The following is a 115,343-nucleotide window of genomic DNA, read 5'->3' on the forward strand; positions in this document are numbered from 1 at the left end:
AGATCAACATCATCGATGATGTTCCGGTCGAGACCTTCAGCAACGATGACAACAATGTTGTTGGTACCGTTGAAGAAGAGGCGCTGACGGGTGGCAATGACGATGCCGTTGATGCGGATGGCAATGACGAAGATTCAGCGGGTGGTGGCCCACGACCTGGTCCTGGTGATTTCACGCGGACCAGTGAAGTTGCGACCGGCGATCTTCAGTCGCTTGTGTCTGTTGGTGCGGATGCGGACCCTGATGCGGGTGCGGGTCTTGCCGAGTTCAGCATGGTTGGCGATGCGGTGGCTCTTGCCACCACGCACAATCTGACCTCTGCCGGTGTTGCGGTCGAGTATGAACTGACCGGGGATGCAACAAGCGGCTACACGCTTGCGGCAACAGCAGGCACGGAATCCGTCTTCACGCTGGTGGTCCTGGCAGACGGCACTTACACCTTCACGCTTGAAGGCCAGATTGACCACGGCACAGCGTCTGATCCTGCAACGCCTGCTGATGAAGAAACTTTGACGCTGGACTTCTCCTCGCTTCTGCGTGCCGAAGATGCGGACGGCGACACAATTGCAATCTCCGCAAGCCGCTTCCAGATCGAAATCATCGATGACGTACCGATAGCCGATGGAACGGCCGTCGAAGTTGCGGTTGATGAAGACGACATCTTTACCGCTTTCTCAGAAGGTACATCTCCCGATCTATTTGGCAATTCGTTGCCGGCGGAAGTTCTTCCAGGTGAAGCGGGGGCGGAATTCGTTGGCTTTGCCGCAACCACGACAGGGTCGGTTGCTTCCGTCGTGTCTTTCGGAGCGGACGGTGCAGCCGCTGTCGGTGGTTTTGCACTCACAAGCGATACAATCACGACCTTGGAGAGCCTGGGCCTGACATCAGGTGGTGACACAGTCCGGTATGAAGTTTCCGGAAGTACAATTCTTGCCTATGTCGATGTATTCGATGGCCCCAATGGCACAGGCTATGACGATTTCGAAGACATTCCTGTTTTCACTTTCCAGCTCGATCCGGTTACCGGCGACTTCATATTCCAGCTCATTGAACAACTCGACCATGTCGATGCAAATGGTCAAAATACCAACCTACAAGGCGGAAGCGGTCCTGTTAGCGCAATTGACTTCGGCAGTGTCATTGAAGCGACTGATGGAGACGGTGACAGCATTGTTCTGACAGGCAAACTGAACATCACAGTCACCGATGATGTTCCGGAACCTGAAGCGCGCCTTGATAACACTGTGCGTGTTGATGAAACGCACGGCGATCATAGCGACAATGTCTTTAACGAAAACAGCGGCCAGTACAATCCAAATGTCGTGGCGCTCTTTACCGGCACAAATGCTGTCGCCAATCCTGGCTCAGACAATGACCTGCCGAACGGACCGATCTATGCGCGCGATGATGTCGTCGACTATGATCGCAATACCGGCGCCGATGATTTTGGTTCATCAAGAACGGTAACGCTGCAGATAGATGATGCTGCATCCGGACTCGAGACAACCGAAGGCGATGCGATCACCCTTTCGCTTGAAGCCGGGTTGATCGTCGGTCGCATTGACAACGGTAGCGGTGTGCTTGGAGATGCTGTCTTCGCCATTCATATCGACGTCCGTGGGCGTGTCAGCATCGTTCAGTACCAGTCGCTCAAACATCCGAACCCGGATAGCAGCGACGAACATATTGATCTCGCTGGCAAGATTTCAGCTGTCGTGACGATTGAAGACGCGGACGGCGATATCGTTTCCGATACCATTTCGATCGGCGAAAACGTCACCTTCGACGACGATGGTCCGACTGCGTTCCGCAACGGTTCCAGCATCGGTCTGGATGAAGCGACTGAGCTTGGCGACACAATCTCGGGCCAGTTGCAGTTTGATGGTGGCGCAGATGGTGCAACTGTCACGGATGTCAGCTTCTTTGCGCGCAACAATGGCAATCTGCGAGCGCTTGATGTTGAAGAATCGGGTTCAGACCGCCGCATCGATCTGACAAGCGCCGGTGAGCCAATCACGACAACAACAGACATTGATGCCAACGGTGTCATTACCGTGACGGGAACAATCGCGAGCACTGGCGCGACAGCGTTTACGCTCATTGTCCAGCCGAACGGCAACTACGACTATGTTCAGTACATCGCGTTCGATCATCCTGATCAGGGCGAGACCGGTTCTGAAGATCCGATCGCGCTTCGTTTGAACTTCACTGTTACAGACGGCGATGGTGATACAGATGAGTCAAGCGCTCTCATTACCGTCCTTGATGACGAACCAACAATCGGCACACCCGATGACGGCGCTGTCACGGAAGACACCGCCGGGAATCCGTCCAACGCTTTTGTGCCGGCAAGTGTTTCGGGCAGCCTCGACGTCGATTTCGGCGCGGACGATATCGATAGTGACGAGCCGATTGTTCTTGCATCGACCAGCTTCGAAAATGAAGCCGCGGTTGGCGGTGACTATACGAATGCGGCGACAGATGGACGGTCACTTGCACGCGACGCGGAAATTCAGATCGACAACATTTCTGGCATGCCAATTGTGGAATCGACTGCAGCCGGTTCTGGCGCAGCAGGTGATCTTGGCTTCACGGCAAGTTGGATTAATTCGCGTGGCGATTTTGGGTTGGAGAGGGACGACGTTGGTGTATCCGACTCCACATTCTCTGACGGCAGCCAAAGCTATCAGATTGAAGATCCTGATGGGATAATGCGTCTCACATTTGATGAAGTGGACGTTGCCGGTCAAACGGGTGTGGATGTATCGCTTTCATATAACTTGTCAGATACGAATTGGGAAACTACTGACAGCTTGAAAATCTACGTTCTCGTCGACAAGGGGTTGGCAAGCGAACAGATCGTGACGCTGATCGACACGACGGGATCAGATATCGATGCTCTGAATATCGAAGGCAGCTGGAACCAGCTTTCTGCCGGTATTCCCGACGGGTCGACAACAGCTCAGCTGTTCGTGGAGTTCGAATCAAATGCAAACGCAGAGAATGTCTTCCTTGATGATGTGTCCTTCACGGCTTCAAACCCGGCAACAATCGGCAGGTCAGTCGCCTTCGAGGGCATTGCCGACAATGACGCCGTTCAAACCGATGCCGCACTTGATCTGACGTCGAACGGCGCAATCGTCCGGTATCTTCAAGTGTCGGATACGGAGATTGTCGGCCTGGCCGACGATGATGGCGATGGAACCGTTGCGGTCGGCGACCGTGAGGTTTTCCGCGTCACGCTCTCTGAAAATGATGGTGCAACTGCCGGCTCAGACGGGTCTTATGTCTTCGATTTGCTCGACAATGTCGATCATGTTGGCGCGGGCCAGGGCGACGCTCTGGCAATCACCTTCGCGTTCAATGCAACAGATAGCGACGGCGACACAACCGGCACCAGCGACTTCACCATAACCATCAATGACGACCCGGATACGCCGCTCGTCGGTACAGTTGAACCTGCGACAGTGACTGAAGACACAACAGTTTCAGCGGGTGTTGAAACGTTTGCTCAAGACACTGCGACTGGGTCGCTGGACATTGAATGGGGTTCCGACGACTCGGACTCCGACTCCGGCTCGAACCCAGGCGACCGGTCTGTCGCATTCGATGCTTCGCTGGACAACACGCTTGTTGCCATTAGCTCAGACGGTGATCAACTCACCTATACTTTATCCTCGGACGGCACCGTTCTAACGGCTACGGCCGGGGTCGGTCCAACAGCACGTACAGTGTTCACGATTACACTGTCAGACAACAATAACGGTGAATACACAGTCACGCTTGACGACAATCTGGATCATTGGGCGGCGCGTGGGAATGATGCTTCGTTCGATCTTTCCTTTGATTTCACGGCAACGGATGGCGACGGGGATACCAGTACTGGGATCTTGACCATTACGTTTGAAGACGATGCTGATGGTCCTTCGATTGGTGCAACAGAAGCTGGCGTTGTTGATGAGGACGGCCTTGTAGACGGCAACAACGACAGCCAGACAGGCGATGCAGTCGATGCCGATGGTGACGGCGACGGCGATGAGACCACTTTCACAGGCGATCTTGCGATTTCCTGGGGCGCTGACGATGGCGACAATGCCGCGGATGTCGGTGGTGTTCAGGATACGCCTTCGCCTGCGGTTCCGAGCGCGCCGTCTGAGTTCGGCAACCGGTCTGTTGTGTTTGATCCTGCGATCAGCGCGCCAGTCGGGCTGACGTCTGACAATGAGCAAGTCAGCTATACGGTAACGCAAAACGGCACGCTTCTGACGGCAACGGCCGGTGGCCGCGACGTGTTCACGGTGTCGCTGTCTGATGACGGCTCAGGGTCCTATTCGTTCACGCTTCTTGACAATCTGGACCATACGACTGGTGCCGATGAGAACAACATCGACCTGACCTTCGGCTTTGTGGCCACCGATGGCGATGGCGACACGGCAACGTCCAGCTTCATAGTGACCTTAGACGACGACACGCCGATCATTCCGAGCCACGATCCGAACAACTTCCGGATAATAAGTGATGATGACACTGTCAAAGACGCGAATGGCGATCCAATCGGGAATGATGGCGGTGTTGAAGACAGCGGTGAGTTCCACCAGACCGGCAAGACTCTTCCGCACACGTTTGGTGCTGATGGCGGCGAAATTGTTTGGAACGCATCAACCAGCATTGTTCGCAGTGATGTGCCGAACAATGGCGTCGATGCGACCAGTGGGATCACGTTTGAGGTTGTCGACAGCGTGGGTACAAGTCTGCTTCTGATCAAACAAGATCAGGGAGACCCCGCCAACCCTGTCACGGTTGCGGAAGTGACACTGGACAAGGCATCAGGCGACTACAGCTACGTACAGGTCGCAAATCTTCTTCACAATGTTGTAGGCGACAACGTAGAGGAAGATGCGCGCTTTCTGCTTGGCTATACGGTGATTGATGGCGACGGTGACAAGGCCGAAGGCACCATCCGTTTGATTATCGATGATGATACACCGACCATCCGTCCGTTTGACGTCAACCCTGATCGCACAATCATTGCCGAAGGCACTGTAGAGAACGGCTCGAGCAACGATGCGCGCACCGAGTATAATAGGGTCAAGACGATTGACTTCTCTGTTGGTGCTGATGGAGCTGCAGATGGTGGTGCTGTTGCCTGGGATGCTGACCTCAGTGCAGCCGCCAACAGTGGATTGACAGGCTTCAGCTTCGAGACCGATGCCAATGGCACGCTGATCATCTCCCAAGAGCAGGATGGCAACAACGTTGTTGTGGCCGAGGTTTCGATGAACAGCGACACTGGCCGCTACGAGGTGACCGAGAAGGCCAACGTGCTGCATACCGGTTCCATCGAGAACCTTGTAGATCTCAACTTGCGGTTCACGGTGACTGATGGCGATGGTGATACAGCTGTCGGCGAACGTATCTTGAGGCTCAGAGACGATAGTCCAACCATCCGTCCGTTTGACGTCAACCCAGATCGCACAATCATTGCCGAAGGCACTGTAGAGAACGGCTCGAGCAACGATACGCGCACCGAGTATAATAGGGTCAAGACGATTGACTTCTCTGTTGGTGCTGATGGAGCTGCAGATGGTGGTGCTGTTGCCTGGGATGCTGACCTCAGTTCAGCCGCCAGCAGTGGATTGACAGGCTTCAGCTTCGAGACCGATGCCAATGGCACGCTGATCATCTCCCAAGAGCAGGATGGCAACAACGTTGTTGTGGCCGAGGTTTCGATGAACAGCGACACTGGCCGCTACGAGGTGACCGAGAAGGCCAACGTGCTGCATACCGGTTCCATCGAGAACCTTGTAGATCTCAACTTGCGGTTCACGGTGACTGATGGCGATGGTGATACAGCTGTCGGCGAACGCATCTTGAGGCTCAGAGACGACACGCCGGAAGCGTCGGACGCGACGGAGACGATGGGTGAGAACGCGGATACCGTGATCTCGCTTGTCGAAGGTGTGGATTACGCACCTGGTGCCGACGGTGGCGCGACGACAGAGATCGTGCTCGGCACGGCCACCTTCACTGGCGTGCCGCTTGGTGTCACGCTTGGCACGCCAACGATCACGCTGGCGGCCACAGCTGCGGGTCATGACGTTTCGATCACACCGGGAACCGCGTTTGACGAATTGGCGGTTGGCGACAGCATCTTGATGACCATTCCGTACACCCTCACCGATGGTGATGGTGACAGCGTGACGATGGACATTGATGTCACGGTGACGGGTGCCAACGACGCGCCGGTCATTGAGGCAAGCTCCGAGATCACCGGAGAAGTGGTTGAGACTGGCGATATCACCGGCATCGAGGAGGCAGATGTCTCTGGCAATCTCGAACCGTCTATTCCGCTCAATCCAGCTGTTACGAATGCCCTTGATGGCCTGCTGACGACGCCTTCACAGGTGGAGTCCGTCCTGACGACAGTGCAGAACGAACTGGGTGTCACCGAGGCCCAGGCGTTTGCAATTGTCTGGGACTTCCTGGATGACAACTACACCGCTGCACCCGGCGGCACGGTCGTTGTGAACGAGGCGTTTGTCCGTCTCGGTGTCGAGTATGCAGAATACTTGAAGGCCGGCGGTGCGCCGCTGACACAGACGATTGCCAAATTCACCGCGGATGACGGCGATGTCAACGACACGCCCGAGCGCGAACAGAGCCTGCACGACAATCTGCTTGGCAACCTGAACGCTTCGCCATTGTCGTACCGTTTCACTGACCCGTTGCTGTTGACCGAACTTCAAACGCTGATTTCAGACGTTGATGCCAATCTCATGGCACGTCCGATCTTCAGTGGCAATGAAGGGGTCAGCGATGCGGCCACACGCCAGTGGGACATCGACAACGGCTTCGATGCACCGCGCGTCACCGGACAGGCGACCGCCACAGATGTGGACCACAACGCGACCCTGACTTGGTCAGGCGATGCAGCGGGCACGTATGGCAACTTTGTCATAGATCCGGCGACCGGCGAGTGGACATACACCCTGGACGACACGCTTGCTGACGGCTTGAATGATGGTGATGCGCCGATGGAGACCTTCACGGTCACCGTGACCGACGATCAGGGAGCAACCGACACGGTCGACGTCGTCGTTACAGTCAATGGCACCAACGACGCGCCGCGGGATATTGATCTGAGCAGCACGACAATCGCCGCAGGTGCGCCTGACGGAACTGTTGTTGGCGCACTCACCGTGACTGATGTTGACGACACTGCCTTCACTTTTGACATCACAGATCCGTCTGGCGCTGCGGTGTCGGGTCTTTCCGTGGAAAGCGACGGCGCAGGCGGATATCAGCTAGAGGTGGATGGCTCCGTTACCCGCTTGCCGTCTGAAGTCACCATCACGGCAACCGACCCGCAAGGCGCAAGTTACAGCGAAGCCTTCGTTGTGACTTTGCCTGTGCAGGTGCTGGACGGGACAGGTGCGCTTGTCGCTTCCTATTCAACCATATCGGCGGCGGTTGCAGATGCCACCACGCTGGACGGCTTTACCGTTCAGGTCGGGGAAGGCATCTATGCGGAGAACGTTGTACTCGACAAGGCGCTGAGTTTTGTGGGCGTTGGCATTGTATCGATCGAACCGACTTCGGGCGATGCGGTCTCCATCGGAGCCGGCGTTAATGGTGATGTTTCCTTCGACAATATCGACCTGGTTGGTGGTGGTACCGCGGATACCGGTATCGACATTGCGGCCGGAGCCAACGTCGGCACGTTGACCTTCACAAATGGCGATATCTCAGGCTTTGTGAACAGAGGCATTTTCGCGACCGATGCTGCGGACGCTGCCGGCACTCCGGCAATGGGGGCTTTGGTTGTCAGCAATGCCGGTTTCTCCGACAACGGTTCCGGTGGTGGCAACACCGCCCATATCAAACTGTTCGGCTATGACGGCGATGCCAGCTTCACGACCGTAACGTTCGAAGGTGCCACTGCCGGTGCAGCGGAAGGCGACCGTCCCGATAGTGCTGTCGAGATTGTTGGCGGGCTGAATGCGCCTGGCAGCGCCAACCCAGCGCCGGACAACGCTCCGAGCATTGGCATCGTCGTCTTTGACGATGTCACGGTAACGGGCGCGTATCACAAGAACCCGGTTGCTCTCTTTAACTTCGGCGACGTCGCTGACCTGTCAGTTCTGGATCTGGACCTGTCTGGTGCAACCAGTTCCTGGGGGCCACTGTTCAACATCGATGGTGTTGAAGGCGACGTCGATGCCTCCGGCTTCAACATCATGCTGCCGGTGTCCAACGATATTCTGATCGAATTGCAGGGCGACAAGACCGGACAGGATCCGCTCGGAGCCGATCAGGAGATCATCGGTACAGACAACAACGATTTCATTCGCGGTCGCGGCGGCGACGATACGCTGCAAGGCAATGCCGGCAACGATCTGCTGGTCGGTGACGACTTCATCCCGGCGGCAACTGACGGCACTGACACGGCAGCCTATGACGGCATCCTGACTGCAGCTGACATCATGGCGGTTGATCTGGATCCGGGTGCGGGCGTTCTGCTCGGTTGGCAAATCGATGCAACTGGCATTGGCGAAGGCACGGATAGTCTGGTTGGTGTTGAGATCGTTCAGGCTGATGATCCGGTTGGCGATGCCACTGGCCGTTTCCTGCTCGTTGGCAATGGTGGTTTCGCCAGCATTCAAGAAGCGGTGGACGCCGCTGTTGCCGGTGACACCATCATGATTGCGCCTGGCACCTGGTCCGGCGCAGGCAATGAGAATGTGACGATCGACAAGCCGCTGACGATCGTCGGGTCGGGCACAGTTACGGTTGACGCGACCGGTTCAGCCTACGGCTTCGACATCGATCTCGACGCGGATTATCCAGATGGAACGGTGAGATTCGAGAACCTGACGATTGTCAATGCAAGCAGTGCTGGCATCAGGGCATCGGATACAAATATTCTAGGCACGCTCGAGTTGGACGGAGTCGATCTGAACGACAACGGTAATTTTGGTCTTTATGTTTCCGGTAGAACGGACACTTCGACCAATGTGGGCGGTGGTTTCGACCAGGCAGGTGTTCAAGCACTTGTTGTCACAGGCTCCGATTTCGACGGCAACGGAACCAGTGGTGCCGACGGCAGCGGTGATATCGTTCTTTTCGAATTCGACGGTAATGCTGCCTTCAGCGATGTGACCATCACAGGTTCGACATCTGGTAGCGCAAACACTGCGATACAGATCGCAGGTTTCGATGCGTCCACTTATCAGTCTAATCTGGAAGGCGCTCCAACATACAGCTATGACGTGTTGACACCCATGGGAACTGTGATCTTCGAAGATGTCACAATCTCCGGCGACTACAGCAAGTTGGGCCTCTATATCCACGGCTTTACAGATATTACCGGACTTGTGTTCATGCAGAGCACGACCACACCAGGTGATCCCGGGACTGTCATTGACGTCACTGCTGGCTGGGGAGTGGGCCTTGGGATCGATCCGATGGCCGATCAGCTGCCAACTGGCACAGCAGGTACTCCCGGCAATGCGGGATCGTTCTTCAACGATGCCAACGCAGATGGCTCGGTCGACCTGACCTACGTCTCGGTAGCTGATGCCGGTGGTATAGTAACTACATTCGTGGATGGCACGACAAAAGATGATGTCATCACCGGTACTTCAGGTGCTGACTCTATCACCGGTTTTGAGGGTTCGGACACTATCAATGCCGGTGGCGGTGATGACATAATCAATTGGCGCGTCGGCGACGGCGCAGATCTGATCGATGGCGGTAACCACGATACGACAGGCGATACGCTCAACGTCTTCGCGACGGGTGCTGGGCAGACTATTAATCTCACAGCAACCAATCCAGACTTCGCTGTTTCTGACGGATCCAACACCAGCGCAGTGCAGAATGTTGAAGAAGTCGTAGTTGATTTCTCGGCTGGTGCCGGGACGCTAAATGTCGTTGGCGATTTTGCCGGTTCCGGTATCAACGTGAACACCATCACGGTCGAGGGAAGCGCCGACAACGATCTGGTCGATGCTTCGGGTATGACCACAAGTGGAGCTACCTCCGAGGTTGGGATCGACTTTTCCGGCAACGCTGGCGATGACACCTTCATCTCCGGCGTAGGCGATGATCACTTTGATGGTGGCGACGATACCGACACCTACGTGGCCAATGGTCCTCGGGAAAACTATCTGATCACCATTGCCACCGACGGAACAGTAACCATTGCGGACACTGTTGGCAGCGACGGAACCGACATCGCTGAGGTCAATGTCGAATTCTTGCAGTTCACCAACATTACGTTCGATCTGACACAGCCGGTCCACCTGTTCGATCAGAACGATAATCTCGTCAACACCTATGCCACTCTCCAGGCGGCCCATGCCGATGCTCTTGACTCGTATCGCATCAACCTGGCGGGTACTGTGACAGGTGAAAGCCTTACGATCACCAAGGATAATCTTCGAATCGAAGGTCAGAGCGACGACACCGGTAACGTTTTCACATTGGGCGGCGGTGTCACTACGATTACGCTGCTCGGCGATGCACCATTCGACGTGATCGGCAACAATTCTGCCAATGTCATCAACGGCAATGCGGGTGCGAACGTTCTTCGCGGCAATGGTGGCAATGACACCCTGGACGGGGCCGAAGGGTCGGACACCTATCAGGTTTCTGGCACGGGGCATGGTTTCAACACCTATCAGGACAGCGGAACCAGCGGTACGGATCGCATTGAGGCGATCTCGAACAGCTCACGCATCGGGTTGCTCGGCGATTTCGATGCAGCGACCAGTGGCATTGAGGAAATCTCCGGCAACGGCAACACGGGCGTGTCGATCCGGGGCGACAACACCGCCAACACACTGGACTTCACCGGCGTGACGCTGACGGACATTGCCTATATCGACGGCCAGAACGGCGACGACACGATCATCGGTTCGGCTGCAGGCGACACCATCCGCGGCGGCCAGGGCAATGACACCCTGGACGGGGCCGAAGGGTCGGACACCTATCAGGTTTCTGGCACGGGGCATGGTTTCGATACTTACCAGGACAGCGGAACCAGCGGTACGGATCGCATTGAGGCGATCTCGAACAGCTCACGCATCGGGTTGCTCGGCGATTTCGATGCAGCGACCAGCGGCATTGAGGAAATCTCCGGCAACGGCAACACGGGCGTGTCGATCCGGGGCGACAACACCGCCAACACACTGGACTTCACCGGCGTGACGCTGACGGACATTGCCTATATCGACGGCCAGAACGGCGACGACACGATCATCGGTTCGGCTGCAGGCGACACCATCCGCGGCGGCCAGGGCAATGACACCCTGGACGGGGCCGAAGGGTCGGACACCTATCAGGTTTCTGGCACGGGGCATGGTTTCAACACCTATCAGGACAGCGGAACCAGCGGTACGGATCGCATTGAGGCGATCTCGAACAGCTCACGCATCGGGTTGCTCGGCGATTTCGATGCAGCGACCAGTGGCATTGAGGAAATCTCCGGCAACGGCAACACGGGCGTGTCGATCCGGGGCGACAACACCGCCAACACACTGGACTTCACCGGCGTGACGCTGACGGACATTGCCTATATCGACGGCCAGAACGGCGACGACACGATCATCGGTTCGGCTGCAGGCGACACCATCCGCGGCGGCCAGGGCAATGACACCCTGGACGGGGCCGAAGGGTCGGACACCTATCAGGTTTCTGGCACGGGGCATGGTTTCGATACTTACCAGGACAGCGGAACCAGCGGTACGGATCGCATTGAGGCGATCTCGAACAGCTCACGCATCGGGTTGCTCGGCGATTTCGATGCAGCGACCAGCGGCATTGAGGAAATCTCCGGCAACGGCAACACGGGCGTGTCGATCCGGGGCGACAACACCGCCAACACACTGGACTTCACCGGCGTGACGCTGACGGACATTGCCTATATCGACGGCCAGAACGGCGACGACACGATCATCGGTTCGGCTGCAGGCGACACCATCCGCGGCGGCCAGGGCAATGACACCCTGGACGGGGCCGAAGGGTCGGACACCTATCAGGTTTCTGGCACGGGGCATGGTTTCGATACTTACCAGGACAGCGGGTCTTCGAGCGATACGGACCGTGTCGAGGCGATTTCTAACAACACGCGCATTGGTCTCAACGGTGACTTTGATGCAGCGAATAGCGGCATCGAAGTGTTTGATGCAAATGGACACACGGGCATCTCGATCCGGGGAACGAACTCCGCGAACGATCTTGATTTCCGGGATATCCAGATCATCAATGGCATCACCATTGACGCGCAAAATGGCGATGACACGGTCACGACATCTCAGACAACAAGCGACCATGTTGTCTATCGCGGAGGCAGTGGTACCGACACTCTTCGGATCGCCCTGACACTTGATCAAGCTGCAGATGCTGCCTTGATTGCACAGATTGATGCTCTCACACCTGGTGCCGGATTTAACGGAACTGTGAGTGCGGGTGGACTTTCGTTCGATGTTTATGATTTCGAGACGATCGTAAAAGGCGTCACGGTTGGTGACACCTTCCTGCCGTTTGACAATGTTCTGATAGGCACAAACTCCAGTGAAACACTGAATGTTCCGACGTCAGAATCATGGTTGGTTTTGGCCCGCGGCGGCAACGACACGGTCAATGGAAACGATGGCGATGACATCATTGTAGGTGAGGGAGGCAATGACACCCTCAACGGTGGTGATGGCAATGACACCTATCTTGTTGGCAATGGCGACGGCCTCGACACCTTCAACGGAGAGGCTGGTACAGACCGCATCCTGGCAACCGAAGACAACACTGCAATTGGTGTCAACGGATTTGCCAAAGGTGCGGTGGAAGAGATTTCCGCGAACGGCTTCAGCGGCGTCACGGTTCGTGACAGTGACAGCTCCAGGACGCTCGATTTCTCCGATACGGCGCTGACCGACATTAATGAGATCGATGCTCGCGGCGGCAACGATACAATCACCACATCCGATCTGAGCAGCGGTAACTATCGTGGAGGCAGCGGCAACGACACGATCCACACCGGTGCAGCGGATGCGACTCTGCTTTACGACGGCACCAGCAACGGTTTGGATACCTTCGCAACCAACGGGACAGGTACGTCCGTCGCAAAGGCGGAATCCGATGGCACGGTGATCGGCGTCAATGGGTTTGACAACGGTGTTGACCACATCAGCGGTGACGGAAACAGCGATGTTACGGTTCGTGACAGCGACAGCTCCCGGACCCTGAACTTCTCCAACACGCTTCTGACCGATATCGAGGAGATCGACGCCCGTGGCGGTAACGACACCATCACCACGTCCGATTTGAGCTCCGGTATCTATCGTGGGGGTAGCGGTAATGACACCATTCATACCGGTGATGCCGATTCGACTCTGCTCTATGACGGCACGAGCAACGGCTTCGACATGTTTGCGACCAACGGGACAGGTGCGTCCATCGCCAAGGCGGAATCCGATGGCACTGTGATCGGCGTCAACGGTTTCGACAATGGCGTTGACCAGATCAGTGGCGACGGAAACAGCGATGTCACGGTTCGTGACAGCGACAGCTCGCGGACACTGAATTTCTCGAACACGGTATTGACCGATATCGAAGAAATCGACGCCCGTGGCGGCAACGATACCATCACCACGTCCGACCTGAGCACCGGCACTTATCGTGGTGGTAGCGGCAACGACACGATCCGTACCGGTGTGGCGGATGCAACTCTGCTCTACGACGGTACCAGCAACGGTTTGGATACGTTCGCGACCAACGGGACAGGTACGTCCGTCGCAAAGGCGGAATCCGATGGCACCGTGATCGGGGTGAACGGTTATAACAATGGCGTTGATGAAATCAGCGGTGACGGCAACAATGATGTAACTATTGTTGACAGTGACAGTTCGCGGACGCTCGATTTTTCGGCGACGACGCTGAACGATATCGAGTCGATCAACGCGCGTGGCGGCAATGACACCGTCATTGGCTCCAGCGGTGACGACACCATCATCGGCGGGACCGGCAACGACACGTTGCGTGGCGGCGCCGGCAACGACACCTTCAAATGGTCATCGGGCGATGGCAATGATCGTGTCGACGGCGGCACCGAAACAGGTGCTGATACACTCGAGATCACCAATGCTGGCGGGGCAACAGCCTTCACGCTTGATGTCGCAGCTGGTGGTTCCAACATCGTCCCGTCGACGGGTACTGATGCGGATGACATCGAAATCGGGGCCGGCTCGTCGACGATCCGCGCCGACGAGATTGAGGACGTTGTCTTCAACCTTGGAACGTCCGGTGACACGGTAACGGTTTCCGGCGACTTTTCGACAACATCACTAGCTACATCCACCATCACGGTAGAAGGCGGGGCTGGCAATGATACTGTCGATGCTTCCGGTGTTACAAGCGGTCATCGTGTCGTCTTCAACGGTAGCGATGGTGATGACATTTTCATCTCAGGCGCGGGCGACGACTTCTTCGAGGGTGGAGAAGGCAATGATAGAATTGAACTGAGCGGAGATTCCTCACAGTATTTAGTTACATACAACGCCGATGGAACTATCTCGATTGTCGGTCCGGATGGCACAGACACAGTCTCTAGTACGATAGAGACAATTGCATTCGATACTGGAAGTCCGATTACTGTCAAACCCGTATGGGTAATTGACGGGACGACCGGCGCCGTCACGCAGTACGACACAATCGTTGCGGGTGTTGCTGGAGCAAATGCTGGCGATACGGTGCGCGTTGCAGCGGGTACCTACAATGAGGATGTGACAATCAGCAAGGGCATTACGCTCGAGGGAGCAAATGCTGGTACCGAAGGCAATAGTGCCGGACGTAGTGCTGAAACCGTCATTAACGGAACTGTCACAGTCAACGCAGGCGCAAAAGTCGTTCTTGATGGTCTTGAATTCCTTGACAGTCAGGCAGTTGGCGGCGGAGGCTTTACTTCGGTTCTTGTCACAAGTTCTGCGCAGCATCAAATTGTGAACTCAGTGTTCAATCGTGACACGGGGAACGCACCAGAAACTGGTTGGGTAGGCGCAGGTTCTGCCGAAGGGCACCGAGGGATCGAATTGGCATCGGTGAGCGCCGGTGGCGTCATCACAATTTCCGGTAATCTCTTCACCGGATCCAACGATGTCTACTACTATGGAAATGACAACTATAAGTCTGCCATCTATTCAAACGGCGGCGCCGGGACAACGGTAATTTCAAACAACACTTTCGAGCATGTTCGCACAGCGATAAATGCTGACGATTTCACAAACAATGTTCAGATTGAAGGCAATAACTTCCAAAACCTGGGCAGCGGATTGAGTGTTGGCGAAACTGCAAGCGGCAATGTTGCGGGGCCAATAACGAGCGTTGCAAGCAACACTTTTGACGGTGTTGATACGGATTTCAATTTCCGTAATTTGAATGGAGATATAGAGTTCAATTTTGAAGGTTCTGGAAACTCGGTTGCCGCAGGCGACATCTTGGTTGCCTATGGATCGCAGGGCTCAGATGAATATGTTGGATCTTCGGAAGATGATATCGTCATTGCAGAAGGTGGAGCAGACATCATCAATACCGGTGCAGGCGATGATATTGTCTTTGGCGGTGGCGCAAGCTTGACGGATAATAGCGACGCCGATACGGCTATTTATACCGGTGATTTCGCTGATTTCGCCTTTGGTTCCAATGGTAGCGGTTTCCTAACAGTAACCGATGGTGAGATTGCCGATGGTCTCGACGAGGGCACAGATGCACTCGTCAACGTTGAAGTCTTGGAGTTTGGAGACGGGACGACTGTCCGAGTTGTTGGTCATGGTGGTTACGTGTCCATCTCTGATGCTATCGCTGCAGCAGATCCCGGGGACACCATTCTGCTGGCCCCTGGCATTTACAACGAGAACATAACAATCGACAAGCAAGTCACCATTTTGGGTGCCAACAACGGCATTGACGTTGCGGCTGCATCCAGAGATTTGGTCGGTGGAGCTGGTGAAAGTACGATCAACGGAGGGATCGTTGTCCTAGCCGACAACGTCAAGATCGACGGTGTCCGATTGCTCGAAGGAGCCAAGGTTTCCTCAGCCTTCGAACTTGCTGGGATCCATATCCAAGGTGATGCAGCGTCCATATCCAACTCACTGTTTTATCGCTCGGCGGGTGGAATAGGCGATGCCTCTAGAGGGATTGTAAATTCCCTCGGATACGGCAATGGAATGCAGATCATCGGAAACATGATGCTTGGCTGGCACACCGGAATGTATCTGAATGGTTCGACCCAGAACGCTCTGGTCGATGGCAACCATTTTGAAAGCAACTTGGTAGGTATGTCGCTCGATGGATATGCCGGCAACGCCAATAACACTGTGCAAAACAACACCTTTGTTGCCAATAACCTCGAAGGTCTTGGAATTGGCAACGTTTCTGCTTCCATAGATGGATTGGTGACCGGAAACACTTTTGAAGGAAACGGCACCGGCGGCAATCCTGCCAATACGAACATTGCCAACTACGATACAAGTCTTCCCATAGACACGGTCCTGGGCAACACAATTGTTGGAACTTCAGGCAATGACACGCTGACCGACGATAGCACTGGCTCTGGACGTATTGGCGGCAACACGTTTGTCGGCGGTGAAGGCAACGATGTCATAATCGGTGGTGATGGCGACGATGTCCTGATCGGTGGCCTTGGCAGCGATACGCTGACCGGTGGTGCTGGTGCTGACACGTTCGTTCTGACTTCGCTCGCCGAAGCAGACATCATCACAGATTACAGCTTCGATGAAGGTGACAAGATCGATCTGGGTACATTGCTGGACGATGCCTTCGGGCAGGGGGCCAGCGAGGCTGAACTGGTCAGGGCGACAGATGACGGTAGTGGAGCTGTTACACTCGAAGTCGATGTCGATGGAACTGAAGTTGCTCATGATTGGCAGGAGGTCGCTACGCTTCAGAACCACAGCTCCATGGGCGACACGGTTCGTGTCGTGATGGATCAGGCTGGTACGGAAGTGGACGTCTCAGTCAACATCGCCTGATCGATCTAAACTACGACCTTTGAAAAAGGCGGGCCATCTGGTCCGCCTTTTTTGTTTCTTGAAAATAGCCAATGATCTGCGTTCGCGCGCACGAAAACGCGTCGTGTGTTTCAATGAGATTTCGTTGTGTGGAGCTGTTTAAGCTGACGTGCTGGTCTGGTTTTTTCGAAGAAGCGCTGCGCCGAAAAGACCAAGTAAGGCTGTGGCGAGGCCTGCAACGATTGCCAGGATGCGTGTTGCGTTTGGCGCGCCCAGCTGGTTCGCCAGGCCTTCGGTTTCAGACTGCGTGCTGGCTGTAACGTCGGTGCCGCTTGTACTGTCCGGAAGCAGAATGGTCAGGGTGCTTTCCGGCAGGTAGCCAGCGATGCGGCCGATGGTCGTGTCCGGGTTGTCAAATCCGGGAACGGCGGCTTCCAGCTTTGGTGTTTCGGCAATCTCCGAACCTGCAGCGAAGCTTTCAGAGATAAGCAGTTCGTCGCCGTCCGAGGTTTCAAGTGCAATGCGGCCAAAGCCCGTTTCCTCACCAGCGGCATCCAGAACGGTTTGAAGGTAGTCCTTCAATTCCCGCGCATCGAGGCTGTCAGGCTGCGCTTTCGCAATCTCGAGATATTCTGAGAGCAGGGGCAAAGATGCCAGTTCTTCAAGCCGCAGGCGAGGGGCTGTGAGCCTTGCTTCGCTCAGCGCCTCCAAGAGTTGGCTGCGTTCGGCGTTAAGTGCGGCTATTTGGCGGGAAATCTGTGTTTCCTGATGAGCGGCCAGGTAGACACCACTGCCTGCAATCAGAGCGCCGAGAAGGCAACCGCCAATGCCTAAGCAAAGGGCGGATGAAAGCTTGGACGGCTTTCGAATCGCGGCACTTTTGATTTGGTCGACCATAAACTGGCTATATCACGCTCTCCCCGGGTTTGGGGAGAGCAAATCGCTTGAGCCAGCAGGGTTTTCCATGGATCCAGCAGCTCTGCGCTGACCGAAAAAGGATCCTATTTGTTTGCCGATTTCAGTCTTGCCGCAAGGCGGACAGGCTTGCCGGCCTTTGCATCGTGTGACCATTCACCGGCAGCATTGACCGAGTAGAGCGCTTGATAATGCGGGAGATCACGTTCAAAGCGCACTCTGGAAAACCGGTTGTCTAGAATGAGCCATTTGCCCTCATGCTTGACTGACAGAACAGCATGATATTGCCGTGCAGCCGTATCGCGCAGAACGACGACGCGCATGTCTTTGTCCTTGACGCCGAGGTCCCGCAGCAGAGCGTATTTCAGGATTGCGTAGTCCTCGCAATCGCCCGCCCGTTTGTTCAGGCTTTCAACGGGGCTGGCCCAGTATTCGCCTGCCTTCCACAGCCTGTGGTCCTCGCGATAGGCAAGGAGCCGATTGACCATGTAGTTTACCTTCGGGATCTGCAGGCCGCGGCGCTTGGATTTCACCTGATCCAGGATGGCGGTATAGGTGCGAAAACTGTGACGGCTGCCGGCAGTCCCTTTTTGATCGGCGTTCAGCTCACCCAGGGCACGCTGCCAACGTTTGCTGACAGGACTGAGCGCAACTGACTTTCCAAGAGACCCGAACAGGCGCGTCGGTTTCAAGACCGTGCGTTTAACGGGTTTTTGGACTGCCACAGCCGAAGTCTTTACAGCCGGTGCTGAAACCTGCGGCTTGGCGAGAGGGCCAATTCGCACTTTCTGCAGCTCAACCGGTTTTGCCGTCGGTGCCGTTGAAATCGGTGAGAAATGCAATACGGCGGGTTTAGCCGATGCACGTGCCGTATCAAGCAGGGATGCTTGAAGAATGACCTGAACATCGTCAACGCCCGGCAGTGTCTCTTCCGCTGTCGCGGTGGAGCCAGCCGTTTGCAGAGCAATTGCGCAAATAAGCGCTTGCCAGGTTTTGGGCACAACTTTCCTGTTCGCTGCCGGCACTGCCGACGCGGTTGCACTCTGTTCCATCTGCCGATCGCCTCATTATATGTCGAGACGTCAGCGCTCCCTGAGTGCTTCGTCCCGTACCTTTTTGATCGGCTTTAAGATGTAATCCAGAACCGTTTTCTCACCGGTTAATATATCTATGGATGCCACCATTCCTGGTATTATTGGTAAAGGATCAGTATCTGAACCAAGATAATTTTTATCTGTTCTAATCATGACCCGGAAGAAACGATTACCTTCTTCATCTTCCGTGGTATCTGCACTGATACGTTCCAGGAATCCTTCAAGTCCGCCATAAACCGAGAAATCGTAAGCGGTTATCTTGACCTGCGCCTTCTGGCCAGGATGTAAAAATGCAACGTCTTTCGGGCGGATCTGTGCTTCGATCAAAAGCGTGTCTTCAAGGGGAACAATTTCCACCAGATCCGCGCCTGGTTGCACGACAGCGCCGATTGTCGTGATGTTCAGCTTGTTCACAATGCCTTTTACGGGGGACACCAGCTCCGTCCGGCGAACACGATCGGCAGCGCCTTTCATGCTTTCATTGATCACGGCGAGCTCACCACGCGCCTCTGCAAGCTGCTGGCGGGCCTCGGAAACAAAGGTCGAGGTTGCGTTGCGTGACCGCTCCTTGGCTTCTTCCTTGGCGGCGAGGGCGCGCTTAACGGACGCCTTGGTGACTGCGAGTTCACCTTCGCTCTCCTTCAATTGACGTTGAAGGCGGAGGAACTCAATCTCGGGAAGGACTTTGCGCTCAAAAAGCCGTTGGTTGATTTCAACTTCCCGCTTGAGGATCTCGATGATGGATTCCAGCTTGGTTTCCGTCGCCAACAGCTCCTGATACTCCTGCTCCTTTTGGGAAGCTTGATTGCGCAGAACGCTCAGTTCGTTGTCCAGGCTTATTTTCTTGTCGCGGTAGACGTTCTCTTCTTCTTCAATCAGTTCCGGAACCGCTTTTGTCAGAAGTTCAGGGAATTCCAGCGGAAGCTGGTCCGCTTCTGAATCCAGTCTGGCAATACGCGCCATCAGAGCCCATCGGCGCTGCCTGATTTCACCAAGCTGGGAGGAGAAGGTCGTGTCGTCGATTTCAATCAACGCCTGGCCCTCTTCAACGATGTCGCCTTCCCGGACGAATATCTTCTCAACGATGCCTGTGTCCGGTGCCTGCACGACCTGGATCTGTCTGGAGGGAATGACACGGCCATCGCCTCTTGTGACCTCTTCTATCGAGGCGAAATAGGCCCAGAGAAGCGCGACCACGAAAAGCACCAGTCCGATGCGAATGACGTTGGTCGTATATCTCGGTGGGCGTGTCTGGATGATGTCCCGAATGTCGTTTGCGTAGTTCCAATCGCCGGAGGCCATCATACAGTCCCCCGTGTGTTCTGATTGTTCACGGCCCCCAGCTCCTGAAGTTTTTTCAGGACATCCTGGCGTGGGCCGTCCAGTGCAAGCTTGCCGTAGTCAAGCGTAATCAGACGATCCGTCAATTCGACCAGGCTCATGCGATGTGTGCTGATGATAACAGTCGTGTCGGCTCTTTTGTTCTCGTTAAGACGCGCGATCAACCGTCGTTCCGACGCAAGATCCAGATGACTGGAGGGCTCATCCAGGAACAGTACGCGTGGTTTACGCAAGAGAATTCTCGCCAATGCGACGGCCTGTTTTTGCCCTCCCGACAAGAACCTTCCGCCTTCACCAACCTGGAGGTCATAGCCGAGCGGGTTCTGTGCAACAAATTCGTCAACGCCGGCGGTTCTTGCAGCCTGGATCAGCGCGTCGTCATCGGCAAACGGGTCTCCAGCACTGATATTCTCACGGACGGTGCCGCTGAAAAGCACATTGTCCTGCGACAGGAAGCCGACATTGGACCTCAGATCCGCGGGATCGAACTGCCGGGTATCGGTGCCGTCTATCAGCACCGCACCATTGGAGGGGTAATAAAGTCCTGAGGTGAGGCGGCCGATCGTGCTCTTCCCTGAGCCAACCCGACCGATCAAGCCGACGGTTTCACCCGGCGCAATCTTGAAGGAGATGTTTTTCAGACTGTCGTCTTCCGCCTCCGGATAGCGGAAGCTGACACCTTTGAATTCAACTGAACCTGAGGCGATGCGTTTGTTGATATAGGTTCTGCCGGGCTTGCGTTCCGTCTCGGTCTGCATGATTTCGTTCAGGATCTTGAACGAATGCATGGTCTGTCTCAGGCGGGTCAAGGTGTTGGCGACATTGGCGAGCGGCGCCAGAACACGGCCGGAAAGCATCATGGCCGCGATCAGAGCACCCATTGTGATATCGCCGCTGGATATGAGATAGACGCCCCAGACTATGATGCCGATTGACACCGAGGCCTGAACAAGTCCGGTTCCGGATTGAGCGATCAGCGCCCAGAAACGACCTGTCATGATGGCGGCACTGCTGGCGGCGACCGACCGCTCCCACTTGGTCTGCATGCGGCCTTCTGCATTGAGGGCCCGAACCGTATCAAGGTTCGCGATGCTTTCCACAAGGATCGAATGTCTTATGGCGCTCTCATTGTGGGATTTCTCGATAGCACCGGACAGGGGGGCCTGCACCAGAAGGCTGATACCCAGAACAATGGGAATTGCAATCAGGGGAACTATCGCGATTGGACCGACAAGCAAGAACAGCACGGCAACAAAAATGCCGATGAAAAACACATCGATGATGGATACCAGCGAGGAAGATGTGATGAATTCCCTGACGGTCTCGAATTCACGAATGTGGTTGGCAAACTGTCCGGAACTGACTGGCCTCTTTTCAAAATCAATGGCCAGCGCATGGGCAAAGACTTTGCTGGCCAATTCATTGTCGGCCTGTTTGCCGGCAACATTGATGATCTGGCCCCGTGCGACCTTCAAAATGAAGTCGAATATGAGGGTGAGAATAACGCCGATGGCCAACGCCCAAAGCGTCGGGATTGCAAAATTCGGAACGACGCGGTCATAGACGTTCATTGTGAAGAGCGGCGAGGCGAGGGCCAGGAGGTTGATGAGCAGCGCTGCAAGAGCGACATGAGCATAGTCACGCCAGTAAGACGAAATCGTGCTCCAGAACCAATGGCCTTGTCCACCAAGCGTGCGTTCGCTTACGCCGGTTTTATCGACAGAGGGCTGAACGAAAATTGCGTACCCGCTGTAGTCGTTCAAAAAATCATCCAGAGAACGGCGCAGGGTTCCCGTTGCGTATTCTGCAGATGCAAGCTCAACCGTGCCACCTTCGAAATTGATGGCGGTCAGGACCAGCATTTCAGAGTGTTTGGTTGCCACAATGCAGGGCAGGGCGGCCAGCGGAATGGCGTCCAGATCTTTTTTGTCGGGCAAGATCTTGAGGCCGCAATTCGCAGCGGCCCGACTTAAAATGCCTATCGTAAGAGTGTCTTGTGTTTTTGGCAGCCCATTCCAGATCACAGAATCTGTGACATGATAACCATGGACGCGCGCAATATACTTTAGGGCCTCAGCAAGCTGGTCTGGCTTTTTGGAAGACTGCGAGACCGCATCCTCGGTTTTCTGGTCGGTGTCGTGCTGCAGCATATCGGGCACTGGCTCGTTGGCTTTGTCACCGCATATGTCGTTAGTATCGCCTGACATTCAAGCAGGCGACAGCTCGCTTACAGCGAGTTGAAGCAAACGCGGTGCACTAAGATGCATTGTTGCTTGCCGGGACCCGGCAAACAAAATCTGCCCGACAAGTGTTAGAATTTACGTAATGGCTCGATGCCGAAGTTGGCATTCTGCGGGAAAACCGACCTGTTGTCGCGCTGACCGTCGGTTGCTTCCGGAGGAGGCGACACGCTCAAATACGCCAGTAGATCACCCGTCGTGGCACGCAACTGATACGTTGAGAAAGCGTAGATCGCGCGCGCGGAAATCAACTCGATTTCACTGTTGAAGAGTGCATTCTCGGCGTTCAGAACATCAAGCAGGGTTCTTTGGCCGATATCGTATTCCTGGCGATAGCCTTCGACCACCTGACGGTTGGCTGCAAGCTGTTCACGCAGGGCCTTAATACGTTCTGTCGTTGTGCTTACAGAGGCGTAAGAGCGTTCGATGCCTTCTTTGAGTTCCCGGCGGACACGATCCACCCGGATCTGGGTTTCAGCAAGGCGCTCACCGTATTCATTGGTCAGAGCGGCATCACGGCCGCCATTGAAGATGTTCCAGGAGAAGACAACCTTACCGGAATATTCGTTGTTGCGTCCCTCAATCCCGCCAATGTCATCGCCTACGGTCGCCTGACCGCGAAGAGAGATTTCGGGAAGGAAATTGCCCTTGGTGGACTCATATTCGTACTTGGCCGCGTCCGCGTCGGCAATCGCTGCGCGAACTGTCGGGTGCGTCTGAACGGCACTGTCAACCAGTCGTGTTACAGAGCCAGGTGGCAGGCTCGCCGGCTTGACCGGTGCGAGAGAAGCTGGTTTCTTGCCAACAACGCGCTCATATTTGGCAACAGTATCGAGCAGAGACTTGCGAACTTCACTGACGATCACTTCAGCTGCTGCAACACGTTCTCTTGCCTGTGAGAGATCGGCAGCGCCTGTTTCCCCGCCCTCAAAGCGTTGCTGAACGTCGGAGTAGATCCGGCGATGTTTTGCAACATTCATGCGAGCCTTGGACAAGATCGCGGTGTGGCGCAGAACGTCTACATAAGATTCGACAGCATCAAGGGCGGTTGCTTCGGAGCGCTCCATAACGCGCAGGGCTGCTCCATCGACGCGCGCGCTTTGGCGGTAGACTTCATTTACCGAGGTCAGTCCGTCAAAAATCAGCTGCTCGACTGTTACCGTGAACTCTTTTGAAAATCGCCACTCGTCGTTTTCATTCGCTGTGAATGAATTCGGGCGGTCCAGTCTTTCCGGTCCGAGTTCGGCAGAAACACCGACCGTCGGCAAGAACGCGCCCTGCGATCTGCGGTATTCGAAATTTCGAGCACGCCTGTTCGCCGCGCTCTCAAGCACGTCGGGACTGGTCGAAACCGCCTCCTGAACGACTTGCCGGAGGTCGGCAGCGAACGAAAAATCTACCAAGCACACACTCATCAAGAGTGCCGGAATAATACGCATTGCCCACGACGCCACTAAGTTAAAGATGTCAGCACATTATTATACGTTGCATACATTCCAAAGGACTGTTGCAACCCTGCTAATACTAATAGTTGCCAGTGTTGCCAATGTGCAACGAAATTGTGCTTAACTGCCATTTTAACGCCAAAATTAACGCTGGGTTAACTATAATTTCGGCGCTTCTGCCCGCGAAGCAGTCACTATGCACCCAAATGCGAACCGGAATTTTTCGCAAAAAGAGGTTCCAGATCCTCGAATCGGGAGATCGGAAAGAGCTCATCGGACACCGTACTTTAGGGAACGTGTCAGATTGTTTTCTTCTGGTCTTGCACGGATCGTCAGAGAATGTTGCTTGCTCGAACTTCGATCGCGGCGTCCAGGAAGCTTTGAATAAGGCGCAGTTCGCGTTTATCTGCCGGAATGGCAAGGCAATCGCGGTATTCTTCCGGCATTTCTTCAACCGGAACGGCGACAATGTTTTCGGAAGGATAAAGACTTTTCTCCAAGAGAAGCCCGATGCCGAGCCCATGCAGGATCGCTTCCTTCACCATTGGAAAGGTCGTCGTCCGCAATATCCTGGGGAACTCCAGTCCATGGTCGATCAGTTTTGAGCGGGCAATCTTTTGTGTAAGGGATCCGTCTTCGGGCAGAACCAAAGTTTCATGTTGAAGATCTGCCAGAGAGATTTTTTGCGTGCAGCCAAAGGATGGCCTTTCTGCATGTGGGCCTTGTACCTGGAACGTCGCAATTCATGGGTCACAATGGACTGACTTTCCTCAGGCTCGGTGACGATAGCGATATCGACTTGACGTTCACCCAGCAAGGTCATGGCGGTCGTCCAGTTGTAGAGCGTGAAATCGATCTGAACTTTGGGAAAGAGCCTGCCATATTGAGCAATAATGGGCATTGCAGGGCGCGGCGCATTGGCGATTAGACGTATGTGTCCGTCGGTGAGGGCGCTGTAGTCGCTTATTTTCTCGGTGACGAGTTGTTCCATGGTCGCAAGTCGGTCCGACACGGCAAAAAGCTCTCTTCCGGCCCTTGTAAGTTCAAGTCCGCTTCTGCGGCGTATGAAAAGCTGCGTTCCCATATGAACTTCCAACTTGGAAATATGCTGGGTGACAGATGATTGCGTGACACCGAGAGCTGCTGCCGCATTGGAAATACTCCCCACGCGGGCAGCAAAGGTGAAGGCCTTGATTTGATAAGGGCTTGGCGAGGCTGTCATGACAGTTCCGTAATGATGACTTTGCCAAACCGTAGCCTGCATTAGCGACGCTAATATTACGTCACAGACAGTTCAATCGGCCTCACTAGTGTCTCCTTGGAAACAGGAGCACTTAGATGACGGCGATCTCCTTATCGGCGATTGAGAAAAACTTCGGCGACACGAAAGTCCTTGAGGGAATCAATCTTGACATTGCAGACGGAGAGTTCCTGACGCTTGTCGGCCCTTCCGGCTGCGGCAAGTCCACGCTTCTTCGCATAATCGCGGGGCTCGAATCCGCAACGACAGGCGTGGTGGAAATTGGCGGAAAGCCGGTCAATGGCGTTCGACCGGCCCACCGGAACCTGGCGATGGTCTTTCAGTCCTACGCACTCTACCCGCATCTGACCGTGGCGCAGAACATGATGACGCCGCTGAAGCTGCGGGATCTCTCGGTTGTGGAACGCATGCCTATTGTCGGACCCCTGATCGCCGGCAGTTCTTATAGGGCAATCCTGGAACAAGTTCAGGAAACGGCAAAAGTTCTGAAAATCGATCATTTGCTCGACAGAAAGCCGGGTCAACTTTCGGGAGGTCAGCGTCAGCGGGCGGCGCTCGGCCGGGCAATGGTCCGCAAGCCGGTGGCGTTCCTGATGGACGAGCCTCTTTCAAACCTTGACGCCGCGCTGCGCATTCACATGCGCTCTGAGCTTGCCGAACTGCATCGATCGCTCAAGACCACCTTCATCTATGTCACACACGATCAGGCGGAAGCATTGACCATGTCCGACCGGATGGCGGTGATGATGGACGGCAAGATTCTGCAGCTCGGAGCACCGGACGAGATCTACAACAATCCGCAGGACATCCGCGTTGCCGAATTTGTCGGAGCGCCGAAAATCAACCTGTTGCCGGGCACGCTGGATGATGCCGGTCACGCACGTTGCGGAGATATGGTTCTTGCAAGGGTTGCCGAAAACGGTGTGGTCGGTTCGGTGACAATAGGTCTGAGGCCAGAACATCTGACAGTTTGCGAAAAGGGTGATGCGGAATCCTTGAGCGGCAGAGTGGTTCACCGGGAAAATCTTGGTGCGGACATCTACCTCCATATGACCGTACTTGATGGGGCTTCCCGATTGGTGGCTCGGGTTCAGCCCAATGAAGGCAACAGCATTTCCATTGGCGACGAATTGCACGTCAGACGTTTGGACGGCTGTGCAATGGTTTTTGGCAAAAACGGAAAACGCCTCGACCTGGCGTCAACCGCCACACACGTGGCGGAGGTTGCATGATGCAATCCAGCAGGGCGCATTTCTGGTTTGTCGGTCCGGCCTTGTTCTTGATGGTCGTCATTCTTCTGTTACCCATTCTGGTTGCCGGTGCCTTGAGTTTCACCAGCTACAGTTTGGGCAATTCCGGTGCGGACTTCGTTGGGCTGGAAAATTACGAGAAGATCTTCACTCGCTCCACCTATGAAAAAATGTTTGGAGCCACCTTTCGCTACGTCTTTGTCGTGGTGCCTTTGTCAGTCGGTCTGGGGTTGGGAGCTGCATTGCTCATCAGCTCTACCAAGCGTTTCAGCGACGTTTACAAAACCGTCTATTTCCTACCGGTTATGGCAGCGCTCATCGCAATGGCGATTGTCTGGGAATTCGCGTTCCATCCGACCATTGGCATCGTCAATGCAACGCTTGAACGCGGATGCGGATCGTTTCTTGAGGTCTGGAGCTGGTTTTCGCGCGGTTGCGAGCGCGGTTTTCCGCTTTGGCTCACGGATAGGGACTATGCCATCTGGACAGTTGCCTTTATCGGCGTCTGGCAGGGCTTCGGCTTCAATATGGTGCTCTATCTCGCCGGCCTGACTTCGGTTCCGCGCGAACTTTACCATGCTGCAGAAATGGATGGTGCGCGAACGGCCTGGGACAGATTTCGCCTGGTGACCTGGCCAATGCTAGGGCCGACAACGGTTTTTGTCGTCACGATTTCCTTCATCCGCTCGTTCCAGGTGTTTGACACGGTCGAAGCGTTTTATCCGCAGGGTGGGGGGCCATCGAAGTCAGTCTACGTGATGATGTTCGCAATCTATGAAAAGGCCATCCAGCAAAACCTGATGGGTATCGGGGCGGCGATCACTGTCGTGTTCCTGGCATTCGTCATGTTTTTGACGGTTGTCCAGCGTTGGCTGGTGGAAAGAAGGGTGCACTACACATGAGCGAGACAATGCACGCGGCACATTCGGCTTTCAGTGCGCCCACGTTCCGTTTTTCTGCCGGTGAGGCATTGAAACACGCGGTCTTGATCCTGGGCAGTCTGATCGTTTTGCTGCCGTTCTACGTGATGGTGAGTTACAGCCTCAAAAGCCCTGCCGAGATCATGCAGAATACCGGCGGATTTTTCGGAGCGCAGGAACTCTTCCGCGATGATTATTGCATCAAGCTTGGCAACGCCGTTGCTGACTGCATGGTGACGCCGGTTATCTACAACTACACAACAGCTTTCGAGAAAGCCCCGCTTATTCGGTATCTTTTCAACGGGATTGTGGTCACGACATCAATCTTCTTCATTCAGGTTCTGGTCGCGCTGCCCTGTGCCTATGCACTTGCGAAACTTCGTTTCTGGGGACGGGAAGCTGTTTTCGGACTCGTGCTCTTCTGCCTTCTTATCCCGGTTCATGCCATCGCCTTGCCGCTATACATCATGTTGGCGAAACTGGGACTTACCAATTCCTATGCAGCGCTGATCATACCCTGGACTATTTCAGTCTTTGGCATCTTCCTGATGCGCCAGTTCTTCATGACCGTTCCCGATGACTTGATCGATGCAGCGCGCATGGACGGAATGAGCGAATTTTCCATCATCTGGAATGTGATGCTGCCAACAGCAATCCCGGCGCTGTTGGCCTTCGCGATCTTTTCGGTGGTGGCTCACTGGAACGACTATTTCTGGCCGCGCATCGTGATTACAGGCGACCGCAGCCTGTTCACACCACCGCTCGGTCTGCGTGAGTTCAAAGGCGACGCCGATGGCGATAACTTCGGGCCGATGATGGCGACCGCCACGATCATCGTAGCACCGCTGATCGTGGCATTCCTGATCGCTCAGCGCCGTTTCATCGAAGGCATCACCTTGAGCGGGATGAAGTAGGAACCGGTCATTTGAATAAAAGGCGGGGCCACCGCAGAGCAGCGGCCCCGTTACCAGATCCCTTGAGGGATAAACCGGGTGCGGACAGTTTGGCGACCAAGCCGTACCCGTGGCAACACCACGGAGAATTTCATGAAAAAGTGTCTCACTGCAATTGCTTTTGTGCTGGCCGCAGGTTCGGCGCAAGCTCAGGACGAGAAAATCACGATCGAATTTGCTTATCCTTATTCGCATCTGTTCGACGTGACATACGAGAAGATCCTTCCACTCTTCAATGAGAAGTACCCCAACATTGAAGTGAAAATTCGCGCTTCCTACGAGTCTTATGAAGACGGCACCAACACGATCTTGCGTGAAGCCGTTGCAGACACGCTGCCGGACGTCACGATGCAGGGTCTGAACCGTCAGGCAATCCTGGTTGAAAAAGGAATTGCCAAGTCACTAGAGCCTTTCATCGAGGCCGAGGAAGACTTCGCCAAGGACGGTTATCACGATGCGATGCTCAAGCTCGGCACGTTTGACGGCAACGTGCATGGTCTGCCGTTTTCGGTCTCGCTTCCGGTCGGCTACTACAACATGGATGTGATGGCCAAGGCAGGCATTACATCAGTGGATCAGCTGCCCAAGACCTGGGAAGAAGTTGTCGCAACGTGCGGCAAGCTGCGCGAAGCCGGTGTCAAGAATCCAATGTTCTGGGGCTGGAACATCACCGGCAACTGGTTCCTGCAGGCGTTGATGTGGTCGCAGGACAAACCAACCATGGAAGATGGTGATTTCCAGATCGCATCGGATGAGGGGCTGCAATCACTCGAAACCATGAAATCCCTGTTTCGTGGCTGCGACATGCAGAACATCGAATGGAAAGCGGCGCTTGCCTCTTTTTCAGCCGGTGAAATCGGCATGATGTACTGGTCCACTTCAGCACTGGGTGCCGTAGAGCGAGCCAAAGGCGACTTTGTGCTCCAGACCAATGAGTTCCCGGGATTTGAAGCAACCGGCCCGAAAGGCCTGCCTGCTGGCGGCAATGCAGCCATGCTTGTGTCTACAAGCACCGACCCAAACGAGCTGCAGGCAGCCTGGAAGTGGCTGAAATTCATCACATCCGGTCAGGGTGCCGCCGAAGTGGCGCGCACCACCGGCTATATGCCGCCGAACAAGGCCGCAAACGAAGTGATCCTTGCCGATTTCTACAAAGAGAACCCGAACAAGGAAACCGCGGTTCGCCAGTTGCCGCTGCTGCGCGATTGGCAGGCCTATCCAGGTGACAACGGTTTGGCGGTTACTCAGGTGATTTATGACGGCCTTGAGGGTGTCGTAACGGGCGAGTTCGACGACATGGGTGAGCTGCAAAAAGAAATGGCCGAAGAGGTCAGGGAACTGCTGCCTGAAGGCAACTAGGTATCAGTTTCACTGAAACGCCGCCCGGAAACCGGGCGGCGTTTTTGCCATTTAATCAACGGAGAACGCGGTGAAACTCATTCAACTCACTGACATTCATTTGACCACACCTGGAAGTACGATCGGTGGTCGGGACCCCAATGAAAATTTCAATAAGGCGCTTGATCACGCGCTCACTCAGCACCCGGATGCAGATGCACTCATCATAACAGGAGACCTTTCCGACTGGGGAGACCGCACGGATTATGTCCGGCTTAAGGAGACGCTTTCAGGTGTTTCGGTCCCGGTTGAGCTTTGCATCGGAAACCACGATGAGAGAGATGTGTTTCTCTCTGTCTTTCCCGAACTGGTCGACGAGAACGGGTTTGTCCAGTCTGTCTTCGATATGCCGCTTGGAACCGGAATTGTACTCGATACCTGGGGCCCGGACTCGCATGCGGGCCATTATTGTGAAGCGCGGCGCAACTGGCTCGAAGGGCAACTGAGGGCGGCGTCAGGACCGGTTTTTCTGTTCATGCATCACAATCCGGTTCCGATCGGTATTGCGCCAATGGACAAGATAATGTTGCAGGATCACGAGGCCTTTGCAGCGCTGATCAAAGAGTATCGCGACAAGGTCAGGCACATTTTTCACGGCCATTGCCATCTGCCGCTGTCTGGATCGTTGCATGGTGTCCCGTTCAGCGCTCCGCGAGGGACCAATCATGCAGGTTGGCCTGATTTCGCTAACCAGGGAAACCTGAGTGCGTCTGACTTGCCTGAGAGTTACGCCGTTGTGCTGGTCAACGAGACCAGCGTTATGGTCCACATGGTCGAATATGGCTACCATGGCGACATCCGGCGAGAAGGTTCGCCTGATTATGCCGATTGGAATCGGCTGACGATGGTGCGCTGACGAGCTTTATGCACTTTTAGACGTCGTTGCAGCCTTCTGGCTCACTTCCCGAATTGTCATGCTCGCGTTTGAGAGCTGTCACAATTCTAACGGGGAACGGGGGTAGAAGGCTGTTTCGTTTTTTGAAAGATATTGGATTCCCGCCTGTTCACTGATGAACCAACCTGATTTAACGGGACGTGCCCAGAGGAGACCTCATGACATTCGCCGATAAGCGCATTCCATCTGGGAGCGAGTTCGTTGTCTTGAAAAACGCCAGGCTTGTGCTGGGTGATGAAGTTGTCTCCGGTCACGTTTCTGTATCGGATGGTGTCATCGTGTCCGTTGATACCGGTGCGATCCCTCAAGCTGGCGAAGACCTCGGTGGCGACTATCTTGTGCCGGGCCTCGTGGACATCCACACGGACCACTTTGAGAAGCATGTCTTTCCACGCGCCCATGTGCGCTGGGATCCTTTCAGGGCGGCTATGGCGCATGATGCTCAAATCATCGGCAGCGGTATCACGACCGTTTTCGACAGTCTGTGTGTTGGCGCAACCATCAAGAACCCGGAACGGCGCGAAATCCTGGCACCGATGATTGATGCTCTGGAAAAGGCACAGAGTGCAGGTATGCTGCGCGCCGAACATCTGGTCCATCTTCGTTGCGAGATTACCGACGCCGAGACGACCCGCCTAACCGAGGAAAATATTGGCAAGAACATTGTGCGCATGGTTTCGGTGATGGAACACCTTCCCGGGCGCCGTCAGAGTAAGAATATCGAGGGGTATATAGGGCGCAGAATGGCTGATACCGGCGAGTCGCGGCAGGAAGCTGAACGCGTTACCCGGGAACTTTTGAACTTTTCAGACGCAATCAGCGCGAAAGTCCGCCCGGAAGTCGTTGCTTTGGCACACGCGCACAAACTGCCATTGCTCAGCCACGACGACACCGAACTTGAACACATTGACGAAGCGATCGGCGAAGGGATCTTGATTTCCGAGTTTCCCTGCACGCTGGACGCCGCGCGCAAGGCGAAAACACACGGCATGCATGTGGTTGGAGGTGCTCCGAATGTCATTCGAGGCGGATCTCAATCAGGGAATGTCGCTGTAAGCGATCTCATGGCAGAAAACCTCGTCGATATTCTGGCGTCGGACTATGTGCCTCGCTCGCTTCTGGACTGTGCATTCATGGCAGCACAGAACGAGGCGTTTGGAGTTGATCTGCCATCCGCCATACGCTTGGTCTCCAAGACACCTGCTCACGTTGCGGGCCTGTCCGATCGGGGTGAAATCATTCAAGGAAAGCGGGCAGATCTTCTTCATGTCGGGTTGCATGATGGACACCCCTTCGTGAAGCAAGCCTGGCTTTGCGGGCGGCGTGTGTATTAAGACCAACCACGCGGTGGATATGCTTGGAGAATTGCGCTCAGCTGGCAAGCGCCGGTGCGCGGCTTCGTCATTGACAAAATAGTCAATGAAACACATAAATATCCAACATTCTTTAAATTAGGGCATAAAATGCTTTTCAGCGATCGGGGAGGCACTGATGCGACAATTGTCGCCATGTTATCTTCGGCGATCCGGAGAGATATTTCTTTCGGTGTCCTGCGGCCTGACGAAAGGCTGAAAATCGAGGCTCTTCGACAGCGCTATGGCGGCTCGAACCACTCCATGCGCGAGACCTTGAGGATCCTGGCCGCAGAAGGCATGGTCGAGGCAACCAATCAGCGCGGGTTTCGGGTGACTTCGGCGACGGAAGACGACCTTCAAGACATATTGCTTATGCGGATTGAGACTGAACGGCTCGGCTTGAAGCGGTCCCTGCGAAACGGCAATGTAGCCTGGGAGTCGCGGGTGGTTGCGGCATTTCATGGCTTGCACCGCGCCGATGTTGCAGTTCAAGAAACACCCAATGACGCGGTCGCTCTGGATTGGGATGAAGCCTCCCGGGTTTTATCTGCGGCACTTCTTTCAGCCTGCGGGTCCCGTCGCCTGATCGAAACCGCTAACAAGTTTTACAACCAGTCGCGGCGGTATCTGCTCGCTTTGTTACGTGAGGGACAAATCGACTTTGCCGTGCGCGAAAAACGTCATCAATTACTGCGTGAGGCAATTCTAGCCCGTAACGATGAATTGGCACTGTCAACATTGGAAGAAGACATCCGTGCAGCACTCCAAACGACTTAAGAACGACACCAGGGAGGAAACAAAATGACCAAATTCAATCGCCGCCAAACACTCGGCTTGATCGGCGCGGCAACGGTGACAGGACTATCCGCACCGGCATTGGCGTCAAACAGGAAGATTAAGGTTGGGGCATTGCGCTTCACGTCTCACTCCGGCAGCTTTATCGCATTTGAGCGCGGTTATTTTGCCGATGCGGGCCTGGACGTTGAGTTTCAGTTCTTCCAGGCCGCGCAGCCAATGGCCGTCGCGATTGCCTCGGGCGATGTCGACTATGCGGTCACCGCGATTTCCGGCGGCTTGATCAGTCTCGCCGACAAAGGGGCGATCAAGGTGATTGGCGGGGCGCTTAGTGAAGAAAAGGGCATTGACGGTCAGAAATTCCTGATTTCCGATGCTTCCTATCAGGCAGGAACAAAGAGCCTGAAGGACCTCGACGGCAAGAAGTATGCAGTTACGCAGGCGGGCTCATCGTTCCACTACATGGGAGCGAAGATGGCCGAAAAAGAAGGCATTTCGCTTTCCTTTACACCATTGCAAAAAGTCGGTGCGATCATCGGAGCCATGAAATCCGGGCAGGTTGATGGCTGGTCAATCGTTCCGCACATTGCCAAACCTCTGGCAAAGGCTGGTGCCTGGCATATCGTAGGCGACGTCTCTGACTATCTGCCTGACTATCAGGTCACGACCGTCTTTACGTCCGCGGGCAATGCGGCAGACGAAAAGGCGCTGACGAAAGACTTCCTTTCAGGCTTTTCCAGAGGTGTCGACGACTATGCCGCTGCCATGATCGACGGCACGGCCAGTCAGGACGAGATGATCGACCTGATCCACAAATACGTCTACACCGACCGTCCGCGGGAAAAGGCTGCTCCTTCGATCATCAATGGAACGATGCGGTTGAACAAAGGGGCTGCTTTGAACCTTGCTTCGGTGCAGGATCAACTCAGCTGGTTCCAGTCAGAAGGCCTTGTCGACAAGGACATCACGATCGACCAGCTTGTGGACACTTCCTATGTTGAAACCATTGGCGGCTAATGAAGCCGATTTGTTCGCCGCGGCGAAAAACTCTTCGAGCCAAGGTTTTGATACGGGCAGTTCATGGATATACGCCTTGAAGGCATAAGCCATCATTATGATGACTTTGAAGTTCTGCGGGATGTCACTCTCGACATTCCCGCAGGGCAAATCGTTTGTATTGTCGGTCCGTCCGGTTGCGGAAAATCGACCTTGCTGCGTTTCATCGGCGGGCTGGAGAGGCCTCGATCCGGTCGAGTTGTCCAGCTTGGACAAGCACCCGAAGGGTGCCTGAATCCGCTGACCTATATCTTTCAGGACTTTGCACTGTTGCCTTGGCGCTCTGTCGCCGGGAACGTTTCGCTGGTTCTGGAAGATCATGGAATTCGTGGTACGGCGGCGCGCGAGATCATCGAGGATGTCCTGGCACGGACAAAACTGACGGACTTTGCCAAGGCATTGCCCAAGCAGCTTTCAGGGGGCATGAAACAACGCGTTGCCATCGCCCGTGCACTTGCGGTCAAACCCGCTGTGATGCTGATGGATGAGCCACTTTCCGCGTTGGACAGTCAAACGCGGGAACTCCTGATGGACGATCTTGTCGACCTTTGGTCGCGTCAGCCGTTCACTGCCGTTTATGTGACACACAATCTTGCCGAAGCAGTTCGTCTTGGGCACAAGGTTGTCGTTCTCTCCAGGCGGCCGGGGCAAATTCAGGAAATCGTTGAAATCGACAAGCCTTTGCCGGCTCGGGAGTTCGGTGACCCGGAACTCGATGAACCGCAAAGATATCTCTGGCGCTTAATGCGTGAAGAAGCGCGGGCCGCGGATGCGGAGTTGATGAATGTCTGAGATTCATAAGGACGAAACCAAAGGGTCAGCCGTCGCTGAAAGACAGCCCGTGGCCTTTCGGGGCGGGGGCTTTGCTCCAAAGAACCGTCGCTGGATCGGCGTGCTGGTTTTTGTTCTGCTGATCGCAATTGCCGAATGGGGTACAAGGACAGGCTGGATTACCGCGCTGACATTGCCGCGGCCTTCCGACGTGCTGGAAACCTTTGGTGAACTCTATTCCAGCGGCTTGTTGTTCAAGCATCTTTTGCCGTCCTTGAGCCGTTTGGTGATTGGCGCGACGTTCGGTGTGCTCCTGGGCATTTGTATCGGTGTTCTGATCGGGTTGTTTTCGGTCATGCGATCTAGTCTCGTGCCGCTGGTTGCCGCATTGTTTCCAATCCCGAAAATCGCCCTGTTACCGCTTTTTGTCATCTGGTTCGGAATAGGTGAGGGGTCCAAATACGCTCTGATTGCATTTGGAACGTTCACGCCGACTGTCGTTGCGACTTATGGTGCCGTCGACAATGTTGATCGTACCCTTATTCGCATGGGGCAGAGCTTCGGGCTGTCCTGGCTTTCAATCGTCCGCAAGATCGTTTTGCCCGGAGCTATGCCCGGCATCTTGTCAGGTCTAAGGATCAGCCTTGCCATTGCAATCATTCTGTTGGTCGCAGCTGAAATGCTGGGCGCTGAATACGGCATTGGCGCTTATATTCTGGAGGCGGGTTCGCTTTACGATCTTGAGCGACTCTTTGTGGGTGTTGTCATTCTCTCGCTTCTTGGCGTCATCGTCAGTGCAGGGATTGGAATTCTGGAAAGGCGGTTGCTCGGCTGGCGCGTTTAGGTGGCGTGACCGAGCCGTTTCAGGATCTTGTCCGGTCATCCTTGCCGATGATGTGCTTGCGCAAGAAACCAGAAAATCCGTCGATCAGATAGACCATGAACACGATCAGGAAGATAATGGTCCAGGCCTCAGGCCAGCGATAGGCGTTGATCCTGTCCGCCAACAGGAAGCCAATGCCCCCGGCACCGACTATGCCGAGGATCGTTCCTGAGCGTGTGTTGGATTCAAAATTATAGAGAATTATCGACAAGATGACGGGAAGCGCCTGTGGCAAGACCGCAAAGCGAACCGTTTGAAGCTTGCCGCCACCGGAAGCTTTTACGCCGTCGACGGGCTTCTTCGATGTGTTTTCAATGGCTTCAGAAAAGAGCTTCGAAAATGTCCCGATCTCCGACACGGCAATTGCCAGAATGCCAGCCAACGGTCCCAAGCCAAAGGCGCGGATGAAAACAAGAGCAAGGATCAGCTGTTCAACCGCCCGCAGCGCATCAAAGCCGCGCCGTATACCAAGACGGAACCATGACGCCGGCATAATGTTCTTGGCGCCCAGAAACGCGAGCGGAAATGCAACGACCGCTCCAAGCAATGTGCCCATGAAGGCCATTGCGACAGTCTCACCAAGACCTTTGAGGATCTCTTGCCATTCGGTCCAGCTTTGCCAGACATGAGGGGGAAACATGAAGGAAAGCACATTGCCGAAACGGGTTACGCCTTCAACTATTCGCATGGGCGAGAAATCGAACGCCCACAGGCACCAACCCGTCAGAACAATGAAGGCGGATGTGCCCAAGAAGCGCAGGAGTTTGGTCCGGCGAGACGTTACAAAGGCATCGGGCACCAAAGATCTGGCTCTTTGCAGATCGGAAGATGTGTCGCTCACGATCAAACCCCTTTTCCGGTCAGGCCGATGATCCGGTGACGAACGTTTTCACTCAGCATGTCGATGACGATCACGGTTGTAAAAATGATGAGGAACAATGCCGAGAGATCGGTGTATTCCTGCAGTGACATGGCAACCCGGATTTCTTGACCCAGGCCACCTGCTCCGACAAAACCGATGATTGAGGAGGAGCGCACATTGATTTCAAAGCGCAGCAGCGTGTAGCTGATGATGTTCGGAATGACCTGTGGAACGATGCCGTAACGGATCTGATCGAACCAGGATCCCCCTGAGGCTTTGATGCCTTCAACCGGTCGCATGTCTGCATTTTCGTTGGCTTCGGAGTAAAGCTTGCCGAGCGCGCCGGTTGCGTGAAGTCCGATCGCCAACACCCCGGCAAGCGGGCCCACGCCGAAACAAAAAACGAAAATCAGTGCCCAGACGAGATCGGGGACGGTGCGTATGATCTCAAGATATCGGCGGGTGACGTTGAAAATGATCCGGTTGGGTGCCAGATTGCGGCTTGCCGGAAAACTGAGCAAGAATGCGCCGACAACTCCAAGGAGCGTCGCCATATAGGCAATCAGAATGGTTTCAACGAGCAATTGCAGCCAGATTTTCCAGCGCCAGAACCAATTGACCAGATCGCCCCACAGGGTTTCCCAATGCAGCACAGGCAGTGTCTTGTAGAGATATTCGCCGAGACGCGGCAGTCCGGCCCAGATCTTCCACATCGACACTCTGTCGCCGTTGGCAAGTGTGACATCCGTCATGTCAAAGAAACCGCCCATCCATGCAGTCACGACAAAACAGAGTGCAAAAAACACCGTTGATATCGTGTTCGTGCGCAGGGCCGACTTGCGCGCGGCGGCGTAATCAAGCTCGAACTGCTGAATAGCAGGTGATGCTGAGGTCATGACTATCAGGTCCGGTTTGTCGGGAAGAGGGGTGCCGTGACACCCCTCCAGTCGTGCCTATCAGCCGCCGCGACGCTGTTTTTTCAGCCAGTCGCGCATGTCGACAATCCACTGGTAGCGATCGTGATCGACTTCGATCCAGCCCTCCTGGGTAGAGTCTTCACCACCGGTCATTTCAATGAAAGCCAGAGTGTCATTTTCCGGAATATCCATGACGGCCTTGCGCATGTCGGCCATCAGGTCTTCAGGCAGATTGGCGCGTGCGGCAAGTGGGCCGGAGGTGATTTCCGGAGACTTCCAAATGATACAGATCGAGCCATCTTCAATCATACCCTTGGTGACCATGCGTTGCGGAATGCCGTCGGCTTCGTTGGTGATGTAGGTGGCTGCCGCATCATACTGTTTGTTGTAGACACCCAGGACGCCGGTTTCGTGTGCGCCAGAAAATGGAACGGCTCCAAAATACGTTTTTGGATCAAAGCCCTGCTTGGCCAGGTTGAAATAAGGAACAGCGTAGCCGGATGTGGAATCCGGGTCGGCAAAGGCCAGGGTTTTGCCTTTGAGGTCTTCCAGCGCCTCAATGCCACTGTCACAGCGGACCGCGACCACCGAGTAGTAGCCTGTGGAACCATCTTTCTGAAGCCGGGACACCAGCGGAACGACGCCACCATTGGTTTCAGTATAGGCGGCCGCATATGAAGACGAGCCAAAAAATGCGAACTCGATCTGATCGGCCGCAATTGCCTGGATCACACCATCATAGGAGCCGGCGGTAAAGATCTCGACTTCCACGCCGAGCTGGTTTTCAAGATACTTCTCGAACGGTGTGTAGCGCGCAATCCTGTCTTTTTCATTTTCGCCGGACAGAATGCCGAATTTGACGGTCTTGTACTGATCTTTCCAGCCTTCCGACATTGCCGGGGAGGCGGCGAGGACGACAACAGATACTGCTGCTGCGAGAATGACCTTCATCGTAGTGCTCCTTTGATGCCGGGCTTCCGGCGGTTGATACGGCATGTGCCGATCCGAGTTTGCGAAAGCGAAGCTTCGTTTCCGCGGATTTCAGGTTCCAACGGCCTTGATTTGCGGGCGATGCGAGCCGGAGGAAATCGACGTCGACGTCACGGCTTCGTTGAAGTCAGTGCCGAGTTCGCCGGCACCGTAGATTTCTCTGACTTTTTCGCTGGTCAATGCCTCCGGCGCACCGTCAAACCGCACTTGTCCAGCGCGCATGGCGATAATGCGGTCGCAATACGCACGAGCCGTGTCGAGTGTGTGCAGGTTGACCAAAACGGTAAGGCCATCGGACCGGTTGATTTCCCGAAGCGCATCCATCACGCGTGTGGCATTGGCCGGGTCGAGCGAGGCGATAGGCTCATCTGCGAGCATAATGCGCGGGTTCTGAACGAGGGCCTTGGCAATCGCAACTCTTTGCTGCTGTCCGCCGGACAATGTTCCTGCACGCTGCAGCGCTTGAGGCACCAGGTCCAACCGGTCCAGCGCGTCTATGGCACGACTTCGGTCTGCTTCGGTAAAGGAGCGCGCCATCGATCGCATGAAGCCAGTGCGAGCTATCCGTCCCACCATGACATTGGTCAGGACGTCCATGCGCTCGACGAGATTGAATTGCTGGAAAATCATTGCACAGGATGCACGCCAAAGCCTGAGCTCGCGGCCACGCAAGGCTGTGACATTCTGACTTTCGTAAACAATAGATCCCTGGCTTGGATCGGTCAGCCGATTGATCATCCGCAACAGCGTGGATTTGCCTGCGCCTGAACGACCAATAACGCCGACCATCTGGCCTTTGGGAATGACAAGAGACACCGCATCGACCGCGGTCAGGTCCCCGAACTGTTTGGATAGCTGTTCAACGAGTAACATTGGCCCCTCCGGAAAACGGAGTGCCAACTAGCAATAAACCTGGCGGTTCAGATGTCTAAACGGTTATACTTTTATGAAATTTTGTGAAAACTTCATCCGTTTTGTTTGCCGGTAAAGGAGTAAAAGAAGGCAAAACAAACATAAATTCCCTTTTTTCATAATATTGTAATTTGACGTTTTTTTCTTTTTTGGAAAATTTCGTAAAATTTACATGATAATTTCACATTCAAAGACTTGCTAGTCGCTACGCTCTTCTTGCTCGCCACTTCGGTTGAGCAAAATGAGGAGTTCCCACAATGAGTATCTTGAAATCCGCCGTTTTCGCGGCTGCAGCGCTTGCGATGTCTGTTTCATATTCTTTCGCTGATACATTCAAACTCGCGGTTACTGATGTTGAAGGGCTGGAGCGTTTGCAGGTTGAATGGGGTCCTTTCAAAGAGGCTCTTGAGAGCGCAACCGATCATTCTTTCGAGTTTTTTCCGGTCACAAGCCGCACGGCAGCAGCTGAAGCTCTGCGCGCCAAACGCGTCGACTTTGTCGTTACCGGTCCGGCCGAATACATCGTCATCAACAAACTTACCGAAGCGACCCCGCTCGTCGGACTTGGTCGTCCTGACTATTTCTGTGCAATCGTTGTGCGTGCAGACAGTGGCATCACCAAGCCAGCGGATCTCAAGGGTAAAAAGGTCGCATTCGGTGATATCGGTTCGACGTCCAATATGCTTTGTCCGATGCAGCTGATGGCAGACTATGGCGTGGATCCCGTCAAAGACGTCGAAAATCTGCATACTTCTCGCAACATCGCCCATGAAGCTTTGAAAAAAGGCGATGTTGCCGGCATGGGTATCAATCACAATTCCTGGCTAGGTGTGCGAAACAAAGATGAAACCGTTCCCAACGGCTTTTTTCGGGTGATTGCACGTTCCGGTGATCTCCCAAATGACATGCTGATGGTCGCTTCGCATGTCGATAAGTCCCTGTCGGAAGATGTTCGCGAGGCAATTCTGGACAACAAGGACGCCATCATCACGGCGATCATATCGCATGAGGAAAACGACAAGTATGGTGGAATGGATCTGGTTGCCATCGAAGACGGTGCTTACGATCTTGTCCGGTCCATGTATACCACAGCCGGCTTCCCGCAATACGACAAGTTTATTGGCGAATGATGGCGCAAGCCCTGTTCAAGTCCGCCGGTGCGAAAGCTCCGGCGGTAAACCCGGTTCCGGTGCCGGCCAGTACTTCCGTGGATTTGAACGTGTCGGGTTTGCACAAGAGTTTCGGCAAAGGTCAGGCCGTTCTTTGCGGAGTTACATTTGCAGTTCATCACCGCGAAGCCGTGGCAATGATCGGTTCCAACGGTGCCGGTAAATCTACTGCTCTGCGCTGTGCATTAAGGCTGATCGAACCGGAAGCTGGGACAGTCTCTCTTTTTGAGGAAAACATCTCGTGTGCGGGTCAGAAACAGCTCAGGGCAGTACGGGCTGAAGTCGGCTTTGTTTTTCAAAAACACAATCTCGTGCCGCGATTGTCCGCGCTTACAAATGTTGTTCATGGCAATCTTGGTCGTTCCGGTGGAATTCGCGGATGGTCGCACTCGTTTACTTCGTACGAATTGCGTGCTCGGGCAATGGCTTGCCTTGAACGGGTTGGCCTTGCTGATCAGGCGATGAAGCGAGCCGATCAACTTTCAGGGGGCAGTCGCAACGCGTCGCCATAGCGAGAGCCTTGATGCAACGGCCGCGAATGATCGTTGCAGACGAACCAGTCGCTAGCCTTGACCCTGTCGCCGGTAGGGAAGTGATGGATCTCTTTCACCAGTTGACCCGCGAAGAAGGGATCACGCTGCTGTTTACATCGCACAATGTTCAGCAAGCGCTCGACTATGCGGATCGGATTTTAGCGATCAAGCAGGGCGAAATTGTTTTGAACGCGCCAAGTTCAACCCTCCATTCAGGGGACCTCAACAAGCACTATGGTTGATCGAGGACACACAGTGGCGCACAAGTTGCCAGGCAGAATTGAGCGACCGGGTGCATTGCGGTTCACCACATATGTGGCATTGGCCGCATTTATGATCTGGGCGTTTCAGGGAGCGGGTTGGTCGGTTTCAGCACTTGTCTCAGGTGGTCCGGCAATGGCGGACTTTCTAGCACGCGCCTGGCCTCCTTCTTTTGAACGAATGCCGCAACTTTCCGGAGCTTTGCTGGAAACATTTCAGATGGCACTTGCCGGCACTTTTATCGGTATCGTTGTAAGTCTCCCGCTGGCAATACTGGCCGCCAGAGGATTGATCGGCACCTCGATGCCATCTCGAGCCATCTACACTGGTGCGCGGTTGCTAATTGCATTTTTTCGCACTGTTCCAGATCTGGTCTGGGCGCTGGTCTTTGTCATTACAGTCGGTTTGGGGCCTTTCGCAGGAACGCTTGCTATTGCGGTCGACACCATTGGTTTCTGTGGCAGGTTTTTTGCCGAAGCAATGGAAGATGCTGAAAAAGGGCCCCAGGAGGCTCTTACGGCAGCTGGTGCCAGGAAAATAGACACTGTCTTTTGCGCCGTCGTTCCTGCAGCCATGCCCACGTTCATAACGACGTCTTTGTTCGCTCTTGAAAAGGCCACTCGCTCGTCAGTCGTACTCGGCCTCGTTGGCGCGGGCGGGATCGGCATCGAACTGAAAGTGGCTATGGATTTTTTCGACTATCAACTCGCCATGACCATCATCTTGATGATTTTCATTCTGGTTCTTCTCGTTGAGAGGATCGGAAGCATTAGCCGCACACGTCTATTGGAAGGAACCTCGCGATGAGTGAATCTCAAATTCAGCAAAGGACCGATACAGCTCACCTAGCCTGGGATAAACGCTGGCAAACGGAAGAGGGAAGAGCCGATTGGACGCGTCCCAATGAGGACGTTGCAAGTTTGATCGAAAAGCTGCAGGCAGACGCACCGGTAAAAGCCCTCGATCTCGGCTGCGGTGTGGGGCGGCATGCGCTCGCTTTTGCGCGGGCCGGTTTTGAAACCCATGCGATTGATCTATCTGAAACGGGGCTTACGCAAGTCCAAAGAAGTGCTGCTGAGTCTGGGCTCGCTGTCCGGACACAAGTCGCGCCGATGACAGCATTGCCATTCGAGGACAACAGCTTTGACTATGTCTTGTCTTTCAACGTCATCTATCACGGTAACCCGGATGTCGTGAAAAAGGCGATTACCGAAATTGCTCGCGTTCTGAAGCCGGGTGGGACCTATCAGGGCACGATGCTTTCAAAACGGAACAGCAATTTCGGACTCGGTACAGAGATCGCTCCCGATACTTTTGTTAAAGAAGGGGACGACGACAAGGACCATCCACATTTTTACTGTTCAGCTGCCGAGCTGGTTCACCTTTTCGAGGCATTTGAACTTCGCTCTCTGGAAGACAAGTTGCATAGAAAACCTGGGTCCTGGCACTGGCACATGATTGCAGATCGGAGGGATTGATCTAGGCCGGACGCGCACTTGCCGAGGTTTCGATTGTTTCCTCGGTCTGGTGACCAAGCGATCGCTGGAATGCCCTAATTCTGGCTTCGATATCACCGGCAGGTACGGCGGCGGAACAGAAATAACCCTGAATACCGTCGCACCGATGCGCGGCTGTCAGCGCATATTCCCCTGCAGTTTCGGCACCTTCGGCAATAATTCTGAGGCCCAGGCTGCGTCCGAGCCCGACAATTGCCTGAAAGAGTTGTTCCTTCTGCAGGTGCCGGTCGGCATGGGTCAGGAAAGCTCTATCAATTTTCAGTTCCTGGAACGGCAAACGATGGAGGTACGTCAGTGAGGAATAACCGGATCCGAAGTCGTCGAGAGACAGCTGAACTCCAGTTTTCTGAAGTTCCGACAAGATGTTCAAGACAAGCTTTTCGCTGGTGTCGACAAAGACATTCTCGGTAACTTCCAAACAGAGAAGATTTGCCGGCACCCCGTAAGTCTGGAGTGTCCGTTTGACCGTTTTGGCGAAATTCGTCTGACGGAATTGCAGCGGTGACACATTGACTGAGATCTGGCGGAAATCGAAACCTGACTGTGTCCATTGAGCTGCCTGTTTGCAGGCTTCGTTCAGAACGTATTGGCCCAGTTCCAGAATCAGGCCTGTCTTTTCCGCGATCGGAATGAACTCGTTCGGCGGGATAAAGCCGCGTGTCTCATGGGGCCAACGGATCAGGGCCTCCAGTCCGATCAGTTTACCTTGCCGGGGGCAGACCTGCGGCTGATAAAAGAGCTGAAGCTGGCGGGTTTTGAGAGCGGCTCGCAAAAGTGTCTCCGTCAGCATTTCTGCCTGGAGCCGTTCGTTCAAAGGTGCGGTAAAGAACCTGTATCTTGGCGCATCCCCCTCCTTGGCGGAGCGAAGTGCAAGACCAGCTACCCTGTGGGCCGTTTCCGCGTCGATCGCGTCTGTTGGCAAAAGTGCAATACCGATGCTCGGTTCGACACGAATATCACCTTCCTCAAGCAGGAAAGGGGCCGACAACATGTCGATGGCCTGTTTGGCATAGTCTTCGGCGATTGCTCCTTTGCTGTCGAAGGGCAACAGAATACAAAAGTCATCAGCGGAGATGCGGGCGATCGTCGCGCTTGGTCCAAAAATGTTGGTAAGACGCGCATAGGCTTGCAGCAGGACCCGGTTGCCGACCTGCTGCCCAAAGGCATCGTTGATCTTGGAAAAGCCATTGAAGTCCAAATGGATCAACGAAGCCGAGTAAACACCGGTTCGCGCTCGCTGAAGCGCCGCATTGAGATCCGCGAAATAGCGCGCCCGGTTTCCGGCTGTGGTCACCGGATCGATATAGGCGAGCTTGTGAAGCTTGTCCTGAAGATCTGTCACGCGTTCCAGTCCGTGCGCCAAGTCGCCGATTTCGTCCTGACGGTCGGAGTAGGGGATCTTGTCGGGCTGTTTGCCGTTGGCAATTTCTTCCGCTGTTTCGGCTAGAACGCTCAAGGGCCGCAACTCAAGGCGAAGCAAAAGGCCGCCGATCAACGCTGTTCCCGTCAGCACGATGATGACAGCGGACATGATTCTGGTTTTAAGCCTGTTTTCCGCCTCGGTCAGCGCATCAACGGGTCCGACATCGACAGCAAACGCCCCTTGAATGCTGCCATCGGCATTGAGGATTGGAATTGCATAGGCCAGTCTTTCACGTCCTTGAAGCGGAATTTTGCCTCGGAATGACTGTCCTGCGACAAGGCTGGAATAGGCCGAATTGTGCAGGTCGATCACAGCTGATCTTGTTGTTTCACTCTTTGCATTGGCAACATCCTCAGCAAAGTGCGTGAACTCCCTTGTCTCCCCAGACCATCTGAAGAGGTTCGCCGACCCCTGGATAGAGTGACTTATGGTGCCTAGGAGATGGCTTAGATCCCGATCTGAGTCCAATTGCGCGACTTCAGGGTCCTGAACGGCCCTCAAAGAGGCCGGGTTGCCTTTGTCGTCAAATACGGGATGGAACAGACTGGAAGTGCCGAGGTCCAGGATGGCAACGGCTTCTCGAGCGGTACGTTCGATCCGGTCGGCTGCGATCAACGTTGATGTTCTGGTGAGTTCGAAATAACTCAAACCTGCCACGAGTCCTACGCTGCAAAGGACCGGTATTACCAGTACGATGCTGATCCGAAGGACTATTGAACGTGGACCCAGTCTGCTTATTTCTGCAATTCCTTGTATAGATTCCCGCATAAAGAGTTTTATGGCTTCAGGCACGCAAAAGTATGTCTCAATAGCTACGAAATTCTGAACGCGACTGCATAAACTGGCCTGTATCGGGAATAAGTGATCACTCTTTGCGGAGGCCCAAAAACCCGGCACTCCAATGGCGTTTGGGACCAAAGGCGCGCTTCCGGAAGGGTGGATCTTTGCGGCGAGGTCTTTTCCGGCCATTGGAAAATTGTGCGAAAGGGGGTAGGAGGGGAAGCCTGTGTGTTGTCACGAGGCAGTTGCCGCCCAGTCCAGCGGTTTTTGGGGAAGACCATTTTTGATTTCTCTCAGACCAGTTTTGAATGTTCTCGGGTTTCTCTATGTCGGTCTGGCAACCGCCATGCTCATCCCGGCCATTGTGGACGTTGCTCAGAAAAACGCCGATTGGCAGGCATTTGTATTTTCAGCGCTTTTGACTGGAATGGTGGGCATGCTGCTGTCGCTGGCTGTTGGCGGGTCGCTCAGACAGGGTCTTGATACCCGACAGACGTTCATTCTGACGACGCTGGCCTGGTCGACATTGCCAGCCTTCGGTGCACTGCCATTTTTGTGGCTCGGCATCGGCTATGCAGACGCGGTTTTCGAAGCAGTATCCGGATTTACGACGACCGGGTCCACAGTTCTGACGGGGCTCGATGGCTTGCCGCCCGGACTTCTTGTCTGGCGCTCAATCATGCAGTGGATGGGTGGGGTCGGTATCATCGTTATGGCAATCGTGCTTCTGCCGTTCCTTGGGATCGGTGGAATGCAGCTGTTCCAGAGCGAAAACTCCGACAGATCCGAGAAAATCGTCAGTCGATCGGTAGAACTGATCCGATTGCTCGGGCTTGCCTATCTGTTCCTCACGTTCCTTTGCATCGTCTCCTATCTTGCGACCGGAATGGAGCTTTTCGATGCGTTCAATCATGCCCTCACCACAATAGCGACCGGCGGATATTCGACGCACGATCAGTCTTTCGGCTATTTCACGAACCCGGCATCGGGTTGGGTTGCCATCGTCTTCATGGTGATTGGTGCCTTGCCGTTTGTCCTGATCATTCAGGCCTTGCGCGGTCATCCGCTACAGCTCTGGCGTGACCCGCAGGTGCGGGCGTTGCTCGGGTTTCTGGCATTGGTTTCGTTGACACTTACCGTTTATCTCGGCGTCAACATGCGCTTTCCCTTCGATGAAGCATTGCTCAGAGCCACCTTCAATGTCGTCTCGATCGTGACCGGCACCGGATACGCCCTTGGCGACTTCTCGCAATGGGGTGCGCCGGTTGTCGGGATCGCACTTCTCTTGATGTTTGTCGGGGGCTGCACCGGCTCGACGACCGGTGGGATCAAGATGTTTCGTTTTCTGGTGTTCTTCGGCACTGTGCGGGCACACTTGCGCCGTATGGTTCGGCCGCACAGGATCATGTCGGAAGAATATGGCGGTACGCGCCTGACACCGGAACTCTCGTTTTCGGTTCTGGCCTTTCTCGTTGTCTATATGGGCTCGGTCGGCATCATTACCGTCGCCTTGTCGTTTTTTGATCTTGACCTGGTGACGGCCATATCAGCCGCGGCAACCTCTGTCGGAAATGTCGGCCCGGGTCTGGGGCCGGTGATTGGACCAGCTGGACATTTTGCGCCATTGCCGGATGGCGCCAAGTGGCTGCTGTCATTTGCCATGTTGCTTGGGCGTCTTGAACTCTTCACAGTTCTCGTTCTTCTTGATCCGGACTTCTGGTCCAAGTGACCCAATAGAAGCTTTCTGCTTCCAGACACTTAAGGAACTTACGGGATGAAGTTTTCTGCCCCTTTGGTCAGCGGCCGTCTTGTCAAACGGTACAAGCGTTTCCTGGCAGATGTCATTCTGGACGGCGATGGCGGGGCGGTGACCGCGCACTGTGCCAATCCCGGCTCGATGCTTGGATTGAAGGAACCTGGTTCCAAAGTGTGGCTCTCGCTCTCTGACAATCCCAAGCGCAAACTGAAATACTCCTGGGAAGTCATCGAGGCGGATGGTGCCCTGGTGGGCATCAACACGTCACATCCCAACAAATTGGTTGAGGAGGCCCTCGCAGACGGGCGCATCGACGCGTTGAAAGAGTTCAAAACTCTGCGCAGGGAAGTGAAATACGGCAAGAATTCAAGGATTGACGTACTTCTTGAGGCCGAAAATGGGGCCAAGACTTATGTCGAAGTCAAAAACGTTCACCTGATGCGCAAGTCGGGACTTGCGGAGTTCCCGGACAGCGTCACCGCCAGAGGTGCAAAGCATCTTGCCGAGCTTGCCGACATGGTTGCTGAAGGCCACAGGGCGGCGATGGTTTTTCTCGTGCAACGCCCGGACTGCGATCGGCTGAGCCTTGCCGGCGACATAGACCCGGTCTATTCGGCGGCCTTTGAGACCGCCCGCACCGCCGGTGTCGAAACGTATGCGATCGGGTGCGACGTCCGCCTGGACGGTATTGATGCAGTCAAACCGGTAGAAATCGAGATTTAAGAAGGGTTCGGCGAGGCCCGATCAAGCCTGGCGGACAACGATGGGTGTCCCATCAGGTACGCGGTTATAAAGATCAATAACGTCCTGTTGGAGCAGCCGAACGCATCCTGAGGAGACAGCCTTGCCAATCGACCAGGTTTCCGATGTGCCGTGCAGACGGTAAAGCGTGTCCTTGTTGCCTTCAAAGATATAAAGCGCTCTTGCCCCGAGCGGGTTCTCCAGACCGGGTTGCATGCCATTGCGAAACTCCTCGAGTTCCGGTTCCCTGGCGATCATTTCAGCTGGTGGTGTCCAGGTGGGCCATTCTCGCTTGTATTGGATGCGAGCCTTGCCGCCCCAGGCAAAGCCTGCCCGACCAATGCCGACGCCATATCGCATGGCTTTGCCGTTTTCCATGGTCAGGTACAAAAACCGGTTTGGAGTGTCGACAATTATTGTTCCTGCTGGTTCCGGTGAAGAATAATCGACAAAGCGTCTGTAGTAGGCTGGGTCTATCTTGGTGAGATCGACTGCGGGTATCGGAAACCGCTCCTCGGGCATGGCCCGGTACATTTGCAAATATTCCGCCGGAATGCGTCGACCTGCCTGGGGAAGCGTGTCTGAAGGCGAAGACTGGAGCGGCAACCTTCCTGTCCGGCTGCCTGAAGAGCATCCGGCTACCAGTGCGGCCGTGGCAGAGGCGAGAAACAGGCGTCGGTTCAGCATTCCAGATCCCGATATTATGCGACCAAAACAGTTTGGTCTGAGAACAGAGTTCGGCTGACTGACAAACCGCTGTGACATGATATTGAAACCAAACGAGGTGCCGGCATGTCTTTGTGACGTTGTCAGATTCAGAACGACCGGCCAGATGTCTCGTCTGACCGGTCGCATGCAGCGTTATGAAGATATTTCGGGCGGAATAGTGGCGCTGGCATCACCTTCCAGTGAGCAACAGCGCAAATGAACGCATCTTTTGAGAGTGTGCCCTTTTGGCCGCGATTAACCAGCCGTATCTTTGGAGAGCGGCGGCTGGAACTGCCAGCCCATGTCCCACGGGAAATAGATCCAGGTGTCCTGGGAAACTTCAGTGATGAAGGTGTCCACCATGGGTACGCCAACAGGCTTGGCATAGACTGTCGCATAGTGCGCCTTGGGAAGCATTTCACGCACGACCTTCAGTGTCTTGCCCGTATCAACGAGGTCATCGATGACAAGGACACCGCTGCCTTCACCTTCTTCAAGGTCCACCACCTTCGGGTCAACCGGTTTGATGACCTGCAGCTGACCTTGGTTTTCATAGTCGTGATAGGAGGCGATGCAGACTGTCTCGATTGTGCGTATTCCGAGTTCGCGAGCAACGATACCGGCGGGGACAAGTCCACCGCGGGTGATGCAGACAATCGCCTTCCATTCACCTTCGCTGGAAAGTCGCCAGGCCAGGGCGCGGGAATCTCTGTGAAACATGTCCCAGGAAACCGGGAATGCTTTGTTTTGTGCAGGGTTTTCCATGTCTTGTCCTTCAGATTATCCCGAAAGTTCGGCTACCGCCTGGGCCACATCCTTGGTCGCAGCCATAAGGACGTCTTCATCCCGTGAGCGGATAACGATCTGTGTTGTGAATTTGCCTTCAGAGGCTTTGGGGTAAGAACCGATCAGCGTTTGCGGATGGGCATCCTGAATGGCCGACAGTCGCTCCGCGATGCGGCTTTCAGGCATGTCGGCTGATACCGTTTCCGACAGCATTTTCTTGCCTGTGGTCAATGTCGGTGCGATTGCATCCATCATCGCTTGCATGATCGACGGAACTCCGGCCATTACATGCACATTGCCGATTTTGAAGCCTGGTGCCTTGGAAACCTTGTTTTCAATCAGTTCCGCGCCTTCCGGAATACGCGCCATACGCTGACGGGCCGGTGTGAACTGGCCCGGCGCATAATGGCTCTCAAGCAGCGCGACCGCCCTCGGATCAAGGTTCAGCGGCACTCCAAAAGCTTTGGCGACGCTCTCAGCGGTTATGTCGTCATGGGTAGGGCCAATGCCTCCCGAAGTGAAGACATAGGTGTACTTGGCGCGCAATGCATTGACAGCGTTGGCGATTTCATCGGTTTCGTCCGGAACGATGCGAGCTTCCTTAAGGTCTATTCCGATCGACGTCATGTAATCGGCAACGAAGCCGATATTCTTGTCCTTGGTCCGACCGGACAGGATCTCATCCCCGATGACCAGAAACGCAGCGGTTACAACGTCATCTGCCTGCTGGCCGGTCATCTTGAGCACTCCCTGACACATGAATGGGGATTGGCTTTATCCCAGCTTCTTCTCTGGCTCAAGCAAAAGCCTTCGTTATCGCTCAGGTGTCCAGCCATAAATATCATCATAACGGGCCGTCAAGGCCTCCGGCTTGGACCAACTGAGAAACGTATCGCGGGCAAATGCGGGTATGCCGGACAGATGAAATGTGCGCGCGTTTCCTGATGCAGTTTCCTGAACCCGTTTGACGCGCGGTTTCCGTTCCCTTTCAAATGCCCTGAGCGCGGCCGGCACGTTTTCCACGTCTGCTGGCAGGTGTTTGGCCAAAATTGCCGCGTCCTCGATGGCCATGCCCGCTCCTTGGGCCATATAGGGCAGCATTGCATGCGCGGCATCGCCTATCAGGGCCAGGTGTCCGTGGGTCCAGGGCCCTGAGGCATCAACGCTGCACAGCGCCCATTTCAGCCAGGTTTCAGACGCCTTCAGGAGGTTCCTGACGTCTGCCGGCCAGTTTTTGAAAACCCTGAGTACGGTTTCTTTTTCTTCCCTGGCTGACCAGGTTTCGTCCTGCCAGGCTTCCTCGGCAAGCGCGACGATATTGAGTTCGCGTCCGCCGCGGATCGGATAGTGGACGAGATGAGAGTTCTTGTGCAGCCACAATCCGGAATCGCCGGACCAGCGAGCCGGCAACTTATCGAGCGGAATGGTGGCCCGGTATGCGACCTGGCCACTAAAGTGCGCATTTTGATGTGCCGGAACGAGCTTGCGGGTCTTTGACCAGACACCATCAGCACCGATAAGTGCTTTGCAATCCAAATTCCCATTGATCTCTTCTGTTTGATAAATGCAGACGAGATGTCCGTAAGGAGAAGGCGAAAGGTCGAGGATTTCAGCACCGAGCTGAAGATCTATGCCCGGTGTTTGGCGCACTTTCTCCAGCAGCGTACGTTGCAGGTCCGCCCGGTGAATGACCCAGAAGGGTTGGCCATGACGTTTTTCGAGATAGGCGCCAAGCCTCACCCTGGCCAACTGCCGGCCTGTTTCGCCAGACCAGAGTCTCAAGTTTTCTGGCGCGTACGCAGCGGTTTTCAGGGAACTGAGAATATCTAGCCTGTCCAACACTGAGCAGGCGTTGGGTGACAGTTGCAAGCCGGCTCCGACTTCGGAAAGCTCGCGTGCCTTTTCCATAACGACAACGCTGTGCCCGTTTTGCCTTAGGGCGAGGGCGGCGGTGAGGCCGCCAATTCCGGCTCCTGCAATGATAACCGGATGGGACGCGTCGCTATGGGTGCTCATCTAGGCGCTTTGACGTTAGGCGGCAGCTGGTGTCCAGCTGCAATCTGTTGGGGAGGACTCGTTGGCCTGCAGTGTACTGTCAAACTTGTAAAGCGTTGAGCAGTAGGGGCAAACCACTTCGTTTTCGCTGCCCATATCCAGAAAGACATGGGGATGATCAAAAGGAGGATTGGCGCCGATGCACATGAATTCGCGCGCGCCGATCGCAACGGAGTCATGTCCGCTGGTGTTCTGGAAATGCGGGACGACCTGATCCGCCATTGTCACTTTCCTTTTCGTTTCCGAGCTTCGCCCCGGATATCAAGTTTTGCGAACCATATCCATTCGCAATGCAAAAGGGTAGTGGCACGTCGCCGCGATCCACGGCGTCATGTTGTCCTTCTGCTGTCGTTCGTAATTCGGCTTTGCCAACCAGGTTCAAACATCCTAATCTGGTCGATAAATAGATATTCCGTTTACGTAAGGGTTATTTCATTTATGCCAAAGTTCGAGTATGACGGCGTCCGGATTGCCTATTTGGATGAGGGCGAAGGCGATCCGATTTTGCTGATTCACGGCTTTGCCTCCAACAAACATGTCAATTGGAAGTATCCAGGTTGGGTGGATCTTCTTGTCAAAGACGGTCGTCGTGTAATTGCGCTCGACAACCGCGGCCATGGGGAAAGCCAGAAATTCTATGACCCTAGTGCTTACGGCGCTCCCGTTATGGCGGAGGATGCAAGACGGCTTCTTGATCATCTTGAGATCGCGCAGACGGATGTCATGGGGTACTCGATGGGTGCGCGCATTTCAGCGTTTCTGACACTCAATCATCCCAACAGGATCCGCCGTGCGGTGTTCAGTGGCTTGGGGTACGGCATGATCGCCGGTGTCGGCGACCCTGAGCCGATTGCCGCGGCATTGGAAACGGATCGGATACAGGACATCGTGGACCGCTCCGGTCGCGCATTCCGGGCCTTTGCAGAGCAAACGGGATCCGACAGACGGGCTTTGGCGGCCTGCATGCGATCGTCGCGTCAGAAAATCAGCGAAGAAGATGTTTCAAAAATTGAGCGGCCTGTGCTGGTTGCTGTGGGAACGGAAGATGAGATAGCCGGATCGCCCCAGAAACTGGCGGCTCTCATTCCGCATGCGGATGTCCTTGAAATACCAGGGCGCGATCACATGGTGGCTGTCGGTGACAAGGTACACAAACAAGGTGTGCTTGCCTTCTTGAACAACGTGGAGGCCTGACCGGCTGGAGACAGCAGAAGGAAGGCCGTCCCGGACACGGGCAATCAGAGAGATCAAATGAGTTCGACACGGGTGGAGTTCCAAGGCGCGGAAACCAACAAGCTGGTAGCCGATCTATATGGAGAGGGGCAGTTGCCTGTTGTCATGTTGCATGGTGGCGGGCAGACCCGTCATTCCTGGGACGCAGCATCCGAACGTATTGCCGGTCTCGGGCATCCTGTCTATTCACTCGATCAGCGTGGCCACGGAGAAAGCAGCTGGGTTGAAAGTGGCAATTATGCGTTCACCGACTTTGCCAAGGACCTGGCTGCGGTTACCCGGCAAATCCAAGAAAAACACCACGCCAAGCCCGTTGTGGTTGGAGCATCTCTTGGCGGGTTTGCGGGTATGCTTTCTGAGGGGCAGGAAAATCCAGGGGGGCTGACGGCGCTGGTTCTGGTCGACATTACACCCCGAATTGATTTGGGCGGTGTCAGCAAGATCATCGGATTCATGGGAGACCGTGTCGAGGAGGGATTTGCCAGCGTCGAAGAAGCTGCGGATGCGATTGCCAAGTATCTTCCTAACCGGGCAAGACCCAAGGATTTGTCAGGGCTTTCAAAGAATCTTCGGCTTCATGATGACGGCCGCTACCGTTGGCACTGGGACCCGGCCTTCCTGAAGTCGAAACAGGGGCAGACGCCAAAGGAAGCGGCAGTGACCCAAGAAGGTTTTGTGACTGCGGCGAGCAAGCTTGCACTGCCTGTGCTGTTGATCAGGGGACAAAATTCAGAACTCGTTTCGATGGAACACGTTCGCGAGTTTCAAGCCCTTGTGCCGCACGCCCAATTCTCTGATGTCCGCGATGCAGGACATATGGTTGCCGGAGACAAGAACGATGTCTTTGCGTCCGCAGTTGAGAATTTCTTGCTGACCCTCAAGGTCAAGGTTGAGCCTGTTTGATTTCAAGAAGTCATTTAAATCATTGTGTTGGCGGCAGTTCCTTCTAATGTGATTCAGGCTAATTCAATGAGAGTTAGCATGTTTTACCGGCCACCTAGATCCCCTTGAACACTGGCGTGCGCTTTTCCAGAAACGCGCGATACCCTTCCTTGTAATCGGCACTGTCGATGCACATTTGGGCGTCTTGGAGTGCAGGCTGAAGGTCTCGTGTGCCATCTGGGCGATTGAGCAGATCGATCGCCACTTTGGCGGCCTTTAGCGATAAGGGGGCATTGGCACATAAACTGTCTGTCAGCTTTGTCATGCGATCATCAAGAACCCCGTCCTCAACCATTTCGTTGATAAGGCCAATCTGGAGAGCTCGTTCAGCGGAAATGCGTTCTCCGGTGAATAGCAGATGCTTGGCGTTGGAAGAAGAAATGGCTTCCATAAGGTCTCCCAGAGCTTCTGGCGGATAGGCCAAGCCTAGCCTGGCTGCGGGAATGCCAAAAAAGCAGAGCGTGTGGCCAGGCGAAGATCACAGGCAAGGGCAACGCCCAGGCCGCCGCCCAGGCATGGCCCCTCGATGGCTGCTACAACGGGAACGTCCAGTGCCTTCAATGCCTTAAATGCCGCCACATTGATGTCGTCGTAGTGTTTGGCAGCCTCAGGCGTCGATCTGATGGCTTCGAACTCCGATATATCAGCACCGGCACAGAAGCTTCTTCCACCTGCACCTTTGACTACACACACCCGAATGTCGGGAGTTTCGGCAAGTTCTGCCAAGAGTTCGGGGATTCTGCTCCAGGCCGCAAGCGGTAGTGCATTCTTTCGGTCCGGTGCGTTTATGAGAAGTTCAGCAACTTGTCCGCGCACAACCAAAAGCGGATTGTCGGATCGCGCAGAATTCGAGGAAAGGTCTGGCATTGGCGCTCCAATAGACGCAGCAGATCGTGCTGGTGACCGGAAATTGAATTAATTCCAGGTTCATAAAAGGGTTTCATATCTGATATCAGGAAGTTTCATTTGGGAATATCAGCCGTCAGTCCTATTTTAGGATTTCAGCCGCAAGGCACCATTGTGACGGCTTGAAAAGGAGACAGGCCATGTCGGCACCGATCAGCAAGTCCGGCTTGAAACAAGTTCCGACCCACGATCCGGTCTGGCAGCAATTGCGAGACGAAGCTCAGGCGATGGTCACGGCAGAGCCCGCGCTGTCGTCCTTTGTGTACGAGACCGTTCTAAATCACGACAGCTTGGAAGAGGCTGTTCTTCACCGGCTCGGTGACAGGCTTGGCCGTGATATCGTTTCTGCTTCTCTTATCCGGCAGACCTATCTGGAGGCGCTTGCGGACGAACCGGAGCTCGCCAAGATCTTCCGGGTGGATATCGTCGCGGTGTTCGATCGCGATCCGGCTTGCTTCCGTTATCTGGAGCCTGTGCTCTACTTCAAAGGCTTCCACGGGCTCCAGACACACAGACTTGCCAACTGGTTGTGGCGCAAGGGGCGTCGGGATTTTGCCCTTTATCTGCAAAGCCGTGCTTCTGAAGTCTTTCAGATCGACATTCATCCGGCAGTTCCGGTCGGGCGAGGTATTTTCATCGACCATGGCACTGGCATCGTTGTCGGCGGCACGGCGATGATCGAAGATGATGTTTCCATTTTGCAGGGCGTTACGCTCGGTGGCACAGGAAAGGAAGGCGGCGATCGTCATCCAAAAATCCGCCACGGTGTTTTGTTGGGGGCAGGGGCCAAGGTTCTCGGCAACCTGGAGATAGGTCACTGCTCGCGCATCGCATCGGGATCCGTCGTCCTGTCAGACGTGCCGCCGAATACCACTGTCGCGGGCGTGCCGGCCAAAATTGTCGGCAAAGCTGGGTGTCCTGAGCCTGCCCGCAGCATGAACCAGTTGCTGAGCGAGGGCTCTTGAGAAAGGGTTGCTCGTCATTTGAGATTTGGCCATCAGGAAGACGGGGATAGCGGGCGGAATTCCTTTTGTATTTCCGCCCTGTCCTGTAGGGTCCGCGCCAGATATTTTTCCAAAGTACCAACAGGAGAGCCCTGTGAAGCCCGACGAAATCCGCAAGATTGAAGCTTATCTGCAATCAAAATTTGAACTTGCAAGCCTTCAGGTTCGTGCGCGTCCGCGCAAGGACGACAGCGCTGAAGTCTATATCGGAGAGGAGTTCATCGGCGTGATTTTCCGGGATGATGAGGATGAAGATCTTAGCTGGAACTTCCAGATGGCGATCCTGGAGATCGACCTGGAAGACGTTTGAATTCACTTGATCTGCACACAAGCTTTCAAAAAGGCGGCATCCCAGGGGATTGCCGCCTTTTTTGTTTCATTTTGCCGGTTGGTATCGGTTAGCGGGTCTTGAAACTGTCGATTTTCAAGAGCACCGCCCTGTCAAGGCGTCGCCAGTCCGGCAAGAGAGACCTGTCAAAACTGTAGCGCAGGTCGAGCCCGGAGGAGAATTGGACCGCGCGATGACAAGTGGCCTTTGAGGTAGAGCTCTGTTGACGACATCTGGCGATAAACCCGTTTTGTTTTGATGGGTCGTACACGATCATGTCGGATCGCTTGCCACCAAGGCGGGAGAGGTTCAGAAGCTTGAGGCCGCCTGGACCGGATATTTCGCCCCCGCGCGCAAGTCGTCTGTAAAACGGATCCAGGCGCGCTCTCAGACTTTCACGACCTGGATTGTGTTCCAGTTCGATCCGGATCACCTCTTCGCCCAAAAGACTGCTTCTGTTTGATTGTGGCCCAAGACCGGGCCATGTCATCGCAAGTTGGACATAGTTGGATGTCGAAGACTGTTCGAGCAGATTTCTGCGCCGACTGATCACGTATTCAGGAGGTACGGCAAACCCAGTTGGTCCAATGGCTATCTGGAGCGGCTCAGCGGGAATGTTTCCCGCCATTTGCAAATGATCTGTCCAAAAGCGAACACGCTCAAAAATAAGGGCCGCAGCCAATAGACAAATGGCGACAGACAGATAGGTGAAAATGCGAGAACGGTTTCCAATAGGCTCCGGCAGTGTGACTGGGATCAACGGCCCAACTCCGCCAAGCGCATTGCACTGATATGGCACACACTGTCCCGAAGCGGAACAATTGTCCCGCAATAGGAAGGATTGGGGACCGGCAAGGCCGGCCGATTTTCGGGGTTTTCGCCCATTCAGCTTTCCGGCACGGTGTTTGCACTTGACCGTTTAGTATTTCTTAATCACTTTCCTGCCTGGAAGGTTAACAAGGGGTTAATGGGCGTGTTGTTGGACCTACTTCTCGTTGGATACATCGCGAGTGCCGGCTTCGTGGCGGCGGGAGTCCTTGGCAGTCTTTACCAGCTTGTCACCAAAGAACCCCCGAAGTTCAACTTTGGTGGAGAAGGGCTTTTGAGCTTTCTGACGGGAATCGTTCTGTGTGTATTTGCCGGGCCTTTCATCATCATGAGAAACGCCATTCGCGGACGCAGAATTGAGAAACGGCCACTTGGCTGGCTTGTCGCTTCATCAACCATTGCGGGCATGTGGAGTGTCTGCTCGGGTGTGATGGTGATGAATGTCGCGCTCATTGTGGCGGGATTTTAAGACTGATGACCGTTTACGCTCTGGAAGGCCGGTTTCCCAGTTTCCCTGAAAGCGAAGCCTATTGGGTGGCACCAAGTGCAAGCCTCATTGGGGATATTCGTCTTGCTGAAGAGGCGAGCGTATGGTTTGGCGCCATCTTGCGCGGTGACAATGAGCCGATCAGCGTTGGTGCAAGATCAAATGTGCAGGACGGTTGCGTTTTCCATACGGATATGGGGTTCCCTCTGACAGTCGGAGCTGACTGTACCATTGGTCACAATGCGATCCTGCACGGCTGCACGGTCAAGGACAATTCCCTGATCGGCATGGGAGCCACTGTGCTGAACGGTGCTGTTATCGGGTCCAATTGCATCATTGGTGCGAATGCGCTCATTGGCGAGGGCAAGGTGATCCCTGACAACTCGCTCGTAGTCGGTATTCCAGGAAAGGTCGTCCGCGAATTGCCGCCGGAAGCAGCCGTAGACATTACCAAGTCCGCTCAAGGTTATGTCCGAAACTGGAAACGGTTCAAGGCGGGCTTGTCCGAGACCTGATCTTCAAGTCCTGGCTTTCGAAATCTCTCTATCTCGAACCCAAAATGAACGGGAACCGGCCTGCGGGGGGCGGGCCGGTTCCCTGGATCCGGTCGTGGTAGGGATGGGGAGGGTGGGGACGCGACCGGATCGTCCAAGTAGGCGCAACGTCAGTTGCAGCGCCAATCCCAATCCTAGTAAGTCTCCTGCTGTTGCAGGATTGATCGTATTACCTGGAGACGCTGCTGACCGTGGTCACGCGCGTGTCCGAAATACCTGTCCAGGCCACTGGTGAGCTGGCGGACTGGCGTTTGATGTAGCGATAAGGCGTCGAGTACCAGGGCAACACGGCTTCGATCTGGTTGTCGAGAATCATGTCTCCATGATCCGTTCGGACCGTCAGCACCGCATGACCGGAGTTCTGGACGTCCTTTGCGACCGTGATCAACAGGGCGCTCTTGGGCCAACCGGCCTCCATCAGCACGCGCTGCTTTTCCAGAACGTATTCTTCGCAGTCGCCGTAGCCGTTGACCGGGTAGGACCAGTGTTCTTCCTTGCCGAAGAGATCATTGTCCGTCATCGGTCTGACCCTGCGGTTGACTTCGGCATTGACGGCAATGAGTTGCTGCCAAAGCTCTTCATTGAGCTGCACGACGACAGGGTCATAGCGTTCACGCGGACAGGCCCAACCATTGTCCTGACAAAACTGCTTGTGTCCAATGGGTGCTTTCACAGACTTCTTCATGTCCATGAACCGGCTGGGATCAGCCTGTGCAGAGGTTCCAGCTGCAAATGCGCTCATCAGAAGAGTAGATGTGAATAAGATATTCCGAAGTAAATTCATCGTAACGCCCTCCCCAAGGCTGACGCAACGATGGCTCAATGCTTTTTACTTCGAGAAAATCTTCAAAGTAAAAAGCTAAATGTATTTGATGATTGTTTGATCTTGTTTTTATTTTTATTTGAGCTTTATTTAAATAAAACTTGATTCAGAATTATCTAAAATTGAATCTAAGTCCTGTAAATCATTGTAAATGTGATTCTTTTGGTGACAGGATCAGAGTTTTTTCTGTCAAGGGGTGCGCGGCAGTACGATGTCTCGAGGGCCGAAAACGGAGCAGATGACTCGATCAAAAACGGCAAAAAAAATCAAAAAAAACTGCAAGAAATGAAGTGGCTGTTGTTGAACAGCAAAAAGCCGCCACTCAAAAGAGGACGGCCCTTATGAAATATAACAAGATTTTGGAGGATCAGCTCTCTTCGGGTGCCGAAATGTGCTGTTCAAGAAGTTCACGGCTTTGAACAGCTGCGAATTCAACCGCGATGCCGCCTTCGATCTTGCGAACCACGCGCGCATACATCTTGCCCAGGGTGATGCCATCACCCATTTCCGGGAGTATGTCGGTTGCGATTGCAGCACCCGACAAAGAAACGTCAATGATGCGGCAGACATGCTCGGAGCCGTCCGGCAGGATCATCTTTGTCATCGGATTCTTTGGAACGAAGCGATCGTGACGACGATCCTCCGGAAGGTTCAGCTCATCCCTGTTTGCAAGCCAGGTAAGGACGTTGGCAATCTTGTCGCGTTTTCGAACAGTGTTGCGCAACTCGACCGCAAATCCACCATCGATCAGTCTGGAAATGCGACCTTCAACGCGACTCAGATGATCCAGATAGGCAACGACACGCTCACCGACCTGACCGGTCACCGGCGTAATCATGGCAAGACCGCCCGGAGACATATCAATGACCTGACATGGATACTCACGTCGATCCTCGAGCATGAACCGGCCAAGTATGTTTACCTGAACCCGTTGATGTCGCCGGCGATCAGTGACTTGAAGCGATCTGCTTCCTTCTGTAGCTGTTGCCAATCCGGCGGTCATGCCTGCTCTATCCAAATCCGCGCGCAAATCACGTTTCCCCGGCCAGGGATGCGATTCAAAAGACGTGTTTGAATCACTTTAGGCAGCTGGGGTTAACGATGTGTAAGAGTGTACCTCACAAGACGCGTAGATCTAGGGCTAGGAGTGACTAAATTGTTTTCATTTGGCTGTTTCGGGCGAAATTTCGCGTAAAACGAGCTTTTAGGGTCATTTGCAGCAAGCCGGGACAGGTCTTTGATGCGGTGAGTCGAACAAGTCTTTGGGAAACTGCGACGCAAATGAAGCGTGCAGCAATGCGAAGACAAGTGCCGCCGGTGGCAAATTGATGAACCGGCGGCTTCAAGAGTGGTCAGGACTTTCCGCCAGAATAGACTGTCAGATGACCGACTTTCTTTTCAGCTCCCTTTGGCAGGGGCGGTGTTGGCATGGACATGCCTTCGGCAGTAAAGCGCGGAACGATTGGATTGAGAGCGACTGGTGCGTCGACAAAATAGGGGCGTTCGTCGGGCCAGACCAGGCGCAGGCTGCTAATGGATTGTTTCAGGACCGGGTGCAGACCGATCCAGTATGGTTTTTCCATGGGAGTGCAGCTGCCAAGAATGCGGATGCGTCCTTCACCAGGTACGTTCAATGGCACCAGCAGCATCTCCATCTGGAGGATCTGGTCGCGTTCAGTGTGTCCGTTGATACCAATAACGGCGGCAGCAGCATCTTCAGTGATTGCGGCAATCAGGCTTTCCAGCGCTTCCCGGTCCTTGTCGTTCCAGCCTCGCAGGAAGTTGCGGCCTTTCAGTTCACGGCAATGAGCCGAACACAAACGGGTTCCGGCCAGACGATAACGTACGTCCCTGGGGCCGTTTGTTTCCAGAATAAAAGTGTCACCCAACAGGCCGCGAATTTCACCGGGATCGACTTCACTGCGGTTCGGGGCAGGGCGGGCGCCGCGCAGGTTGTCCCAGTACGAATAAAGAGTTTGCGTCACGCCGTGTTTCATCTGGTATCGCCTCTATGCCGATTTGGTCCCTTTGTTTCGTCTCAAGACAGTTCTTGTTTCAAAACGGGACGTTTTTTGTTTCCCTGTAGGTGTTTGCTCCATACAAAGCAGGGCGCATGCCAAGTTGAGAGGCGATTGGGTGTCTGTGCGGTGGCTCATTCCGGTCGCTGGTACTGCTGACGGCAGAAATTAAGGTTAATGATCGGTAAAGCTTGTTTTTGGAGGTGGGGGCTGGCAGCTTAACGATCAGTTCACGCTGATGATGGGTGGGAGGAGCCTGTTATTGGTATTTCAGGCAGCGAAGCGAAGAAAAGAGCTGAAAACGCCACTTCGTGATAATTGCGCCGGAGACGTGGACCATTGTCCTTGACGGAGCGTTGTGGGGACGCGACCGGTTTAAGGGGGCGTTACGAAGCGTCGGTTGTCGTTTGCGACAGCCGGCGCTTTGTTATTTCCGCAGCAGCTTCTGACAGGCGTGAAAGCTGCTTCCGATCTCTCACTGAAATTCACCATGTCACACGATGCAGGGCGTGCCGATGAAGGCTGCACTTGTTTTGTTGTTGATCTGGCTTAGAAGAGAGATGGAAAGGCTGAAGGTTGATGAACGTATATCGATTTGACGAAGAACGCGCCCGACGCGAGAAAGCTGAGCAGGATCAGAGGCAGAACCGTCCATCTGAACCCCCGGTGTTCAATTTGCCCAATATCATTATCTGGCTCGCAGCCGCGATGATCGTCATTCATCTGCTGCGTACAATTGTGTTGCCAGCCAATTGGGACAATTGGATTCTTTATCTGTTTGCATTTTGGCCGGTCAAATTCACGGCTCTTTCCAGCCTGTCGTTTCTAGAGATGGTTTCCAGTTTCTGGAGCTTCATCTCCTATTCGTTGCTGCATGGCAGCGCAATGCACATCATTTTCAATCTGCTCTGGATGGCGATTTTCGGCAGCGCGGTGGCTCGCCGGTTTGGAATTGGGCGGTTTTTGGCGTTTTCTGCAGTGTGCTCGATTGGCGGCGCTTTTGCGCATCTGGCCACACATTGGGGGAATCGGCACCGATGATCGGTGCTTCTGCTGCCGTATCAGGTCAGATGGCCGCTGCAATCCGGTTCGTGTTCGAACTGGGGGGCCGCTCGGCGCATTCCGTAGATCAGATCAAGCAGCCTATTTTGTTCCTGCACAGCCGCTTGCCGAATGCTTCCGCAATCAACAGGTTCTTGTTTTTGTCGCGGTCTGGTTCGGTTTGAACCTCTTCTTCGGCATTATGAGCGGACCCGTGGCGGGGCAACCTGCAAGTGTCGCCTGGCAGGCCCACATTGGCGGTTTCCTCGCAGGTCTCGCCCTGTTTCCGTTTTTCGATCCTGTTCCACAGCGACGATCTTCCTGACCAACTGCGGCATCAGAACGGTTTGCGCGGACTGTTTTTTTGCAATGATGCGCGAACCCCGCCTGTATCGGGGATTGATGCCATGGGAGGTTTATAAATGACCGTTGCCGCAATTTTGAGTGGGAAAGGCCACGACACAATTACCGCGCGGAGCGATGCACTTCTGAGCGAGATTTGTGAAACCCTGGCAAAACACAAGATTGGTGCCGTGGTTGTCTGCAATGGCGACAAGGAAATAGAAGGCATCATTTCTGAACGCGACATTGTCCGGACGATTGGAACCAAGGGTCCGTCTTCGCTGAATGTTCCAGTCACCGCCGTGATGACGAAAGAAGTTGTCACGTGCACTGAAGAAAACAGTGTCAACGAAGTGATGGCGCGGATGACCCAGGGACGCTTCCGTCACATGCCTGTTGTCAAGGACGGCAAGCTGACGGGGGTGATCTCAATCGGCGACGTCGTCAAATACAAGATTGCTCAGGTTGAGTTGGAAGCTGAACAAATGCGCAGCTACATCACAATGGCCTAGACTAAAGCGGCTTTTGATCGAGCCGCGTCCTTGAGAAAACTCTCGAGCGGCAATTTCTGGCGAGTCAGAGTTGCCGCGTTTCCTGCGCGAGCAGACCAGAATATTTCCGTTGACGAGAAAGCTCTTCAGGCAGCTACAGGGTTTGCTTCCGGCAATTCTTTCACAGAAACCGCACCCAAAGGACAGGTGCTGACACAGGAGCCGCATCCTGTACACAGTCCTGCATCTACCACGATATGACCTTCTCGGGCTCCGGCCGTCTCAATCTTGAACGCTGAGACCGGGCAAACATCGCTGCACAATTGGCAGCTTGTGCCATTGTTCTGCAGACAGTTGGAAGCCACAACTGATGTGTGTTTCCAAGGGGCGCTTTTGGCAAGGTCGAAGACCGGTTCTTCGCAGGCGAGTGCGCACTTCTCGCAGAACGTACATTCTCCTGCATCGAAATCGACAAATGGTTTGTTGTCCTTGTCAGGCCGCAAGATCAATTGCGGGCAGGCACGAACGCACGCGTCGCAGCCTGTGCAATGGTTCTGAATTGATGTTTCGGTTGTCCAGGGAGGCCTGATAGGCCTGTCTTCCGGCGAGCTGGATACATCTCGAAGCTTCAAACGCGCTGCTGGAAAATCTCGCTCGATAGACATGATCCCCTCCCGTGATCAGGTTTTCGACCGGTGTCGACATTCGAATTTCTTGATTTTGATAAGTGTAGGCAAAAACGGCATTGGAAAATATTCGGACTAATACGCAAACGTAACATGAAATACGAGTGCTGATCAGTATTCCAACGTGCGGAGAAATACTCATGTTTTTATACTGCAATAGTTTTGAGAAAATCATCTATTTCAACTTGTTTCGGAATGATTTTTTCAAACCAGAGACGCCAATTTGAAAGAAAATATAGCGAACGGTTGTGAGCTTCCTTAAAGTTATGCAGAGCAAGAGCCGCTAGTTGCGAGTCAGTGGCCGTTGAGGGGGCAAGTCATTGGATATCGAAACGCGATTTGCAGAAGGTTTGGAAGCGCACCGGGAAGGAAATGGCGAAGAGGCCTTGGCCGCATACAAGGATGTACTGGCTGCCAATCCGGATCATCCCGACGGACTTCATTACCTCGGACTTTTGCTTTTCAAAAAAGATGACCCCGAAGACGCACTATCGCTCATACGGCATTCCTTGCACGTCAACGAGAACAACGCGTTTGCCAGGAACAATCTCGGCAACATTCTCAAACTGATCGGCCGCAGGGAGGAAGCGTTTGCTGAGTATATTTTGGCCGTAGAACTGGATCCGAACCAAAAGGACGCTTGGCACAACCTTGGAATTTTAGCCGGAGAAGCTGGCCGCAGTCAGGAGCTTTTGAGAAGACTTGCCGATCTGAGGGACCGATATCCGGACAAGGGGGATGCCTGGCGTATCTTCGGTCTGGCTGCAGGGCGGGCGGGTATGCTCGACCAGGCAGCCGAAGCACTCGACAAAGGCCTGACGCTCGGAGTCGAATCGCCTTTTCACGCAGTCAGGGCGGTGCGGTTTTTACATGAGCTCGGCCATGGGGATCGTGCAACCGAACATCTGGAAAAACTGGTTGACCAAAATCCGGAAGACACCTCGCTCAAGTTTCACCTGGCAGCTGCGCGTGGAGAGAAACTGGCGCAAGTTCCGGAAGACTATGTCAAATCGCATTTCGACAGTTTTTCAGACAGTTTTGATGAAGTGCTTGAAATACTTGAATATAACACGCCTCAAAGAGTGGCTAATGCCGTAAATCTTCTTGCTGCACAGTCCGGTGCACAGTTTCCAGATGTTGCGGATCTCGGTTGTGGGACCGGTTTGTGCGGTCCCTTGATACGCGATGTAAGTGGCCGGCTGACGGGGGTGGATCTGTCTCCTGGCATGTTGCAGAAGGCAGCCCAACGCAATGTATATGACTTTCTGGTGGAGGGAGAACTGATTGCATTTCTGAATGCAGATCTGCCAACTCAATTCGATTTATGCGTCTGCGTGGATACACTCTGTTATCTGGGTGATCTGACACCGTTTTTTGAAGCGCTCGAAAAGGCACTGAAGCCGGGAGGCATCTTGGTGGCCAGTGTTGAAGTACTGGAAACAGGCGAAGAGGCGTTCAAACTGAACGCTAGCGGGCGTTACGCCCACAATGCAGACCATATCGGGCGAACAGTCGAGGCTGTGGGGTTGAGATATGGACCAGAGGAGACTTCAGTCCTACGCAAAGAATTTGGCAAGGGCGTCGAAGGTCTGGTTTTTCATGTTTTCAAGGATCCAAAGGCCTCGTTGGAAGCGGGCTAATGTCCGCCCCGCCTTTTGCGATCAACGTCAGTGTTTGCCGTAAACTTCGTTCGGATCGTAAACACGTTCCGCTTCAACGCGCTCCAGCCGTGCTTTACCCGATGCCGGGCTGGTCACTTTGCGAAAAAAGCATGAGCGATAACCGACGTGACAGGTCGCGCCATTGCCGGCGACCGACACCTTCAGAACCAGGGCATCCTGGTCGCAATCGGTCAGGATTTCATGAACGGTCTGGACCTGACCGGATGTTTCACCCTTTTTCCAGAAGCCTCTACGTGAGCGGCTCCAATACCAGGCTTCGCCGGTTTCAAGCGTTCGTTTGAGCGCTTCTGCATTCATGTAACCGACCATCAGAACTTCGCCGGACTTATGGTCCGTTACCACGGCAACGATAAGTCCGTCGGCGTCGTACTTGGGCATCAGAAGATCGCCCGTTTCGACCGTTTCCTTGTCGCTGCGTTCGGAAAAAACGATGTCAGTCATGAGAAAAGCCCTTGTCAGAAAAATTCTGGCAAGGGCCTTGGTGTCAAATGCCCTTGCCGCGCACCAGAGACATGAATTTGGCCTGCTCGGCCGGGTCGTCCTGGAATACTCCGGTAAACTGGGTGGTAATTGTTGAGACGCCTTGTTTCTGAACGCCGCGCATGGTCATGCATTGATGTTCAGCTTCCAGCATCACGGCCAGTCCCCGCGGCGCCAGGGCATCGTCAATGACCGATGCGATCTGTGCCGTCAAGTTTTCCTGTGTTTGCAGACGCTTTGCAAAAATGTCGACAACGCGGGCGAGCTTCGAAAGGCCAACAACGCCTTCGGCCGGATAGTAGGCAATGTGGGCCTCGCCGATGAACGGCAGCATGTGATGTTCGCAATGCGAATGGAAGGGGATGCCCCTCACAAGTACAATGTCCTTGTATCCTCCGACATCCTCGAAAGTACGCTCAAGATGTTCGGCAGGATCTTCAAAATACCCGCTGTAAAGCTGGCTCAGTGCCTTGGCGACCCGTTTTGGAGTTTCTACCAGACCTTCACGGTCCGGATCATCCCCAGTCCAGGCAAGAATGGTTCGCACTGCCGCTTCAACTTCCTCACGATTTGGCCGGTGCAATTGATCCGGCGATTTTCTTTCAAACGGTTTTTCAACCGGCTTGAGGACAGCATCCATGGGGATCCTCGCAAAATTACCCGTTTCACTCGTCATACGGCGCTTGCCTGTGCACAGATCAAAGGGACGGCCCTCTATTTTCTATTGAAGCCGGGTCCATTATCATACTCCACACAAAAAGCGAACGCACAGTTTCTGAGCGGGTTTAGTCGGTATCAAACGTGCATCCATCACGCATAATTTCCAACTGCGACCACTCTGCCCCTTGCGAAATTGCCGTGGCGACTGATCTATATATATGAAAGCACCATGCCATCAATGTGGCACGCGATCACTGGCTTTCACGAAGAGGCGAGAATGCTGGACGACATTTACAACGCAAAGATCCTTGAACTTGCAGGTAATATCCCACGGATCGGCCGTCTTGAGCATCCTCACGCCACCGCAAAGGCCCATTCAAAACTTTGTGGGTCAACCGTTATTGTGGATCTTTGCGTCGAAGACGGTGTGGTGACGGATTTTGCCCATGACGTAAAAGCCTGCGCATTGGGTCAAGCCTCTTCCTCGATCATGGCGCGTCATGTCATTGGCGCCAGCACCGATGAATTGCGTGGTATTCGCGACACGATGCGAGCCATGCTGAAGGAGGGAGGCGAAGCGCCGGCCGGACGTTTTGAAGATCTTAAATTTCTCGAGCCAGTGCGTGAATATAAGGCCCGTCATGCCTCGACGCTTTTGACCTTTGATGCCGTTGTCGACGCCCTTGATCAAATCGAGGCCAAGGTGGGTCAGGACAGTGTGGTTGCTTAAGGGCAATCACATGCGCTGACATGTGTTCACCAGTCTCTCCCGACAAAGAAACCTCCCAACCGCTCACGGTGCCCGGCCGGATAGCGATCGGCTTGATCTGGATTTACCGCCACTCTCTTTCCCTGGTCATGGGGCGATCCTGCCGATACGCGCCGACATGCTCGGACTACACCGAGCAGTCAATCAGGCGTTATGGTTTCTGGGCAGGCGGGTGGGTCGGTTTGTCACGCATTCTCAGATGCAATCCCTGGGGGCATCCGGATTTGATCCAATCCCGGATGCCTTGCCTCAAGATGCGAGTTGGTGGTGTCCCTGGCGATACGGTCGGTGGACTGGACGTCATATTCCGGATGACTATCGCCTGGACTGACGGCTTATTTCGCCTCGTATGATTCCGAAGTCTGACTTTTCAGGATACGCATTCGCCTTTTCTACAGCCAATTGAGAGTTTCCAGCCAAAGGTCAGCCCCATGGCGGAAAGGACAATTGCAGCAGCGCCGATCAGTTGAGGAACCTGCAACTGATGACCGAAAGCGACGTAATCGACCAGGATCGCGACAATCGGATAGAGGAACGAAAACGCGCCTTGCAAATAGGTCGGTAGTTTCTGGACCGCGCCATACATCAAAACATACATGATGCCGGTATGGACGATGCCAAGGGTTGCAAGTGCAGCCCAGGCTGCCCCGGACTGTGGCAAAGCCGACCAGCTTACAAACGGTGCAAGCATCAAGATGCCCACGCTGACCTGGATCAGGGCAATCAACTGAGGCGGTGTACCAGTCAGTTTTTTCGTGAGAAGAGCGGCTACCGCCCAGAAAAACGCCGCTGACAAGGCCAGGGCAATCCCAAGTGCATAATTGGAACCGATATAGTCGGCCGTTGCAGGTTTGGCCAGAATGATCAACAGGACGCCGAAGAATGCGAACGCAAGCCAACCAAGTTTTGCCGAAGAAATACGTTCCTTCAGGAACAAGGCTCCAAAACCCACCAATATGAAAGGCTGGGTGTTGTAAACGGCGGTAGCGACCCCGATAGATGCTTCGCCATACGCACTGAACAACATCGCCCAATTCACGACGATCGCAGAATCCGCCGAGCATGGCCATCAAAAGCGTCTTGAGTGTCAGCTGGCCCCGCAGCAAGCCCTGGGCCGAGCAAATGACCAGCAATGTGAGGGCGCCAAAGGCGCAGCGCCAGAAAACGACATCAATTGCGCCTTCTCCTGACAGGACAACGAACAGGCCGATGGTTCCCAGAATTGTCATGGCCGCCGTCATTTCTGCCGCGCCGCGGAGAGTTTTGTCCACTCTAGTCTCCTTTGGTTCTGACACTACCAAGGATGGCAAAGTGAATAGACGGAATATATAATGGAAATTAGGTTCATGTTGTTTCTGATCTTGTTAAGTAAGGTTTTTGGTCAAAATAGGTGAAGAAAATGAAGTTGGATGCGGCGGACAGAAAAATCGTTGAGGCTTTGATTTCCGATGCGCGTATGTCATTGAAAGACCTCGCTGCGCATGCGGGCCTGTCTTCGCCGGGTGTTTCGGAGAGGCTCCGCCGATTGCAAGATCGTGGCATCGTGCGCGGTTTTTCAGCAGAGGTCGATTTGAAAGCGCTGGGCTACAGTCTCCAGGCAATCGTGCGGATCCGGCCATTGCCGGGAAAATTGCACATTGTGCAGCAGCTCATTCAAGACATCCCCGAGTTTTGCGAATGCGACAAGGTGACGGGTGAAGACTGTTTTGTTGCGCGTCTTGCAGTTCCGAGCATCGAAGACCTTGATGGCATCCTCGACAAAATTTCAGACAAGGCGGAAACAAGCACCTCTATCGTGAAGTCGCAGCCGATCCGGCGGCGGCCACCGCCCTTGGTCATTGATCGCGATAGCGATTGAAATGGGTGGTGCTAGACCAAAGCCTGCTCTGATAACCTATTGCCGGCTTGCCGCCACTGAATAAGCCTCTACCTAGCGGAAAGGGTTGCCGATCCGGCCTGAATCCCCTATCAGCAGGCGATCCAAATACCTTTGAAAAGCTTACCTGCCTTGTCTGCAGGAGTGAGCAGGAGAAAAAGATGATCCAACTGACTTTCCCCGACAATTCCGTGCGCGAATACGAAGCCGGCACAACTGGCCTGGCAATCGCCGAAGGCATTTCCAAGTCGCTCGCCAAGAAGGCGGTCGCAATGACGCTGGACGGGGAGCTGAAAGATCTTTCAGATCCGATCGATGCCAACCATCAGATTGAAATCGTAACTCGCGAAGATCCGCGTGCGCTTGAGCTAATCCGGCATGATGCAGCCCACGTCATGGCCGAGGCCGTTCAGGAGTTGTGGCCAGAAACCCAGGTAACCATCGGTCCGGTCATCGAGAATGGCTTCTACTACGATTTCAAACGCGTCAAACCAGATTCCAACGAAGACTGGCCTTTCCATCCGGAAGAGCTGCCCGTCATCGAAAAAAAGATGCGTGAGATCATCGGTCGCGGTGCTCAGTTCACCAAGGAAATCTGGAGCCGCGAAGACGCAAAAACTTTCTTTGCCGCGAAGGGTGAGCACTACAAGGTCGAGCTGATCGATGCCATTCCCGAAGATCAGGAGCTCCGGATCTACAAGCAGGGGCAATGGCTGGATCTGTGTCGCGGACCGCATATGGCGTCAACAAAGCAGATCGGCGATGCGTTCAAACTGATGAAGGTTGCCGGGGCTTATTGGCGCGGTGATTCCAACAACGAAATGTTGTCCCGCATCTACGCAACAGCCTGGCAAAATGAGAAGGAGCTGAAAGGCTACCTTCGCATGCTGGAAGAAGCGGAAAAGCGCGACCACCGCAAGCTCGGACGCGAAATGGATCTGTTCCATTTCCAGGAAGAGGGACCTGGCGTCGTTTTCTGGCATCCAAAGGGCTGGGACATGTTCCAGAACCTGATTGCCTATAAACGCCGTGTGCTGCGAGACACTTATAAGGAAGTGAATGCACCGCAGGTTCTGCACACTTCGCTTTGGGAAACATCCGGCCACTGGACCTGGTACAAAGAGAACATGTTCTCGGTGCAGTCCGCCGACCCTGAAGCCGAGGACAACCGTGTCTTTGCCTTGAAGCCGATGAACTGCCCAGGGCACGTGCAAATCTTCAAACACGGCTTGAAAAGCTATCGTGACCTGCCGTTGCGCCTTGCCGAATTTGGTGTGGTGCACCGCTATGAACCATCCGGCGCCCTACATGGGTTGATGCGCGTTCGAGGGTTTACGCAAGATGATGCTCACGTCTTCTGCACCGAAGAACAGATGGCCGACGAATGCTTGAAGATCAATGATCTCATTCTCTCGGTCTATAAGGACTTCGGATTTGACGAGATTGTTGTCAAGCTGTCGACCCGTCCAGAAAAACGTGTTGGCACCGATGAAGCCTGGGATCATGCCGAAACGATCATGGCCGATGTGCTGAAGCGGATCGAGGCGGAGTCCGAAGGACGGGTGAAAACCGATATTCTTCCAGGTGAGGGCGCATTCTACGGTCCGAAGTTCGAATACACCTTGCGAGATGCGATCGGCCGTGAATGGCAGTGTGGTACCACGCAGGTGGATTTCAACCTGCCTGAGCGCTTCGGTGCGTTCTATGTCGATAATAACGGCGAAAAGAAAACACCGGTCATGATCCACAGAGCGATCTGCGGGTCGATGGAACGCTTCCTAGGCATCTTGATCGAGAACTATGCCGGACACTTTCCGCTCTGGTTTGCACCCTTGCAGATCGTGGTTGCGACCATTACTTCAGAGGCCGATGCTTACGGGCAGGAGGTTGCCGATCTTTTGAAGTCGAAAGGGCTGAAAGTCGAAACAGACTTCCGGAATGAAAAGATCAATTACAAGGTTCGCGAACATTCGCTTGCCAAAGTTCCGGTAATCATTGTTTGCGGCATGCGTGAAGCGGAAGAAAAGACGGTAAATATACGCCGCCTGGGTTCCAAGGACCAGAAGGCCATGGGACTGGAGGAGGCGGTTGCAGCCTTCGTCGAGGAAGCAACACCGCCGGATCTTCGCTAGTGCGTTGTCTCCTAACTAGGAGATTCTAACAGCTTGCACATTGCCCTTACGCTGGGGTATCCCCTGGGGCAATGTGCTGTCACATTGTTGAAACGGAGCTTCTGGTATTGGGTTTCTGATTTACCAGGGTTCCATCAGGTTCAAGACAACGGCCGTGAACTACGCTGAATTCAGTTACGCAAATCCCGAGCACCCGCCGCTGAAGCGGTGGACCATCCGTGCCATTGAGGGATTGTCGGGACGTCGCAAGCTTGTCGACCTTTATGAAGTGTGGAAACACACTATGGTCGGGACGTCCGACTACATCTGGAACGATTTGCTTGGACTGATCAATCTGGATGTCGCCGTTACCGATGGCGAATGGCCGCCGAAGAACCTTCCCCAAGGACCGCTGGTCCTGATTGCGAACCATCCCTACGGCATTGGCGATGGTCTGGCGATCCTGGCGCTTGCTGAACAGCTGGACCGGCCCTTCAAGATCCTCATCAACAACGAGTTGTTGAAGGTTCCCGAAGTCCGGCCATTTTCTCTGCCTGTTGATTTTGAAGAAACCAAGCAGGCTCTGAAAACCAATATGCAGACACGAAAAGAAGCGCTGAGGCTGCTTCAGGAAGGCACGACAATCATCGTGTTCCCCGGTGGTGGTGTCGCGACCGCAGCCAAGCCGTTCGGCCGTGCTGAAGAACTGCCCTGGAAAACATTTACGGCCAAGATGATCCGATCATCGCGGGCGACTGTTCTACCGCTCTATTTCGAGGGGCAGAATTCCTGGCTGTTTCATCTGGTCAGCAAGTACTCGCTGACGTTGCGCCTGTCGCTGCTGGTGCGTGAGTTCAGGCGCATTCTCGGGACGGTGATCACGGCACGGGCCGGAAGTCCGATTTCCTATGAAACCATGTCAGGTTTCAAGGATCAGAAGGAAGTCATGGATTTTCTTCAGACCAAGGTTTTGGAGATGGGGCCTGGCGACAGCGTAGGCAAACTGCTCGGGCGACGCGTTTAAGAAGCGCGCAGCCGATGACCGACTTTCATTAAGATCGGTTTTGATGTTCAGTTGTTGATCGTTGCTTGCTGAGACGACAATTCACTGACTGATGTGACCACTTCAACTTCCCGGTCTTCACCGGGAGTGACTTCGAATGTGTGAAGATAGGTCCGGCCGTTGTTGCGCGCGAGTGCTTCATACTCTCCAGCCGCCAGTACGAAGTCGGGGAAAGCCCCGGTCGCTTCAACGACAACATCTCCGCCGGGGCTCAGGACGGACCAGGTGGTGTTGGCAATTGCCTCACCGCCGCGTTCGTTGACGAGTTTCAGCGTAATACCCGCAGCCTTATGGAAGATCGTCGCTTCGGTCAGTTTTCCAGGAAGAACCTGGACATCGGCACGAACCACAGCATTGACGTCACCGTAGCGGCTGACGACATGATAAGTGTCGGCATTCAGTCGGACAATCGAACCGGGCTTTACATTACTGGCAATAAGATCCCGTTCGCCGCGTTCATCAAACTCCAGTCCATACACGTCGAAAGAAACGGGTTTGCCATCAATCGTTTCACCGTCCTTGAGAGACGCTCCGAACTTGATGCCGCCTGCATTCAGCGTCACCATCTTTGACTGGACTTCCTTGCCAATCATGATCCTGTTGGTGGATTGGGCATAGCCGTAGGCGGTGTGGATGAGATAGGAGCCCGGCTCGAGGCGAAACTCCGCGTCACCGCCCTTGTGTGTTGCCACAAGTTGCAGCCGTCCATCCGTATTTGTCGTCTCGGAGTAGATCCGCCAGATCAGGCCATCATAGAGCGGCTTAGCGTCAGCGGTGAGCTTGGCCATAAGATAGAGCGCGCCTTCCTGAAGACCGCTTGCGACGTCTGTCGCCGAGGATCTCGTCGGAGCATATGGGCTAGGAAGTATTACGTCCGAAAACAGCGGCTCGGGTGCACGGTCGAGCAAATTAATGATCGGGTTCTCAACGGGTGCGTTGGGGTCCGGTTTCATGGCCGGAGGCATGGGAGCGTCTTGAGTCTGTGCAAAAGCGGGACTGCTAACAAACAGGAGCGACATGCAAACAAGCATCGCTTGCGCTGCCGCTGCTACAGGTTTCTTCAAACCGTACACACCTGAGACAATAAGTGTTTTTAACATGCCCGTTTCATTATCTTTTTGACTCGACGTGTTTTACCAGTCTTTTGCATTTTATTCCAATCGCAGATGCCGGTCGGGACCAAAGCCGCTGCGCCAATGCCTTTTTTTGTTGGAGCTTGGGAGAGCGGTCCATTTCAATCCGCCGAAAACGCCAACAAAAAGCAGCGGATTTTTATTCAATAAACCGGATTGAATTTCGGCCCCTAATGGGACTTAAATTCGGGCGAATTCAAGACGTTTCAGATAGAAGTTGACATTTGCGGCTAATCAATTAGTTGATAGTTGCAAATGAAACTATCTCAGCAGGATAAGTTCATGCCCAATCAAGACACAATGTCGCCGGAAACTCTCTCGTTTCTGCGGCAAAGAAGGTCTCATCCTTCTGTTACAATGTCGTCTCCCGGACCAGACGACGACCAGATCCAGGACATGTTGACAATCGCTGCACGCGTTCCGGACCACGGCAAACTGAATCCTTGGCGCTTCGTTCTTTATGCGGGCGAGCAGGGTGAAGCTATCGGAACCTGGTTGGCTGCGCGCTATGAGAGCCTTAACGGGCCACTTGACGGCGAGCAGCGTCAGAAGGAGTTGACCCGATTCACCCGTGCACCGCTCGTCATCGGCGTCATCAGCACCGCAGCCGTACATCCGAAAATACCCATTTGGGAGCAGCAGCTTTCGGCCGGCGCGGTGTGCATGAACCTTGTGACGGCGGCCGCCGCATCAGGATTTGTTTCGCAATGGTTGACCGAATGGTTCGCGTTTGACGAAGAGGCAAGCCGGTATTTGGGCGCCGGTGACAATGAGCGGTTTGCGGGTTTCGTGCATATCGGTACGGCGACGCAGCCTCCCGTTGAGCGTCAACGCCCTGATCTTTCACAATTGATCTCCAACTGGACACAAGCAGACTGACCATATGTTTTACGATACCGAGAAAAACGATCACGGCCTGCCACATAATCCGTTCAAGGCAATTGTTGCGCCTCGGCCAATCGGCTGGATTTCTTCACAGGACAAGGATGGCCGTACAAATTTAGCGCCTTACAGTTTCTTTAACTGTGTATGTGACCGGCCGCCGATCGTTTTGTTTTCCTCATCCGGCTACAAGGACAGCGTCGCAAACGTCGATACCACCGGCGAGTTCGTCTGCAATATGGCGAGCTGGGATCTCAGGGACGAAATGAACCTGTCCTCGGCCGCTGTGCCACATGAGACGTCGGAATTCGATCTGACGGGCCTTGAAATGGCGCCTTCACGCCTGGTTGGTCCGCCAAGAGTGGCCAAGGCGGTTACCGCGCTGGAGTGCAAGCACTTGCAGACCCTTCAAATGAAGGGACTTGATGGCAAGGAGGCCGACAGCTGGGTGGTATTCGGTCAGGTCGTTGGTGTTCACATCGACGACAGTATCATTGTCGACGGGAGGGTGGATGTTACGCGGTACAAACCGCTCTCGCGGCTCGGTTACATGGACTATGCGGTCATCGAGAAAGTGTTTGAGATGGGGCGTCCCAAGACCTGAAGTCGCAACTATTGTTTGAAAAGGCGCCGGCTGCAGCGGCGCCTTTTTCATTTCCGGTTGCCGACTCACGCAAAGGAGCGCTATCAGGCTTGAGTTGAGTCGAAGATTTGAGCTGGATATCCAAAGAAAACTCTAGGTTTTGGCTGAATTTCCACATGTACCAACGCCAATTTCAGCGGAACTGCTCAACTTTGTCAGAAAAAGCCGAAGTCAGAAGTTGTAAGCACACTTGGCTGTGACTTGTTAAGGTTTTGTTAACCTTTTCGGCGCGAAAGTTAACAAAGTAATAAATCAGTTCCGTCGAGGAGACAGGGTCATGCATGTCGCTGACACTACCTCGGTCGCGTCTCGGATCGAGCTTGCGTTTCAGTCTGCGAGTACTTCAACAGGTACGTCATTCGACTATCTGGTAAAAACGGCCGCGCGAGAGTCTTCTTTCAATCCGTCTGCGAAGGCCAAGACTTCGAGTGCGACAGGTCTGTTTCAGTTCATTGAATCCACCTGGTTGGAAACAATGAAGGAAGCTGGACCCAAGCACGGATTGGAAAACTACTCTGAACATATCAAGCGGTCCAAAAGCGGGAAGTACTACGTAAGCGATGCCAATATGCGCCGCGAAATCCTGGATCTGAGAAAGGATCCGGAAATCTCGTCGATGATGGCCGGTGCTTTGACGCAAAAGAATTCTCAATACCTTGAGCAGAAGATCGGTCGATCGCCTACGGACGGCGAGCTCTACATGGCGCACTTCCTGGGTGCGCACGGTGCCAGCAAGCTCATTGATGCGACCAACGCCAATCCAAACACGCGTGCGGATTCTGTCTTCTCAGCTCAGGCTAGAGCCAACAAGCCGATCTTCTACAATCGGAACGGTACGGCACGGTCGATGCAGGAAGTTTACGAAGTCATCGTTTCAAAACATGATGCCGTAACGATGATTGCCGAGGTGAGTGGGAAGAAAAACCTGAGGACATCCGGAGCGTTGACACAGGTGGCAACCCTGCCGAATGCCAAACCTGTCCAAAATCTTCCCTCCCTCAATCTGCAGCAGATCGATCACCTTGCCGGAGACCCGGCTGCTGCCTTCGCGATGCGGGGCAAACCGCAAATAGCGCCGCAGCTTGCCGCGTCTGAGCAGGGCGTTCCAGCACTTCCCGAGAACAACCCGGTCGAGCTTGCAAAGGCAAAGCTGTCGATACCGGATAGCCTGACGGGTGAAACGAACCAGGCCTCGCCGAGCGCTGTCTTCTTGCAGGAGCAGGTTGTTGCAGCAGCAGGTGCCAGACCGGCTCCGCACGACCCGAAAGACGCCTCGATAAACCCTTCCAATGGAGAGGCCGCCAATTCACGTGTGTTGTCAGCCTTCCAGGCCGCCGAAACCTTGAACCCGTTTGAGGCCCTGTTCCGAAACGACGAAGCTTCTAAACAAGCCGGTGTCAATCCGAGATTCGCCTCAGCATTTGCGGCCGTTGAGGAAGCGGAGCGCTTCAGTGCATTGTCAGGCACATCGAACCAGGTCGCGGCCCAGGAGCTGGCCTTGGCCGACCAGGGTGGACCGTTGGATTTGACCCGCTTTTTGAGGCTCAAGGCGGAAGAAGAGCAAAAAGACCTCCTGCCGCCGGCGTGAAGATGCCGGTTATTGTCAAAATTATGGTGAACCGATCGTTAAGCCTTTGATGTCAGGATGTATCTGACACTTGGGAAGATTGTTTTACCGCCATGACCGTACACGACATTCTGCAGCTGAACGATGACAATGACTGCACCTTGGACATTCAGGCCGCGCAAGAGTTTGCGCAGCGATATCTGGACGCCGAAATGGGCAGCCAGGAGCGGACCAGTATGGCTGCCGCACTGACAATTCTGCTGGATGACCCCAGCCGGTCTGTCCGAAAGGCGATCGCGAATATTCTCGCGTCCAGCGAACATGCGCCCGGTCATGTCATCCGTTGCCTGGCCAGCGATGTCGACGAAGTCGCAATTCCCATATTGAAGTCGTCGCCTATGCTTTCGGAAGCGGAGCTTGTCGACCTTCTTGCTGAGGGCAGCGATGCCGTTCAGTGTGCAATCGCTTCGCGGAGCGATCTGTCGGCAAGCATCAGCGCAGCCATCTGCGAGGTCGGCAGTGAGCCGGCATGCCGTTCCTTGCTTCAAAATGCCAACGCACATGTTCTTCAATCGTCGCTTTTAAGGCTTGCCAAACGTTTTGAAGACCGGCCGGATATTTGCGATCAACTTCTGCGAACCCGCGATCTGCCGTTGGCAATGCGTTACGAGCTCCTGATGCATCTTGCAGAAAATCTGGATGATCATCCGATCGTGCTGGAAAGGGTGCCTGAGAACCAGCGGCATACTTTCTTGAGCGATGCAGAAGACAAGGTCGTGCTCCGGCTTGCGCTCGAAGCGGGCGTTGAAGACCTGCCGGAGTTTGTCGAGCATCTGCGTGTGAATGAAAAACTGACCACACGACTTTTGCTGCGTGCGGTCTGCTGTGGTCGGTTAAGGTTCTTCGCTGCGGCGCTGGCCAATTTGGGGCAGGTGCCTTTGCCGAGGCTTTGCAGGCTTTTGATGACCGTTCGCCGGTCCGCATTGCAGGCCGTGCTTCGCAAGGCTGGCCTTCCACTCAGATCTCACAGTGCGTTCCTGTTGGCTATCGACGTTGCGCGCAAGGCCGAAGCTGATTTCACTTATGATCTGGCTTTGGATGAGGCCCGGATGCTGACCGAAACACTTCTTGCTGAAATGCAGGACGGTTCGCTTGGCGCGGATGAAGACGTCACGGCATTCCTGCGCCGGTTCGCGATTGACGTAGCGAGGCTTGAAGCAAGGTTGCTGGTCAAAAACAGCGGTTTGGCCATCACTGCCGCCGCGTGATCCTTCAATTGTTTCTATTGCCAGAAACACTTTCTTGGAAGATTGGCTTGTGAAGTGCAGTGGGCGCTTCGCCCGCATGGATGCGTGTAGTAGCGGCTGTCACTTCCCGGTTGTCGCCTAGCACGATAGCGAAATGAATCGGCCGTGGGATCGCTGGGGCAGCTGCTTGCTGATTTTGTCGTTTTCTCATTTTTTCTTGTCTCGGGTTTGCTAAAAGCTGGCTCCTTTACAGCAACGCACTTGCCATTCCTTAGCTCATGCGAGCGTCCGCACACCAGTGGGCAAACACGGCCTTTTGACTGAGTTAGTTTTTCCAAAGAGTCGGGACTTGGATCTAAAGAGGAAAACTCGAATCCTGCTTCCTTCGTATAGGTCTTAAGGGCGTTTTTGCTGCGTTTGCCCCAAATTCCGTCTACCTGACCGACAGAGCACCCAAGACGATTCAACTCGATCTGCATGGCTCTTGCCAATTCTTTGGTGTCCGTCTGCTTCTCTGAAAACTCGACTTGTGGCGCTTGGGGTGCATTCAGTGCCGGAAGGCTTGCAGCTTGATGTGTGCTTTCAATAGGTGCAGCAGGCGACAACGGTTCTGCGGGACCTGAACCTTGCGACGGAGCACTTAGCGCTTTCTCTTGTAAATGTGCGATGTTCTGTTTATTAAGCGCGGCGATTTTTAATCTCGCTAAATGCGCATAGACACCCTCGGGGTACTTGCCGAGGTAGCTCTCAAACATCGCTGGTTCGATGGCATTTTGAATAGATTGCCAATAAGCGACTTCTATTGCGTCTCTTTGGTTGTCGTGTGCTCTGATTTCGTCTGCTTTTTGGTCTTTGATTTCTTGAATACGAAGATTTGCGATCTCTGCAAATTGGCCCTCGGGATATCGCTTCAAATAAGACTTGAAATACGCAGCGGATTTGCTGTCTTTGATCGAATTCCAAAAAGTTAGTTCGACTTGTGGATCCACTTTGGGTTCAATTGGAATTTGCGGATCTTGTTGTCTCAAAATGACTTCACCTGTGAGTGAAGAGTTCTCCCATGGTACTTGTTTGCCGTTTGTTGCGGCCAACACATCACGGCGAACTAGAACGAGCTCACGCGTGATATCAAGTCCGGGTGTACCAAGGTGCTTCAACAATGAATTCGTAAAGGGGCTGTTGGCACCGCGACCATCCAGAGCAACGTTTCCAGGCTGGGTTGCGAAGGAAATTAATGTGCCCACGCCAGACCCAATTTTTGCCAGTCCTTTGCCGACTGACCCGGATCGTGTACCCATCGATCGAGCGAGGTTTTCCGCAAGAGGATTGTCGCGGCAAGCATCAAGAAAAACGAGGTTCACACTGGCGCTGCGCTCCATTGCGCTCAGGATCAGGTTGGCTGGCATCGCCTCGAATTCAAGATCTAGATAGGAACCAAGTTGGGCGTCGGTCGGCACAAGATAGTTGGATCCGTTAATCTGCAAACCATGCCCAGCGTAGAAGAACAAAGCTAGGTCGGCTCCCTTAAGATTTTTTACAAAAGAATGAATGGTGGTTCGCATCTCGGTGAGGCTCAGATCGATGCCGGTGGTTACTTCAAAGCCGAGGCTTGTAAGCTTCCTGCTCATGCCATCTGCATCGTTCTTGGGGTTCTGAAGCCGAGGGACGTTCTGATAGTCTGAATTCCCAATGACCAAGGCCACACGCCGCTCGGCGAAAGCAGACCCAAGAAACAAAACAAAATAAAAAAATATTGTCAGAAAGTGCTTCAAAAGCGCGCCTCCCATAAGCATTAAAGCTTATTGGGCGGGTAGATTTGTGTCAAATTCCGGGCGTTGTGCCAATCAGTCTTCGTCTGTCTTGGTCGGGAACTGTGCGAGATAGGCGTCGGTGACGCTTTGAAGTGTTTCCAGGAGCGCTACGCCGGTTTTGTTGTCATCGTTCTTAGCGCCTTCCATGACCATTGCCCGGATCGCTTCGACATAACGTCCGGCAAGTTCAGTCGGCAAGACGTCAGGCGAGGGGACGTTCTCAATCAGCTGGCAAAAGCCCGCGGCGACCTGCCCAACGAGCGGAAAACCGAGTGTCAGGGCCTGACCCTTGATGTTATGTGCCGCCTGAAAAAGTGGCTCGATGGTTTCTTCTGAAATCCCGTTGGCCTGAACATTTTCCCAAGCGCCGTTAAGCGCTACGGTCTCGTTGTCCATCCATCCGCCAAAGTGAGAGGAAAGACGGTTCAATGCTGCTTCGGCTGCCTTGACCGGGTCAAACTTTTTGGCCTCGCGGGGAGATAGTTCCCGAACCTTGCTGCGCAGATCCGTCGGTGGCGACACGATCTCATAATTCTGATCTTTGGCGTCGTTGGCCATTGCAGCGTTCGTCCTTATCGCGATGCCGGCAAATGATACGCGCAAGTATGGGCATTCATACTTAACAGTCAGTTGCCGTTCTGGCGCGAATCAGAAGAATCCCCGTCAATAGCGGAACATCTCCGTCAGAATACGCTCATCCCAGCCGTGATCGGAATCGAACATGATCACGCCCACGGCTTCTGTCGATTCACACACTGACACGTGGGTGACGTGGCGGATTTCGGTATGATCCGCCGAGGCGCTGACCGGTCTCTTTTTGGGATCCAGGATTTCGATGTCGACCCGCGCCCGATTTGGCAAAAGTGCACCACGCCAGCGGCGGGGCCGAAAGGCACTGATAGGGGTCAAGGCCAGGAGTTGCGCGGTTATCGGGAGGATCGGCCCGTGCGCGGACAAGTTATAGGCAGTGCTGCCTGCCGGAGTCGCGACCAGAATGCCATCGCAGATCAATTCTTCCAGACGCAACCGGGCATCTACGGAGACCTTCAGGCGTGCCGCTTGAGAGGTTTGCCGCAGCAGTGACACTTCGTTGATCGCCTGGGCTTTGTGGATCGTCCCATCATTCGCTGTCGCGGTCATTTCCAGCGGACGGATGGTTGTCACGTCAGCTTTTGATAGCCGTTCAAGCAGTTGATCTTCGCGGTACTCATTCATCAGAAAACCGACAGAGCCACGGTTCATGCCGTAGATAGGTTTGCCACTGCCCATGTGCTCATGGAGCGTTTGCAGCATAAGGCCGTCTCCGCCAAGGGCGACTATGACGTCGGCATCATGAGCCGGTACACCGCCGTAGCGCGCTGACAGATCTTCCTGTGCCTTTTGTGCTTCCTCGGTGTCGCTGGCAACAAAGCCAAGTTTCGCCATAGAAACAGGTCGATGACTGGAAGATTGCGGAATATGTGAGGAATGGTTCATTGGCCCAAATAACTAAGCGTCAAGGCGGCGTAGACCCGCTTTGCGAAATCGTGTCAGACGAAAATCGGACTTTACCTTACCCGGCTTTTTAAGAAGCGGTAGCGAAATTTTCTCAGTTCTGGCTTTCGTTTGAAGACTTTACTGCCGGATCGACTGTGCAGCTTGGGTTTTTCAGAAGGTCCTGCCATTCCAGAAAAGGAACAATGACGGACCGTTCCTCGTTGAGTTTTGCAGACATGACACCTGCAACCCTGGGGCCTTTATCCGTTTCCGCAAGGAATGGTCCACCAGATGCCCCACTCTCTGAAGGGCAATTGGTAACCCAGCTGTCTTCCCTTGTTCCAAGAACCTTGCAGTCCTTCACCAGTGTTGGCAGATACCGTCGGCTACGGCGATATCCAGCAGATTGAAAGCGTGTTTCTTTCGATAGAGATTTGGCCTCAGCGATCTCAAGAGGTGCAATCGGGTGAAGGTCGCTCCTTTGCTTCAGCACGATGAGGCCGATGTCAAATCTCACATCGCGCAGCTGTGGTTGCTTCTTGGGCTGGTATCCCTTTGCGGTCAATAGACAGGCGGCCTCCAACCGTGCGGCAAATTCGTCCCGGCGTACACCGGCGATGAAAAGGACGTCTTTCGTTGGAAATGGCTTGAGGGTTCGCTTGTCGTAAAAGCAATGTGCGGCTGTGAGGACAAGGTTGGGTGCAATCAAGGTGCCAGTGCACATGGAGGTGGTTCTGTAACCGGCGACATTGACCCGCCCGATAGAAGGCCAGGGGTCTTCCTTGCTGTCGATTACCTCAAGTCTTCGATCCGTTTGTGCAAAGGAAGCCGGAATGGCAAGACCAGTTGCAATCAACAGAACAAATGCGAGCGGAGTGAGCCGAAACGGCTTTTGAAATGCGGTCAATATCCGCAAGAAAAATCTTGTCATGGTTGATCCTGTTCGAGGGCATCTTGGACAAGACGCCTTAACGGGACTTGAATTCAAACCGCGCGGCATGTTTTTCAGGAGGCACCGGCAAATGCGCCCTCGCTCAGACCGTTTTGTGCTGCTGAAAAGTGGCCCAACGCGAAAGTGGCCTCGTGCCGTTGATTGAAAATTCGGGAACCTTTCAGCGTGAAAGAGCACCGGGCTTTTATTCGCGCTCAAGTGAAACAATCAAGTCCGGCAAGTCCGCAACCGTATCGATTACGTGATCCGCGCCGGCTGACTTCAGTTTTTCAGTTGCAAAGCCTCTTAGAGCCTCAATCTCCGGATCTGACAGCTCGGCAAGCTGATCCGCGGTCTTTCCCGCATAGTTCCCGGACAAAGCAAGCCCGACCGTAACGCATCCTGCTGAAACGCCTTCAGCTATCCCTGGTTCGGTATCGTCCACTTTTATGACCGCGCCTGGCGGATAGGCCACAAGATCCACAAAGCATTGATACATGCCGAGTGGACCGGGTCTTCCTTCTGGTAGATCATCAGAGCACACCAGATTGTCCGGTTCATAACCTTGCGCGGCCGCCACAGGAATGACCCGTTCCATAATCGAACGCGTATAGCCGGTGGTTGAGCCTATCTTGAGGCCTTTGTCGCGAAGAGTTTTTACCACGTCGGCCGCGCCGGGGACGAGATCTGCATAATCTGCCACGACTTCTTCGTTCATCGGGACAAAAACCTCATAGACCCTATCGACATCAGCATCAGTTGGCATCTGGCCGAACCTGTTGTTCCACTGTGCGGCGATTTCAGGATCGTCCATCATTGAGCGAATGTGATCCCACTTGGGTCTGCCCATAGGTTCACGTGCCTGTTCGATTGATGCATTTATCCCGAAGTGTTCAAACGCCTTGATAAAGACGCCCATCGGGGCAAAGGACCCGAAATCGATCATTGTGCCAGCCCAATCGAACACAACGGCTTTGAATTTACTCATGTCTTTTCCTGCGCTGCGCGAGTCGGCAGTGGTTTCGCCGTCAATGGTCGCCAACGACCCTTTTCTGTGTAGTTGCTACTGGTCCTATTAGCTGTCTCATATGTCGCTGCTGCGACGGAGAAGCCTCAGATTTCCCATGCCCTTCACACGCCCAGATTTGCAATCGGAGCTCGGGCCGTGCCGGCTTTTTCAAGATGGTGTGCGACCCTCAAGGCCAGATCTTCCCGCCAGGCGGGCGCTATCAGCTGAACGCCGATGGGCAAGTCTTCGCCATCCAGCCAAATAGGCACAGTGACAGCCGGAAGGCCGATAAAGGAAATCGGCTGGGTAAAGATACCGATGTTAGGGCGTGCCGGGACTGTTTCGCCGTTGAGCGTGAAAGTTTTTGTGCCTGAGGGGAGTGCTTGAAATGGCGTTGCTGGGGCGATCAGAATGTCGACCTTGTCAAACAGGCCGTGCATCATGTCGCGGAACCAGCTGCGAAAGCGTTGAGCTTGCTGGACCCAGATCGCTGGCACCATAGTACCAGCAATAAATCTGTCCCGCGTCTCGGGGTCAAAATCCTGTGGTCGTTCACGGATCCGTTTGAGATGTAATGTCGACCCTTCCGCGGCGGTGATTACATACGCCGCCGCCCGTGCCCTCGCTGCTTCGGGAATATCGATTTCGTGGCTTGCCCCCAAGGCCTTTGCGACCAGATCGACTGCGTCAAGCGCAGCAGGCAGGAGATTTTCGCGAAAGTAACCTCCCGCGACTGCCACTCTCAGCTGGTCGACACCTTCGTTCAATCGTTGATGCGTCTCGATTTCAGGGTGGTCCGTTTGTGCAGGGTCAGCCCGATCCAGCCCCTGAAGCACATCAAATATCAAAGCCAGATCTTCCGCAGAGCGGGTGAGGGGGCCGAGGTGATCGAAACTGCCGACAAACGGATAGGTTCCGGCCCGGCTCAACCTTCCATAAGTGGGTTTCAGTCCGAAGAGGCCACAAAAGGAAGCCGGCACCCGAATAGAACCATTCGTGTCTGAACCCATCGCGAATGGAACGATGCCCGATGCTGTTGCCGCTGCGGACCCTGAGGATGAGCCTCCGGTCATGTGAGCCGTATTGTGTGGGTTCAAGCAGTTACCGTCGTGCGCATTTTCACCGGTGAAATCGTAGGCATACTCACCCATATGCGTTGCTCCAACGAGGACGGCGCCGGCGGAGTGAAGTTTGTTGACGAGCGTGGCATCGTTGCTTTCGGGTGCATTTTCTTGCGTGACTTTTGCGCCGGCTCGTGTGGTTATGCCTCTGATGCCGTAAAGATTTTTGACGGCATAGGGCACGCCTGCGAGCGGCAAATGTGCTCCGGATTGAATGGCGTCATCAACGTTTCTGGCCTCGGCTAGCGCGCGTTCCGGTGTGGTCTGCGTGAAAGCATTGATTTTGGGGTTCAGGACCTCAAGGTCCTTTAAGGCGGCATGGGTGACCTCAAGTGCCTTGATATTGCCGGATGATACCCCATCCGCAATCTGGGTCGCCGTCCAGGAACGAAGCGCGTTTTGTTCAGCACTCATGGACGAAACACCGGTGCTGCTTCAATGTTGTCTTCCAGGGGAAACTCAAGAACGGACTGTGCAGCTTTTTCAATTGCAGTAATGTGCATTGCCACGACAGGGCGCCAATCATCCTCAATCGTGAGGCCAAGGGCTTGCTCCATGTGAGCAACGTGGTCTTCGGCTTGAAATGGCTTCGACATGGTGCGTCCTGATCTTGTCAACAATTACAGGGTGCATCATTCAAAGGCAGCCATGTTCTGTCCAGTGAAGAATTGGGTGAACGGGTGAAAGAAAGTGTCCTATCGATATCAATTTGGGTGTGAAGACAGGCATTGAACCATTTTCTGCTCCACTTTTTGCGAGAGCTACCCTTTTATTGAGAACTCCGCTCGGCTAGGCTTGCGATTGCGCGGTTCGTTCTTTTGTGTGAGCAGGCGCACTTGGGGCAATTTTGATTGAGTCGGTCGATCGTTTTCTTTAGTAGGCTCAAATCTTTGCATTGATTTCTTCATCCTCTTTAGGAGGAGCAATGATTGAAGTGATTCCCGACTGGGTGCGGAGACGCGACTCGCTTTTTGTGAGCGCACGAATTTCGATCATATCGATCTTTTTATTGCTTCTGCTGAGTGGTTGCTCGCTGTCGGACGCGCCTGTTCTTTCACCCAAAGGACCTGTCGCGCTTGCAGAAAGAGATCTGCTTTTCACGGCCTTTGGGCTGATGATGATTGTCGCAATTCCGGCAATCCTGCTGACGCTCTATTTCGCCTGGCGATACCGTGGGTCGAACGAGAACTCCGCTTACACACCGAATTGGGAGGGTTCGTGGAAAATCGAAACCGTTGTCTGGCTTGTGCCCGCGGTCATCATTGTTGCATTGGGGACGCTTGTCTGGACCTCAACGCATAAGCTTGATCCGTACAAAGCCCTTGTTTCCGACAAACCCGCCTTCAAGGTGCAGGCGATTGCACTCGATTGGAAGTGGCTGTTTCTCTACCCCGAACTCGGTCTGGCAAGCGTCAATGAACTGGCGTTTCCCGCAGACAGGCCAGTTTCCATTGAGATCACGTCCGACACGGTTATGAATTCGCTGATGATACCGGCCCTGGGCGGACAGATTTACGCGATGGCGGGTATGCGCTCCGAAATCAATCTCATGGCTGATGGGCCTGGCGTCTTCATGGGCCGAAACACAATGTTTTCCGGTGACGGGTTCTCCGATCAGCACTTCAAGGCTCATGCAATGAGCGAGCCGGATTTCCAGGCATGGCAGGGAAAGGCGTCCGATACAGGCACAGCGCTTGATGCGGATGTTTACACAGATCTGCACAAGCAAAGCGTTGCCGATCCGGTGCGTTATTTCAGCTCATACGAATCCGAGCTTTTCAGAAACATCATGAAGAAATATGCACCGGTGAGCACGCCCCATCATCATGTTGACAGTACAGAAGAGGGAGCTTCTTGATGCTTGGTCGCCTGACCGTTGAGGCTCTTCCGTTTTATTCCTGGGTTGCCATGGGCGGCGCGTTTGTAACCGTTGCGGGCGGCGTTGCGGTCTTCTTGCTGATTACGTATCTGCGTGCCTGGAAAGTTCTTTGGACCGACTGGCTGACAAGCGTCGATCACAAGAAGATCGGTATCATGTATGTCATCCTGGCGCTCGTGATGCTGGTACGCGGCTTTGTCGACGCGCTGATGATGCGGGCCCAGCAGGCAATCGCGCTCAACAGCGAGGGCTATCTGCCGCCAGAGCATTTTGAACAAATCTTCTCTTCCCACGGCACCATAATGATCTTTTTCGTGGCGATGCCCTTTCTGACCGGGTTGATCAATATCATCGTTCCACAACAGATCGGAGCGCGCGACGTAGCTTTTCCGTTCTTGAATTCCGTGAGCTTATGGATGACCGCAGCAGGTGCAGCACTTGTGTTGGTCTCGCTGGTGATTGGCAAGTTTTCGCAGGCGGGCTGGACAGGTTATCCGCCTTATTCGGGCATTGAATACAGTCCCGGTGTCGGGGTGGACTACTGGCTGTGGGCGTTGATTGTCAGCGGCGTTGGCAGCACGCTGTCAGGCATCAACTTCATTGTCACGATCGTCAAGAACCGCTGTCCGGGTATGACATTCATGCGCATGCCCATGTTCACATGGACGACACTCTGCATTTCGATCCTGATTGCCTTTGCCTTTCCGGCGCTGACAGTGGTTGCCGCGCAGCTGACGCTGGACCGGACACTGGGCTTCCACTTCTTCACCAATGGCGACGGCGGCAACATGATGATGTATGCCAATCTTCTTTGGATCTGGGGACATCCGGAGGTTTATATTCTCATACTTCCGGCCTTCGGCATTTTCTCCGAGGTGGTGGCGACTTTTTCCCGCAAACGGTTGTTTGGCTATCCGTCGCTCGTTTATGCAACCGCGTGTATCGCACTTTTGTCTTTTACCGTCTGGCTGCACCATTTCTTCACGATGGGGTCTTCGGCCAATGTCAACGCGGTTTTCGGGATTGCCACGATGATCATTGCGGTGCCGACCGGGGTCAAAATCTTCGATTGGCTTTTCACCATGTTCCGGGGACGGATTGAGTTCCACCCTTCCATGGTATTCACAATCGGCTTCATGGTCACCTTCGTCATAGGTGGTGTCACGGGCGTGCTTCTTGCTTTGCCCCCCGCCGACTACTTGATGCACAATTCGACCTTTCTGGTCGCACATTTTCACAACATGCTCATCCCGGGTGCTCTGTTCGGCTATTTCGCTGGTCTGAACTACTGGTTTCCGAAGGCATTCGGGTTCAAACTGGACCGTAAATGGGGGATCCGGTCATTCTGGTTCTGGCTTATCGGCTTCTATCTTGCCTTCATGCCCCTCTACGTGCTCGGTTTCATGGGCATGAGCCGACGCATGGAGCACTATGCGGACCCGAACTGGCAGCCTTTTCTCGTTGTGGCAGCACTTGGTGCAATCTGCGTTCTGATCGGAATAGCCTGCATCGCCATCCAGCTGGTCGTGTCCGCAAGGAACTGGGGGTCTTCGCGGGACATCACCGGTGATCCATGGAACGGCAGAACGCTGGAATGGGCCACCTCTTCTCCGCCCGCACCCTATAACTTTGCGATCATCCCCAACGTAAGCGATATTGACGCTTTTCACGAGATGAAAATCCGCGGTACTGCCTATGCTCCACCTGTTCGGTACCAAGACATTGTCATGCCGAAAAGCACACCACTTGGGCCTATTCTTGGCGCTTTGGCATTCGGGCTGGGGTTTGCCTTTGTCTGGTATATTTGGTGGCTGGTAGCGCTTTGTTTTGTGCTTTCACTGGTGTGTGTCGGCATTCGGGCGTGTGACGACAATTCTGAGTTTGTTCTTCCAGCAGCAGAAGTCGCGAAAATCGAGAGCGCAAGGCTTGCACAGATATCACCGGCGGATCTGCACGATATGCGAGATTTCGTGCCGCTGGGAGAAGCATCGGGTGAAGCGCTTCCGGGGAGGGGGATGTGACCGACACTTCAAGTGTGAACGCTCTCCTTCTGGAAGAGGAAGAAAAGACCTCTCTAGAAGCGCGAGAATTCGGGTTCTGGATCTACTTGATGACAGATGCCGTCATTTTTGCGCTTCTCTTTGCCACATATGCGGTTCTGGCGAATAACTCCGCAGCTGGCCCGACATCCAACGATGTGTTTGAACTTTCTCACACGGCACTTGAAACGGCACTGTTGCTTTTGTCCAGTCTCACCTTCGGGTTCGCGACCATTGCGATGACGCTCGGGCGGTCCGGACGCGTTGTTTTCTGGCTGATTGTCACACTGCTGCTTGGCGTTTGTTTTCTGGCGATGGAATTTGTTGAATTTCAGGGGATGCTCGAAAAAGGGGCGGGTCCCGAGGTTAGTGGTTTCCTGTCCGCCTTTTTCACGCTCGTTGGAACACACGGATTGCATGTCGCCTTCGGAGCACTCGGAATTTGCGTGATGATTGGTCAGGTTCTGATTAAGGGACTGACTTTGCCGGTGCGATCTCGGCTGGTTCGCCTTGGTCTTTTCTGGCACTTCCTCGATATTGTCTGGATCGGGATCTTCTCGGTCGTCTATCTGCCCGGTGTGATGTGAGGAAAGCGACATGACCCCCACGGCTGAACGCAGTTTGACCACTTACCTCGTCGGCTTCGTCCTGGCGGTGGTTTTGACAGCAATACCTTTTGCAGTGGTTTGGGGTGGCCTGCTGACTGGCCCTGCAGTCTATGCAGTAATCGCGGTTGCTGCGGTGCTGCAGGTGATGGTGCATCTGGTTTTCTTCCTTCACCTTAATTTCAAATCGACCCCGGCTGAAAATCTGTTCTTTCTGGCGTTCGCAGCGGTTCTGATCATCATTATGGTTGGCGGCAGCCTTTGGATCATGACCGATCTGCATCATAGGATGATGTGAGAAGCTGAATGGAGAATGCCTCCGGCACTGCTGTGATTTCAGGGCGCGCCGAGTGTGTCGGCCTATGTCTCTTCTTTTTACAGGCAGCAAGTCATCGTGCGCGAGTTTATAAGTAAGCGCTGGTGTGAATTTGGATTTTTTCAATTTCATTAAAATTAAAATCATATATTATTGAATATTTATTTGTTTTTGCAAGTATTTGTATTTTATGAAATCGACGAAAAAGGCGCGTGAAGTTAAACTTTGATCGTCGTAAATCTCGTATGAAGTAAGTTGAAGATTTGCGCTTTTGAGAGAATTAATTTTATTTTTCAATAGCATATGGATTTTTTTAGCCTGATCTCCGGACTGATTTCCGACTGTGGCCGGTGTCTTCCGGTCAGAAATGCTTCAGCTTTTCTTTACTTGTCGATTTGCTAGTAAATCTCTGCATTTGCGGAGAGGTGTCACGAGTGTTTTATTCAAATGCGAAGTATTTTTTTGATCGGCAAAGTTCGAATGCCTTGTTGCGAGCATCGATTTTACCGGCATTTGCAACAACAATTTTTCTGAGCGCTTTTCTGCTCTTTTCGGTGCAGCCCTATTTCACAAAACTGGTTGTTCCAAAACTCGGCGGGTCGCCGGGGGTCTGGTCGGTCGCCATGGTCTTTTTTCAAGGCGTCCTGCTATTGGCCTACACCTACGCGCATCTGCTGGTGAGGTATTTCTCGTTTCAAAAAGCAATTTTGGTGCACGGAAGTGTGCTTGTATTCGCATTTGTATTTCTGCCTCTGGGGCTATCGCAAAATTGGATTTCGCCACCCAACGAACATCAGGAACTTTGGATATTGGGATTGTTCGCGTCGTCCATAGGCGTGCCGTTTTTTGCGGTCTCTGCAAATGCCCCAATGCTTCAAGCCTGGTTTGCGCGGTCCGGTCATTCACATGCCGATGATCCCTATTTCCTTTACGGAGCCAGCAACATCGGCAGTTTCCTGTCCCTGTTCCTCTACATATTGGCAATTGAACCGGTGTTTTCGCTGAACACCCAGTCGATGCTATGGACCTCGGGGTATTTAGTCCTGGCTTTGGCCATCATTGGATGTGGTGCGCTTGCATTGTACTTTCCCCGGGAAACAGATCGGGCGGGACCTCGACTCTCAGCTCATGAAAGCACACGGGAAGGGGATCAACCTCTAGCCTGGTCCAGAAGACTGACGTTCCTGGGGTTGTCGGCCATACCCTCGGCGCTGACGATTGCCATTACCGCTCATATCACGGTCGATATTGCATCTGCTCCGTTTCTTTGGGTGGTTCCACTTGCTCTTTTCCTTCTAACTTTCGTGCTTGCTTTCCGCACCCGGCAGGTGGTCCGGATCGAGTTTCTGGCAAAGCTGTTGCCTTGGGTGGCCATTCTGATCGCAAGTAGTTTGCTAATGGGAACCAGCCTTCGCATCTTTGTCTCACTCGGCTTCAACCTGATCGGTTTTTTTGCTGCAGCCCTTTACTGTCACTCATTGCTCTACAAGCTGCGACCCAGCACTCGTCACCTGACAGAATTTTATCTTTGGATTTCGTGCGGAGGTGTCGTCGGAGGGCTGTTCGCCGGCCTGATCGCACCGCAAATTTTCGATTGGGTGGCTGAATATCCGCTTTTATGGTTCTTGACTGTTCTTGTCGTCCTACTTCATGGCCAAAGCTCTCGAGGCAAGACGTATCTCAGCATCGCAATTGGCGCGGTTCTCGCTTTTGTCATTTATCAACTTGGTGCTCATGAAACGAACTCGGGCCCGATCGACGTCACCTCACGTGCCTATTTGCTTTTGTTTTTATTGTTGTCCGTAGCCGTTTTGCAGGTGAAGGCGAAGCTCGCGGCAGTTCCTGTTCTTTTTGCCGCAGCATCGGTGACTGCACTCCATTTTGGAACTTATGATGAATTGGTGTCCCATCGCTCGTTTTTCGGCATCACGAAAGTAAGGCATTCGGATGATGGCACACACAGGATCATGGTTCACGGCACAACCGTTCACGGTGCAATGCGCATTGAAGATTTGGAGAACTCCGGACCGGAGGCACTGACCTATTTTCACGAAACTGGAGAAATGGCCGCCGCTCTTCAGTCCATTCAGAACAGAATGGGTGGGAACATCACAGAAGGGGCAATTGTCGGGTTGGGAACAGGGAGTTTTCTTTGTCACCGACGGTCTGAAGAAAAATGGTCTGTCTTTGAGATCGATCCTTCAGTCATAAAGATTGCATCAGACCGACGCTACTTCCGATTTGTGTCCGACTGCGCACCAGATACACGCATGGTGCTCGGAGATGCTCGGCAGACGCTGGCGCACGAGGTCGATGGACGCTTCGATTATGTCCTGATCGACGCATTTTCCTCAAACGCCATCCCGATGCATTTGCTTACCCGGGAAGCACTCCGGCTCTATTTTTCCAAGATTTCCGAGGATGGCCTGCTGGTCATGCATATCGAGAACCGCAAACTCGAACTGGCGAGCGTCGTGGCTGCAATTGCAGAGATGGAAGGTTGGTCTCTACGTTTCGCGAAATTCAAGAACAACAACCGGTTGGCAAACAAGGATCACGTTTATCCGACGCAAGTCGCGGTCCTGGCCAGGACACCAGAAGCCCTAGGGAATCTGGCGGCCGATCCAGATTGGAAGACCGTTTCTCCAGAAGATACGAATGCCTGGACGGATGACTATTCCAACATCTTGAGCGCGCTCTTCCGAAAGTATTGGAACTCCTGATCGCAATACACGTCAGCTAGGCACTAACAGAAATTCGATTTTGGATGCGGTTTGTCCGGAAATGATCAAGCGGTGGACATGATCTTCTGCGCATGATGGGCGATCATGCGTTCTTCTTCGGCCTCGACGATCCAGGCAGTTACTTTTGAACCGTCTTTGTGCAACTTGGTAGAGCCTTGAAGGTTGGCTGCTTCGTCGGCCTGAACGCCCAGCCAGGACAATTTTTCAAGGATGTTTGCTCTCACCTTCGCATCGTTTTCACCGATCCCGCCGGTGAATGCGATACCGTCCAGGCCTCCCATCGCCGCAATCATCGAGCCAGCGTGACGGGCAGCCCAGTAACAGAAATGCTCAACGGCGAATTGTGCCCGCTCAGTGCCGAGCGATTGCAGCTTGCGCATGTCACTTGATCCGGAAAGACCTAGCAGACCGCTTTCCTTGTTGAGGATCTGCGAAGTCCTGTCGATGCCAAGGTCGGAAGCCATGGCCAGAACCAGATTGGCATCAATCGACCCCGTTCTGGTGCCCATTGTCAATCCTTCAAGGGGGGAATAGCCCATGGTGGTAGCAACGGACTTTCCATTCCTAATCGCGCAAAGGCTTGCGCCATTGCCGAGGTGCAGGGCGAGAAGTCTTTTTGGCAGCGGTTGACCCGAAATTTCCGGAAGGCTCAGCGATAGGCTTTCATAGGACGTCCCGTGAAAGCCAAATCGGCGAAGGCCTTTTTCGTCCTCACTGTCGGGTAGGGCATAGCGCAACGCAACTTCGGGATTGGTCGCATGAAAGGCCGTGTCGAAGCTAACGCATTGAGGCAGGTCGGGAGCAAGCTCTGCGACGGCGTGAATCGCTGCCAGATTGTGCGGATTATGCAGGGGTGCGAGAGGAATGCAGCGTTTGATTTCTGCTAGAACTTCATCGGAAACCCGTCGCGATTCCTTTAGGTTACGCCCGCCATGAACCACTCTGTGCGCCGCAGCCGTAAGGCTCGCAAATTCAATTCCGTGCCTATTCAAGGCGCGGAATATTTCGTCGAGTGCCGTAACGTGGTCCGGAAGAGGAATCTCGTCCTGCTGATCGCCGACGGTCAGCGCCGAGGCACCACCGATCTCGACCGCACTGCCGCGGAGCTTCTTTGTGAAATCAGCTCCGAACAGCACGAACTTGATCGAGGACGATCCGGAATTCAGGACGAGAATATCACCCATTGTCTTTGCGTTTCTCCGCTCAGCTAACCTTCTGCGGCCGCATGTCAGATGCAGAAATGCCCGCGACTTCGACAGGTTTCTTCATCGCGTCGCGCCGGAAGGGTTCGCCAAGTTCCTGGTTGATCAGAACCTCGATCAAGGTGGTTTTGCCATCGTTCATCTGACGATCGATAGCGCTGTCCAGAAGCTCTCTCACTTCGTCCATGGAGCGCGCCTGAACGCCCTCAAGACCGCAGGCCTTTGCGATTGCCGCATAGCTCACGTCTTCATCGAGTTCCGTTCCGACGAAATTGTCGTCGTACCAGAGCGTTGAATTGCGCTTTTCAGCACCCCACTGGTAGTTGCGGAAGACAACCATGGTGATTGCCGGCCATTCTTTGCGGCCGATAGCTGTCAACTCCGTAACGGCAATGCCAAAGGCTCCATCGCCGGCAAAACCGACCACCGGGGTGTCGGGGCAACCGATTTTCGCGCCGATGATTGCCGGCAGCCCGTAACCGCAAGGTCCAAACAAACCGGGAGCGAGATATTTCCGGCCCTGTTCGAAACTTGGATAAGCGTTGCCGATCGCACAGTTGTTGCCGATGTCCGAGCTGATGATCGCTTCCTTCGGCAGTGCGGCTTGAATAGCACGCCAGGCCTTGCGCGGGCTCAACCAATCCGGCTTTGCGGCGCGGGCCCGCTGGTTCCAGGACGTGCCTTCATCGTCGTCTTCATGGTCCATGGACGATAGCTGCTGCGCCCAACGGGATTTTGTTTGCGCGATCGTGTGCACACGATCGTCACGATCGTTGTTGCCGGCGTTCGGGGACAGGTTTTCCAGGATAGCATCGGCAACTTTCTTTGCGTCGCCGACAATGCCGACCGATACAACCTTGGTAAGACCGATCCGGTTCGGATTGATGTCGACCTGGATGATCTTGGCGTCTTTCGGCCAATAGTCCATGCCGTATCCGGGCAGGGTCGAGAACGGGTTCAAACGGGTGCCAAGTGCTAGCACGACATCAGCCTTGGCGATCAGCTCCATGCCCGCCTTGGAACCATTGTAGCCTAGAGGGCCTGCAAACAGGCGGTGCGAACCCGGGAAAGCATCATTGTGCTGATAGCCGCAGCAAACTGCCGCATCGAGCTTTTCAGCCAGCGCCATCGAAGCCGGGATTGCTCCGGCAAGAACGACGCCTGCGCCATTCAGGATCACGGGGAACTTGGCGGTGCTCAAAAGGTCCGCCGCCTGGGAAATGGCTTCGTCGCCGCCGCCAGGGCGTTCGAAATCGACAATAGCGGGAACCTGGGCGTCGATGACCTGGGTCCAGAAATCGCGCGGGATGTTGATCTGAGCCGGTGCGCTGGCACGCTTGGCCTGCATGATCACGCGGTTCAGAACTTCCATCATGCGGGACGGGTCACGAACTTCTTCCTGATAGGCCACCATGTCCTTGAAGAGCGCCATTTGCTCAACTTCCTGGAAACCGCCCTGACCCAAGGTCTTGTTGGCTGCCTGGGGTGTGACCAGAAGCAGAGGTGTGTGGTTCCAGTAGGCCGTTTTGACTGCAGTCACGAAGTTGGTGATTCCCGGGCCATTCTGCGCAATCATCATGCTGACTTTGCCGGTTGCCCGGGTGTAGCCGTCGGCCATCATCCCGCCCGAACCCTCATGGGCACAATCCCAGAACTTGATGCCTGCTTTTGGAAACAGATCGGAAATCGGCATGAAAGCTGAGCCGATAATTCCAAACGCATGCTCGATTCCGTGCGCTTGAAGCACCTTCACGAATGCTTCTTCGGTGGTCATTTTCAAGACGAATACTCCAGTGAAATCAGAAAGACCGATGCCGTCATTGCGGCTTTTCGGAGAGGATTTAACTCGACTTCCTGATGCGCTCTTAGGGCCAGATTAGCAGACTTCATATAGCCAATAAGATGTTTCACAAGTGTTTGAAACCCCTACGGCGGCCGGTTTTTTGGGACGAAGATGGCCCAGTCAGAGGCCGACAACGAATTTAATCCCGTCGATCTCCGGAAACCCTTTCATCTGCCGCCGCCTTCCCACTTCATCAATGCCAATGTTTTTGGTCTGTGAAGCAAGTGAAAAGCCGGCGCAGATTGCCGGGTTACATCAGACTTTAACGCGCTCAGACTTCGGGTCGTAAAATGGTTTCAGTGATGCTTCTGCTTCACATCGCACTCCTGCGACCTCGATTTCGTAAGACGAGCTCAGGAGCTGATCGGGACTCTCGTCCGGGCAAGGAACGTAGCCAAGACCCATGGCGCTGCCAAGGGCATGACCATAGTTCCCGCTGCTCAGGAAGCCAACAACCTCTCCGTCCCTCAATATTGGTTCGGCATGATAGAGCAGGGGCTCAGGGTCTTTCAGGCGGAACTGGACGAGCCGTCGTTGCAACCCTTCCTCGCGTTTGCGCAAAACGGCTTCACGGCCAATGAAGTCGGGTTTGTCCCGTTTGACCGCGAAACCCAACCCGGCTTCCAGAATGTGATCTTCACACGTGATGTCGTGACCAAAGTGGCGGAAGCCCTTTTCGATCCGGCAAGAGTCCATCATGTGAAGTCCACACAGTTTCGCGCCAATTTCCTGACCTGCTTCGTGGAGAGTTTCAAAAACATGCGCCGCCATGTCGGAGGAAACATAAAGCTCCCAACCGAGCTCTCCGACATAGGTGACCCGATGGGCTCTGGCCAATCCCATGCCGATCTCAATGTCCCGTGCAGTTCCGAACGGATTGCCTGCATTCGTAAAATCGTTCGGTGAAACGGCCTGTAGCAGTTTCCGGGAGTTTGGCCCCATGACGGCCAGAACAGCCTCGCCGGATGTGACATCGGTGATGACGACGCGGTAGTCGCCAATATGCCGGCGTAACCAGGTCTCGTCGGCCAGTCGCGTTGCCGCCGGTGTGACCACAAGATAGACGGTTTCGGACAGACGCGTGACCGTGACATCCGCCTCAATGCCGCCCTGGTTGTTGAGCAGCTGCGTATAGACGATTTTTCCAACCGGAACCGAATAGTCACCACCGGCGACATAGTTCAGGAATGCTTCGGCATCCGGCCCTTCGATGCGAATTTTGCCGAAGGATGACATGTCGTAGATGCCGACATTTTCGCGGATCGCCATATGTTCGCGTTTGGAGTTTTCAAACCAGTTCTGACGCTTCCAGGTGTATCGATATTCTCTTTCCTGACCTTCATCGGCAAACCAATTGACACGTTCCCAACCCGCGAACTCACCGAAAACAGCGCCCGAAGCCTTGAGATGCTCATGCAAAGGTGATCGCCTGATACCGCGGGCTGTGGCTTTCTGGCGGTAGGGGAAGTGATCTGCATAGAGCAGCCCAAGCGTTTCTTTTGACCGTTCAAAAAGATATTTGCGGTTCCCCTGAAAGGGCTGCATACGTGAGATGTCGACATCCCCAAGGTCGAAGGGCTTTTCGCCCGTGTTCATCCACTCTGCCAGCGCCATTCCAGCACCGCCAGCTGACTGAATGCCGATGGAATTGAAGCCTGCCGCAACCCAGACGTTGTCCATCTCGGGAGCCAGGCCAAGGTGGTAGGCATCGTCGGGTGTGAAGCTTTCCGGGCCATTGAAGAAGGTATGAATGCCGACTTCAGCCAAAATCGGCAACCGGTTCACGGCCGCTTCGAGGATCGGTTCGAAGTGGTCGAAGTCTTCCGGCAGCTGATCGAATTCAAAATCTTCGGGAATGCCGTTCATGGCCCAGGGTTTGGCGTTGGGCTCAAAAGCACCAAGAAGGATTTTTCCGGCATCTTCCTTGTAGTAGGCGCATTCGTCCGGAACCCGCAGGACAGGCATGTGAGGGAGCCCGGAAACACTGTCGGTGACGATATAGAAGTGTTCGCAAGCATGAAGCGGAACGTTCACACCTGCCATGCGCCCGAGTTCATGGCCCCACATGCCGCCGCAATTGACCACGTGATCGCATTCAATGACGCCCGTGCCGTCGGCAGATTGCCACTCGACACCGGTCACTCTTCGGCCGGCTTTCTGCAGGCCTGTCACCTTGACCCGCTCCTTGACCTTGGCACCACCCATCCGGGCTCCTTTGGCCAGGGCGAGTGCGATATTGGCCGGATCGCCCTGACCATCGCGAGGCAGATAAACACCGGCAATCACGCCATCGGTGTTAAGATACTCGTATCTGGATTTGACTTCCGAGGGGGATATTTCCTCCACTTCCACGCCGAAGGCCCGCGCCATGGAGGCTTGCCGGAAAATCTCTTCCCTGCGTTCTTCGGTTAGAGCGACCGTGATCGACCCACAGCGCCGGAAACCGGTGGCGACCTCTGTTTCGGCCTCCAGATTTCCATAGAGTTCCTGGCTGTATTTTGCGAGCCGGGTCATGTTTTCCGTCGCGCGCAATTGCGCGATCAGGCCGGCCGCATGCCAGGTTGTGCCTGATGTCAGCTGTTTGCGTTCCAACAGAACGACATCGCTCCAGCCTTGTTTGACAAGATGGTAGGCGACGGAACATCCGATGACGCCACCGCCGATAATGACGACGCGAGCCTTTGATGGAGGTGTCACGATGAGCTCTTTCCGATTTCAAGACCTGAGGAGATGTCTCCGTCAGACTGAGTGTTGATAGCTATGTCCGAAGGACGAATTTGAAAGTGAGACCCAAGGGCTTGTGCTCAAGCCCTCAGTCGTTCGTTCTCAGGATCCCAAAGCGGTTGATCGGGCTGCACAACAGCCTTGTGGCGCTTGCCGTAGATCTCGACTTCGAGTTCCGTTCCGGGATCCGTCAGGTTTGCTCTGACAACGCCGAGCGCGATCGAAGCATCGATCCGGTAACCCCATCCGCCAGAGGTGACTTCCCCGACCAAGTCGCCGTCCTTGAAAATGCAGGCCATATAAGGTGCATCACACTCGTCAGCTTCAACGGTGAGTGTGACAAATCCCTTTTCCGGTCCTCGTTCCGCTTCCGTCTGGAGAGCAGATTTCCCAGGATAGTCCTGCAGCTTTTGTAGTTTGACAAAGCGTCCAAGACCGCTTTCCAGTAAGGTGTAGTCGGTGGAAAGGTCGACTTTCCAGGCGCGATAACCCTTTTCCAGGCGCAGGGCATTCAGCGCAAACATGCCGAATGGTGTCGCACCTTCTTTCAGGACGGCATCGTAGATGGCGGGCATGTCGTTGAAACTTGCATGCACCTCCCAACCGAGTTCCCCGGCAAACGAAACGCGGACAAGCAAGGCCGGTTTTCCAGCAACTTCCGTGAACTGGTGGGTTAGCCAGCCCGTGGACAGGTCAGCATCCGTCAGTTTGGAAAAAAGCTCGCGGGATTTGGGACCACTTACAATAAGCGTTGTGACCTCCCGGGTGCGATCCTTTAGGTCAAGGCTATCCGGCAAACCGTCTTTCAAGACGGCGAAATCGTGCCATTGGGCTGGTGCTGCGGTAATCAGCGTGAAGTCGTCTTCACCGTGTCTGATGATCGACATTTCGGTCAGGACGCGGCCACGACTGTCGGGGAAATAACCGAGTGTCATGCGACCAGCTTTGGGTAGCGCCCCGGCAATCTTGCCGCGCAAATACTCCGCCGCCCCTTCGCCGCTCAGCGCAAAGCGGGAGAAGCCGGGAAGGTCGAGTACGCCGACACCGTCTCTGACAGCTTCGCACTCCGCACGTACACGCGGCTCCCATGGACCAGAACGCTTCCAGGTCTGGGTGGCTTCTTCGCCGGTGTCGTCTCCAGCTTCTGCAAACCAGTTTGCACGCTCCCATCCGTTGAAGGTGCCCATCTGGCCGCCCAAATCGAGAACCTTCGCGTGGTTGGGGGATACTTTCCGGTCAGGCGCCGCAGGCCATCTGTGGTGAGGGAAGTGCATCGCATATTCGTGACCGTAAACTTCCTTGGCCTTGTCGACGCAGTATTGGTCATCTGTGTAGTCGGTATAGCGGCGCGGATCGACACACCACATGTCCCATTCGGTATGGCCGTGCATGATCCATTCGGCAGCGACCTTGCCGGCACCACCGCCCTGGGCGATGCCAAAAGTGAAGGAATGCGCTTCAAAGGCGTTCGGGACACCCGGCATGGGGCCGATCATCGGCAGGCCGTCCGGCGCATAGGGGATCGGTCCGTTGATGTTACGGCTGACACCTTGTGTTCCCAGAAGCGGCACGCGGGCCATCGCGTCTTCAATGTACCATTCGAGTCTGTCCAGGTCGTCAGGATAAAGCTGGAAGCTGAAATCATCCGGCATCTGATCGTCTGGTGTCACCCAGGCGGCCTGGCAGTTGCGTTCGTAAGGACCGAGGTTGAAGCCGACCGTTTCCTGCCGCAGATAATAGGAGCTGTCAACGTCCCGGATCATGGGAAGTTTGCGGCCGTTTTCCTTGGTCCAGGCTTCAACTTCCGGCACAGGTTCGGTCAGGAAATACTGGTGGCTCATCACCGCTGCCGGGACAGGGCGTCCACCGTAGGGCAGGAACCATTCCCCGACGCGCTTTGCATAGTAACCGGCGGCATTGACGACATATTCGCAGCGAATATCGCCCTTGTCGGTGTGGACGATCCATTCTCCGTTTTCACGGCTGACACCCGTTGCCGGTGTGAAACGCGTGATCTTGGCGCCGTGGGCGCGTGCACCTTTTGCAAGTGCCTGTGTGACCTGGGCAGGGTCGATGTCGCCGTCGAGCGGATCCCAAAGGCCACCTGCAAGGTCGTGGGTTTCCATGAAAGGATAATGCTGCTGCAGTTCTTCCGGTGTGCAGATGTCCATTTTTAGGCCCATCTGCCGTGCCATTCCGACTGCGTGTTCGAACTCCATCATGCGCTCGTCATTGTGCGCGAGGCGAATTGCGCCCGTCACATGATAGTTGATCGGGTAATCAACCTCGTCCGCCAGGCCGCGATACAATTTCAAACTGTAGCGTTGCATGTTCATGATGCCGAAATTCATCGCGAAGTTCGGACAGTTTCCAGCTGCATGCCAGGTCGAACCGGCTGTCAGTTCATTCTTTTCCAGCAGGATGCAGTCGGACCAGCCGTTCTTGGCAAGGTGATACAGCGTGGCAACACCGACAACACCGCCGCCGATGATTACAACTCGGGCTGTAGAGGGTACGGACATTCAGAATTCCTTCTTGGAATGCGTCAATAAACGGGTGGGGAAATCACCCAAATGGCGATTGCCGGCTCGGAGTAGGGATTGCTCCAGCGATAGGCTGCATTGCGGATGCGAAAGCTGTCTCCAGCCGCCACCGTGAAAGGTTCATCATCGAGCCAGATATCCAGTTTTCCGGAAAGGAGATAAGCGACTTCCTGCGTGGGGCGCTGAATGGGATTGTCGCGGGATGATCCTGGCTGAAAGGTGGAGTGGATCATCTCGAAATTGTCGGTCAGATCCGGCGAAATCAGCGTTTCGAGAAGCCCGGCGTCGCGTTCGCCGATCACCCGGCGGGCCTTCGCCCTGACTACCTTTCCGCTTTCGTTCTCCGGCCCATCCGCGCTCCCGAAGAACAATGAAACCTGCACGCCGAAAGCGTCCGCGATTTCCCGCAGGTCAGACATTCTGGGAGTTGAGATGTCACGCTCTACCTGCGACAGCCAGCCAACGGATCTGCCAAGTCTGTTAGCAAGATCTTCAAGCGTCATTTTTCTGGCCGTTCGAAGGGCTCGGATGTCCTCGCCCAGACTGCTATGTTCCATTCTGAAGACCTGCTTATGAAAATTTCACCGATAATTTCATGCGGCAAAATGAAAAAATCAACAAAAATTTCACGTCGCAGAAAGATTCTTTGTCTTTCCATCGAAATACCATGGAGAACGAAGCACAGAAGTTCTGGACTCAGCGCGAAATTCGGTTCGAATGACCGTTGCTGGAGCTTGAAAAAACTTAGCCTTCAGAAGCTTCTCGGCCGATTGGCGTTTTGCTGAAAAGAGCGACCCCGCTACCGGCGGGTTTCTTTGATTTTTTGGCCGATTAGGGAAATGCCATCGGGAATATGCGCTGAGGCGATTGAAGAATAGGCAAGGCGATAATGTCCAGGATCTTCTTCATCGGCTGCGAAGAAGGCGCTGCCGGGTTCTATCAGAACACCGTCCTGTCTGAGGCTCATGGCAAGCTTGGTGCTGTCAATGCCGTCAGGTGCCTTCATCCAGAAGGACGATCCTCCGAACGTTCCTTGCGTTGTCAGTGAGAGCCGCTCTTCACTGATGCTTTGCTCCATGATCGAACGCCGCTTTCGATAGATACGGCCCATGCGCGCGATCTGTGCGTCATAATGACCAAGGGACAGAAAATAGGCGGCTGTGCGCTGAATGAGGCCCGGCGGGTGGCGCAACACAAGAGAGCGCAACGCACGTGCTTCGCGAATGAAAGGCTCTGAGGCAACGATGTATCCAAGCCGCAGTCCGGGAAAAAGCGATTTGGAGAACGAACCCACATAAATCACGCAGCCTGTCGGATCGAGAGACTTGAGAGCCGGGGAGGGGATTTGAGAAACGAAATCTCGAATTCATAATCGTCTTCAACAATGACAAAACCACCCTCGGCGGCCAGTTCCAGGAGCCTGTGACGACGCGAAACCGGCATTGTTGCGTTGGTAGGGCAATGATGGCTCGGCGTTGTGAACACCACGTCCAGACTGTCCGGAAGCTTTTCAGGTGGCAGGCCCGCATTGTCGACGTCGATGGAGATAGTATTGCATCTGGTCTGATTTAGGATCTGCCGCAGACCAGGGTAACAGGGGTTCTCGATAACAGCCGTTCTGCGCTGAGTTAGAAGGATCTGCGCCGTGATCCAGAGCGCATGTTGTGCGCCCATCGTAATCAGGATTTCTTCCGGGCGTGCGGTGATCCCGCGTCTCGGCAAGATCTGCCGCAAGATGAACTCGACGAGCATGGGGTCGTCACGCTCGTAATAGTCGGTCGCCAGAATGTCGAAATCCTTACGGCCGACGGCCTTCAGCGCGCAGTTCCGCCAGTTGTGGTGATCGAAAAGACGCGGATCGGATTGGCCATAGATGAAGGGATACTTGTAGTCACGCCAGTTTTGCGGGCGCATGACGGGCACATGTGCCAGAAACCGCTGGCCGAGCGTGCGCGACCAGTCGATGCCGGTGTTTTCCGACTGGTCCGGCAAATTGAATTTCGGCCTGCTTGGAGCGTTTTGCGCGACGTAATAGCCGGAACGCCCTTTTGAAATCAGGTACTCGTTGGAAACAAGTTCAGTATAGGCGATCGTGACCGTTATTCTGGCGACACCAAGATGTTCGGCAAGCTTACGGCTTGACGGCATCCGTTCACCCGGCAGGCAGCGCCCGGACAGGATTGCTTCGACCACAAGCTGCTGTATCTGCTGCTGCAGAGAAGTTTCAGTGTCTGGTCGAAGGAAGAATGTTTCCGCCGGTATCGCCATGCCTGGACCTAATTTCTTTGACGTCTGGATCTATTAGATGGTGCATCGGATCGTTTGGCAATTGAAACCAGCACAAAAAATAAGCGTGGCTGTTTCGGGGCAGCCACGCTTTTCAGTTTCAGGGAGTTATCGCTGTTTGCAGCGAGTTGTTATCCGAAAACCCGTGTCAGGGCGCCGTCGATCGCGTCGGTGATCTGGTCGATATCGTCCGTTGTCGCTATCAGTGCCGGCGACAGGCAGATGGTGTTGTTGAGACCCGGCAAGGCGCGGTTGGTGACGCCAATGATGACACCTTGCTTCATGCAATCCGCGACGATCGCCTGCATGAGCTTTTCCTCTGCCGGTTCCTTGGTATCGCGATCCTTGACCAGTTCAGCGCCACAGAAAAGGCCGATGCCACGCACATCACCGATCACGGAGTGCTTTTCCATAAGCCCGTGGAGATTGGCCATCAGCCGCTCGCCCATTGCGGTTGTGTTGTCGAGAAGGTTTTCGTCCTCGATGATCCGCATGTTTTCAAGAGCCGCTGCCGGGCCGGCGGTGCAGCCGCCAAAGGTTGAAATGTCGCGGAAGTGGTTCATTGGATCGCTGGAGTCGTCTTTGAAGAGGTCAAAAACCTTTTCGGTGGTGACCATGCAGGCGATTGCGGCATAACCGGACGCCACGCCCTTTGCCATTGTGACGAAGTCCGGCTTGATGCCGTAGTGCTGATAGCCGAACCACTTTCCTGTTCTGCCAACACCGCAAACCACTTCATCGATGTGAAGCAGGATATCGTATTTCCGGCAGATCTCCTGAACACGGTCCCAATACCCCTTGGGAGGTGTTATGACGCCGCCGCCTGCGGTTACCGGTTCCAGGCAAAGTGCGCCGACGGTATCCGGTCCTTCCTGCAGAATCACTTCCTCGATGGCGTCGGCTGCGCGCTCTCCATATTCTTCAACATCCCACTGGGCGCGGTATTCGCAGCAATGCGGAACGGGAACGAAGCCCGGCGTATAAGGACCGTATTGCGCATTGCGCTCCGGTTGGCCGCCTGCCGAAATCGTGGTGATGGACGAGCCGTGATAGTCACGCTCGCGGTAGAGGATCTTGTGTTTCTTGCCGCCATAGCGCTTGTGCGCGATCTGCCGGACAATCTTGAAGGCCTTTTCGTTGGCTTCAGTGCCCGAGTTGGTGAAGTAAACGCGGCTCATGCCGGGCATCTTGGAAATAAGACGTTCGGAAAAGAGCGCACCAGGAATGGAACCCGCGGAATTGGCAAAATAGTTGAGCTTGATGAGCTGGTCACGGACGGCGTCGGCAATCGAGACGCGGCCATAGCCGACATTCACTGTCCAGACACCACCCGAGACGGCATCCAGATGTTCTTTGCCGGTCGCATCCCACAGCCGCATGCCCTTGCCTTCGACCATGATCTTGGGGTCGGACGTTTCAAGGGACTTATGCTGAAACAGGTGGTGCCAGACATGGCTGCGGTCAGCTTCAATGATTTCGCTCATGTCGTTCGGGGATGCTGCAATATTCACGGCCATGTCCTTTCGTGCGTCAGCTTCAAGCGCGACTGAAGAGTGAATTCAATTGAGAGTTCTGCCAGCCTAATTCTAGGCAATTGCTCAGTTTTCAAGCAGGAACGTCAATTTCCAATCCAGACAACATGCACCCAGCGGCGACATATAGGGCCAGATCGGGAATAGCGTTAGCTCCAGTTGAGTGTTTTTATTGTAACCGTGTGGTTCTGCCGTAACCATTTTCGCACGCAGGCCAGCCGCATAATCTGGGAGACGGCAAAAGACAGGAATACCTGCATGCCTGCATAATAACGAGGGAACAGTGGGAAGATAAAAATGACCTACAAAACGAAACTATTGAGCGCAGCTGCTGCATTGGCTTTCATGAGTGGCCTACCGGCAACTGCACAATCTGAAGAACTGACCGTCGCCTACTTCCTGGAGTGGCCGATGCCATTCCAGTATGCCAAGGCGACCGGCATGTATGACGAAGCGCTCGGGATGCCTGTCAAATGGGTTTCCTTTGATGCCGGTACGGCAATGTCCGCGGCCATGGCTTCCGGTGACGTGCAGATCGCTGTCAGCCAGGGCGTGCCACCCTTCGTGGTTGCGACGTCCGCAGGACAGGACCTGATCCTGGCAGATATCGCCGTGAGCTACTCTGAAAACGACAACTGTGTCGTGGCAGAAGCGCTCGAGATCGAAAAAGAGAATGCCAAGGAACTGGAAGGCAAGAAAGTCGGAGTTCCGATCGGCACAGCCGCCCATTACGGTTTCCTGGAGCAGATGAAGCACTTCGGCGTCGACATCACGACGATGGAAATCGTTGACATGGCGCCGGCCGACGGTGCAGCTGCATTCGCACAGGGCAACCTGGACATGGTTTGCGGCTGGGGTGGCGCGCTGCGCCGCATGACGGAACACGGCAATGTGCTTCTGACAGGAGCTGAAAAAGAAGAACTCGGCATTCTTGTCTTCGACGGCATCAGCACACCGGCGAGCTTTGCTGCCGAAGAGAGCGAGCTTTTGAGCAAATTCCTCGCGGTAACCGAAGAAGCCAATGCCATGTGGAATGCTGGTGACAAGAAGGCTGAGATGCTGAAGGTCATCGCAAAAGACGCTGGTATGGATGAAACGGCAGCGGAAGAGTCTCTGGCAACCTTTACCTTCCCGACAATGGAAGACAAGCTGAGTGCCAAGTGGCTTGACGGCAACGTTCAGAATTTCATGCTCGGTGTTGCTAACGTGTTCAAGGAAGCCGGCTCGATCCCGGTCGCTCTGGACACCTATGCTGATACGGTCGATCCCAGCTATCTGGCCGCGGCACAATCCAACTGATTGGCGTATCCTGCATCGAATGGGGCGGCGCCTGTCGCTGCCCCATTTCTATTCTCTTATTCAGGCTGCAGGAGATGGTCGGCTATGGATGGCCTTCATATTGAAAATATTTCCATGCGTTTCGATCTGCCCAACGGAACGCACGTCCAGGCGCTCAAGGATGTTTCCATCGAGCTGAAGACGGGCGAAATCATGTCGGTTCTCGGACCATCGGGCTGCGGCAAGACAACCTTGTTGAACATTGTGGCCGGGTTTCTCGCTCCGACGGACGGTCAGATTCGCATGAACGGTCACGTTGTCACAGGGCCGGATGCCGAACGCGGAATGGTTTTCCAAAAGGGTGCGTTGTTTGAGTGGATGAGCGTCCGCAAGAACGTGGATTTCGGACCCCGGATGAAATCGATGCCAAAAAGGCAGCGAGACGAGATTGTCGATCATCTATTGGAAACGGTTGGGCTTCAGGACTTCAAGGAAAAGGCGGTTTATGAACTTTCCGGAGGCATGCAACAGCGTGTCGCGCTCGCCAGATGCCTTGCGAACGATCCCGACGTCATTTTGATGGATGAGCCGCTTGGCGCACTCGACGCGCTGACGCGTGAAAAAATGCAGGGTCTTGTACTGAAGCTTTGGAAGGAAACAGGCAAGACAGTTGTCTTGATCACGCACTCCGTTGAAGAAGCACTGCTTCTTGGGGAGCGCTTGCTGGTGATGGCTCCAAGGCCAGGCCGTATTCACAAGGAATACCGGCTGCCGTTTGCCGATCGCGGCGTGAACATGGATTTGCGCGAGGTCAAGAAAAGCGAAGGCTTTGCCGAAAAACGGGAAGAAATCCTGTCGATGATCTGGGAAATGGAAGAAGAAATCATGGGCAGATCGGAGACAGCAGCATGACCGGATCCGTCGTCTTCCTCATTTATGCCGGCCTGTTTCTGGCCAGTTTCTTTCTCGTCCGGTATCTCAGCGGCAAGCTGCAACGAGGTCAGGACTTCACGAGCCTCAAAACCGTTACTTTCGGTGATGAAAGTGCGATCACGCCCAACAGGGCGGCGTCTGTCATTTCAATCGTGGTGATCTTTTTCATCTGGGGTGCCTTTACCGGGTCCAAATGGGTGCCGGTCCACGTTCCAGGCCCGTTTGTCGGAGAGACGTCCTTTACCTATACGGCCAAGGACGCAAGCGGAAAATCCGGCGAGGCGACGGTCGACGTGATCGTTCATGAGCCCGGTGTGAAAGCGGAAAAGCCGGAAGTCGCGGCCTCTGACGGATTTGTCCAGAACGATTCTGGTACCGTTGGCGCCTGGCGGTCCGTTCTTTTGAAAGTCACGCGGAACGATGGTGAGGGCGCGGAAGTAACCGCGGTCGACGGCAAGCCGATAGCAGCTGGTGAAAGCGTCAGTGTTACAAACGGCACCGTCACGATGACGCCAAAGGGCTCACTCAGCTTTCAGCCCAGCAAGGGCCTGCAGATGGAACCCATCTGGATGCCGGCTCCTGAAGCGGTTGTTGTCCGGTTCGCGGAAATTGCCTCGCAGGGCTACCAGAACTTCACCTTGTGGGAGCATCTTGGCTGGTCACTCTTGCGCGTCGTTGCCGGCTTCCTGCTCGGTTCGCTTATAGGCATTCCGCTCGGCTATGCGATGGGCTTGTCCAGCTGGGTGCGTGGCTGGTTCGATCCGATCGTCGAATTCATGCGACCCGTTCCGCCGCTTGCCCTGATCCCGCTGGTTATCATCTGGTTCGGTATCTGGGAAACAGGCAAGATCGTATTGCTGTTCCTGGCGGCTCTCTGGATCATGACAATTGCAGCAAGGGCAGGGGTCTCCGGCGTGAATATCACCAAGGTTCATGCTGCCTACTCCCTCGGGGCCAGCAAACGGCAGATCCTGCAATATGTCATCGTGCCCAATTCCTTGCCGGAGATCTTCACCGGAGCGCGCGTTGCCATGGGCGTATGCTGGGGCACAGTGGTTGCAGCCGAACTGGTCGCGGCTCAAAAGGGCGCGGGTATGATGATCATCGCGGCATCGAAGTTCCAGCTGACGGATATCGTCATCATGGGCATCATCCTCATCGGAATTGTCGGTTACAGCATTGATATCCTGATGCGCTTTGCCGAACGTATTCTGGTGCCGTGGAAAGGCCGTTCCTGACGGACGAAACATGAATGAAGCCTACGGCAACACCAGTTTAATCCGGCTGGTGTTGCCGCAGGCGTGATCTGGTGACAGTCAGAAGGGCTCTGTTTTGAGGCAAACCATGATCACTGCAACTTGACTGGCCAAACGCATCTCGAATCATTGACATTTTCGTGCCGTTGAAAGAACTCTGATCCAAAGTTCTGGAGTGTTCTGAATATGGCTCTCTAAAGCTTCGGATGGCTGGACAAGATGCGTTCCAATTTTGCACGTTAAAATTCATTTTAAGTAGATATTTCAAGAGCTGGGCATGTAGCTGACATAAAAAAGAACGAACCCCTCAAAGAGGCATCTTTCGCTTTCTCAAAAGGGCAATTTAATTTCTTGATTTTGGTCAAGACTCCGAAAACCACGATGGCCGATTTTTTGGGTTTTCAGGGAGGGCTGATTGCGACTGTTCCGCACATATCTCTTGCACAACGGTGTCAGAGTGGCTGGCAGCCAGAGAATTATCCGCGCGGAAAATGCCCAGTCTGCAGCGGAAACCATTGCCGGAAAAAAGCTTCGCCAAACAGGCGCTGAGCATGAGGTTCGCGTTGAAGTCCACTCCGTCGAACCGGCCCAGGGCCCGCTCTTTTTCTACTTGCTGTAGATGGGTGGAGTTCTGATTTTCTTTACGTTTCTTCCGACTGACTGAAATGGGGCCGGAAGGGGACTGGCGGGTTTAGGTCTTTCAGACAAACAAAGCGGACAAACGCATAACGGCGTTGGTCGACCGTTTCGTCCCGCGTTTCGGAAGTTCCCTGAGGTGAAATACCAGCGCCAGCCACGCGCAACCGGAAAGTTCTGGGGGAAGCGCGTAAGGGACTGCACGACCGAGGGCGCCATGGCCCGTTTGACAGCTTGGCTGTTTGACGCGCTTTTGGGTCAGTTAGCTTGAAAGGTGAGCAAATCGGCTGCAGCATAAAAAGAGGACGTTCCAATTGCGGAAGGTCGGGCAAATTCTGGGTGTTTTCAGTTTGGGAAGGTCAAGATGAACGTTCTGCCAGACAGGTTTTTAAGAGATCTTCTCACGCTCCGCTCCTTCGGTGCGAGTGGAGTGGGCAAGGGAGTGGTGCGTCCGGCGTTTTCTGAACCAGACGTGGCTGCCCGAAAGTGGCTGATCAACCAGTTTGAGGCGACGGGCCTGGCCCCGCATGTGGATCCTGCGGGCAACGTCTTCGGCCTGACCGATGCTCCATCCATGCTTTTGGGGTCTCACACCGATACCCAACCCGAAGGAGGCTGGCTGGATGGGGCATTGGGTGTCATCGTCGCATTGGAGATCGCGCGTGCTGCGAAAGAGGCGGGTGGTCCGCCAGTGTCAGTCGTGAACTTCCAGGATGAAGAAGGGCGATTTGGTGCGCTGACCGGATCCAGCATTTATTCAGGCAAGACCACACTTGCCGAGGCCGACGAATTCACGGACATGAACGGGGTCTCTTTCCGCGATGCGCGGTCTTCAATGGCGGCTCTTGCAGGGGCGTTCGTGCCACAAAACCAATTCTCGGGTTTCATTGAACTACATATCGAACAGGGCAGCACATTGGACGACGCGGGCGAGGCGATTGGTGTTGTCACAGGTATTGTCGGATCCCGGCAACTGCAGGTCACCCTGACAGGTCAGCAAAACCACGCTGGCACCACGCTGATGCACCAGCGAAGAGATGCGTTTCAGGCGCTGTCGGCATTCAACGCCGCGCTAAACGACCGCCTTCGGAACATTGTAACACCGCGCACAGTCTGGACGATTGGTCGGATACACCTGCGGCCCAATGCACCCTCCATTGTGCCCGGTGAAGTGAAGTTCAACGTGCAATGGCGCGATGTTGATGACGATCGGCTAGCCCGGATGGAAGCTCTTGTTCGCGATCTTGTTGCCGAGATTGCCGTTGGCCATGGAATGCAGGCTGAAATTGTACCGGTCAAGGCACTGCAGCCCGTTCCAATGGACGCCAACTTGCGCGCAGCCTTGAGCGCCGCAGCTGAGGCGCAGGCCCCGGGTAAGTGGCGCGAGATGCCGTCGGGCGCCTTGCACGACGCTTCAAACATGGCGCGGTTGATGCCGTCAGCGATGTTGTTTGTTCCGTCGGTAAACGGGATCAGCCACGATTTTGCCGAAGACACGCACGAGGCTGACCTGATAACCGGTCTGCGTGTGATGGCGGACGCCGTCAGCCGACTAAACTGAAACAGTTGTCAAACCAGAGCCCCGTTTGCTCAAACGCTTATGCGCTCCGACAAACTTGACGCCGGACAATAGATTTCCCGAGGCTGGCCTAGCTCATCGGGATCAACTTGTTGTCGCAGAACCAACGGGAAGAGCTTCTCTGGTCGGCAGGGTAGCCAAGCAAATCGGCCATTCGATCTGACCGCAACGAATGGCCGCTTCCCACCCCAACTCGTAGTTTTGGTGCGTCTCAAACGAACGTCTGCTTTCAGGCTCAGGCTTCAACACGGCGAACGACCAATAAGGCGGCGCTTAGCGGTCGTTTGTTTCTGGTGCGGCGAACGTCTGGTAAGAGCCCTTTTGGACGGATGTCGCACGACGTCTGTACGGAGGCTTGAGCTCGTCAGTCGAGACAGCCTTATCCGATGCTCAAGAGTGTTCGCACCAATGCGGTTTGAGAATTGACACCGGTTTTTTCGTAAATACGAGACAAGTGCGTTCTTGCCGTGTTTTTGCTGATGCCGAGGGTCTCAGACGCGGTAATTAGATTGTCGCCCTGCACGACACGACGCGCCAGCAACATCTGCCCCTCAGACAGCCCGAAAACACTTCCGGCAACGCTCAACCGGACATTGATATCACCGTCGCTTGCGGTTTCTACAAACGTCAAACCATCCCTGACAAAGAGAACACAAACGACAACGTTTCCTTCGTCCGTTTCCCCCAGTACGACTGGCAGCCGAAAGTTTCGTCCACTCTCGACCATATACCGGTAATGCTGAAAGTAGCCATGCTGGAGAGCTGCGCGTTCCAAGGCTGCTTGAAGAATTTTGTCCCATTCAGGCCGCGCCGCGCGCAGCCGGTTGTTCGATATCTGCAGCCCTTGGTGGCGTTCAAGTTGCTTGCGCGCCTCGTAAGGAGCACAAAGGATTTCCCCTTTGGCGTTCACCGCCAGCCTGTTGGCATCAATTTGCTGATGACCACGCAACACGAATGAGGCGTAAAGAATACGCCACCGGCCGTCTGATCGTTCCAGCACTCTGGTTTCAAAAGTCTCTTCGACGCGGCCATTCTCATGTCTGGAGGTCTCGTTGAACACAACATGGGCTATGTTTCCGCTCACCGTAATGCTTATGTTGAACCGCTGAATATCGGATATCTTGCAGGTTGCTCCGTTCTCCATCACGTTTTGCATGTAGTTGCTGAGCGTCTCCCATCCTTCAAGAACCGTTGCTCCGAAGGATGATGAAATGCAGACTTCGCGCGTACGTTCATCTTGAACCCAACACGCTGCCCAGCCATCAAAGTCCTGCTGCACAAACCTGTCGGTTTCACGTAAAATCACGTCCATGATCGCGGAATTTTCGGCAAGTTCGTTCGCTGATTGCGTCATCGTCGGTCAATGCTCATTCGGCCTGGAAACCAACCGTGGTTTCGTGGCCTCAGTTGCCTTGTTTTCTCGAACAGTAATCTGATTGCGTGGAGCCAGCTGCAACTGTGTTGATTGTAAAACTCATCTTCGGTGAGCTCTGCACCAAGAAACAAGTCGGCCCCGACCTTTGCTTGCAAAGGGTCCATTCGATTGTCTCCCCATAGCCGTGACATCTTGGGAGATACTGGCAGAATAACCGGAACTGCGTTGTCACCCGAAGTGACCACAAGTGTCCAATTGTTGAATTTTAAGCGGTAATCGAACCAGACCCACCTTGCTCCCTTTCCGACGGCAGCTTGCAGATCGATCAGACATCCAGCGTAAGTCCGAAATTGAAGCGCTTAGCGGGCGTAGGCCGCGCTGTGCGTCAGCAACTGCAATGTGCCGAATACGACCTTCCTAAGCTGCGAAATCTGGGTGCCAAGTGAAGATGTACGCTACAGCGCTACAACAAAGGTGAACTTCGGTTTCGACACACTGCCATGGAAAGCACGTGCAACGTCACCGTGTCAAAAAATCTAATTGTAGAGAGAAAACTGGTGCCGGCAGCAGGATTCGAACCCGCGACCCCGAGATTACAAATCACGTGCTCTACCAACTGAGCTATACCGGCGCCGGGAATGGCTTCTACCAGATTGGCGGCGCTTGTCCATGCCCTTGTGGCAAAAATTCTTTTCCAGACCCAACAAACTTTCTAACGCCATAGAAAAGCAACCATAATTGCCCCGTCACTGTGGATAAATCCGTTCCAAGGCCGGTTACAGACTATTACAAATTCACCCTGCGGTCTGTCCGGTTGCTGTGTTAAGCCAAATGACGTGGGCTATATCGGGAATGCACAAATGAAATTTGCAAAACCAATGGGTTTGTCGGCGGTGATCGTCTTTTCGTCGCTTGCGTTTTCAACGACATCAGAAGCGCACGATATCAAGACCTGCAAATGCGATGAGGCCTGCTACACCAAGGAGATCGAGACGCTGGAATGTTCCGGTGGCAAGGCGCGGTTTTCGTCCAAAGGACTGCCCGACACCGACGATCCGATCATGCGGGGCATCATTGCCACCAATCAGCAATTCCCGTCGGTGCACAATTACGAGTTTGAAATCCTTTTGACGCCGCAGCTGTCAAACCGGCCGACAAAAACAGAAGCAGGTCCGGTCGGTGTTGCCGTCAACGGTGTTCCGATCTTCGATCCAAGCACGCAGGGGCCGGTGAACAGGTCGACCGGCAAGCGCCCGAGCGCCTTTGAAGCCGGCGAACTGGATGTTTGCGGCGGCCATGCGGGCAGGGGTGACGACTATCACTACCACATTGCGCCCAAGTGCCTGATTGAGGATCTCGGCAAGACGTGGGTGGAGGTCGACAAGAAACCGATCGGCTATGCAATGGACGGGTTTCCGATCCTGGCGCTTGGGTGGTTCGACAAGGCGAACGGGGTTGAAAATGCACTCGACACCTGCCGTGGCATGAAAGACGAGACCGGTGACTATTTCTATAATGTAAAGACCACCTCCGATTGGGATGTGCTCAATTGCCTTTCCGGACACCCGCAGAATTTTGCGCGCGATCGTTGGCTGCATCGCGTGGACCGCACCGGCAAGGAGATCACCGGCATTCCAATCCGGTTCGCCATCAAGGACAGCACCCGGAACTCATATGGCGGCGATGTCTGTCACGTGATGACGGGCATGCTTCAGGGCGAGCAGATCCTCCAGACCAACGGCAAGGCGCAGCGGGTCGGGGCCGAGGAGGGAAGCCTCTTTTATTGCAACAAAACCTGCTACGGCCTCTTTTTCGAGGCAGACAAAAGCAGAGCTTTTCGCGGCAGGGCAATCTATTTTGACTATATCGCATCCGGATGCCCAAGCGGGTTCGATGTCTCCGGGCTGAAAACCTTTGCCCCTTACGAAGGTCCGGTGCAGACCCGAAAGGGGCCTCCCGGAACCGGGCGGTAAGCGGGCACCTGCCGAACCTGGTAAAATTCGTGTAATGCTGTGCATCGACAACCCAAAATGAGTCGCACCGGGCAACGGCACCTCGCGGTGCGGCCCGTCTTCACTGAACAGGGAATACATGACGCGGGCACAGCGCATCTGCCTGATCTTTTTTCTGCAGCCGATCGCGCTGGGAGCGTGGTTGCCGCATATTCCGGGCATTCAGACCTCATTGGGTCTCAGCAACAGTGAGCTTGCCTTCGCTCTGATTGGTGCTCCGATCGGGACGTTGACAACGCTCCTCTTTGCCGGGCGTATCGCCAACTGGTTGGGCGCGCGCCGGATTACACTGGTGCTTTATCCGGTGTTTCTGCTCGTCATGCTGCTGCCGTTCATGGCACCGACCCAATGGGCCCTGATGATAGCGCTTGCCTTTATGGGAAGTTCCCTATCCCTTTTGGAACTGGGCCTGAACGTGCTTGCCGACGAATATGAAAAGGATACCGGCGGTAAGGTCATGAGCGTTGCTCACGGGTGTTGGAGTTTCGGTTTGTTGACCGGTACGCTGATCGGATCGGCGGTTGCAGGGTTGGGGCTCTCACCATTGTTGGCCGGACTGGCGATTGCGATCGTTGTCGAAGCGCTGGTGTGGCCGGTAATACTCAAGATGCCTGTCGCTGAGGCTTCCACCAGTGCGCAGGAACATGCGCCAGGGTTTCGGATGCCGCACCCGTTGTTGCTCGGCGTCTGTGTTTTCACGTTCGGCACGACAATCGTCGAAGGAGCAATTGCGGACTGGGCCGCAGTATTCCTGCGAGACGCGTTTGCCGCAAGCCCGGGACTGGCCGGTCTCGGTATTTCCGTCTTTTCCCTTTGCCTTGCTTCAACCCGGCTGTTGGGCGACAGGCTTCGACATGTGGCGGAGCCTGGCAGGCTGGGGCAAATACTTGCAGCGGTGGGTCTGGCCGGTCTGGGCATCATCTGGGTCGCGCCGGGCGTGTCGGTGGCGCTTCTTGGGCTCGGTATTCTTGGCATTGGAGCCGCGCTGGCATTTCCACTGGGCGTCTCTGCCGCGTCTGCGGCACCAGGAACAAGTGCGGCTTCGAACGTCGCGATCCTGTCTTTTATCGCGTTGCTGGGCTTCCTGCTCGGGCCGTTGACGATTGGCCCGGTTGCCGATGCCTACGGTATTCGCACCGGTCTTATGGTGCTCGCACCGACGCTCTTCTTGAGCCTGATCCTCGCTCCGTTCCTGACACGTGCCGGTAATTGGAGTGGTAGACGTCAGGTCAGCGACGCGGCTGGCCCGGCTGAATGAATTCTTCCCGCAGCATACGGAACATGTTTGGGAACCAGTCTGCGGACCCTATCTGGCACCGGTATCGGCCCATCGTGCCAGATTTGGAATATGGCGCGTAAACAGCCAGGCGAAGATCGACGGCATACCCTTGGCCTTCAGCTGGGCAATGCAGTGCTCCTGGAATTCCTGCAGGTTCATTTCCGGATGCCTGAAACCGCCGTTGTCATAACATAGCGAGCAGTAAAGAAAACTGCGCGAGCCATCAGCCTCAAGGCCCCCTCCGTTTGGATCCTTGGATAAGGGCATTCCGCAACTCTGACACTTCGCACCCATCCTTTTGCTCCTTGTTTGACTGCCGTATTGCCATTGCCTCGCCAAATCGGTTAAGCAAAACCGTGGAGTTGAGTCAATGGTTTTCCGTTGTTGACGAAGAGAAGTATGAGGCGAGCTGATGCGAATTGGTGAACTTGCCCGACGGGCGGATCTCAGCCGGGATACAATTCGTTTTTACGAAAAGAAGGGCCTCATTCGATCTGTGCCGAGTGCAGGCGCCAGCAACGACTATCGTGACTATTCAGAGGAAACGCTGTTCACGCTTGAGTTGATTACAGAGGCTCAGGCCGCCGGGTTTACAATCGCCGATCTCAGAACCTTTTTCAGACAGCTTGAAAATGCCCATGAAGAAGACTTTGAAGGCGAGGTGTTTTTGCAGCAGAAGATCGAGGATGTGGAGGAGACCATACGACGAAGCCGGCGTTTTCTGAAAACGCTGAAAGAGGCGAAAGCTGCTCTCGTGTCAGCATCGAACCAGGATTAGCTGGTGGTCGGTCAGACGCATTTCTGATCGGCCAGCACCAATACCTGTGACCTAGAGCCCCATTTTCATGCGTGCGACGTAGAGCGACAGCACGGCTGCATTGGAGACGTTCAGGGAGCGGATTTCACCCGGCATATCGAGACGTGCCGTCAGGCCACAGGCTTCTCGCACGCCCTGGCGCACGCCTTTGCCCTCTGACCCCAGAACCAGAACTGTCTTGTCGGTGAAGGGCGTCTCTTCCAGGCTTGCCGGACCGTCGCTGTCCAGAGCGACGCAGGAAAAACCCTCGTCCTGCATTTCCGCAACGAAGCGGGCCATGTTCTTCACCCTGACATGTTTGATCATGTCCAGCGCACCGGATGCGGATTTGGCAAGAACGGAACCCTCTTCAGGGGCGTGGCGTTCCGTTGTGACGACGGCATCGGCGTCAAGTGCAACGGCTGATCTCAAGATCGCGCCGACATTGTGCGGGTCGGTGACCTGATCGAGCGCCAGGATCAGCCGCGCACCTCTTAGGTGCTCCGCGCCATATGCGGGCAGGGGGTCGGCTTCCAGAATCATACCCTGATGAACCGCATCCCTGGTGACCATGCGATCGAGTGCGCGTGGCATCATGTTTTCCACCGGCACGTCGATCGTGACGCCGCGCTCTTCCAGACGGCGCTGTGCATTTTCCGTCGCAAAAAGCTTCAGCCGCTTGCGGTCCTTGTTGGCAAAGGCCGCTTCCACCGTGTGGAGGCCATAGAGCAGTACAGGACCTTCCGGCGGCAGGCCCGGGCGGCGCGGGGCAGGTTTGCCTGCCCCCTTCCTGAAAGGTCCGCCGGGCTTGCCTCTGCCCGATTTGAAGCGCGATGATTTGGTGTTTTCCGTCATAGCGCAGCTCTAGCGCCAAATAGTCCAAAGGGAAAGAGGTGGCTTCCGTCTCTTCAACAGACCGGATGCCGGTGTCAGGATGGTTTCATGATCATGCAACTGACCGTGCCATGGGCGATCAGTTTGCCATTTGCATCGCGAAGGTCACCTTCGGAGGTGGCAAGCCGTGAACCGCGATGCACGATCCGGCCTTCGCATGTGACCTTGCCGCTGTTGGCCTGGAGTGGACGCACCATGTTCACGTTGAGCGAAGTGGTCGTATAAAACTCGCCGGGCTGCAGCGTTGTGTGAACCGCGCAGGAAAGGGCTGTGTCAATCAGAGTGGAAATCCAGCCCCCGTGAACGGTGCCAAGCGGGTTGAGGAACTCTTTGGCAGGTTGGCCGGTGAAAACAGCGCGCCCTTCTGAGAATTCCTTCATGCGGATATTGGAATGTACCATGATTGGCGGTGCGGGAAGGTCACCGGCCATCATCCGCT

Annotated in this window: 90 protein-coding genes, 1 tRNA gene and 5 pseudogenes (2 of these 96 only partly in view); 50 read left to right on the forward strand and 46 right to left on the reverse strand. The window is 54.4% G+C overall.

Annotation, left to right across the window (positions count from 1 at the left end; translation table 11 throughout):
* On the forward strand, positions 1–17,048 hold the 3' portion of the coding sequence (locus ACZ1HV_RS27335) for a T1SS-143 repeat domain-containing protein (protein ID WP_472716900.1). The gene continues 5,785 nt to the left of window position 1, outside the view; the window shows 17,048 of its 22,833 coding nt (coding positions 5,786–22,833); its start codon lies off the left edge, out of view; the stop codon is at positions 17,046–17,048.
* 138 nt (positions 17,049–17,186) lie between these two features.
* Here the strand turns inward: ACZ1HV_RS27335 and ACZ1HV_RS27340 are convergent, their stop codons facing one another.
* The 6 genes and pseudogenes from ACZ1HV_RS27340 to ACZ1HV_RS27365 all read right to left on the reverse strand — a co-directional run bounded on the left by ACZ1HV_RS27340 (position 17,187) and on the right by ACZ1HV_RS27365 (position 25,326).
* A complete protein-coding gene (locus ACZ1HV_RS27340) occupies positions 17,187–17,924 on the reverse strand; it encodes a hypothetical protein (RefSeq protein WP_472716901.1) in 738 nt (245 codons plus the stop codon).
* Between the two features lie 104 nt (positions 17,925–18,028).
* Entirely contained in the window at positions 18,029–18,994 is a 966-nt protein-coding gene (locus ACZ1HV_RS27345) for a transglutaminase-like cysteine peptidase (protein WP_472716902.1), read from the reverse strand.
* A 30-nt stretch (positions 18,995–19,024) separates the two neighbouring features.
* Positions 19,025–20,338, reverse strand: coding sequence for an HlyD family type I secretion periplasmic adaptor subunit (locus tag ACZ1HV_RS27350; protein WP_298818020.1), 1,314 nt, complete (start codon positions 20,336–20,338; stop codon positions 19,025–19,027).
* Positions 20,338–22,584: a type I secretion system permease/ATPase gene (locus tag ACZ1HV_RS27355; protein ID WP_472716903.1), complete on the reverse strand. Its 2,247-nt coding sequence runs from the start codon at positions 22,582–22,584 to the stop codon at positions 20,338–20,340. Before ACZ1HV_RS27355 ends, ACZ1HV_RS27350 begins: the two co-directional genes overlap by 1 nt.
* A gap of 104 nt (positions 22,585–22,688) precedes the next feature.
* Positions 22,689–24,056: a TolC family outer membrane protein gene (locus tag ACZ1HV_RS27360; protein WP_298818024.1), complete on the reverse strand. Its 1,368-nt coding sequence runs from the start codon at positions 24,054–24,056 to the stop codon at positions 22,689–22,691.
* 338 nt (positions 24,057–24,394) lie between these two features.
* A pseudogene (locus ACZ1HV_RS27365) lies at positions 24,395–25,326 on the reverse strand (LysR family transcriptional regulator).
* A 74-nt stretch (positions 25,327–25,400) separates the two neighbouring features.
* On the opposite strand from ACZ1HV_RS27365, the gene ACZ1HV_RS27370 reads away from it, so the two are divergent.
* The 10 genes from ACZ1HV_RS27370 to ACZ1HV_RS27415 all read left to right on the forward strand — a co-directional run bounded on the left by ACZ1HV_RS27370 (position 25,401) and on the right by ACZ1HV_RS27415 (position 35,560).
* Positions 25,401–26,555 (forward strand): ABC transporter ATP-binding protein, encoded by a 1,155-nt coding sequence (locus ACZ1HV_RS27370; RefSeq protein ID WP_472716904.1) that lies wholly within the window; start codon positions 25,401–25,403, stop codon positions 26,553–26,555.
* Complete coding sequence (locus ACZ1HV_RS27375) at positions 26,552–27,475, forward strand: carbohydrate ABC transporter permease (protein ID WP_298818029.1); 924 nt, start codon at positions 26,552–26,554, stop codon at positions 27,473–27,475. The genes ACZ1HV_RS27370 and ACZ1HV_RS27375 overlap by 4 nt, the downstream gene beginning before the upstream one ends.
* The gene (locus ACZ1HV_RS27380) at positions 27,472–28,407 is read left to right on the forward strand and encodes a carbohydrate ABC transporter permease (protein WP_298818031.1); all 936 of its coding nucleotides are present in this window, start codon (positions 27,472–27,474) and stop codon (positions 28,405–28,407) included. Before ACZ1HV_RS27375 ends, ACZ1HV_RS27380 begins: the two co-directional genes overlap by 4 nt.
* 132 nt (positions 28,408–28,539) lie before the next feature.
* Entirely contained in the window at positions 28,540–29,805 is a 1,266-nt protein-coding gene (locus ACZ1HV_RS27385) for an extracellular solute-binding protein (protein ID WP_472716905.1), read from the forward strand.
* Positions 29,806–29,875: 70 nt separating this feature from the next.
* Positions 29,876–30,700: a phosphodiesterase gene (locus ACZ1HV_RS27390; RefSeq protein ID WP_472716906.1), complete on the forward strand. Its 825-nt coding sequence runs from the start codon at positions 29,876–29,878 to the stop codon at positions 30,698–30,700.
* 197 nt (positions 30,701–30,897) lie between these two features.
* Entirely contained in the window at positions 30,898–32,073 is a 1,176-nt protein-coding gene (locus ACZ1HV_RS27395; RefSeq protein ID WP_472716907.1) for an alpha-D-ribose 1-methylphosphonate 5-triphosphate diphosphatase, read from the forward strand.
* 129 nt (positions 32,074–32,202) lie between these two features.
* On the forward strand, positions 32,203–32,871 hold the full coding sequence (locus tag ACZ1HV_RS27400) for a GntR family transcriptional regulator (RefSeq protein ID WP_472716908.1): 669 nt from the start codon (positions 32,203–32,205) through the stop codon (positions 32,869–32,871).
* Positions 32,872–32,895: 24 nt separating this feature from the next.
* Positions 32,896–33,906 carry an ABC transporter substrate-binding protein gene (locus ACZ1HV_RS27405; protein ID WP_472716909.1) on the forward strand — a complete coding sequence of 337 codons (1,011 nt, stop codon included), beginning with the start codon at positions 32,896–32,898 and terminating at the stop codon, positions 33,904–33,906.
* A 63-nt stretch (positions 33,907–33,969) separates the two neighbouring features.
* Positions 33,970–34,737, forward strand: a complete 768-nt coding sequence (locus ACZ1HV_RS27410; RefSeq protein ID WP_298818042.1) for an ABC transporter ATP-binding protein — start codon at positions 33,970–33,972, stop codon at positions 34,735–34,737.
* Positions 34,730–35,560, forward strand: coding sequence for an ABC transporter permease (locus ACZ1HV_RS27415; protein ID WP_472716910.1), 831 nt, complete (start codon positions 34,730–34,732; stop codon positions 35,558–35,560). The genes ACZ1HV_RS27410 and ACZ1HV_RS27415 overlap by 8 nt, the downstream gene beginning before the upstream one ends.
* 19 nt (positions 35,561–35,579) lie before the next feature.
* Here the strand turns inward: ACZ1HV_RS27415 and phnE (ACZ1HV_RS27420) are convergent, their stop codons facing one another.
* From phnE (ACZ1HV_RS27420) to phnC, 4 genes are all read right to left on the reverse strand, one after another.
* Entirely contained in the window at positions 35,580–36,440 is an 861-nt protein-coding gene (phnE, locus tag ACZ1HV_RS27420) for a phosphonate ABC transporter, permease protein PhnE (protein WP_298818046.1), read from the reverse strand.
* A 2-nt stretch (positions 36,441–36,442) separates the two neighbouring features.
* Positions 36,443–37,357 carry a phosphonate ABC transporter, permease protein PhnE gene (phnE, locus tag ACZ1HV_RS27425; protein ID WP_472716911.1) on the reverse strand — a complete coding sequence of 305 codons (915 nt, stop codon included), beginning with the start codon at positions 37,355–37,357 and terminating at the stop codon, positions 36,443–36,445.
* A gap of 60 nt (positions 37,358–37,417) precedes the next feature.
* Entirely contained in the window at positions 37,418–38,329 is a 912-nt protein-coding gene (gene phnD / locus ACZ1HV_RS27430; RefSeq protein ID WP_298818050.1) for a phosphonate ABC transporter substrate-binding protein, read from the reverse strand.
* A gap of 90 nt (positions 38,330–38,419) precedes the next feature.
* Positions 38,420–39,241, reverse strand: coding sequence for a phosphonate ABC transporter ATP-binding protein (gene phnC, locus ACZ1HV_RS27435; protein ID WP_472716912.1), 822 nt, complete (start codon positions 39,239–39,241; stop codon positions 38,420–38,422).
* Positions 39,242–39,537: 296 nt separating this feature from the next.
* Between phnC and ACZ1HV_RS27440 the strand changes: the two genes are divergently transcribed.
* From ACZ1HV_RS27440 to ACZ1HV_RS27460, 5 genes and pseudogenes are all read left to right on the forward strand, one after another.
* The gene (locus ACZ1HV_RS27440; RefSeq protein ID WP_298986837.1) at positions 39,538–40,410 is read left to right on the forward strand and encodes a phosphate/phosphite/phosphonate ABC transporter substrate-binding protein; all 873 of its coding nucleotides are present in this window, start codon (positions 39,538–39,540) and stop codon (positions 40,408–40,410) included.
* Positions 40,411–40,586: 176 nt separating this feature from the next.
* Positions 40,587–40,954 (forward strand): annotated as a pseudogene (locus tag ACZ1HV_RS27445) (ATP-binding cassette domain-containing protein); the annotation flags it as partial.
* An 18-nt stretch (positions 40,955–40,972) separates the two neighbouring features.
* Entirely contained in the window at positions 40,973–41,224 is a 252-nt protein-coding gene (locus ACZ1HV_RS27450; RefSeq protein WP_472718511.1) for a hypothetical protein, read from the forward strand.
* 13 nt (positions 41,225–41,237) lie between these two features.
* Positions 41,238–42,050: a phosphonate ABC transporter, permease protein PhnE gene (phnE, locus tag ACZ1HV_RS27455; RefSeq protein ID WP_298965801.1), complete on the forward strand. Its 813-nt coding sequence runs from the start codon at positions 41,238–41,240 to the stop codon at positions 42,048–42,050.
* Complete coding sequence (locus tag ACZ1HV_RS27460) at positions 42,047–42,721, forward strand: class I SAM-dependent methyltransferase (protein ID WP_472716913.1); 675 nt, start codon at positions 42,047–42,049, stop codon at positions 42,719–42,721. Before phnE (ACZ1HV_RS27455) ends, ACZ1HV_RS27460 begins: the two co-directional genes overlap by 4 nt.
* Before the next feature lies 1 nt (position 42,722).
* Here ACZ1HV_RS27460 and ACZ1HV_RS27465 read toward each other — a convergent pair whose 3' ends face one another.
* A complete protein-coding gene (locus ACZ1HV_RS27465; protein ID WP_472716914.1) occupies positions 42,723–44,840 on the reverse strand; it encodes a putative bifunctional diguanylate cyclase/phosphodiesterase in 2,118 nt (705 codons plus the stop codon).
* A gap of 427 nt (positions 44,841–45,267) precedes the next feature.
* Between ACZ1HV_RS27465 and ACZ1HV_RS27470 the strand changes: the two genes are divergently transcribed.
* Both ACZ1HV_RS27470 and sfsA read left to right on the forward strand, forming a co-directional pair.
* Entirely contained in the window at positions 45,268–46,692 is a 1,425-nt protein-coding gene (locus ACZ1HV_RS27470) for a TrkH family potassium uptake protein (protein ID WP_298818196.1), read from the forward strand.
* A 45-nt stretch (positions 46,693–46,737) separates the two neighbouring features.
* On the forward strand, positions 46,738–47,442 hold the full coding sequence (gene sfsA, locus ACZ1HV_RS27475; protein WP_298818066.1) for a DNA/RNA nuclease SfsA: 705 nt from the start codon (positions 46,738–46,740) through the stop codon (positions 47,440–47,442).
* Between the two features lie 21 nt (positions 47,443–47,463).
* On the opposite strand, the gene ACZ1HV_RS27480 is transcribed toward sfsA, so the two are convergent.
* The 5 genes from ACZ1HV_RS27480 to ACZ1HV_RS27500 all read right to left on the reverse strand — a co-directional run bounded on the left by ACZ1HV_RS27480 (position 47,464) and on the right by ACZ1HV_RS27500 (position 51,231).
* Positions 47,464–48,147, reverse strand: coding sequence for a L,D-transpeptidase (locus ACZ1HV_RS27480; protein WP_298986849.1), 684 nt, complete (start codon positions 48,145–48,147; stop codon positions 47,464–47,466).
* A gap of 276 nt (positions 48,148–48,423) precedes the next feature.
* Positions 48,424–48,933, reverse strand: coding sequence for a xanthine phosphoribosyltransferase (gpt, locus tag ACZ1HV_RS27485; RefSeq protein WP_298818071.1), 510 nt, complete (start codon positions 48,931–48,933; stop codon positions 48,424–48,426).
* Positions 48,934–48,948: 15 nt separating this feature from the next.
* A complete protein-coding gene (locus ACZ1HV_RS27490; protein WP_298818073.1) occupies positions 48,949–49,692 on the reverse strand; it encodes a competence/damage-inducible protein A in 744 nt (247 codons plus the stop codon).
* A gap of 75 nt (positions 49,693–49,767) precedes the next feature.
* Positions 49,768–50,970 carry an FAD-dependent monooxygenase gene (locus tag ACZ1HV_RS27495; RefSeq protein ID WP_298965783.1) on the reverse strand — a complete coding sequence of 401 codons (1,203 nt, stop codon included), beginning with the start codon at positions 50,968–50,970 and terminating at the stop codon, positions 49,768–49,770.
* A gap of 15 nt (positions 50,971–50,985) precedes the next feature.
* On the reverse strand, positions 50,986–51,231 hold the full coding sequence (locus tag ACZ1HV_RS27500) for a zinc-finger domain-containing protein (RefSeq protein WP_298818077.1): 246 nt from the start codon (positions 51,229–51,231) through the stop codon (positions 50,986–50,988).
* A gap of 216 nt (positions 51,232–51,447) precedes the next feature.
* Here ACZ1HV_RS27500 and ACZ1HV_RS27505 point away from each other — a divergent pair, with 216 nt between their 5' ends.
* Positions 51,448–52,203 carry an alpha/beta fold hydrolase gene (locus ACZ1HV_RS27505; RefSeq protein ID WP_298818079.1) on the forward strand — a complete coding sequence of 252 codons (756 nt, stop codon included), beginning with the start codon at positions 51,448–51,450 and terminating at the stop codon, positions 52,201–52,203.
* A 57-nt stretch (positions 52,204–52,260) separates the two neighbouring features.
* Positions 52,261–53,145, forward strand: a complete 885-nt coding sequence (locus tag ACZ1HV_RS27510) for an alpha/beta fold hydrolase (protein ID WP_472716915.1) — start codon at positions 52,261–52,263, stop codon at positions 53,143–53,145.
* A gap of 94 nt (positions 53,146–53,239) precedes the next feature.
* Here ACZ1HV_RS27510 and ACZ1HV_RS27515 read toward each other — a convergent pair.
* Positions 53,240–54,051, reverse strand: a pseudogene (locus ACZ1HV_RS27515) (enoyl-CoA hydratase-related protein).
* Positions 54,052–54,230: 179 nt separating this feature from the next.
* Between ACZ1HV_RS27515 and cysE the strand changes: the two are divergent.
* Both cysE and ACZ1HV_RS27525 read left to right on the forward strand, forming a co-directional pair.
* Complete coding sequence (gene cysE, locus ACZ1HV_RS27520) at positions 54,231–55,055, forward strand: serine O-acetyltransferase (protein WP_298818085.1); 825 nt, start codon at positions 54,231–54,233, stop codon at positions 55,053–55,055.
* A 133-nt stretch (positions 55,056–55,188) separates the two neighbouring features.
* Entirely contained in the window at positions 55,189–55,404 is a 216-nt protein-coding gene (locus tag ACZ1HV_RS27525) for a DUF3126 family protein (RefSeq protein WP_152501308.1), read from the forward strand.
* Positions 55,405–55,492: 88 nt separating this feature from the next.
* Here ACZ1HV_RS27525 and ACZ1HV_RS27530 read toward each other — a convergent pair whose 3' ends face one another.
* Positions 55,493–56,182, reverse strand: coding sequence for a hypothetical protein (locus tag ACZ1HV_RS27530; protein WP_298986859.1), 690 nt, complete (start codon positions 56,180–56,182; stop codon positions 55,493–55,495).
* A gap of 213 nt (positions 56,183–56,395) precedes the next feature.
* Between ACZ1HV_RS27530 and ACZ1HV_RS27535 the strand changes: the two genes are divergently transcribed.
* Positions 56,396–56,719 carry a DUF6949 family protein gene (locus tag ACZ1HV_RS27535; RefSeq protein WP_298818198.1) on the forward strand — a complete coding sequence of 108 codons (324 nt, stop codon included), beginning with the start codon at positions 56,396–56,398 and terminating at the stop codon, positions 56,717–56,719.
* Between the two features lie 5 nt (positions 56,720–56,724).
* The gene (locus ACZ1HV_RS27540; protein WP_298818090.1) at positions 56,725–57,252 is read left to right on the forward strand and encodes a gamma carbonic anhydrase family protein; all 528 of its coding nucleotides are present in this window, start codon (positions 56,725–56,727) and stop codon (positions 57,250–57,252) included.
* A 208-nt stretch (positions 57,253–57,460) separates the two neighbouring features.
* On the opposite strand, the gene ACZ1HV_RS27545 is transcribed toward ACZ1HV_RS27540, so the two are convergent.
* The 3 genes from ACZ1HV_RS27545 to ACZ1HV_RS27555 all read right to left on the reverse strand — a co-directional run bounded on the left by ACZ1HV_RS27545 (position 57,461) and on the right by ACZ1HV_RS27555 (position 60,111).
* The gene (locus ACZ1HV_RS27545; protein ID WP_298818092.1) at positions 57,461–58,075 is read right to left on the reverse strand and encodes a transglutaminase-like cysteine peptidase; all 615 of its coding nucleotides are present in this window, start codon (positions 58,073–58,075) and stop codon (positions 57,461–57,463) included.
* Between the two features lie 406 nt (positions 58,076–58,481).
* Positions 58,482–59,117: a PilZ domain-containing protein gene (locus tag ACZ1HV_RS27550; RefSeq protein ID WP_298818094.1), complete on the reverse strand. Its 636-nt coding sequence runs from the start codon at positions 59,115–59,117 to the stop codon at positions 58,482–58,484.
* 349 nt (positions 59,118–59,466) lie between these two features.
* Complete coding sequence (locus ACZ1HV_RS27555; RefSeq protein ID WP_298818096.1) at positions 59,467–60,111, reverse strand: PAS domain-containing protein; 645 nt, start codon at positions 60,109–60,111, stop codon at positions 59,467–59,469.
* Positions 60,112–60,711: 600 nt separating this feature from the next.
* Between ACZ1HV_RS27555 and ACZ1HV_RS27560 the strand changes: the two genes are divergently transcribed.
* The 3 genes from ACZ1HV_RS27560 (at position 60,712) to ACZ1HV_RS27570 (ending at position 62,027) form a co-directional block, all read left to right on the forward strand.
* Positions 60,712–61,173, forward strand: a complete 462-nt coding sequence (locus tag ACZ1HV_RS27560; protein WP_472716916.1) for a rhomboid family intramembrane serine protease — start codon at positions 60,712–60,714, stop codon at positions 61,171–61,173.
* A 202-nt stretch (positions 61,174–61,375) separates the two neighbouring features.
* Positions 61,376–61,498: a hypothetical protein gene (locus ACZ1HV_RS27565; protein ID WP_472718506.1), complete on the forward strand. Its 123-nt coding sequence runs from the start codon at positions 61,376–61,378 to the stop codon at positions 61,496–61,498.
* Between the two features lie 97 nt (positions 61,499–61,595).
* Entirely contained in the window at positions 61,596–62,027 is a 432-nt protein-coding gene (locus ACZ1HV_RS27570; protein ID WP_298818100.1) for a CBS domain-containing protein, read from the forward strand.
* A gap of 125 nt (positions 62,028–62,152) precedes the next feature.
* Here the strand turns inward: ACZ1HV_RS27570 and ACZ1HV_RS27575 are convergent, their stop codons facing one another.
* Entirely contained in the window at positions 62,153–62,671 is a 519-nt protein-coding gene (locus tag ACZ1HV_RS27575; RefSeq protein WP_298965765.1) for a ferredoxin-type protein NapF, read from the reverse strand.
* A 341-nt stretch (positions 62,672–63,012) separates the two neighbouring features.
* Here ACZ1HV_RS27575 and ACZ1HV_RS27580 point away from each other — a divergent pair, with 341 nt between their 5' ends.
* Positions 63,013–64,332, forward strand: a complete 1,320-nt coding sequence (locus tag ACZ1HV_RS27580; protein ID WP_472716917.1) for a methyltransferase — start codon at positions 63,013–63,015, stop codon at positions 64,330–64,332.
* Positions 64,333–64,359: 27 nt separating this feature from the next.
* Here the strand turns inward: ACZ1HV_RS27580 and hisI are convergent, their stop codons facing one another.
* Together hisI and folE are read right to left on the reverse strand one after the other, a co-directional pair.
* On the reverse strand, positions 64,360–64,815 hold the full coding sequence (gene hisI / locus ACZ1HV_RS27585) for a phosphoribosyl-AMP cyclohydrolase (RefSeq protein WP_472716918.1): 456 nt from the start codon (positions 64,813–64,815) through the stop codon (positions 64,360–64,362).
* 43 nt (positions 64,816–64,858) lie between these two features.
* On the reverse strand, positions 64,859–65,494 hold the full coding sequence (gene folE / locus ACZ1HV_RS27590; RefSeq protein WP_298818108.1) for a GTP cyclohydrolase I FolE: 636 nt from the start codon (positions 65,492–65,494) through the stop codon (positions 64,859–64,861).
* A gap of 297 nt (positions 65,495–65,791) precedes the next feature.
* Between folE and ACZ1HV_RS27595 the strand changes: the two genes are divergently transcribed.
* Together ACZ1HV_RS27595 and yidD are read left to right on the forward strand one after the other, a co-directional pair.
* Complete coding sequence (locus tag ACZ1HV_RS27595) at positions 65,792–66,244, forward strand: iron-sulfur cluster assembly scaffold protein (RefSeq protein WP_472718507.1); 453 nt, start codon at positions 65,792–65,794, stop codon at positions 66,242–66,244.
* A 20-nt stretch (positions 66,245–66,264) separates the two neighbouring features.
* Positions 66,265–66,614: pseudogene (gene yidD / locus ACZ1HV_RS27600) on the forward strand (membrane protein insertion efficiency factor YidD).
* 39 nt (positions 66,615–66,653) lie between these two features.
* Here the strand turns inward: yidD and ACZ1HV_RS27605 are convergent.
* A pseudogene (locus tag ACZ1HV_RS27605) lies at positions 66,654–67,554 on the reverse strand (DMT family transporter).
* Positions 67,555–67,682: 128 nt separating this feature from the next.
* Here ACZ1HV_RS27605 and ACZ1HV_RS27610 point away from each other — a divergent pair.
* From ACZ1HV_RS27610 to ACZ1HV_RS27620, 3 genes are all read left to right on the forward strand, one after another.
* A complete protein-coding gene (locus ACZ1HV_RS27610; protein WP_298818114.1) occupies positions 67,683–68,141 on the forward strand; it encodes an Lrp/AsnC family transcriptional regulator in 459 nt (152 codons plus the stop codon).
* A 179-nt stretch (positions 68,142–68,320) separates the two neighbouring features.
* Positions 68,321–70,291: a threonine--tRNA ligase gene (thrS, locus tag ACZ1HV_RS27615; RefSeq protein WP_298818116.1), complete on the forward strand. Its 1,971-nt coding sequence runs from the start codon at positions 68,321–68,323 to the stop codon at positions 70,289–70,291.
* A 154-nt stretch (positions 70,292–70,445) separates the two neighbouring features.
* Complete coding sequence (locus tag ACZ1HV_RS27620; protein WP_472716919.1) at positions 70,446–71,294, forward strand: lysophospholipid acyltransferase family protein; 849 nt, start codon at positions 70,446–70,448, stop codon at positions 71,292–71,294.
* 47 nt (positions 71,295–71,341) lie between these two features.
* Here the strand turns inward: ACZ1HV_RS27620 and ACZ1HV_RS27625 are convergent, their stop codons facing one another.
* A complete protein-coding gene (locus ACZ1HV_RS27625; RefSeq protein WP_472716920.1) occupies positions 71,342–72,433 on the reverse strand; it encodes a hypothetical protein in 1,092 nt (363 codons plus the stop codon).
* Between the two features lie 315 nt (positions 72,434–72,748).
* Here ACZ1HV_RS27625 and ACZ1HV_RS27630 point away from each other — a divergent pair, with 315 nt between their 5' ends.
* The 4 genes from ACZ1HV_RS27630 to ACZ1HV_RS27645 all read left to right on the forward strand — a co-directional run bounded on the left by ACZ1HV_RS27630 (position 72,749) and on the right by ACZ1HV_RS27645 (position 76,826).
* A complete protein-coding gene (locus ACZ1HV_RS27630; protein WP_472716921.1) occupies positions 72,749–73,345 on the forward strand; it encodes a nitroreductase family protein in 597 nt (198 codons plus the stop codon).
* 4 nt (positions 73,346–73,349) lie between these two features.
* On the forward strand, positions 73,350–73,952 hold the full coding sequence (locus ACZ1HV_RS27635) for a flavin reductase family protein (RefSeq protein ID WP_472716922.1): 603 nt from the start codon (positions 73,350–73,352) through the stop codon (positions 73,950–73,952).
* 316 nt (positions 73,953–74,268) lie between these two features.
* Entirely contained in the window at positions 74,269–75,579 is a 1,311-nt protein-coding gene (locus ACZ1HV_RS27640) for a transglycosylase SLT domain-containing protein (protein WP_298818125.1), read from the forward strand.
* Between the two features lie 92 nt (positions 75,580–75,671).
* Complete coding sequence (locus ACZ1HV_RS27645; protein ID WP_472716923.1) at positions 75,672–76,826, forward strand: DUF2336 domain-containing protein; 1,155 nt, start codon at positions 75,672–75,674, stop codon at positions 76,824–76,826.
* Positions 76,827–76,840: 14 nt separating this feature from the next.
* Here the strand turns inward: ACZ1HV_RS27645 and ACZ1HV_RS27650 are convergent, their stop codons facing one another.
* From ACZ1HV_RS27650 to ACZ1HV_RS27680, 7 genes are all read right to left on the reverse strand, one after another.
* Positions 76,841–78,577: a caspase family protein gene (locus ACZ1HV_RS27650; protein ID WP_472716924.1), complete on the reverse strand. Its 1,737-nt coding sequence runs from the start codon at positions 78,575–78,577 to the stop codon at positions 76,841–76,843.
* Positions 78,578–78,649: 72 nt separating this feature from the next.
* Positions 78,650–79,174 carry an Hpt domain-containing protein gene (locus tag ACZ1HV_RS27655; protein ID WP_298818132.1) on the reverse strand — a complete coding sequence of 175 codons (525 nt, stop codon included), beginning with the start codon at positions 79,172–79,174 and terminating at the stop codon, positions 78,650–78,652.
* Positions 79,175–79,279: 105 nt separating this feature from the next.
* Entirely contained in the window at positions 79,280–80,041 is a 762-nt protein-coding gene (locus tag ACZ1HV_RS27660) for an NAD kinase (protein ID WP_298818134.1), read from the reverse strand.
* A 163-nt stretch (positions 80,042–80,204) separates the two neighbouring features.
* A complete protein-coding gene (locus ACZ1HV_RS27665) occupies positions 80,205–81,023 on the reverse strand; it encodes a trypsin-like serine peptidase (RefSeq protein WP_472716925.1) in 819 nt (272 codons plus the stop codon).
* Between the two features lie 205 nt (positions 81,024–81,228).
* Positions 81,229–82,011 (reverse strand): phosphonoacetaldehyde hydrolase, encoded by a 783-nt coding sequence (phnX, locus tag ACZ1HV_RS27670; RefSeq protein WP_472716926.1) that lies wholly within the window; start codon positions 82,009–82,011, stop codon positions 81,229–81,231.
* Positions 82,012–82,154: 143 nt separating this feature from the next.
* On the reverse strand, positions 82,155–83,567 hold the full coding sequence (locus tag ACZ1HV_RS27675; RefSeq protein ID WP_472716927.1) for an AtzE family amidohydrolase: 1,413 nt from the start codon (positions 83,565–83,567) through the stop codon (positions 82,155–82,157).
* Complete coding sequence (locus ACZ1HV_RS27680; RefSeq protein ID WP_472716928.1) at positions 83,564–83,749, reverse strand: DUF4089 domain-containing protein; 186 nt, start codon at positions 83,747–83,749, stop codon at positions 83,564–83,566. Before ACZ1HV_RS27680 ends, ACZ1HV_RS27675 begins: the two co-directional genes overlap by 4 nt.
* A gap of 329 nt (positions 83,750–84,078) precedes the next feature.
* On the opposite strand from ACZ1HV_RS27680, the gene cyoA reads away from it, so the two are divergent.
* The 5 genes from cyoA (at position 84,079) to ACZ1HV_RS27705 (ending at position 90,715) form a co-directional block, all read left to right on the forward strand.
* Positions 84,079–85,011: a ubiquinol oxidase subunit II gene (gene cyoA / locus ACZ1HV_RS27685; protein ID WP_472716929.1), complete on the forward strand. Its 933-nt coding sequence runs from the start codon at positions 84,079–84,081 to the stop codon at positions 85,009–85,011.
* Positions 85,011–87,053: a cytochrome o ubiquinol oxidase subunit I gene (cyoB, locus tag ACZ1HV_RS27690; protein ID WP_472716930.1), complete on the forward strand. Its 2,043-nt coding sequence runs from the start codon at positions 85,011–85,013 to the stop codon at positions 87,051–87,053. The genes cyoA and cyoB overlap by 1 nt, the downstream gene beginning before the upstream one ends.
* On the forward strand, positions 87,050–87,658 hold the full coding sequence (gene cyoC, locus ACZ1HV_RS27695; protein WP_472716931.1) for a cytochrome o ubiquinol oxidase subunit III: 609 nt from the start codon (positions 87,050–87,052) through the stop codon (positions 87,656–87,658). Before cyoB ends, cyoC begins: the two co-directional genes overlap by 4 nt.
* 10 nt (positions 87,659–87,668) lie before the next feature.
* Positions 87,669–87,974: a cytochrome o ubiquinol oxidase subunit IV gene (cyoD, locus tag ACZ1HV_RS27700; RefSeq protein ID WP_298818151.1), complete on the forward strand. Its 306-nt coding sequence runs from the start codon at positions 87,669–87,671 to the stop codon at positions 87,972–87,974.
* Between the two features lie 452 nt (positions 87,975–88,426).
* Complete coding sequence (locus ACZ1HV_RS27705; protein WP_472716932.1) at positions 88,427–90,715, forward strand: fused MFS/spermidine synthase; 2,289 nt, start codon at positions 88,427–88,429, stop codon at positions 90,713–90,715.
* 65 nt (positions 90,716–90,780) lie between these two features.
* On the opposite strand, the gene ACZ1HV_RS27710 is transcribed toward ACZ1HV_RS27705, so the two are convergent.
* The 8 genes from ACZ1HV_RS27710 to ACZ1HV_RS27745 form a co-directional block, all read right to left on the reverse strand.
* A complete protein-coding gene (locus ACZ1HV_RS27710; protein WP_472716933.1) occupies positions 90,781–91,920 on the reverse strand; it encodes an acetate/propionate family kinase in 1,140 nt (379 codons plus the stop codon).
* Between the two features lie 19 nt (positions 91,921–91,939).
* Positions 91,940–93,718 carry a sulfoacetaldehyde acetyltransferase gene (xsc, locus tag ACZ1HV_RS27715; RefSeq protein ID WP_298966544.1) on the reverse strand — a complete coding sequence of 593 codons (1,779 nt, stop codon included), beginning with the start codon at positions 93,716–93,718 and terminating at the stop codon, positions 91,940–91,942.
* Between the two features lie 318 nt (positions 93,719–94,036).
* The gene (locus ACZ1HV_RS27720) at positions 94,037–96,478 is read right to left on the reverse strand and encodes a GcvT family protein (RefSeq protein ID WP_472716934.1); all 2,442 of its coding nucleotides are present in this window, start codon (positions 96,476–96,478) and stop codon (positions 94,037–94,039) included.
* 107 nt (positions 96,479–96,585) lie between these two features.
* A complete protein-coding gene (locus ACZ1HV_RS27725; RefSeq protein WP_472716935.1) occupies positions 96,586–99,027 on the reverse strand; it encodes a GcvT family protein in 2,442 nt (813 codons plus the stop codon).
* A gap of 23 nt (positions 99,028–99,050) precedes the next feature.
* Positions 99,051–99,605 carry a helix-turn-helix domain-containing protein gene (locus ACZ1HV_RS27730; RefSeq protein ID WP_298818164.1) on the reverse strand — a complete coding sequence of 185 codons (555 nt, stop codon included), beginning with the start codon at positions 99,603–99,605 and terminating at the stop codon, positions 99,051–99,053.
* A 242-nt stretch (positions 99,606–99,847) separates the two neighbouring features.
* Positions 99,848–100,351 (reverse strand): aminotransferase class I/II-fold pyridoxal phosphate-dependent enzyme, encoded by a 504-nt coding sequence (locus ACZ1HV_RS27735; protein ID WP_472716936.1) that lies wholly within the window; start codon positions 100,349–100,351, stop codon positions 99,848–99,850.
* On the reverse strand, positions 100,348–101,316 hold the full coding sequence (locus ACZ1HV_RS27740; protein WP_472716937.1) for an aminotransferase-like domain-containing protein: 969 nt from the start codon (positions 101,314–101,316) through the stop codon (positions 100,348–100,350). The genes ACZ1HV_RS27735 and ACZ1HV_RS27740 overlap by 4 nt, the downstream gene beginning before the upstream one ends.
* Before the next feature lie 149 nt (positions 101,317–101,465).
* Positions 101,466–102,845 carry an aminotransferase family protein gene (locus tag ACZ1HV_RS27745; RefSeq protein ID WP_472716938.1) on the reverse strand — a complete coding sequence of 460 codons (1,380 nt, stop codon included), beginning with the start codon at positions 102,843–102,845 and terminating at the stop codon, positions 101,466–101,468.
* Positions 102,846–103,163: 318 nt separating this feature from the next.
* On the opposite strand from ACZ1HV_RS27745, the gene ACZ1HV_RS27750 reads away from it, so the two are divergent.
* The 5 genes from ACZ1HV_RS27750 (at position 103,164) to ACZ1HV_RS27770 (ending at position 108,530) form a co-directional block, all read left to right on the forward strand.
* Positions 103,164–104,165 (forward strand): taurine ABC transporter substrate-binding protein, encoded by a 1,002-nt coding sequence (locus tag ACZ1HV_RS27750; protein WP_298818170.1) that lies wholly within the window; start codon positions 103,164–103,166, stop codon positions 104,163–104,165.
* A gap of 84 nt (positions 104,166–104,249) precedes the next feature.
* Positions 104,250–105,056: a taurine ABC transporter ATP-binding protein gene (locus tag ACZ1HV_RS27755; RefSeq protein WP_298818172.1), complete on the forward strand. Its 807-nt coding sequence runs from the start codon at positions 104,250–104,252 to the stop codon at positions 105,054–105,056.
* A complete protein-coding gene (locus ACZ1HV_RS27760; protein ID WP_298818174.1) occupies positions 105,053–106,315 on the forward strand; it encodes an ABC transporter permease in 1,263 nt (420 codons plus the stop codon). The genes ACZ1HV_RS27755 and ACZ1HV_RS27760 overlap by 4 nt, the downstream gene beginning before the upstream one ends.
* Positions 106,316–106,748: 433 nt before the next feature.
* On the forward strand, positions 106,749–106,952 hold the full coding sequence (locus ACZ1HV_RS27765) for a hypothetical protein (RefSeq protein ID WP_298818176.1): 204 nt from the start codon (positions 106,749–106,751) through the stop codon (positions 106,950–106,952).
* A 381-nt stretch (positions 106,953–107,333) separates the two neighbouring features.
* Entirely contained in the window at positions 107,334–108,530 is a 1,197-nt protein-coding gene (locus tag ACZ1HV_RS27770; RefSeq protein WP_472716939.1) for a hydantoinase/carbamoylase family amidase, read from the forward strand.
* A 397-nt stretch (positions 108,531–108,927) separates the two neighbouring features.
* Here ACZ1HV_RS27770 and ACZ1HV_RS27775 read toward each other — a convergent pair whose 3' ends face one another.
* A complete protein-coding gene (locus ACZ1HV_RS27775; protein WP_472716940.1) occupies positions 108,928–109,902 on the reverse strand; it encodes a LuxR C-terminal-related transcriptional regulator in 975 nt (324 codons plus the stop codon).
* Positions 109,903–110,478: 576 nt separating this feature from the next.
* A tRNA-Thr gene (locus ACZ1HV_RS27780) sits at positions 110,479–110,554 on the reverse strand.
* Between the two features lie 229 nt (positions 110,555–110,783).
* Here ACZ1HV_RS27780 and ACZ1HV_RS27785 point away from each other — a divergent pair.
* Positions 110,784–111,896, forward strand: coding sequence for a YHYH protein (locus ACZ1HV_RS27785; protein WP_298987230.1), 1,113 nt, complete (start codon positions 110,784–110,786; stop codon positions 111,894–111,896).
* A 118-nt stretch (positions 111,897–112,014) separates the two neighbouring features.
* A complete protein-coding gene (locus ACZ1HV_RS27790) occupies positions 112,015–113,193 on the forward strand; it encodes an MFS transporter (protein ID WP_472716941.1) in 1,179 nt (392 codons plus the stop codon).
* A 48-nt stretch (positions 113,194–113,241) separates the two neighbouring features.
* Here the strand turns inward: ACZ1HV_RS27790 and ACZ1HV_RS27795 are convergent, their stop codons facing one another.
* The gene (locus tag ACZ1HV_RS27795; protein ID WP_472716942.1) at positions 113,242–113,508 is read right to left on the reverse strand and encodes a zinc ribbon domain-containing protein; all 267 of its coding nucleotides are present in this window, start codon (positions 113,506–113,508) and stop codon (positions 113,242–113,244) included.
* A 118-nt stretch (positions 113,509–113,626) separates the two neighbouring features.
* Between ACZ1HV_RS27795 and ACZ1HV_RS27800 the strand changes: the two genes are divergently transcribed.
* Positions 113,627–113,992: a MerR family transcriptional regulator gene (locus ACZ1HV_RS27800; RefSeq protein ID WP_472716943.1), complete on the forward strand. Its 366-nt coding sequence runs from the start codon at positions 113,627–113,629 to the stop codon at positions 113,990–113,992.
* 51 nt (positions 113,993–114,043) lie between these two features.
* On the opposite strand, the gene ACZ1HV_RS27805 is transcribed toward ACZ1HV_RS27800, so the two are convergent.
* The gene (locus ACZ1HV_RS27805) at positions 114,044–114,865 is read right to left on the reverse strand and encodes a TrmH family RNA methyltransferase (RefSeq protein ID WP_472716944.1); all 822 of its coding nucleotides are present in this window, start codon (positions 114,863–114,865) and stop codon (positions 114,044–114,046) included.
* Positions 114,866–114,939: 74 nt separating this feature from the next.
* Positions 114,940–115,343, reverse strand: the 3' portion of a protein-coding gene (locus ACZ1HV_RS27810; RefSeq protein WP_298962024.1) for a PaaI family thioesterase. 100 nt of this gene lie beyond the right edge of the window; 404 of the gene's 504 nt are visible here — the last part of the coding sequence; its start codon lies off the right edge, out of view; it ends in the stop codon at positions 114,940–114,942.

The organism is Roseibium sp. JB4-4, from assembly GCF_055693425.1.

Excerpts from the sequence above, each read along its gene's own strand:
- ACZ1HV_RS27370 (WP_472716904.1), top strand. The coding sequence starts at position 25,401 with ATGACGGCGATCTCCTTATCGGCGATTGAGAAAAACTTCGGCGACACG.
- ACZ1HV_RS27680 (WP_472716928.1), bottom strand. The coding sequence starts at position 83,749 with ATGTCGAAGCCATTTCAAGCCGAAGACCACGTTGCTCACATGGAGCAA.
- ACZ1HV_RS27640 (WP_298818125.1), top strand. The coding sequence starts at position 74,269 with ATGCATGTCGCTGACACTACCTCGGTCGCGTCTCGGATCGAGCTTGCG.
- ACZ1HV_RS27440 (WP_298986837.1), top strand. The coding sequence starts at position 39,538 with ATGAGTATCTTGAAATCCGCCGTTTTCGCGGCTGCAGCGCTTGCGATG.
- folE (WP_298818108.1), bottom strand. The coding sequence starts at position 65,494 with ATGGATGCTGTCCTCAAGCCGGTTGAAAAACCGTTTGAAAGAAAATCG.
- ACZ1HV_RS27635 (WP_472716922.1), top strand. The coding sequence starts at position 73,350 with ATGTTTTACGATACCGAGAAAAACGATCACGGCCTGCCACATAATCCG.
- ACZ1HV_RS27500 (WP_298818077.1), bottom strand. The coding sequence starts at position 51,231 with ATGGCGGATCAGGTCGTCCCGCATTTCCAGAACACCAGCGGACATGAC.
- ACZ1HV_RS27660 (WP_298818134.1), bottom strand. The coding sequence starts at position 80,041 with ATGGCGAAACTTGGCTTTGTTGCCAGCGACACCGAGGAAGCACAAAAG.
- thrS (WP_298818116.1), top strand. The coding sequence starts at position 68,321 with ATGATCCAACTGACTTTCCCCGACAATTCCGTGCGCGAATACGAAGCC.
- ACZ1HV_RS27675 (WP_472716927.1), bottom strand. The coding sequence starts at position 83,567 with ATGAGTGCTGAACAAAACGCGCTTCGTTCCTGGACGGCGACCCAGATT.
- ACZ1HV_RS27380 (WP_298818031.1), top strand. The coding sequence starts at position 27,472 with ATGAGCGAGACAATGCACGCGGCACATTCGGCTTTCAGTGCGCCCACG.
- ACZ1HV_RS27345 (WP_472716902.1), bottom strand. The coding sequence starts at position 18,994 with ATGGAACAGAGTGCAACCGCGTCGGCAGTGCCGGCAGCGAACAGGAAA.
- cyoB (WP_472716930.1), top strand. The coding sequence starts at position 85,011 with ATGCTTGGTCGCCTGACCGTTGAGGCTCTTCCGTTTTATTCCTGGGTT.
- ACZ1HV_RS27645 (WP_472716923.1), top strand. The coding sequence starts at position 75,672 with ATGACCGTACACGACATTCTGCAGCTGAACGATGACAATGACTGCACC.
- ACZ1HV_RS27355 (WP_472716903.1), bottom strand. The coding sequence starts at position 22,584 with ATGTCAGGCGATACTAACGACATATGCGGTGACAAAGCCAACGAGCCA.
- ACZ1HV_RS27510 (WP_472716915.1), top strand. The coding sequence starts at position 52,261 with ATGAGTTCGACACGGGTGGAGTTCCAAGGCGCGGAAACCAACAAGCTG.
- cyoD (WP_298818151.1), top strand. The coding sequence starts at position 87,669 with ATGACCCCCACGGCTGAACGCAGTTTGACCACTTACCTCGTCGGCTTC.
- phnX (WP_472716926.1), bottom strand. The coding sequence starts at position 82,011 with ATGAGTAAATTCAAAGCCGTTGTGTTCGATTGGGCTGGCACAATGATC.
- gpt (WP_298818071.1), bottom strand. The coding sequence starts at position 48,933 with ATGGAAAACCCTGCACAAAACAAAGCATTCCCGGTTTCCTGGGACATG.
- ACZ1HV_RS27575 (WP_298965765.1), bottom strand. The coding sequence starts at position 62,671 with ATGTCTATCGAGCGAGATTTTCCAGCAGCGCGTTTGAAGCTTCGAGAT.
- ACZ1HV_RS27505 (WP_298818079.1), top strand. The coding sequence starts at position 51,448 with ATGCCAAAGTTCGAGTATGACGGCGTCCGGATTGCCTATTTGGATGAG.
- ACZ1HV_RS27595 (WP_472718507.1), top strand. The coding sequence starts at position 65,792 with ATGCTGGACGACATTTACAACGCAAAGATCCTTGAACTTGCAGGTAAT.
- ACZ1HV_RS27760 (WP_298818174.1), top strand. The coding sequence starts at position 105,053 with ATGACCGGATCCGTCGTCTTCCTCATTTATGCCGGCCTGTTTCTGGCC.
- ACZ1HV_RS27395 (WP_472716907.1), top strand. The coding sequence starts at position 30,898 with ATGACATTCGCCGATAAGCGCATTCCATCTGGGAGCGAGTTCGTTGTC.
- ACZ1HV_RS27740 (WP_472716937.1), bottom strand. The coding sequence starts at position 101,316 with ATGGCGATACCGGCGGAAACATTCTTCCTTCGACCAGACACTGAAACT.
- cysE (WP_298818085.1), top strand. The coding sequence starts at position 54,231 with ATGTCGGCACCGATCAGCAAGTCCGGCTTGAAACAAGTTCCGACCCAC.
- ACZ1HV_RS27560 (WP_472716916.1), top strand. The coding sequence starts at position 60,712 with ATGAACGTATATCGATTTGACGAAGAACGCGCCCGACGCGAGAAAGCT.
- ACZ1HV_RS27490 (WP_298818073.1), bottom strand. The coding sequence starts at position 49,692 with ATGACCGGCCAGCAGGCAGATGACGTTGTAACCGCTGCGTTTCTGGTC.
- ACZ1HV_RS27555 (WP_298818096.1), bottom strand. The coding sequence starts at position 60,111 with ATGAAACACGGCGTGACGCAAACTCTTTATTCGTACTGGGACAACCTG.
- ACZ1HV_RS27450 (WP_472718511.1), top strand. The coding sequence starts at position 40,973 with ATGCAACGGCCGCGAATGATCGTTGCAGACGAACCAGTCGCTAGCCTT.
- ACZ1HV_RS27630 (WP_472716921.1), top strand. The coding sequence starts at position 72,749 with ATGCCCAATCAAGACACAATGTCGCCGGAAACTCTCTCGTTTCTGCGG.
- phnC (WP_472716912.1), bottom strand. The coding sequence starts at position 39,241 with ATGTTACTCGTTGAACAGCTATCCAAACAGTTCGGGGACCTGACCGCG.
- ACZ1HV_RS27665 (WP_472716925.1), bottom strand. The coding sequence starts at position 81,023 with ATGACAAGATTTTTCTTGCGGATATTGACCGCATTTCAAAAGCCGTTT.
- ACZ1HV_RS27495 (WP_298965783.1), bottom strand. The coding sequence starts at position 50,970 with ATGAGCACCCATAGCGACGCGTCCCATCCGGTTATCATTGCAGGAGCC.
- ACZ1HV_RS27350 (WP_298818020.1), bottom strand. The coding sequence starts at position 20,338 with ATGGCCTCCGGCGATTGGAACTACGCAAACGACATTCGGGACATCATC.
- ACZ1HV_RS27750 (WP_298818170.1), top strand. The coding sequence starts at position 103,164 with ATGACCTACAAAACGAAACTATTGAGCGCAGCTGCTGCATTGGCTTTC.
- ACZ1HV_RS27755 (WP_298818172.1), top strand. The coding sequence starts at position 104,250 with ATGGATGGCCTTCATATTGAAAATATTTCCATGCGTTTCGATCTGCCC.
- ACZ1HV_RS27800 (WP_472716943.1), top strand. The coding sequence starts at position 113,627 with ATGCGAATTGGTGAACTTGCCCGACGGGCGGATCTCAGCCGGGATACA.
- ACZ1HV_RS27480 (WP_298986849.1), bottom strand. The coding sequence starts at position 48,147 with ATGCTGAACCGACGCCTGTTTCTCGCCTCTGCCACGGCCGCACTGGTA.
- ACZ1HV_RS27415 (WP_472716910.1), top strand. The coding sequence starts at position 34,730 with ATGTCTGAGATTCATAAGGACGAAACCAAAGGGTCAGCCGTCGCTGAA.
- hisI (WP_472716918.1), bottom strand. The coding sequence starts at position 64,815 with ATGACTGACATCGTTTTTTCCGAACGCAGCGACAAGGAAACGGTCGAA.
- ACZ1HV_RS27775 (WP_472716940.1), bottom strand. The coding sequence starts at position 109,902 with ATGACGCAATCAGCGAACGAACTTGCCGAAAATTCCGCGATCATGGAC.
- ACZ1HV_RS27790 (WP_472716941.1), top strand. The coding sequence starts at position 112,015 with ATGACGCGGGCACAGCGCATCTGCCTGATCTTTTTTCTGCAGCCGATC.
- ACZ1HV_RS27385 (WP_472716905.1), top strand. The coding sequence starts at position 28,540 with ATGAAAAAGTGTCTCACTGCAATTGCTTTTGTGCTGGCCGCAGGTTCG.
- phnD (WP_298818050.1), bottom strand. The coding sequence starts at position 38,329 with ATGAAGGTCATTCTCGCAGCAGCAGTATCTGTTGTCGTCCTCGCCGCC.
- ACZ1HV_RS27770 (WP_472716939.1), top strand. The coding sequence starts at position 107,334 with ATGAACGTTCTGCCAGACAGGTTTTTAAGAGATCTTCTCACGCTCCGC.
- ACZ1HV_RS27400 (WP_472716908.1), top strand. The coding sequence starts at position 32,203 with ATGCTTTTCAGCGATCGGGGAGGCACTGATGCGACAATTGTCGCCATG.
- ACZ1HV_RS27545 (WP_298818092.1), bottom strand. The coding sequence starts at position 58,075 with ATGAATTTACTTCGGAATATCTTATTCACATCTACTCTTCTGATGAGC.
- ACZ1HV_RS27805 (WP_472716944.1), bottom strand. The coding sequence starts at position 114,865 with ATGACGGAAAACACCAAATCATCGCGCTTCAAATCGGGCAGAGGCAAG.
- ACZ1HV_RS27375 (WP_298818029.1), top strand. The coding sequence starts at position 26,552 with ATGATGCAATCCAGCAGGGCGCATTTCTGGTTTGTCGGTCCGGCCTTG.
- ACZ1HV_RS27710 (WP_472716933.1), bottom strand. The coding sequence starts at position 91,920 with ATGGGTGATATTCTCGTCCTGAATTCCGGATCGTCCTCGATCAAGTTC.
- sfsA (WP_298818066.1), top strand. The coding sequence starts at position 46,738 with ATGAAGTTTTCTGCCCCTTTGGTCAGCGGCCGTCTTGTCAAACGGTAC.
- ACZ1HV_RS27730 (WP_298818164.1), bottom strand. The coding sequence starts at position 99,605 with ATGGAACATAGCAGTCTGGGCGAGGACATCCGAGCCCTTCGAACGGCC.
- ACZ1HV_RS27785 (WP_298987230.1), top strand. The coding sequence starts at position 110,784 with ATGAAATTTGCAAAACCAATGGGTTTGTCGGCGGTGATCGTCTTTTCG.
- ACZ1HV_RS27460 (WP_472716913.1), top strand. The coding sequence starts at position 42,047 with ATGAGTGAATCTCAAATTCAGCAAAGGACCGATACAGCTCACCTAGCC.
- ACZ1HV_RS27725 (WP_472716935.1), bottom strand. The coding sequence starts at position 99,027 with ATGTCCGTACCCTCTACAGCCCGAGTTGTAATCATCGGCGGCGGTGTT.
- cyoA (WP_472716929.1), top strand. The coding sequence starts at position 84,079 with ATGATTGAAGTGATTCCCGACTGGGTGCGGAGACGCGACTCGCTTTTT.
- ACZ1HV_RS27610 (WP_298818114.1), top strand. The coding sequence starts at position 67,683 with ATGAAGTTGGATGCGGCGGACAGAAAAATCGTTGAGGCTTTGATTTCC.
- ACZ1HV_RS27625 (WP_472716920.1), bottom strand. The coding sequence starts at position 72,433 with ATGTTAAAAACACTTATTGTCTCAGGTGTGTACGGTTTGAAGAAACCT.
- phnE (WP_472716911.1), bottom strand. The coding sequence starts at position 37,357 with ATGACCTCAGCATCACCTGCTATTCAGCAGTTCGAGCTTGATTACGCC.
- ACZ1HV_RS27405 (WP_472716909.1), top strand. The coding sequence starts at position 32,896 with ATGACCAAATTCAATCGCCGCCAAACACTCGGCTTGATCGGCGCGGCA.
- ACZ1HV_RS27570 (WP_298818100.1), top strand. The coding sequence starts at position 61,596 with ATGACCGTTGCCGCAATTTTGAGTGGGAAAGGCCACGACACAATTACC.
- ACZ1HV_RS27340 (WP_472716901.1), bottom strand. The coding sequence starts at position 17,924 with ATGGTCGACCAAATCAAAAGTGCCGCGATTCGAAAGCCGTCCAAGCTT.
- ACZ1HV_RS27655 (WP_298818132.1), bottom strand. The coding sequence starts at position 79,174 with ATGGCCAACGACGCCAAAGATCAGAATTATGAGATCGTGTCGCCACCG.
- ACZ1HV_RS27410 (WP_298818042.1), top strand. The coding sequence starts at position 33,970 with ATGGATATACGCCTTGAAGGCATAAGCCATCATTATGATGACTTTGAA.
- ACZ1HV_RS27795 (WP_472716942.1), bottom strand. The coding sequence starts at position 113,508 with ATGGGTGCGAAGTGTCAGAGTTGCGGAATGCCCTTATCCAAGGATCCA.
- ACZ1HV_RS27550 (WP_298818094.1), bottom strand. The coding sequence starts at position 59,117 with ATGACCGCCGGATTGGCAACAGCTACAGAAGGAAGCAGATCGCTTCAA.
- ACZ1HV_RS27540 (WP_298818090.1), top strand. The coding sequence starts at position 56,725 with ATGACCGTTTACGCTCTGGAAGGCCGGTTTCCCAGTTTCCCTGAAAGC.
- ACZ1HV_RS27360 (WP_298818024.1), bottom strand. The coding sequence starts at position 24,056 with ATGCGTATTATTCCGGCACTCTTGATGAGTGTGTGCTTGGTAGATTTT.
- ACZ1HV_RS27565 (WP_472718506.1), top strand. The coding sequence starts at position 61,376 with ATGAGCGGACCCGTGGCGGGGCAACCTGCAAGTGTCGCCTGGCAGGCC.